Origin of the sequence: Paenibacillus germinis (assembly GCF_013141785.1) — a bacterium.
In the GTDB taxonomy this organism is placed as follows: domain Bacteria; phylum Bacillota; class Bacilli; order Paenibacillales; family NBRC-103111; genus Paenibacillus_E; species Paenibacillus_E phytorum.
In genome coordinates, this window is the sequence record NZ_WHOC01000137.1 from 57,672 (window position 1) to 166,248 (window position 108,577).

Annotated in this window: 92 protein-coding genes, 2 pseudogenes and 1 riboswitch (1 of these 95 running past the window's edge); of the genes and pseudogenes, 83 read left to right on the forward strand and 11 right to left on the reverse strand. The window is 43.0% G+C overall.

Annotated features, from left to right (window positions below):
- The 5 genes from GC102_RS24995 to GC102_RS25015 form a co-directional block, all read left to right on the forward strand.
- On the forward strand, positions 1-671 hold the final stretch of the coding sequence (locus GC102_RS24995) for an extracellular solute-binding protein (RefSeq protein WP_246321112.1). 964 nt of this gene lie to the left of the window's left edge; 671 of the gene's 1,635 nt are visible here — the last part of the coding sequence; the start codon falls outside the window, past its left edge; its stop codon occupies positions 669-671.
- A 107-nt stretch (positions 672-778) separates the two neighbouring features.
- Positions 779-1,735 carry an ABC transporter permease gene (locus GC102_RS25000; RefSeq protein WP_171691909.1) on the forward strand — a complete coding sequence of 319 codons (957 nt, stop codon included), beginning with the start codon at positions 779-781 and terminating at the stop codon, positions 1,733-1,735.
- A gap of 15 nt (positions 1,736-1,750) precedes the next feature.
- The gene (locus tag GC102_RS25005) at positions 1,751-2,629 is read left to right on the forward strand and encodes a carbohydrate ABC transporter permease (RefSeq protein WP_171691910.1); all 879 of its coding nucleotides are present in this window, start codon (positions 1,751-1,753) and stop codon (positions 2,627-2,629) included.
- A gap of 15 nt (positions 2,630-2,644) precedes the next feature.
- Positions 2,645-4,843: a glycosyl hydrolase family 95 catalytic domain-containing protein gene (locus GC102_RS25010; protein ID WP_171691911.1), complete on the forward strand. Its 2,199-nt coding sequence runs from the start codon at positions 2,645-2,647 to the stop codon at positions 4,841-4,843.
- A gap of 32 nt (positions 4,844-4,875) precedes the next feature.
- Positions 4,876-5,511, forward strand: a complete 636-nt coding sequence (locus GC102_RS25015) for an SGNH/GDSL hydrolase family protein (protein ID WP_171691912.1) — start codon at positions 4,876-4,878, stop codon at positions 5,509-5,511.
- 107 nt (positions 5,512-5,618) lie between these two features.
- Here GC102_RS25015 and GC102_RS25020 read toward each other — a convergent pair whose 3' ends face one another.
- Positions 5,619-6,332 (reverse strand): response regulator transcription factor, encoded by a 714-nt coding sequence (locus GC102_RS25020; protein ID WP_047677301.1) that lies wholly within the window; start codon positions 6,330-6,332, stop codon positions 5,619-5,621.
- 143 nt (positions 6,333-6,475) lie between these two features.
- On the opposite strand from GC102_RS25020, the gene trmL reads away from it, so the two are divergent.
- A complete protein-coding gene (gene trmL, locus GC102_RS25025; RefSeq protein WP_171691913.1) occupies positions 6,476-6,940 on the forward strand; it encodes a tRNA (uridine(34)/cytosine(34)/5-carboxymethylaminomethyluridine(34)-2'-O)-methyltransferase TrmL in 465 nt (154 codons plus the stop codon).
- 183 nt (positions 6,941-7,123) lie between these two features.
- Positions 7,124-7,378 (forward strand): AbrB/MazE/SpoVT family DNA-binding domain-containing protein, encoded by a 255-nt coding sequence (locus GC102_RS25030; protein ID WP_047677456.1) that lies wholly within the window; start codon positions 7,124-7,126, stop codon positions 7,376-7,378.
- 304 nt (positions 7,379-7,682) lie between these two features.
- Here the strand turns inward: GC102_RS25030 and GC102_RS25035 are convergent, their stop codons facing one another.
- Genes GC102_RS25035 through GC102_RS25050 form a run of 4 tightly spaced genes read right to left on the reverse strand, consistent with a single transcriptional unit; the run spans position 7,683 to position 12,688 of the window.
- Positions 7,683-8,756: a phosphodiester glycosidase family protein gene (locus tag GC102_RS25035; protein ID WP_171691914.1), complete on the reverse strand. Its 1,074-nt coding sequence runs from the start codon at positions 8,754-8,756 to the stop codon at positions 7,683-7,685.
- Positions 8,756-9,190, reverse strand: a complete 435-nt coding sequence (locus tag GC102_RS25040; protein WP_047677233.1) for a hypothetical protein — start codon at positions 9,188-9,190, stop codon at positions 8,756-8,758. Before GC102_RS25040 ends, GC102_RS25035 begins: the two co-directional genes overlap by 1 nt.
- Positions 9,191-9,242: 52 nt before the next feature.
- Entirely contained in the window at positions 9,243-10,871 is a 1,629-nt protein-coding gene (locus GC102_RS25045) for a response regulator (RefSeq protein WP_171691915.1), read from the reverse strand.
- Positions 10,868-12,688, reverse strand: a complete 1,821-nt coding sequence (locus GC102_RS25050) for a sensor histidine kinase (protein WP_171691916.1) — start codon at positions 12,686-12,688, stop codon at positions 10,868-10,870. Before GC102_RS25050 ends, GC102_RS25045 begins: the two co-directional genes overlap by 4 nt.
- A gap of 157 nt (positions 12,689-12,845) precedes the next feature.
- Here GC102_RS25050 and GC102_RS25055 point away from each other — a divergent pair, with 157 nt between their 5' ends.
- The 5 genes from GC102_RS25055 (at position 12,846) to GC102_RS25075 (ending at position 18,401) form a co-directional block, all read left to right on the forward strand.
- A complete protein-coding gene (locus GC102_RS25055) occupies positions 12,846-13,730 on the forward strand; it encodes a carbohydrate ABC transporter permease (protein WP_171691917.1) in 885 nt (294 codons plus the stop codon).
- A complete protein-coding gene (locus GC102_RS25060; RefSeq protein ID WP_171691918.1) occupies positions 13,730-14,566 on the forward strand; it encodes a carbohydrate ABC transporter permease in 837 nt (278 codons plus the stop codon). Before GC102_RS25055 ends, GC102_RS25060 begins: the two co-directional genes overlap by 1 nt.
- Positions 14,567-14,727: 161 nt before the next feature.
- Positions 14,728-16,047, forward strand: a complete 1,320-nt coding sequence (locus GC102_RS25065) for an ABC transporter substrate-binding protein (protein WP_171691919.1) — start codon at positions 14,728-14,730, stop codon at positions 16,045-16,047.
- 101 nt (positions 16,048-16,148) lie between these two features.
- Positions 16,149-17,381: an MFS transporter gene (locus GC102_RS25070; protein ID WP_171691920.1), complete on the forward strand. Its 1,233-nt coding sequence runs from the start codon at positions 16,149-16,151 to the stop codon at positions 17,379-17,381.
- 69 nt (positions 17,382-17,450) lie between these two features.
- Entirely contained in the window at positions 17,451-18,401 is a 951-nt protein-coding gene (locus tag GC102_RS25075) for an NAD(P)/FAD-dependent oxidoreductase (protein ID WP_171691921.1), read from the forward strand.
- Here the strand turns inward: GC102_RS25075 and GC102_RS25080 are convergent.
- Positions 18,398-19,144, reverse strand: a complete 747-nt coding sequence (locus GC102_RS25080; protein ID WP_171691922.1) for a DUF2161 domain-containing phosphodiesterase — start codon at positions 19,142-19,144, stop codon at positions 18,398-18,400. The two genes, GC102_RS25075 and GC102_RS25080, sit on opposite strands and share 4 nt — an antisense overlap.
- Positions 19,145-19,293: 149 nt before the next feature.
- Here GC102_RS25080 and GC102_RS25085 point away from each other — a divergent pair, with 149 nt between their 5' ends.
- The 12 genes from GC102_RS25085 (at position 19,294) to GC102_RS25140 (ending at position 37,642) form a co-directional block, all read left to right on the forward strand.
- The gene (locus GC102_RS25085) at positions 19,294-20,598 is read left to right on the forward strand and encodes a sn-glycerol-1-phosphate dehydrogenase (protein ID WP_246321113.1); all 1,305 of its coding nucleotides are present in this window, start codon (positions 19,294-19,296) and stop codon (positions 20,596-20,598) included.
- A gap of 1,075 nt (positions 20,599-21,673) precedes the next feature.
- Positions 21,674-23,059, forward strand: coding sequence for a family 4 glycosyl hydrolase (locus tag GC102_RS25090; RefSeq protein WP_171691924.1), 1,386 nt, complete (start codon positions 21,674-21,676; stop codon positions 23,057-23,059).
- A gap of 13 nt (positions 23,060-23,072) precedes the next feature.
- Positions 23,073-24,455: an MATE family efflux transporter gene (locus GC102_RS25095; RefSeq protein ID WP_171691925.1), complete on the forward strand. Its 1,383-nt coding sequence runs from the start codon at positions 23,073-23,075 to the stop codon at positions 24,453-24,455.
- Between the two features lie 24 nt (positions 24,456-24,479).
- Positions 24,480-26,690 carry an alpha-galactosidase gene (locus GC102_RS25100; RefSeq protein ID WP_171691926.1) on the forward strand — a complete coding sequence of 737 codons (2,211 nt, stop codon included), beginning with the start codon at positions 24,480-24,482 and terminating at the stop codon, positions 26,688-26,690.
- A 4-nt stretch (positions 26,691-26,694) separates the two neighbouring features.
- The gene (locus GC102_RS25105) at positions 26,695-27,066 is read left to right on the forward strand and encodes a cupin domain-containing protein (protein ID WP_171691927.1); all 372 of its coding nucleotides are present in this window, start codon (positions 26,695-26,697) and stop codon (positions 27,064-27,066) included.
- Positions 27,063-28,841, forward strand: coding sequence for a glycoside hydrolase family 36 protein (locus GC102_RS25110; RefSeq protein ID WP_171691928.1), 1,779 nt, complete (start codon positions 27,063-27,065; stop codon positions 28,839-28,841). Before GC102_RS25105 ends, GC102_RS25110 begins: the two co-directional genes overlap by 4 nt.
- Before the next feature lie 39 nt (positions 28,842-28,880).
- Positions 28,881-29,873 (forward strand): aldo/keto reductase, encoded by a 993-nt coding sequence (locus GC102_RS25115; protein WP_171691929.1) that lies wholly within the window; start codon positions 28,881-28,883, stop codon positions 29,871-29,873.
- 85 nt (positions 29,874-29,958) lie between these two features.
- The gene (locus tag GC102_RS25120; RefSeq protein WP_171691930.1) at positions 29,959-30,921 is read left to right on the forward strand and encodes a bile acid:sodium symporter family protein; all 963 of its coding nucleotides are present in this window, start codon (positions 29,959-29,961) and stop codon (positions 30,919-30,921) included.
- Between the two features lie 341 nt (positions 30,922-31,262).
- Entirely contained in the window at positions 31,263-31,535 is a 273-nt protein-coding gene (locus GC102_RS40725; RefSeq protein ID WP_171691931.1) for a heterocycloanthracin/sonorensin family bacteriocin, read from the forward strand.
- Positions 31,536-32,027: 492 nt separating this feature from the next.
- Positions 32,028-33,989 carry a putative thiazole-containing bacteriocin maturation protein gene (locus GC102_RS25130; protein ID WP_171691932.1) on the forward strand — a complete coding sequence of 654 codons (1,962 nt, stop codon included), beginning with the start codon at positions 32,028-32,030 and terminating at the stop codon, positions 33,987-33,989.
- Entirely contained in the window at positions 33,986-35,929 is a 1,944-nt protein-coding gene (locus GC102_RS25135) for a TOMM precursor leader peptide-binding protein (protein WP_171691933.1), read from the forward strand. Before GC102_RS25130 ends, GC102_RS25135 begins: the two co-directional genes overlap by 4 nt.
- 132 nt (positions 35,930-36,061) lie before the next feature.
- Complete coding sequence (locus GC102_RS25140; protein WP_171691934.1) at positions 36,062-37,642, forward strand: SagB family peptide dehydrogenase; 1,581 nt, start codon at positions 36,062-36,064, stop codon at positions 37,640-37,642.
- Positions 37,643-37,773: 131 nt separating this feature from the next.
- Here the strand turns inward: GC102_RS25140 and GC102_RS25145 are convergent, their stop codons facing one another.
- Positions 37,774-38,979 carry an ROK family protein gene (locus GC102_RS25145; protein ID WP_171691935.1) on the reverse strand — a complete coding sequence of 402 codons (1,206 nt, stop codon included), beginning with the start codon at positions 38,977-38,979 and terminating at the stop codon, positions 37,774-37,776.
- Between the two features lie 243 nt (positions 38,980-39,222).
- Here GC102_RS25145 and GC102_RS25150 point away from each other — a divergent pair, with 243 nt between their 5' ends.
- The 39 genes from GC102_RS25150 to GC102_RS25340 all read left to right on the forward strand — a co-directional run bounded on the left by GC102_RS25150 (position 39,223) and on the right by GC102_RS25340 (position 88,501).
- Positions 39,223-40,161: a sugar phosphate isomerase/epimerase family protein gene (locus tag GC102_RS25150; RefSeq protein ID WP_171691936.1), complete on the forward strand. Its 939-nt coding sequence runs from the start codon at positions 39,223-39,225 to the stop codon at positions 40,159-40,161.
- Positions 40,162-40,185: 24 nt separating this feature from the next.
- Positions 40,186-40,983: a sugar phosphate isomerase/epimerase family protein gene (locus GC102_RS25155; protein WP_171691937.1), complete on the forward strand. Its 798-nt coding sequence runs from the start codon at positions 40,186-40,188 to the stop codon at positions 40,981-40,983.
- A gap of 17 nt (positions 40,984-41,000) precedes the next feature.
- Positions 41,001-41,966, forward strand: coding sequence for an ABC transporter permease (locus GC102_RS25160; RefSeq protein WP_171691938.1), 966 nt, complete (start codon positions 41,001-41,003; stop codon positions 41,964-41,966).
- A gap of 33 nt (positions 41,967-41,999) precedes the next feature.
- A complete protein-coding gene (locus GC102_RS25165; protein WP_171691939.1) occupies positions 42,000-42,881 on the forward strand; it encodes a carbohydrate ABC transporter permease in 882 nt (293 codons plus the stop codon).
- A gap of 29 nt (positions 42,882-42,910) precedes the next feature.
- Positions 42,911-44,446: a type 2 periplasmic-binding domain-containing protein gene (locus GC102_RS25170; protein ID WP_171691940.1), complete on the forward strand. Its 1,536-nt coding sequence runs from the start codon at positions 42,911-42,913 to the stop codon at positions 44,444-44,446.
- Positions 44,447-44,470: 24 nt separating this feature from the next.
- Positions 44,471-45,499 (forward strand): Gfo/Idh/MocA family protein, encoded by a 1,029-nt coding sequence (locus GC102_RS25175; protein ID WP_171691941.1) that lies wholly within the window; start codon positions 44,471-44,473, stop codon positions 45,497-45,499.
- Positions 45,500-45,532: 33 nt separating this feature from the next.
- The gene (locus tag GC102_RS25180) at positions 45,533-46,525 is read left to right on the forward strand and encodes a hydroxyacid dehydrogenase (protein WP_171691942.1); all 993 of its coding nucleotides are present in this window, start codon (positions 45,533-45,535) and stop codon (positions 46,523-46,525) included.
- Between the two features lie 42 nt (positions 46,526-46,567).
- A complete protein-coding gene (locus tag GC102_RS25185) occupies positions 46,568-47,599 on the forward strand; it encodes a zinc-dependent alcohol dehydrogenase (RefSeq protein ID WP_171691943.1) in 1,032 nt (343 codons plus the stop codon).
- A gap of 331 nt (positions 47,600-47,930) precedes the next feature.
- A complete protein-coding gene (locus GC102_RS25190; protein ID WP_171691944.1) occupies positions 47,931-48,551 on the forward strand; it encodes a hypothetical protein in 621 nt (206 codons plus the stop codon).
- 809 nt (positions 48,552-49,360) lie between these two features.
- Positions 49,361-50,560 (forward strand): glucuronate isomerase, encoded by a 1,200-nt coding sequence (locus tag GC102_RS25195; RefSeq protein WP_246321114.1) that lies wholly within the window; start codon positions 49,361-49,363, stop codon positions 50,558-50,560.
- Positions 50,561-50,681: 121 nt separating this feature from the next.
- Complete coding sequence (locus tag GC102_RS25200) at positions 50,682-51,638, forward strand: ABC transporter permease (RefSeq protein ID WP_171691945.1); 957 nt, start codon at positions 50,682-50,684, stop codon at positions 51,636-51,638.
- Between the two features lie 28 nt (positions 51,639-51,666).
- The gene (locus GC102_RS25205; RefSeq protein ID WP_171691946.1) at positions 51,667-52,536 is read left to right on the forward strand and encodes a carbohydrate ABC transporter permease; all 870 of its coding nucleotides are present in this window, start codon (positions 51,667-51,669) and stop codon (positions 52,534-52,536) included.
- Between the two features lie 964 nt (positions 52,537-53,500).
- Complete coding sequence (locus GC102_RS25210; protein WP_171691947.1) at positions 53,501-55,075, forward strand: type 2 periplasmic-binding domain-containing protein; 1,575 nt, start codon at positions 53,501-53,503, stop codon at positions 55,073-55,075.
- A gap of 169 nt (positions 55,076-55,244) precedes the next feature.
- Entirely contained in the window at positions 55,245-56,267 is a 1,023-nt protein-coding gene (locus tag GC102_RS25215; protein WP_171691948.1) for a glycoside hydrolase family protein, read from the forward strand.
- 15 nt (positions 56,268-56,282) lie between these two features.
- Positions 56,283-57,245, forward strand: coding sequence for a Gfo/Idh/MocA family protein (locus GC102_RS25220; protein WP_171691949.1), 963 nt, complete (start codon positions 56,283-56,285; stop codon positions 57,243-57,245).
- Positions 57,246-57,262: 17 nt separating this feature from the next.
- Positions 57,263-59,383: a TIM-barrel domain-containing protein gene (locus GC102_RS25225; RefSeq protein ID WP_171691950.1), complete on the forward strand. Its 2,121-nt coding sequence runs from the start codon at positions 57,263-57,265 to the stop codon at positions 59,381-59,383.
- A 79-nt stretch (positions 59,384-59,462) separates the two neighbouring features.
- Positions 59,463-60,482, forward strand: a complete 1,020-nt coding sequence (locus tag GC102_RS25230; protein WP_171691951.1) for a response regulator transcription factor — start codon at positions 59,463-59,465, stop codon at positions 60,480-60,482.
- The gene (locus tag GC102_RS25235; RefSeq protein ID WP_171691952.1) at positions 60,479-62,314 is read left to right on the forward strand and encodes a cache domain-containing sensor histidine kinase; all 1,836 of its coding nucleotides are present in this window, start codon (positions 60,479-60,481) and stop codon (positions 62,312-62,314) included. The genes GC102_RS25230 and GC102_RS25235 overlap by 4 nt, the downstream gene beginning before the upstream one ends.
- Before the next feature lie 11 nt (positions 62,315-62,325).
- Complete coding sequence (locus tag GC102_RS25240; RefSeq protein WP_246321115.1) at positions 62,326-64,614, forward strand: glycoside hydrolase family 95 protein; 2,289 nt, start codon at positions 62,326-62,328, stop codon at positions 64,612-64,614.
- Positions 64,615-64,843: 229 nt separating this feature from the next.
- Positions 64,844-66,739, forward strand: a complete 1,896-nt coding sequence (locus GC102_RS25245; RefSeq protein WP_057307127.1) for an ATP-dependent protease PrkA — start codon at positions 64,844-64,846, stop codon at positions 66,737-66,739.
- A 152-nt stretch (positions 66,740-66,891) separates the two neighbouring features.
- The gene (locus GC102_RS25250) at positions 66,892-67,113 is read left to right on the forward strand and encodes a hypothetical protein (protein ID WP_171691953.1); all 222 of its coding nucleotides are present in this window, start codon (positions 66,892-66,894) and stop codon (positions 67,111-67,113) included.
- Positions 67,114-67,190: 77 nt separating this feature from the next.
- Positions 67,191-67,403, forward strand: a complete 213-nt coding sequence (locus GC102_RS25255; RefSeq protein WP_171691954.1) for a hypothetical protein — start codon at positions 67,191-67,193, stop codon at positions 67,401-67,403.
- 125 nt (positions 67,404-67,528) lie between these two features.
- Positions 67,529-67,939, forward strand: coding sequence for a hypothetical protein (locus GC102_RS39145; protein WP_216628157.1), 411 nt, complete (start codon positions 67,529-67,531; stop codon positions 67,937-67,939).
- Between the two features lie 898 nt (positions 67,940-68,837).
- Positions 68,838-69,608: a tyrosine-protein phosphatase gene (locus GC102_RS25265; protein ID WP_171691955.1), complete on the forward strand. Its 771-nt coding sequence runs from the start codon at positions 68,838-68,840 to the stop codon at positions 69,606-69,608.
- Positions 69,609-69,639: 31 nt separating this feature from the next.
- Entirely contained in the window at positions 69,640-72,081 is a 2,442-nt protein-coding gene (locus GC102_RS25270) for an S-layer homology domain-containing protein (protein WP_171691956.1), read from the forward strand.
- Positions 72,082-72,202: 121 nt separating this feature from the next.
- Entirely contained in the window at positions 72,203-72,958 is a 756-nt protein-coding gene (locus GC102_RS25275; RefSeq protein ID WP_171691957.1) for a YveK family protein, read from the forward strand.
- Positions 72,939-73,628, forward strand: a complete 690-nt coding sequence (locus GC102_RS25280; RefSeq protein WP_171691958.1) for a CpsD/CapB family tyrosine-protein kinase — start codon at positions 72,939-72,941, stop codon at positions 73,626-73,628. Before GC102_RS25275 ends, GC102_RS25280 begins: the two co-directional genes overlap by 20 nt.
- Positions 73,629-73,653: 25 nt before the next feature.
- Positions 73,654-75,474, forward strand: a complete 1,821-nt coding sequence (locus tag GC102_RS25285) for a polysaccharide biosynthesis protein (protein ID WP_376769408.1) — start codon at positions 73,654-73,656, stop codon at positions 75,472-75,474.
- Positions 75,475-75,543: 69 nt separating this feature from the next.
- Positions 75,544-76,425 carry a UTP--glucose-1-phosphate uridylyltransferase GalU gene (gene galU / locus GC102_RS25290; protein ID WP_171691959.1) on the forward strand — a complete coding sequence of 294 codons (882 nt, stop codon included), beginning with the start codon at positions 75,544-75,546 and terminating at the stop codon, positions 76,423-76,425.
- 812 nt (positions 76,426-77,237) lie between these two features.
- Entirely contained in the window at positions 77,238-77,867 is a 630-nt protein-coding gene (locus tag GC102_RS25295) for a sugar transferase (protein ID WP_171691996.1), read from the forward strand.
- Positions 77,864-78,751, forward strand: coding sequence for an NAD-dependent epimerase/dehydratase family protein (locus GC102_RS25300; RefSeq protein ID WP_171691960.1), 888 nt, complete (start codon positions 77,864-77,866; stop codon positions 78,749-78,751). The genes GC102_RS25295 and GC102_RS25300 overlap by 4 nt, the downstream gene beginning before the upstream one ends.
- Before the next feature lie 6 nt (positions 78,752-78,757).
- The gene (locus GC102_RS25305) at positions 78,758-79,906 is read left to right on the forward strand and encodes a glycosyltransferase family 4 protein (RefSeq protein ID WP_171691961.1); all 1,149 of its coding nucleotides are present in this window, start codon (positions 78,758-78,760) and stop codon (positions 79,904-79,906) included.
- A gap of 38 nt (positions 79,907-79,944) precedes the next feature.
- Positions 79,945-81,264, forward strand: a complete 1,320-nt coding sequence (locus GC102_RS25310; protein WP_171691962.1) for a nucleotide sugar dehydrogenase — start codon at positions 79,945-79,947, stop codon at positions 81,262-81,264.
- A complete protein-coding gene (locus GC102_RS25315) occupies positions 81,224-82,237 on the forward strand; it encodes a glycosyltransferase family 2 protein (RefSeq protein WP_171691963.1) in 1,014 nt (337 codons plus the stop codon). Before GC102_RS25310 ends, GC102_RS25315 begins: the two co-directional genes overlap by 41 nt.
- Positions 82,234-83,655, forward strand: coding sequence for an MATE family efflux transporter (locus tag GC102_RS25320; RefSeq protein WP_171691964.1), 1,422 nt, complete (start codon positions 82,234-82,236; stop codon positions 83,653-83,655). The genes GC102_RS25315 and GC102_RS25320 overlap by 4 nt, the downstream gene beginning before the upstream one ends.
- Before the next feature lie 188 nt (positions 83,656-83,843).
- Positions 83,844-84,404 carry an acyltransferase gene (locus GC102_RS25325; RefSeq protein ID WP_171691965.1) on the forward strand — a complete coding sequence of 187 codons (561 nt, stop codon included), beginning with the start codon at positions 83,844-83,846 and terminating at the stop codon, positions 84,402-84,404.
- Positions 84,405-84,740: 336 nt separating this feature from the next.
- The gene (locus tag GC102_RS25330) at positions 84,741-86,024 is read left to right on the forward strand and encodes a hypothetical protein (RefSeq protein ID WP_171691966.1); all 1,284 of its coding nucleotides are present in this window, start codon (positions 84,741-84,743) and stop codon (positions 86,022-86,024) included.
- Positions 86,025-86,079: 55 nt separating this feature from the next.
- On the forward strand, positions 86,080-87,291 hold the full coding sequence (locus GC102_RS25335; RefSeq protein ID WP_171691967.1) for a glycosyltransferase family 4 protein: 1,212 nt from the start codon (positions 86,080-86,082) through the stop codon (positions 87,289-87,291).
- Positions 87,266-88,501: an O-antigen ligase family protein gene (locus GC102_RS25340; protein ID WP_171691968.1), complete on the forward strand. Its 1,236-nt coding sequence runs from the start codon at positions 87,266-87,268 to the stop codon at positions 88,499-88,501. Before GC102_RS25335 ends, GC102_RS25340 begins: the two co-directional genes overlap by 26 nt.
- 90 nt (positions 88,502-88,591) lie before the next feature.
- Here GC102_RS25340 and GC102_RS40900 read toward each other — a convergent pair.
- Positions 88,592-88,764 (reverse strand): annotated as a pseudogene (locus tag GC102_RS40900) (IS256 family transposase); the annotation flags it as partial.
- Positions 88,765-88,957: 193 nt separating this feature from the next.
- A riboswitch (cyclic di-GMP riboswitch) is annotated at positions 88,958-89,044 on the forward strand.
- 558 nt (positions 89,045-89,602) lie between these two features.
- Here GC102_RS40900 and GC102_RS25345 point away from each other — a divergent pair.
- Positions 89,603-89,740, forward strand: coding sequence for a hypothetical protein (locus GC102_RS25345; RefSeq protein WP_171691969.1), 138 nt, complete (start codon positions 89,603-89,605; stop codon positions 89,738-89,740).
- A gap of 89 nt (positions 89,741-89,829) precedes the next feature.
- Here GC102_RS25345 and GC102_RS40160 read toward each other — a convergent pair whose 3' ends face one another.
- Entirely contained in the window at positions 89,830-89,958 is a 129-nt protein-coding gene (locus GC102_RS40160) for a hypothetical protein (protein WP_281367702.1), read from the reverse strand.
- Positions 89,959-90,385: 427 nt separating this feature from the next.
- Between GC102_RS40160 and GC102_RS25350 the strand changes: the two genes are divergently transcribed.
- Genes GC102_RS25350 through GC102_RS25360 form a run of 3 tightly spaced genes read left to right on the forward strand, consistent with a single transcriptional unit; the run spans position 90,386 to position 92,679 of the window.
- The gene (locus tag GC102_RS25350; RefSeq protein ID WP_171691970.1) at positions 90,386-91,096 is read left to right on the forward strand and encodes a hypothetical protein; all 711 of its coding nucleotides are present in this window, start codon (positions 90,386-90,388) and stop codon (positions 91,094-91,096) included.
- Between the two features lie 18 nt (positions 91,097-91,114).
- Complete coding sequence (locus GC102_RS25355; protein WP_171691971.1) at positions 91,115-91,669, forward strand: hypothetical protein; 555 nt, start codon at positions 91,115-91,117, stop codon at positions 91,667-91,669.
- Between the two features lie 23 nt (positions 91,670-91,692).
- Positions 91,693-92,679: a copper amine oxidase N-terminal domain-containing protein gene (locus GC102_RS25360; RefSeq protein WP_171691972.1), complete on the forward strand. Its 987-nt coding sequence runs from the start codon at positions 91,693-91,695 to the stop codon at positions 92,677-92,679.
- Between the two features lie 68 nt (positions 92,680-92,747).
- Here the strand turns inward: GC102_RS25360 and GC102_RS25365 are convergent, their stop codons facing one another.
- Positions 92,748-94,076, reverse strand: a complete 1,329-nt coding sequence (locus tag GC102_RS25365; protein WP_171691973.1) for an IS3 family transposase — start codon at positions 94,074-94,076, stop codon at positions 92,748-92,750.
- A gap of 392 nt (positions 94,077-94,468) precedes the next feature.
- Between GC102_RS25365 and GC102_RS25370 the strand changes: the two genes are divergently transcribed.
- The 9 genes from GC102_RS25370 to GC102_RS25405 all read left to right on the forward strand — a co-directional run bounded on the left by GC102_RS25370 (position 94,469) and on the right by GC102_RS25405 (position 102,107).
- Positions 94,469-95,599 carry a glycosyltransferase gene (locus GC102_RS25370; RefSeq protein WP_171691974.1) on the forward strand — a complete coding sequence of 377 codons (1,131 nt, stop codon included), beginning with the start codon at positions 94,469-94,471 and terminating at the stop codon, positions 95,597-95,599.
- Positions 95,600-95,893: 294 nt separating this feature from the next.
- Positions 95,894-96,559 carry a hypothetical protein gene (locus GC102_RS25375; protein WP_171691975.1) on the forward strand — a complete coding sequence of 222 codons (666 nt, stop codon included), beginning with the start codon at positions 95,894-95,896 and terminating at the stop codon, positions 96,557-96,559.
- A complete protein-coding gene (locus GC102_RS25380) occupies positions 96,556-98,502 on the forward strand; it encodes a TnsB C-terminal domain-containing protein (protein ID WP_171691976.1) in 1,947 nt (648 codons plus the stop codon). Before GC102_RS25375 ends, GC102_RS25380 begins: the two co-directional genes overlap by 4 nt.
- Before the next feature lie 15 nt (positions 98,503-98,517).
- Positions 98,518-99,555: an ATP-binding protein gene (locus GC102_RS25385; protein WP_171691977.1), complete on the forward strand. Its 1,038-nt coding sequence runs from the start codon at positions 98,518-98,520 to the stop codon at positions 99,553-99,555.
- Between the two features lie 100 nt (positions 99,556-99,655).
- Positions 99,656-99,781, forward strand: a complete 126-nt coding sequence (locus GC102_RS40165; protein ID WP_281367703.1) for a hypothetical protein — start codon at positions 99,656-99,658, stop codon at positions 99,779-99,781.
- A gap of 268 nt (positions 99,782-100,049) precedes the next feature.
- Complete coding sequence (locus tag GC102_RS25390; RefSeq protein ID WP_171691978.1) at positions 100,050-100,355, forward strand: hypothetical protein; 306 nt, start codon at positions 100,050-100,052, stop codon at positions 100,353-100,355.
- Between the two features lie 11 nt (positions 100,356-100,366).
- A complete protein-coding gene (locus tag GC102_RS25395; protein WP_171691979.1) occupies positions 100,367-100,960 on the forward strand; it encodes a hypothetical protein in 594 nt (197 codons plus the stop codon).
- A gap of 190 nt (positions 100,961-101,150) precedes the next feature.
- Positions 101,151-101,666, forward strand: a complete 516-nt coding sequence (locus tag GC102_RS25400; protein WP_171691980.1) for a hypothetical protein — start codon at positions 101,151-101,153, stop codon at positions 101,664-101,666.
- A 174-nt stretch (positions 101,667-101,840) separates the two neighbouring features.
- Positions 101,841-102,107 (forward strand): hypothetical protein, encoded by a 267-nt coding sequence (locus GC102_RS25405; protein ID WP_171691981.1) that lies wholly within the window; start codon positions 101,841-101,843, stop codon positions 102,105-102,107.
- 224 nt (positions 102,108-102,331) lie between these two features.
- Here the strand turns inward: GC102_RS25405 and GC102_RS25410 are convergent, their stop codons facing one another.
- On the reverse strand, positions 102,332-102,553 hold the full coding sequence (locus GC102_RS25410; RefSeq protein WP_171691982.1) for a hypothetical protein: 222 nt from the start codon (positions 102,551-102,553) through the stop codon (positions 102,332-102,334).
- 311 nt (positions 102,554-102,864) lie between these two features.
- Between GC102_RS25410 and GC102_RS39150 the strand changes: the two genes are divergently transcribed.
- The 7 genes and pseudogenes from GC102_RS39150 to GC102_RS39155 form a co-directional block, all read left to right on the forward strand.
- Complete coding sequence (locus GC102_RS39150; RefSeq protein ID WP_216628158.1) at positions 102,865-103,299, forward strand: hypothetical protein; 435 nt, start codon at positions 102,865-102,867, stop codon at positions 103,297-103,299.
- Positions 103,300-103,475: 176 nt separating this feature from the next.
- Positions 103,476-104,174 carry a CTP synthase C-terminal region-related (seleno)protein gene (locus GC102_RS25420; RefSeq protein WP_171691983.1) on the forward strand — a complete coding sequence of 233 codons (699 nt, stop codon included), beginning with the start codon at positions 103,476-103,478 and terminating at the stop codon, positions 104,172-104,174.
- A 76-nt stretch (positions 104,175-104,250) separates the two neighbouring features.
- Positions 104,251-105,045 carry a hypothetical protein gene (locus GC102_RS25425; RefSeq protein ID WP_171691984.1) on the forward strand — a complete coding sequence of 265 codons (795 nt, stop codon included), beginning with the start codon at positions 104,251-104,253 and terminating at the stop codon, positions 105,043-105,045.
- A gap of 463 nt (positions 105,046-105,508) precedes the next feature.
- On the forward strand, positions 105,509-106,939 hold the full coding sequence (locus tag GC102_RS25435; protein WP_171691985.1) for a stalk domain-containing protein: 1,431 nt from the start codon (positions 105,509-105,511) through the stop codon (positions 106,937-106,939).
- A 241-nt stretch (positions 106,940-107,180) separates the two neighbouring features.
- Positions 107,181-107,867 (forward strand): RNA polymerase sigma factor, encoded by a 687-nt coding sequence (locus GC102_RS25440; protein WP_171691986.1) that lies wholly within the window; start codon positions 107,181-107,183, stop codon positions 107,865-107,867.
- A gap of 93 nt (positions 107,868-107,960) precedes the next feature.
- A complete protein-coding gene (locus GC102_RS25445) occupies positions 107,961-108,179 on the forward strand; it encodes a VOC family protein (RefSeq protein ID WP_171691987.1) in 219 nt (72 codons plus the stop codon).
- 18 nt (positions 108,180-108,197) lie between these two features.
- Positions 108,198-108,577: pseudogene (locus tag GC102_RS39155) on the forward strand (ATP-binding protein); the annotation flags it as partial.

The window sequence follows — 108,577 nt, forward strand, 5'->3', positions numbered from 1 at the left end:
GCGGCGGCATGGGCAGATGGATGGATACAGGGAAGAAGAAAAACCCGAAATTCCAGCTGGTTGCAGCTCCCTATCCAACTTTGAAGCAAGGGGAACGCGCTTTTATCGGTCAGCGTGATTTCAAGTACAATCCGGTTGCCAGTAAAGCCGTGTCGGGCGATTCGAAGAACGCTGAGCTCGCGGTTAAATGGATGGATTATGCGTACGGTGAAAAAGGCAGCTTGCTGTTTAACTTTGGTACCGAAGGCGATAGCTACAAGATGGAAAACAATGTCCCTAAATTTAGTGAAAAAATCACTAAAAATGAGAAGTTTAACCTTCAACAAATGGTATCTCAATATACGAAACCGAATGGTCCTTTCCTAGGTGACGCACGAAAAAGCTTCAATACGTTCAAGGAGCAGGACGAAGCGATTAAAATTTGGGGTGAAACGGATGCAGCCAAGCATGTTATGCCGCTTTTCATTACACCAACAATAGACGAAAGCAAAGAAGTTGCCAAATTGAACACAGCGATTTCGAGCTATAAAGAAGAAATGTTCGTGAAATTCATCATGGGCAAGGAACCCATCGAGAAGTTCGATGAGTATGTAAAACGCATTAATGAAATGGGTATCGATAAGGTGACGAAAATTTATCAGGATGCGCTTGACCGCTATAACAAAAGATAACACCTTTTGGGCATCTTGCAGGTGAATACGGAATACTACGCCTCTATAGTATGTGGCTTGTATTCACCTGCAAGGAATTTGCCTAAGGAGAGAGAGGGAGCAGAGAAATGAACACAATCAGTCCTGAAACGGTCATACCCTTCACAGTGAAAAAGAGATCCCGACTAGGGATATTGATCGATATCCGTAAAAATAAACTGCTTTATGTGATGCTCTTTCCCGTGCTGCTTTATTATGTAATCTTCCATTATGGGCCGATGTATGGTGCGATTATCGCCTTTAAGGATTTTTCTCCACGCCTTGGCATTTGGGGGAGCGATTGGGTAGGCTTTGAGCATTTTCAAGCATTCTTTACCGGACCTTATTTCTGGAGGACAATAAAAAACACAGTACTTATCAGCTTCTATCAGCTATTGTTCGGATTTCCGGCACCGATCGTGCTAGCCCTTCTTCTCAATGAGGTGAAACATGCCTTATTTAAACGCACGGTGCAGACCATTACGTATATGCCTCATTTTATTTCACTAGTTGTTATCTGCGGCATCATCAAAGATTTCACCGTCAGCGACGGCGTATTGAATGACGTGATTGTCTTTTTCGGCGGGGAACGAACGACATTTTTACTTGAGCCAAGCTTTTTCCGTTCCGTGTATGTATCTTCAGGTGTCTGGCAGCATATCGGTTGGGGAACGATCATCTTTCTGGCGGCTTTAACCGGCATTGATCAGGAACAATATGAAGCGGCTAAAATAGATGGCGCAGGCAGGTGGAAGCAGATGACGAATGTGACGCTTCCCGGCTTAATGCCAACGATCATCATTCTGCTTATTTTGGAGATCGGAAGAATGATGAATGTCGGGTTCGAAAAGATCATTTTGCTTTATAACCCAGGTACTTATGAAACGGCGGATGTAATATCTTCTTACGTATACCGGGTTGGTTTGCAAGATTTCAATTATAGCTTCAGCTCAGCGGTTGGCTTGTTTAATTCGATGATCAATTTTATTCTGCTCATTTGTTCCAACTGGTTAAGCCGTAAATTTAATGATACTAGCTTATGGTAGAAAGGAGGCATAATCATGCTGAACCGGGCAACATTTTCAGAAAAAAGCTTTGATTCTATCAATGTGATTTTCTTAACATTCCTGATGATCATTACGATATATCCTATCGTTTATGTGGCATTTGCCTCTATTAGTGACGCTGGAGCTCTGATGGGGCACAAAGGCGTTTTATGGCGGCCGCTCGGATTTTCACTGGATGCCTACACGAATGTGTTTCGAAACCCCATGATCCTGAAAGGATACGGGAATACGTTTTTTGTTGTGCTTGTGGGTCTGTTTTTCAATATCGTGCTTACAGCATTCGGGGCCTATGCGTTATCAAGGAAAAGCTTGGCTTACCGTAAACCACTCCTGCTGTTTATCGTGTTTACCATGTTTTTCAGCGGTGGATTGATTCCTCTCTATTTGACGATTAAAGGAGTTGGATTGGTCGATTCGCTGTGGGCGCTCATTATTCCTCAAGCCATTAACACCTTTAATCTCATTCTGATGAAAACCGCGTTCGAAGCAATTCCTGATGCCTTGGAGGAGTCGGCCAAAATAGATGGTGCGAATGACTTTGTCATTTTATTCAAGATCATTTTGCCGCTTTCTATGCCGGTTATTGCCGTTATGTTATTGTATTATGGCGTCAGTCATTGGAATTCTTGGTTCAATGCGATGATTTTCTTGCAGGACCGGTCGCTCTATCCGCTGCAGCTTGTGCTGCGCGAAGTTTTGCTTCAAGGGGAAGCAAGCTCAAACTTAGGGGCCTCGGACGGCGCCTCGGCCATGCTCTCGGTTACGTTGAAGTACGCGACCATTATTGTGGCAACGGTACCAATTCTGCTTGTTTACCCATTTCTCCAAAAATATTTCGTCAAGGGCGCTCTGATCGGAGCGATCAAAGGATAGGGGAGGCTGCTTGCAATGAATGACATAGAATGGGAACATTTTATGGCCGACAATGATATGGAATGGGTCGTGAAGCCAGTCAGTTGGGATGAAGGGGCCTTCATTGGTAATGGTTCGATCGGCGCTATGGTATATGGGGAGGAAAATGCGAAAAAACGGCATGTGCTCCGCTTTGTCACGGGACGCACAGATGTAACAGCAAACCGGACAGATAAACCCGGCTTCCCTCCACGTGTACCGATTGGTGAGCTTGACTTAGAGATGGAAGGCATGATTTATCATCCGACGAGCATGCGGGTAGACTTATGGAACGCGGAGCTTCGTGCTAATTTGACGACGACCCGAGGCGAGGTAAAGCTTCGTTCCATTGTTCATAGCGAGGAACCGGTTATGGCCATCGAGATCGAGACATCAGAAGGGGAGCGTGGTACGCAGTTTGCGTGGTACGCCTACCCGGAAGTTGATCACGTGCTGAAAAACGCTGATGGCTTTAATTTAAATCAATATATACCTGCAACTGATGTGGAAAAAACGATCAGAGATGGCGTGAACCTTAGCATTCAGCAATACTCAGACGAGGATGGATGCGTGACATCATGGAAGGAAGTCCAAGTGTCGCCGAATCGCCGAATTTGCTTCATGTCCGTTATTAAAGGGCATGACGAAGCAGCAATTGGTAAAGCGGTTGATGCGGTTCTTCAAGCATCTAGCATAGATTTTGATGTATGGGTGGGCGTTCACCGTCAGTGGTGGCACAACTATTATCGGCAAAGCTTCATTTCGGTTCCGGATGGGCGGCTCCAAAGCTTCTATTGGATACAAATGTATAAATTGGCTTCTGCCACGCGTGCGGATCAACCCTTGATCGATAATCAAGGTCCGTGGCTTACTTCAACGCCATGGCCAGGCGTTTGGTTCAATATGAATGTACAAATGAGTTATTCACCGGTGTATACCGCAAATCGATTGGACATCGGCATGTCGCTTGTTCGCGCATTAGACGAAAACAGGGAAAATCTAATAACCAACGTTCCAGAGTCCTGCAGGCATGATTCCTCAGGGCTTGGTCGCAGCTGCAGCTATGATTTACGGGCCAAGGTAGATGATGAGGTAGGGAATTTGAACTGGATTTGCCATAATGTGTGGCGGCAGTATCGGTACAGCATGGATGATGAGATGCTGAAAACCATCTTATTTCCTCTTTTGCGCAGAAGTGTGAATTATTATCTTCACATTCTTGAAGAAGGCGATGACGGCTGTTTACATCTTCCGCCTACCATTTCACCTGAATATGGCTCCTTTATGAAAACTAAGGTACGCGACGCGCATTACGATCTTGCTTTGCTGCGCTGGGGCTGCCTGACCCTTTTGGAAATATGCCAACGGCTGACTATGGAAGATCCGCTTACCGGGAAATGGAAGGAAGTTCTGGAGAGGCTGACTCCGTTACCTGTAGATGAGACTGGGTTTATGATCGGACAAGACACGCCTCTAGCATACGGTCACCGACATTTCAGTCATCTGCTTGCGATTTTTCCACTCCATTTGATCGGCTGCGACAAGGAAGAGGATCGAAAGCTGATCGCAACTTCGCTTCGTCATTGGATCGGAAAGGAAGGCGACTTGCGCGGCTTCAGCCTTACTGGGGCAGCTTCTATAGCTTCTATTCTCGGCTCAGGAGATGAAGCCTTGCGTTATTTGCAATCGTTGATGTTGATCATTAAACCGAATACAATGTATAAAGAAGCAGGGCCTGTCATCGAGACGCCCCTAGCCGGTGCAGAAGCGATGCACGACATGCTGCTTCAAAGCTGGGGCGGCAAGATACGGGTATTCCCAGCTGTGCCGGGCGAGTGGCAAGAAGCGTCTTTCGAAAATTTACGAACCGAAGGAGCATTCTTAATCAGCGCGGTGCGACGTGATGGTGAAACCCAAATGATTCGAGTGAAGAGTTTGGCCGGGGAGCCGTGTATCATCAAGACAGGCTGGAGTGGTGTAATTCGCTGGACGGTATCTGGAACCAGAGTTGCCGAGTATACCGTTTATGTAAAAGCGGGTGAAGACGAAATCGTTTTGGATTTGAGCAAGGGGGATGAAGCGATCCTCTCCCGAGGTGCTGAGATGCCTGATTGGCGAATCTTTCCGGTGGAATCACCGCGGAAGGTTTCTCGCTATTTCGGCGGACATAAGCCTTGGCGTCTTTACGGATTTTAAAAGATTACATTCAGAGTAGGAGGATGTGCAAAATGGGAGTGCCATTCAAGCAAGGCGACATCGTATTATTTCAAGGGGACAGTATTACGGATGCCGGTAGGGTGAGGGAAAATCCAGCTGATATGGGTAAAGGGTATGCGCTGATGACAGCAGCACTGTTCGGTTCATCTTATCCGGAACAACAGGTGACATTCCTGAACCGGGGGATTAGCGGGAATCGAGTGAAAGATCTGCAGTCTCGTTGGGAACAGGACTGCATTGCATTGCAGCCGAGTTGGGTTTCGATCTATATCGGCATTAACGACTGCTGGAGACGATATGACCGGAACGAACCTACATCTGCGGAACAATTCGAAGAAGGTTACCGGGAACTGCTTGTCCGCACGAAAGAGGAGCTCGGGGCCAAGCTTATTCTGATCGAGCCATTCGTGCTGCCAGTACCGGAAGACAGGAAGCTGTGGCGGGAGGATCTCGATCCCAAAATAAATGTCGTGCGGGAGTTAGCACGGGAATTTGGTGCCCTTTTGGTTCCGCTTGACGGGATATTCGCGCAGGCCTCGATGCTCGCACCCTCCAGCTTCTGGGCGCCAGACGGCGTACACCCGTCGCCGGCAGGACATGCACTTATAGCCAAAGCTTGGCTTAAGGCGGTCGGAGCGGCAATATAATTGATGGCCTTTTATATATGCGTACATAAAGAAAAGCCCCTGAGTTATCAGGGGCTTTTTCATATTGGTGCTCCGCCGAATGCGGAAGGGGAAAGGCGAAGAGGCAATTAAGCCAGCGATTCCTTCACAACAGGTTCAGTTAGCTTATAGCCAACGTTCCTGATGGTCATAATATATTCCGGATTGCGCGCATTGTTCTCAATTTTATCTCTCAAATGAGAGATATGCACATCGACGATGCGGGTATCTCCGAGGAAGTGATAGTCCCACACGCCATGGAGAAGCTGCTGCCTGCTAAGGACTTTGCCGCGATGCTTGCACAGGAAGAGCAGCAGCTCGAATTCCTTAGGTGTAAGTTCAATAGGGGAGCCATTCACCATGACTTCGCGCTGATCGGCTTTAATTGCGATTTGGCCAATCGTGATGGGCGCATTTTCTGTCGAGGACGGTAAGGTTTGGATTCGTCGATGTATGGCCTGTATACGAGAAATGAGCTCCTGTGGTGAAAAGGGTTTGGTCATATAATCGTCAGCACCGTTATCTAGTCCCGCAATTTTATCCGTGAGATCCTGCATAGCTGTAAGCATAATAATAGGTACGAGGTTATTCTGGTTTCTAAGCTTGCGGCACACTTGGAACCCGTCCATCTTCGGCAGCATTAAGTCGAGAACGATGAGATCGGGGCGAAACGTTTGGATAGCATCGAAGACAGCTTCGCCATCGAATACGCAATGGACTTCAAAGCCTACAAGCTTCAAGTTGAATTCTATAAGCATGGAAATGGAAGGTTCGTCATCAACAACTAGGATTTTCTTTTTCATCGATTGGTGGACTCCTTTTATCGAGGATAACTCTATTATGACAGCGCTCTATCATCGAGATATTAAGATAAAGTTAACCCTGTGTAAAATTGCATTCCGCATGCGCTTATAATAGGATAGAGATTGAGGTGAATTTGACAGAGATGGCATTTCATATTGTACTAGTAGAACCCGAGATTCCTGCAAACACAGGTAACATTTCCAGAACCTGCGCAGCAACAGGCACGTATCTCCATTTGGTTAGACCGCTTGGCTTTCAGACGGATGACAAGACGTTAAAACGCGCTGGATTGGACTATTGGCACTCGGTTAAGCTCGAGTATCATGACTCATTTGATGAGGTGCTAGAGGCTTACAAAGAGCATCGTTTTTTCTTTGCGTCAACGAAAGCAACGAAACGTTACACAGATTTTACATTTCAGGACGGAGATTTTTTTGTATTTGGCAAAGAAACGAAAGGACTTCCTGAGGAATTGTTAGCTCAGCATCCCGAAACATTGCTGCGGTTGCCAATGTCAGATGCGGTCAGATCACTCAATTTATCGAATTCGGCAGCGATCATGCTGTATGAGGGCTTACGGCAGACCGGTTTCGTTGGTCTTGATTAGAGCTTAAGGCCTATCAATATTAGGGCTGAGCCGACATATTTGACAGGAAAAGAAAGTTTCAGCATGTTATTAGCAGGAGTTTCTTAAATAACGGCGAATAGTATTCCGTATCAGTCCGTATAGATATGCTAGATGAAGTAGAGAGCATGGAAAACGTGAGCGGAAGAGAGGTGAAGTCCTATGATGAAGCCAGCCGGAGTCGTTCGTAAAGTCGATCAATTGGGACGCATTGTACTGCCTAAGTCGTTAAGAAAGCGATATCAAATGAATGAAGGAGATCCTGTCGAAATTTTGGTACAGGGTGACCATATCATACTGGAGAGATATCGTCCAAAATGTGTGTTCTGCGGAAGTATGGAAAGTGTCAGTGAATTCAAAGAGCGCTATATTTGCGGCGTATGTGTAACTGAAATGAACTTGCTGAAGGTTAGAGCATAAGAGTAATAAAAGAAAAAGCATCGTTTCTCCTAGCGGAGAAGCAGATGCTTTTTTTCTTGCAGTTTATAGACCTTTTGTTTTGTCCTCGTTATAGGAAGCCGTCATCATAGCGACGATGAATAATACAAAAACGGTGTTAACGAGCCAAAATGTTGTTGATAAACCAAACATTGCTGCACCTCCATATATAGGGATCTTTTAGCCTGCTAAAAGTCTCTCTGCTTTGGGATCTTTGAATATAGTTAAAGCTTATTATACCCAACCATTCTAAAAAAAGAAACGAATAAAGTGTGAATAATTTCGGTTATTTAAAAAATAGAAAGTTGGTGGCCAGCGGTCTAAGCTTCCCATCGGACGGGCGATTGATGACACTGCCCCCCATGACTAAAGTGGTTGAGCCGCCTCCATCCAAGTTATACGCATCCACAATGCCTAATTGCTGCATTTTGTCCTGCAGCTCAGCAAGTGTTGCTCCTGAATTACCGCTCTCGTCGTAACCGTCGGTCACAATAAACAACAGTTGGTCGTGCTTGTAGTTTGCCATGATGGTCCGCGCTGCTCTTGCCGGTGAACTTTGCCACTGATAGGGAATCGACATCTTGTTACCATTCTTCAGGAGAACCGGAACGAAGGTAGATCCCATGAGTGGGTTCAACTTGTCGAGCTCAGACTGAGAACTGAACTTACCGCCAATAAGCTTGCGGTCTGTATTCAGGCCAATGAAGGTTGTATCGTTGTTGGTAGGAAAGAAGCCATTCACATACTTCCCATTCATCATTGTTGTATCCAGGGGATACCGTTTGCCTTTATTGTCATCGGCGAAGCCGCCTGCATTCACACCGGCGATAGCCCCATAACGTGTGACAGCATCTAGTGTTGTCTCACTGGAGCCAATTTTATCCTTGCCGAGCACAAGTTTAATGGCCTTATCGCTCTTAAGGTTTACTTTAAGCGCATAACCTTTATAGTTGCTTTCATTCAAAGTGAAAAGTTTCAAGTCGATATTCCCGGAAGAAGCTTGTCTGATTGGGCTGCCGAGCTTGGCTGTTATCCGTGTATCATAGATAATGCCTGGTTTGGCAGCTTGTGCTGCAGCGTTCTGGAGCATGGCAGCCACTTCTGTGGCACTTTTCTCATAAAGTTCGAAATATTGCTGAATGATGGATTTGGTTTGCGCGGCGTCAGCATTCGCTTTGGTCAGCAAGTTATCAAGCGTAAGTGTTTCTTGATGAAAAGAGATCGGCGTAGACGCCTTATGTACCAACGGGTTGATAGGGACATTCGCGGTAACGAATAGCAACCAAATCAGCATCCCCAGAAAAGGGGCGCTTGCAAGTAGTAGGACGCGGTTGATTTGTTGAATGCTATTTACGTTCATTACTTTAGCACATCCAGATTCTTTTGCAGTTCTTCCAACTTCTTCTTTACGTCGGCAAGCTGCGTATAAAGCTGGTTGCTGTTATCGGTTTTGCTGTTAGCGCTGTCCTTCGTGAAAGCCAGCAATTCATTCAGTGAATCTACCTTGGTCTGTAAAGCTTTCATATCTGTCGTAACACTATCTTTCAATTGGGTCACTTGCTTCTGATAGTCTTGTTGAACCACTTGCAGTTGTTGCTGGGTTTGCTGTGCGATATCGGTTGCAATTTTTTGCCTCAAATGCTCTGTGTACATCATAGCTGCGGCGACTCCGATTGCGATCAGCATGACCCAACCCACAAACAAGTATACGTACGTTTTCTTTCTTACCTTGGTAGCCTTCGAAGCGGCGCGAGGGAAAGAATTCGCAGTCGTAGTCTCGATGGGCATGTTCATGAAAATCACCTCTATTTATTAGTATAACATATTCCATATTTTTTACAGAATTTTAGATAGAATTCGCTGTTTTTCGATATTCATTTGGGGTGAGTCCCTCTAGTTTTTTGAAAACTTTGCTGAAATATTTCTCGTCCTGGTAACCGACCATCTCCGCTACTTGTGAAATCCGAAGATGTGGATTTCGCAGCAAGACTTTTGCTTTACTCATGCGAATTTGGCCTAAATAGTCCGAAAGGTTTACCTCGAACTCTTGTTTGAATTTCCGTGAGATGTACTCGCGGCTAAGATAGAATCGATTAGCGATATCCTGAAGCGAGACATCTTCGTGATAGTGATTCTGAAGGAACTCGGCGATTTCAAAAATAACGTTTTTGTCCTTCTGCTGACTCTCAAGAAGAAGCTTCGATAAGTGAACAATACTCCGAGTGAGTTCCTGCTGCCAAAGCGAGAGGGATAAGATCCCATGCTCATCAAGCGGAACGATCAAACTGGATGGCTCATCCAGGAGCAGCTGTTTGACCTGATCTTCACTAATGTTAGAGAAGAATTGCTGTACCCAACGGCGCTTCATCACCCTGTACTCTCGCCACCAATGGTCGAGCTGTTCGAGTGTAATGGCTTCGCTCAGTTTGACGGCGTCCATCCATTCTTGAACCGTTTCTTGAATTTGGTCAAGGCTGCCACTACGAATAGCGAGTTGAATCCGTTCCTCATACTTGCTGAAATTAAGCGTAGGCTGAACTGTTTTGGCTGTTTTCGATGTACTATGAATCCATGTTTCCTTGGATTTGAGATTTCGCTGTCTGAGGGCATCACGAGCTTCCTGATAGGATAAAGCCAAATCCGCTGGGAAGGAGCGAGAGCTTCCGATACCGAAGTCCACGCGGGTATGAAGCGCGGTGCGTATACCTTCATTAATTTTAGCTAGAAATGCCTCAGAGCCAGATTGATCCTTCCATAGAAGCAATACAATTTCGTTATCGCTGTTCCAATGGCGGAAAGCATAACCGCGCTGATCGTTAACGAGGAATTCATTACATATGTTAATGAGCGAGAAGAGCAGTAAATCCAGATTATGACTGAATTTGTTCTTCACACTGCGTTCCATTGTATCTAAAGATAAAATAGCGACACGACATTCTCGAATAGTCCGAGATAAATGAAGCTCTTTCTCGAGCTGCTCGGCTGCTTGATCATAAGCTGAGGGTTCGCTAATTAAGTTCGATAGCAGCTTGTCCCAGTACATGGGTTTAATTTGGTTCATTTCGATATTCAGCTCTCGATTGGTATGACGAAGCTCCTCATCCTTATTCCAAGCCTGGATGGCTTTATCTAAAGCTTCATTTAACTGTTCAGGATCAATGGGCTTCAATATATAGTCCGTTCCCCCATACTTTAACGTATGGCGAAGTAGAGAGAAGTCGTCATGGCCGCTAATAACGATCGTCTTCGAGTCAGGAGCATGCGTATGCAGCCACTCGAGCAATTTTACACCATTCATAATGGGCATCATCATATCGGTCATAATAATCTCAGGATGATGGGTGTTCACCATATTAATGGCTGATTCACCATCTTGGGCCTCCAGAATGGTTACTATGCCATACTGTTTCCAGTTGACTAGCAGACGGATGGCGTCGCGCACATGCTTTTCATCATCGACAAGTAATACTTTCATTCCGTTTGCTCCCTTTTCATAGGAATGTGAATGACAATCCTAAGACCTTGTGGTTGTACATGTTCAATATCAAGAGTTGCATCATCGGTAAAATAGAGCTGTACTCGGGTTAGCACATTACTAAGTCCAATACAGGCTGCATCGGTTATGGATGGAGCATTCAGCCGGCTTTTTACCTCGCGCAACCGCTCCTCCGTTATACCAATCCCATTATCCTCAATAATGAGCTTTAAATATTCATCCTCACGATCTGTAGGCATCGTTGCCTGAATACGTAATAAGCCTGTGGTTTCACTTGGTTTAAAACCATGCTTGAAATAATTTTCCACAAGCGGTTGAAGGATCATCTTGGGTACAGAGATTGCTTTTGTGCTTTCTTCTATGTCGTATATAATTTCAAATTGATGCTCGAATCGCTGTTTTTGCAGCTCGAGATAAGCTTTAATATGTTCAATTTCCTTACGCAAAGGAACAACCGATTCGTTGGTGTTCATACTGTAATGCATCATTTTAGCCAGATACGAAATTAAGGCGTAAATCTTTGGAGCCTCGTGCTGTAGAGCTAATGTACCGATAGATTGCAGTGCGTTATTCAGAAAATGCGGATTGATCTGGGCTTGGAGTGCCATGAGCTGATTCGATTTGTTTGCAAGCTCTAAGCGATATTCGCGCATGACCATTTGATTTAAATCTTGCATCAGGCCATGGAATCGATTGGCGAGAATGCCCATTTCATCCGTTCGAGTGAGTTCGATATCGGCATTCAATTGGCCTAACTGAACTTGTCCCGCCTGTATGCGTGTGATATAACGAAGTAATTGTTTGATAGGCTCTGTAAATTTAATGCTGATATAAATGGTTCCGGCAATGACAATCAACATAAACAGAGTAAGGATCATAGAATTAATTAATGTTAACTGTCTGGCACTTTTCGTTAATTGCTCATAGGGAAGCCGCTTCACGATCGTCCAGTTCACATAGTCAGTTTTCATTTTTTCATAAATATTTATCCCCGCATAAGCGCCGTTTTTCCATTCATAGGAACCTTTTTGGAGATCACTATAAATCGCCTCATTCCCCCAGCTTGCTTCAAGAGGTTGTCCCCATTTAGAAACATCAGGACCGAACACGATGAACCCCTTATCATCCAGGATATACAGTTCTTCTTGGTCATGGGTGAATAAGCTTTGAGATATTTCTGAGACTAGATTCAGCTGAAGATCAATAACCAGCTCACCAATCGAGATGTTACTTGGGGAGTACATAATTTTACGATGCATAGATAGGACAGGGGTTGGAGCAGAATACACATTAAGTGCAATATTGTAATTATGGCTTTCATGAGTGGTTTCAAAATAAACGGTTTTGTTCTCGGGGAACTGCCGAAGAGATTCATATTTACCGATCATGCTTCCTTGAATGTCGCTGCTCGCTAAATAAGAACGGTCGCTAACGGAGGCGTAAAGATAAATTTGTTTGATCTCTTTAACCGAGTGAGACATGACCTGCAGTCCGCTTTTGATAACCTTATCACTCATGTAGTCGATTTCTCGCTCGGTTTGCAGAATATCGTAAAGATAACCAACAGATGAATACTGACCTGTATAAATCGTAGTAGATGCTTGGACAACACCATTTAAGTAGTTCAACAAATTCATTTTTGCTTGGGATATCAGGGCCGAATTATTCGTAATTGTGTCTTCTGTGACTTTCTCCTTGGTGAATATATAAGAAACAACAATAGATGTAGTGAATGGAACTAAGGTCGCAATGAGCAGAAAAAGGATTAACTTATTACGTATACTATGACGAAACAAGGTGCATCAACTCGGTTTCTTTTTAGACTTTTCACCCTACATTGTAGCAGGAGAGGTCAACAAATTCCACCTAATGCATCACTAGAATCTGTGTTTTGCCAAGAACAAGGGCTTTATACTTAGGGTATAGTTACATAATCGTAAGGGGGAAATTCCCATGAAGGCCAACAAAGGGTTAGCAGGACTTATCCAACAATGGGTGTTTATCGGACCAGCGTTGATCTTTTTCGCGCTCATTGTTGTTACTCCTTTTCTCATGAGTATTTATTATTCATTTACCGAGTGGAATGGTGTGACAACAACCGTGAAGTTCAACGGTCTAGACAATTTCAAACACCTTCTTTTTCATGACACGGACTATCGCAACGCATTCTGGTTTACAACAAGAATAACCGTGACGGATGTCATTCTCACGAATCTTGTCGGGTTTCTTTTGGCGCTCTTGCTCACACAGGCACTGAAAACCAGAAATGTACTGCGTACTATTTTCTTCATGCCGAACGTTATTGGGGGATTACTGCTTGGTTTCATTTGGCAGTTTATTTTCGTCAAAGGGTTCGCGACTTTAGGCGATTTGACTAATATCAGTTTTTTTCAACTTCCTTGGTTGGGTGATGCACCTACAGCCTTCTGGGCAATCGCCATCGTTAGCATATGGCAAGGTTCAGGCTACTTAATGATCATTTATATTGCGGCACTTTCGAATGTGCCCAAAGATATGGTTGAAGCGGCTTATATTGATGGTGCTACGCGATTTCAAGTGCTTAAGAACATTATCATTCCACTCATTATGCCAGCTGTAACCGTATGTTTGTTCCTGACCATCTCATGGAACTTCAAGATGTTTGATCTAAACTTTGCCTTGACTAAAGGCGGACCGTTCAACTCAACAGAATCTGTTTCCATCAATATTTATCAAGAAGCGTTCCGGAATAACAACTATGGTTTAGGTACAGCAAAAGCGCTAGTATTCTTCATTGTAGTGGCCATTATTTCGACCATCCAAGTCATGTATACGAAACGCAAGGAGGTTGAAGTTTAATGGAATCCGTCAAAAAATACTCTGGTCGACTGTTCTCACTCGAGGTGCTTGGCATCTTGGTTGGGCTATTATTCCTAGTCCCTTTCTACTTTGTCATCGTCAACTCCCTTAAGACATTTCCGGAGCTAGCCGCCAGCACAGCGAAGCTTCCGTCAAGCTTATATCTCGACAACTATACGAAGGTATGGACAATCATGAAGTTCCCAAGTGCATTTCTGAACTCTTTCATTATTACTGTGTTCAGTAATGTGGGGCTTGTGTTGATTAGTTCCATGGCCGCTTATCGAATGGTGCGCAAAGCAAGTAAATTCAACAACCTTGTATTTATAGCTTTCGTTGCTGCAATGGTTATTCCGTTTCAATCTATCATGATCCCGCTTGTGCGAGTGGCTAATGAAGTTGGACTAATGGATAGCAAGTTCGGTTTGATTATTTGTTATTTCGGATTTGGTGTTTCACTGAACGTCTTCTTGTTCCATGGTTTTATTAAATCCATTCCACTTGAAATTGAAGAATCAGCCACTGTGGATGGCTGCTCGCCGTATGGGGTATTTTGGCGAATTGTTTTCCCTCTGTTAAAGCCGATGTCCACAACAGTCATTATCTTAAACAGTTTATGGATATGGAATGATTATTTACTGCCTTCACTCGTGTTAAATAGCCCAGAGCTGAGAACAATACCTTTAGCAACGTTCTCATTCTTTGGTCAATATACGAAGCAATGGGATTTGGCCTTGGCTGGTCTAACACTTGGCGTTTTGCCGATCGTTATTTTCTTCTTAGCGATGCAGAAACATATTGTTGAAGGCATTACGGCAGGATCGGTAAAAGGTTAACAGTTTTGCAAATATGTTCAAAATCTTCCACCTTTATGTTCAATATTCTCTGTGTTAAGGGTTTAAGTAAGTGTTTACAATAAACCATGTAAGCTGATGACGAGCTAACGAAACGTTATCAGGGTAAGCTGATTGAAACTTAAAAGGGAGGCTTTACCTAAATGAAAAAATTAACAATGATCAGTATGGCGGCTGTACTTTCACTATCTCTAGTTGCCGTTGGTTGCGCGAAGAAAGAAACAGCGCCAACTCCATCAGCAACAACAGGTGGAGCGGCAACACCAGCACCTGCTGCAGGCGGTAAACAAGTTACGATTAAAATGTTCCAATTCAAAGTAGAAATCGCCGATCAACTTGGCAAACTCGTTCAAGAATATCAAAAGCTAAATCCAAACGTTAAAATTCAGGTGGATACAGTTGGCGGCGGTGCTGACTACGGCGCAGCATTGCTTGCGAAGTTCAACTCAGGTGACAAACCGGACATTTTCAACAACGGTGGTTTCTCAGATATGGATAAATGGATCGAAAACTTGGAAGATCTTTCGGATCAACCATGGGTTAATGATCTTGTAGATGTGGCAAAAGAGCCAATGACGAAAAACGGTAAATTGTATGGACAACCGCTGAACCTAGAAGGTTATGGCTTCCAATACAATAAAGACTTGTTTACACAAGCCGGCATTACCGAATTGCCTAAAACACTCACACAACTCGAAGATGCGGCTAAAAAGCTTCAAGCCAAAGGCATCACACCTTTCGAAACCGGCTATGGCGAGTGGTGGGTACTGGGTAACCACTTTGTAAACCTTCCTTTTGCTTACCAAAAGGATCCAAATGCCTTCATTGATGGCTTGAACAAAGGAACAGCAAAAATTCCGGGTAACGAAGTATTTAATCAATGGTCGAAACTATTTGATCTACAATTGAAATATGGTAACAAAAATCCGCTTCAAACCGACTACAATACACAAGTAACAGACTTTGCTACTGGTAAAGCAGCAATGACACAACAAGGTAACTGGACACAAGTCCAAATCACAAAAACAAACCCGAACATCAAAATTGGCTTCTTGCCAATGCCGATCAGCGATGACGCTGCTGCGAACGATAAATTGTTCGTTGGTGTACCAAACAACTGGGTTATCAACAAAAACTCTGCTGTGAAAGACGAAGCTAAGAAATTCTTGAACTGGATGGTAAGTTCTGATGTAGGTAAGAAATACATTACGGAAGAATTCAAATTCATTCCAGCATTCAAATCCATTCCTGCTGATGAGAAAGTTCTAGGACCTTTGGCAGCTGACATCATCGCTTACAGTAAAGCTGGTAAGACACTTAGCTGGAACTGGTTCAAATTCCCAGGCGGCGAAGCTTCCAGTAAAAAATTCGGCGATATTATGCAAGGTTATGTAGCGAAGAAGTATACGAAGGATCAAATGCTTGAGGAATTCCAGAAAACATGGGATAGCCTTAAGAAGTAACTCAATAATGGGTGGTAATAAAGCCTCAGCGCCAATGCTGAGGCTTTTTGCTGTTTAACAGAAGAGGAATAGGCTGTTACAATAAAGAAGACTGGAGGTCTATGATGATAATAAGAATCAGGTCTTGGCTGCATAGCAGAGGAAATTCACTTCCGCGTGAGAAGCAATTGTCTCGTGAGGCCGTAATTTCATTAATTATTCATTCTATTTTTCAATTTGGCGCTTCCATGTCGGGCGTGTTCTTAAACTTATACTTATGGCGGTTAACGCACAGTGTCGTAGTGAATGGTACATACAGCATGATTGTTTTCATTTTAACACCGATAGGATTTGCACTTGGCGGCCTCATGATTAAGAAGAAGGACCGAATGGTATCGTATCGTCTAGGTATCATGCTCATAGGTCTTTTTTATTTGAGCGTCATTCTAGCCCAAGAGAAACTGGTCGAATATTATATACTATTTGCCATTTTTAATGGACTTGCAGGTGCTTTTTACTGGGTAGGTTATTTAACCTTGATGTATGATGTGTCTAACGAGCAGAACCGGATTCGATATCTTGCATTCAATATGATTTTTTTCACAGCAGCAACCTTAGCGGGGCCGGCGCTTGCCGGATTCATTATTCGTTTAAAAGAAGGACTGAGCGGCTACACCATAGTCTTTTCAATAGCATTCTGTATGTTCTTACTAGCGGCGCTGATTTCATTGAAAATTAAAGCATCAGGTGGACATCATCGAGTTTATTACTTGAAGCTGACTGGTCTTATTATGAAGAAAGAACGTGACTGGTTGAAAGCGTTGCTTGGATTTTTGGGAATGGGTTTGCTCCAAGGGACAATGCTTTTCTTACCGAATATTCTGCTTTTCAAAGTGATGCCGCGTGAAGACATTGTGGGCTACCTCGGTGTATTATACTCAAGTCTATCGATCGTAATGGGCATTTTTATATCTAAATACGCAAATGCTAGTAAAGCTCGACTTTATTTAGCCATATCAACACTCGGTTACCTCATTGGTGTATCTTTTTTACTAGGTAGTGTTAATGTATGGACCGTTGTAAGTTTCATGATTTTGCATTCGATTTTCGCACCGCTGCAAGGGAATACAATGACAGGCTATTATTATGGTCTCATTGCGAAGCTGCCGCTTAAAGGCCAATTGAAAGTAGAAAGTATGGTTGTTCGCGAATTTTTCTTGAATGTTGGACGTGTGATTTCAATTACCTGTTTAATCTCATTTGGCAGTGATTTGGATGGGGGCTGGATTCCATGGATTTTGATGACTGCAGCTATGTCACAAATTGCCCTGGTATGGTCGATTAAGAATCAATAAGATGAGCATGAAAGCGCGTTAACTCGGATATCCTAGGAAGTAGATGACAGGAGATGAGGACGTGCGGTTATGGAACAATATGACAGCATGATTGTTGGCGGAGGTATTGCTGGACTTCAAGCGGCCATTCAATTAGGGAGATATGAGCATCGTGTGCTTGTTATAGATGCCGGCTATGGCCGGTCTACACTATGTAAAAGCTATCATAACATTTTGGGGTGGCCAGATGGTGTATCGGGTGAAGAGCTTCGCCGATTAGGGAGGCTTCAAGCTGAGAAGCTTGGTGTTACTTTCGCTAATGATGAAGTTGTACAAGCTGTAAACAAAGGAAAACCTGGGGATGGATTTGAGCTATGGGGGAAGTCGGGTAAGGGATATGAAGCCCCAACCTTACTCTTGGCTACAGGACTTCTAGACCGTATTCCTGAGCTGCCCAATCTGAAAAGCTGTCTAGGTCTGACTGTTTACGTCTGTCCAGATTGCGATGGCTATGAGATTAAAAACAAACAGACCATTGTGATGGGTTCTGGTGATTCTGGAGCGGGAATGGCCTTGACGCTTAGTACGCGTACGGACAAGCTCACCTATGTGAATCATGAGCAGAAAGCTGTGAAGAGTGAGTTATTAGCAAAGCTGAAGGAAAAGAGAATCACCTATGTCGCGGAAGATATTGGGGAGGTGATGGCTGAAACCAATGGCTTATTTCGCGGTGTTGTTTTGGCAAATGGGGAACGAATTGGTGCAGAGCGCGGGTTTATAGCCTTCGGCGGGAATGAAGTGAAGTCGGATTTGGCCCGGCAGTTAGGCGCGGAGCGATTGGAGAATCGCCACATTGTAACGGATCCCCGCAGTAAAATGACGAGTGTGCCTTTCGTCTGGGCAGCTGGGGACGTGGGAGTTCATGCGGAGCAAGTGACTATTGCTATGGGCGAAGGGGCGCAGGCGGCGATTTGGATGAATAAAGCACTGCTGATGTTGAAGGAAGAAGCGAACATACATCGAGTTGTTGTTCGCTCTTAAGGGTTTAAAGTAGATAGGGTAGTAGATGAGTCGGACGTCTCCGCCCCTGGAAAAGCAGCTAAAACATGGGCATACTCCGCTAACGCTTGCACCCCAAGTGGGGTGATATGATAAATGCCGCGGCTTTGGCGTACGAACCAGCGGTAGTAGTTTTTTTGAAGCAGGGAGCTTACGGCTTTATTGCTCGTAAAGTCACGCAGAAGACGCGGGCTAAGTGGTCCATGCTGTTGCAGTAAGTAGGCGCAATGCAGCGATTTTTCACGGTAGGCAGTCATAAGCTTCTGTTTTGAGCTGCCTCCGACGTTGTAGTCCCCACTGCGTTCATGAAATTCATTTACAACTTTCAAGGCAGCACGCTTATTTGGGCGTAATTGATAAGGAGTAGGCTCGCAGACGAGATCCACTGCGGGCTGTTTGCGTTTGAAAAATTGAACGGTCAGTACACCTAGGCCGAGCATGCGGCATAAACGTCGAATCTCTTCCCATTGCAGTCGATGCGGAGCTCGTCCTTTATTGGGAAGCTCGAAAGCGACATAGACCTGATCCGTCAGCCGCAGACGATCGATGCCTTGCACGAGGAGCGGGATGTTGAAGCTTTTTTTCAATTCGACAATGATGGGCGGCTCATCACCGCGAATGGCAACTAAGTCGCAATGCTTAATTTCTGCGCGAACGGTGTAGCCTCGCTGCTCGAAATATTGTTTAATCGGAGCGTAAAGCTCCGTTTCTGTTTGGATAGGCATGAGGTTAATGATCTCCTCTCTAGTTACAAGAATTGCAGCCAGAATGTGTTCCATTATAGCATAGCTTTTGCTAGAATAGGGGAAGAATAACTTGTACGTACATGTTGGGACGGAACGGTAGAGCCAGGAGACAGAGGAGGATGCGTGGGATGAGTGAGATATTGGATGTTTGGCTAGGAAAGAGTATGGATTGCGCTTGCGGGTTGCGGCACGAAGTGCCGATTCGGCGCATCATTATTGAGCGGGATGCGCTGGAGCAGGTGGCCGGGTATGTGAAAGAAGCCGGTTATGGGGAAGTGACGCTTGTCGCGGACGGGAGGACGTATGAAGCGGCTGGAGAGAAGCTGCGCGGGCTGCTGGAAGCCGCGCAGGTGAAGGTGAGCATCAGCGTGATTCGTGAGAACGCGATGGGGGAAGTGGCGGCCGATGAAGAAGCGATTGTCCAGGTGATGCTGGACACGCCGCTTTCATCGAAGGTTTTGGTTGCCGTGGGTGCGGGCACCGTCCACGACATCGTGCGCTTCGTGGCGCATCGCACGAAGCGGCCGTTCTGGTCTGTGCCGACGGCGCCGTCGGTGGACGGCTTCGCCTCAGTGGGCGCGCCTCTCATCGTCCGCGGCTTCAAGCAGACGATCCCGGCCTGCGCGCCGGAGGCGATCTTCGCCGACCTCGCGGTGCTGGCGAAGGCGCCGCAGGCGATGATCGCGGCCGGCCTCGGCGATATGCTCGGCAAGCACACGTCGCTGGCCGATTGGTCGCTTGGCCGTGTGCTCCTCGGCGAGCACTACTGCGAGCTGAGCGCTCGGTTGACGCTGGAGGCCGTGGAGCTCTGCACGGCTCATTTGGACGAGATCGCGCAGCGCACCGATCTCGGCTTGCTCCGGTTGATGGAAGGCCTGATCCTATCAGGCCTTTCCATGCTCATGGTCGGCCACTCGCGGCCGGCCTCCGGGGCTGAGCACCATCTCTCCCACTACTGGGAGATGGTGCTACTGCAGCAGCGCCGCCGGGCGCTGCTGCACGGCGCGAAGGTCGGCGTCGCGACCGTGCTCATGGCGCAGCGCTATCAGGCGCTGCAGGGGCTCACGGCCGACGCGGCCGCTGCGCGCCTAGCGCAAGGCCATGTCCCCAGCGAGCTTACGGATGCGGATCGCATCCGGCAGGTCTATGGGGACATGGCCGAGATGGTCATCGCCGAGAATTTCCCGGCGAATGGCACGGCTGTTGATGCGCAAGCGCTGAAGGCGCGCATCGCGGAGAAGTGGGGCGATGTGCAAGCCATCGCCCGAGCGGTCCCGCTACCATCGCAGCTCATCGCTTGGCTCGCGGCCGTGCAAGGACCGGTGACGCCGGAGCAGCTCGGTGTGGAGCCGGAGCTGGTGGAGGCGTCCCTGCAGGATGCGCTTTTCGTGCGCAACCGATTCACGATCCTACGTTTACAGCGTCTGCTATAGACGCTTTATCTAAATAAAAGGACTGCTCCTCAAGTAGATAGATCTACCTACTTGAAGAGCAGTCCTTTTTGCTCATTCGAATTGGCTTTCAGGCCAAAAACCGCAACTCCGTTGGAGTAAATCCAATCAAATGCTCTCTCAAGCTCTGAAAATCGCCATTCCATTGGATGTTATCCAACGAAATGGCTGATTCCTCGTCTGGAGACGGACTTCTATTGGATTTACTCCAATGAAATCGACTCTCGGGCTGCAAATTGCAGGTTAACTATCGTAATTTACTACTACAATGTCTATCAGGCGGTGAAAATCGCAATTCTATTGGATTTTATCCAACCAAATTGCCGATTCAACGTCCGGAGACGGACTTCTATTGAATTTACTCCAATGAAATCGACTCTCGGGCTGCAAATTGCAAGTTAACTATCGTAATTTACTACTACAATAGTCCATTAATTTAGCATATTCAAATTCACAATTCCTGCGTTTACAGAGTCTGCTGTAGACGCTTTATCTTTATAATAGGCTGTTCCTCAAGGAATTAGATTTACTTGAGGGTCAGCTTTTTGCTCATCCGAATTGGTTTTCAAGACGAAAACCGCAATACCATTGGAGTAAATCCAATGAAATGGTCTATCAGGCGGTGAAAATCGCCATTCCATTGGATGTTATCCAACGAAATTGCCGATTCAACGTCCGGAGACGGACTTCTATTGGATTTAATCCAATGAAATCGACTCTCGGGCTGTAAATTGTATTTTAGCTAACGTAATTTACTACAATAGTCCATTAATTTAGCACATCCAAATACAAGAGCGCAGGTGGTAAGATCTTAGTCGTAAGATTTAAGCCGTAAGATCTTAGTCGTAAGATTTAAGCCGTAAGATCTTAGTCGTAAGATTTGAGTGGCAATATTAGGATGATTTCCTGCCAACAAAAGCCTTTGCAGTTATATATAATGTCCGAAAAAGTGTAAAAAACCACAACCTGACTTAATTTTTGCCATCCCGCAATGTGGAATTGTTCACTATACTGGTAGCGTATGCAAGACGGTTCCAGGACAAGAAGGAGGGGCAATATGAAATTTGCTAATGAGAAAGTCAGCGAGATCCAAATCGCTTATATTGGTGGAGGCTCGATGTATTGGGCGAAAAATCTGATTGCCGATCTGGCGCTTGATGGTCAATTGTCAGGCACCATTCGTTTGTACGATCTTGATTACGGTAAGGCTAAAAATAATGAAAAGCTGGGTAATTCTGTTTCCGATTATGCGGAGACGAAATCCAGATGGACTTACAAGGCGTATCCGACGCTCCAAGAGGCGCTTAGCGGATGCGATTTTGTGTTTATCTCGATCCTGCCCGGAACATTCCGGGAGATGGAATCCGATGTACATGAACCAGAAAAATACGGCATCTATCAGGCCGTTGGCGATACGACTGGACCTGGGGGCCTTGTCAGAGCTCTGCGAACCATTCCCATGTATGTGGAAATAGCACAAGCGATTGAGCGCTTTTCACCGGATGCCTGGGTATTCAATTACACGAATCCAATGACGCTCTGTACGCGGACGCTTTTTGAAGTGTTTCCGAAAATTAAAGCACTAGGCTGCTGTCATGAGATTTTCGGCGTGCAAGGCCTTTTGATTCGTATGCTGCGCGATATGGAAGGAATTGAAGGTGTGCATCGGGATCAAGTCAAAGTGAATGTGCTGGGCATTAATCATTTTACTTGGATCGATCAAGCGACGTATCAAAATATGGATTTACTTCCGATGTATCGAAAGTTTGTTGATAAATACTATGAATCCGGATTTGAGCACAACAAAGATGCCTGGGTCACGAACACGTATACGGCCGCCAACCGCGTGAAGTTTGATTTGTTTCGGCGCTATGGCGTTATTGCAGCGGCAGGTGATCGCCACTTGGCGGAATTTATGCCTCCTTGGTATTTGAAAGATCCGGAGACGGTTCGTTCATGGAAGTTCGGTTTAACTACGGTACAAAGCCGAGTCGAAAAGCATGCAGCAACGGAGCTTTTTTACGGTAAGCTGCTACGTTCCGAGGAGAAACTGCCGCTCAAGGCATCAGGAGAAGAAGAGGTCAGACAGTTAAAAGGTCTAATCGGGCTTGAACAATTTGTAACCAATATTAACGTTCCAAACGTTGGACAAATGAAGGGGATTCCTTTGGGAGCAGTTGTAGAAACGAATGCAGTGTTCTCAGCGAACAGTTTGCGTCCGGTCTACGCTGGCGAGCTTCCGATGGAAGTGGGAAATCTGGTCTTGCAACATACGATGAATCAAGAGCTTATTTTGAAGGCTGCTCTTCAAAAGGACAAAGACTTAGCATTCAAGGCGTTTATCAACGATCCGCTTGTGAATATCGATATCCACGATGCCGAGGTATTGTTCGATCAAATGCTTCAAAATACGAAAGCTTATTTGCCAGGATGGAACATCTGATGGCGGGCTGGCCATGAGTGCAGGATTAGAGTTATTCAGCGAATCTGCCTCCATTGATCCGCAGGATGATAAGGCCGTTCGCCGGATGATTTTCAAACTGGCAGGTCCATCTTTGACGGAAATGCTGCTCATGAATATGACCCAAATGGTGATGATGATCCTGGTCGGACACCTCGGGGCCATTGCCGTGGCGGCTGTGGGCTTAACAAGCCAACCTTATTTATTATTGACCGTCCTTTTTGCAGCGCTTAATACGGGTACAACGGTTATTGTCGCCCGTTCCACGGGAGCAGGGAAGATGGGGGACGCGAATAGGGCCGCAGGGCAATCGCTTCTGCTCGGTACCGTCCTGTCTGTCATTATTGTTGCGCTTGGAGTCACCTTTGCGGAGAGCATGCTTCATTTGATGGGAGCCAGCACTGAGGTCGTTCAATATGGATTGCCATATGCGAAGTTAATGTTTTTCTCTATTGGCTTCTCTTCCATCTCGTCAGCTTTATCCGCAATTCTGCGAGGGGCGGGAGACACACGGACTCCGATGAAAATCAACGTGATGTCAGGATGCGTCAATGTTATCCTCGGGTTCGTGTTGATTTACGGTCACCTCGATTTTCCGCAAATGGGCATTACTGGGGCGGCAATCGCTACCTTAGTGGTCCAGACCGGGGCTATGATTTGCTTTATAGTCGTCATGTTCAGCGGAAGATTTGCAGTCCGTATTGGCTGGTCGGATATAAGCCGATTGGATAAGGCTATGATCAGCCGCATGTTGAAGATAGGGATACCGAGCAGTCTTGAGCAGCTTATTATGCGATTAGGGATTATGACGTTTGTGAAAATCTGTGCTGGACTCGGGACGGTTGCCGTCGCGGCATCACAAATTGTAACGAGCATAATCGGGATATCGTTTATGCCGGGGGCTGCTTTTGCCATCGCAGCCTCTACGCTAGTTGGGCAAACCCTAGGCGTTAGCAAACCTGATCTGGCCGAACGTTATGTGTGGCAAGTCAGAAAGTACGGCATGTTCGTGGCCGGGTTTATGGGGGCGCTTTTCATCTTGCTTGCTCCCCATATCCTCATGCTATATACGAATGACGAGACGATCATTCGCGAAGGGGCATGGGCACTTCGGATCGTAGGTTTTATCCAGGTTTCTCAAATTTCGCAATTTGTTCTTGGAGGAGCGTTAAGAGGAGCAGGAGATACCCGGTACCCCTTATATTCGACATTCATTGGCGTGTGGGGAATCAGGGTTGTGCTTAGTTATTTATTTGTTTACGTCTTTCATTGGGGTATGGTCGGATTATGGAGTGCCGTTGCTTGTGATCAATTTCTCAGATCCAATTTGATTTATTTAAGGTTCAAACGCGGGGCATGGAAGCATCTAAAGGTTTAATACGCAAAAAGGAGATGCGGAATAATGGGGATTGTGTACGATTCGAATTCGCAAACTTTCCATCTTCAAGGGAAGTCATCGAGCTATATCATGCAGCTGATCAAATCCAAATATTTGGCTCACGTTCATTGGGGACGCCAAATACGGGGAACCAATCCGGGAAATTTGCTCGCTATAAGACGTCGCTGCTCTTTCTCGCCGTCCACGGACCCGAATGATCTAACGCTGTCTTTGGACACATTGCCGCAGGAATTTCCGGCATACGGAGGTAGTGATTTTCGTGTTCCGGCCTATCAAGTACAGTTGGAAAACGGCACGACAGTCAGCGAACTCGTCTATGAGTCCCACCGAATTTATGCGGGAAAAACACCGTTAGAGGGATTGCCTTCCACCTATACGGAGGATGACCGCGAAGCGGAGAGTATCGATATTGTATTGGCCGATCCGACGATCGGATTGAAGGCCATACTTACATATACCGTATTTCGTGATTTGGATGCGATAACCCGGTCTGTTCGATTTGTGAATGTGGGTAATCAATCGATCAAGCTGCTTCGAGCATTAAGCTTTGGTATCGATATATCCCACAGCGATTTCGATATGCTTCATTTATCAGGCACATGGGCGCGTGAGCGACATATCGAAAGACGCCCCATTCTAACAGGCGGGTCTGTTATTGAGAGCCGCCGGGGGTCTAGCAGCCATTCGCACAACCCATTCATGGCCCTGCTTTCCAAGCAAGCGGATGAAGACCAAGGAGAAGCATACGGATTCAGTCTTGTCTACAGCGGCAGCTTTGTTGCTCAAGCTGAAGTTGATCCTTACGGAACGACTCGCGTAGTGATGGGAATTAATTCGTTTGATTTTTCTTGGCTCTTGGAACCTGGGAAAACCTTCCAAACGCCGGAGGCAGTTCTCGTCTATTCCGCAGAAGGCATCGGCGGGATGTCGCGCACGTATCATAAGCTGTATCGCTCACGGTTATGCCGTGGACACTTCCGCGATCGTCACAGGCCGATTCTGATCAACAACTGGGAAGCCACCTATTTTAATTTCAACGCGGATAAAATTGAAGAGCTTGCGCGAGTTGGCAAAGAGCTCGGTTTAGAGCTTTTAGTGCTGGACGACGGTTGGTTTGGTAAGCGAGACAACGATAAAAGCTCGCTCGGAGATTGGTTCGTTGATCGTAACAAGCTACCACAAGGCATGCCGGATTTGGTAAGCCGAGTGAAGCAGCAAGAGCTGGAGTTCGGTCTATGGTTTGAACCTGAAATGGTATCCCCGGACAGTGACCTGTATCGGGCCCATCCCGACTGGTGTCTGCACGTGCCGGGCCGGCGGAGAACTGAAGCGAGGCAGCAGCTGATTCTTGATTATTCACGTCAAGATGTAAGAGACTACATCGTAACAGTCATCACCGATATTCTTGCGAGCAGTCCAATCACCTATGTGAAATGGGATATGAACCGCAATATGACAGAAATCGGTTCCGCCCAGCTCCCGCCAGAGAGGCAGCGTGAAACGGCTCATCGTTATATGCTCGGGCTTTATGAAGTGATGGAACGGATAATCTCCGCATTCCCGAGTGTGTTGTTCGAAAGCTGCTCCGGTGGGGGCGGACGGTTCGATCCTGGGATGCTCTACTATATGCCGCAAACGTGGACGAGCGATAATACGGATGCGGTAGAACGGCTAAAAATTCAATACGGAACAAGTATTGTGTACCCAATCAGCACCATAGGCGCTCATGTTTCAGCAGTCCCTAACCATCAGGTGCACCGTACGACACCGCTCGATATGCGGGGGAATGTGGCGATGTCGGGTAATTTCGGCTATGAGCTGGATTTGACCGCATTTACGGAATCGGAAAAGGAAGCCGTGAAGAAGCAAGTTGCGCTTTATAAACAATTGCGGCCGCTGATCCAATTCGGCGAATTCTACCGTTTGATCAGCCCTTTTGAACACGTTAGCGCTGCTTGGATGTTTGTTTCCGAAGATAAGAAGGAAGCGTTGGTTGCTTTTTTCCAAGTGCTGTCAGAGCCGAACGCACCGCTCAGGAAGCTGCGATTAAAGGGGTTAGCGGCAGAGAGCAATTACTTCCTGTACGATGCGGAAGACCAAGGTGATAGTGTGGAAATCTTTGGCGGGGATGAGCTTATGCATGTGGGTCTCAATTTGCCGATCTGGAAAGGCGATTTCCGAAGCCGCCTTTACCGCTTGAAAATGGAGGAATAACAAGATGAAAAAGCTGCGTTTGAGCGATTTGCAGGATAAGAGAAACGGCCACATTATGCAGGATGTATTACCAGGTGCTTATTTATCTTCAGGCGGTCTTTCTTTCGCGAAACGGGGAGAGCGCAGTCATACAAATGATGGACCTGATGGAAGGGACTATCATGTCCACGGAGATTGTGAAGCGTTCATTATTTTGCAGGGAACTGGAACGATGGAAATTAACGGTGAGCATATTCCGGTGGCAACCGGGGATATCGTGATTGTTGAGCCAGGTGAGGATCATCACCTTAATTCGAGTGAGGACGACCCGATTGTCACCGTGTGGTGTCATGCAGGCCCGAATCGTCATAAGAATCAGCAGGAGGACGCAGTATGAACAAAATCATAAACACGGATACTCATACCTTTACTTTATCGGGTGAGGATCATGGGTTTACCGTCACGCTGTTTACGAAAAAGCTGCAAGAGGGAATCGATCTCATCACGCTACAATTGGAAGCGGAGGAGGCGCTGACGCCTCCCGTTTTTACGATTGGTTGGTCGCATCCTGCCTGTGATATTCAAGGCAGCTGGCATCCGGCCCAGGACCGAAATAAGAGCTTTAAGGCCGATTGGATGCGCACGTTACGCTCCAACGCGGCTGCGTCTGCTCCGGTTTATTCCTTGTTTAATAGCGTGGGTCGCAATAGGCTGACATTTGCTTATTCGGATGCACTTAACACGGTGCACTATTCGGGAGGTATTAGCGAGGAAACGGCTGATTTCCATTGCCGCGTTCAATTGTTTACAGAAACGACCGCACCTTTCACCTCATATGAGGCAAAGCTTCTCGTAGATACGAGAGATATTCCTTATTATGAAAGCCTTCAGGGCGTTCAAGAGTGGTGGAGCGCCATGTCGGAATATCGCCCGGCGTTCGTACCTGCGGTCGCCAAGGAACCGATGTATTCGACCTGGTACAGTATGCATCAGAATGTAACAGACACACATATCGAAGATCAGTGCCGTATCGCTAAGAAGTTGGGAATGGAAGCCGTCATTGTGGACGATGGCTGGCAGACGGAAGATAACCGCAGGGGGTATGCTTACTGCGGAGATTGGGAGACTTATGAGGGCAAATTCCCCGATATGAAGCGGCATGTTGATGCGGTTCATGAGTTAGGCATGAAATTTATCCTCTGGTACTCGGTACCTTTTATCGGTAAATACAGTGAGGTGTGGGATCGATTCAAAGATAAGATTCTGCGATTTAACGAAAATCATGGGGCAGCCGTGCTCGATCCGAGATACCCTGATGTTCGAGAGTATATCATAAATAAATATGAAGAAGCGGTGAAAGAATGGGGCTTGGACGGCTTCAAGCTTGATTTCATTGATACGTTCTATTCGCCTGAGCTTCAGCTTCCCTCAACAGTCCCCGGCAAGGATTATGAGTCCATACCTGAAGCCGTTGACCGTCTATTGACGGACTCTATCGGCAGATTGAGAGAATTGAACCCCGATATCATGATCGAATTCCGCCAGATGTATATCGGTCCTGCCATGCGCAAATACGGCAATATGTTCCGTGCAGCCGATTGTCCGAACGACAGCATCCAGAACCGAGTGCGTACGTTGGACATCAGGCTGATTTGCGGAGATACCGCAGCTCATGCGGATATGATCATGTGGCATCCGGAGGAACCCGTGGAAAGCGCAGCCTTACAGTTAATTAATTGTCTATTTTCGGTGCCTCAAGTATCGGTCCTCTTGGATAAGCTGCCTGCTAATCATTTTAGGATGCTCGAATACTGGCTTTCCTTCTGGAAGGAGAACCGTGATCTGTTGTTAGACGGTCGTATCGAGCCTATGAATCCGGAGCTGTTGTATCCGCTAGTTCGTGCTTTTAAAGAGGATAGGGGGATTATTGTTGCTTATCATGAGCGAATTGTGCCAATAGATGCAGGGGCGCCAGTGTCTCAGTGGATCGTTGTGAACGGCAGAAGACAGGATGGACTCTATCTAGAGGTTACTGGTGAAGTTGGAGCAGCGAAAGTAATTATTAAAAATTGCTGCGGAGACATTGTAGAGGAGCTGTCTGCCATGCTGACTACAGGCATTCATAAGCTTGCGGTTCCGGCTTCAGGTCTTGCAACTATCTCCATTTTATAGAACTGGAAATGATAGGCACGCACATTAGGAGGATCATCGATGAACTATTTGGCTAATGAAGGAAGATATGCAGAAATGCCTTACAATCGAAGCGGAAAGAGCGGTCTTAAGCTGCCTCCGATTTCATTTGGATTATGGCATAATTTTGGAAGCATCGATCTATTCGAGAATAGCAGGGCCCTAGCGCGCCATGCGTTTGATTTGGGGATTACCCATTTCGATCTTGCGAATAACTATGGGCCATCGGCAGGCTCTGCGGAGGAAACATTCGGACAAATTCTGAAGAAGGATCTTCACCCTTACCGTGATGAGCTGATCATTGCAACCAAAGCGGGCTATCGCATGTGGGACGGTCCTTATGGGGAGCGAGGCTCCCGCAAAAGCATGCTCGCTAGCCTCGACCAGAGCTTAAAACGACTTGGCATGGACTATGTCGATATTTATTATTCGCACCGGTTTGACGCTGAGACGCCTCTGGAAGAAACAATGAGTGCCTTGGATCAGGCTGTACGGCAAGGAAAAGCGCTGTATGTGGGTGTGTCCAACTATAATGCGGAGCAAACGGAGCAAGCAGCAGCTATATTGAAAGGTCTCGGCACTCCATTCATCATTCATCAAGTACATTATTCGATGTTTGAAAGACGGTTGGAGCAAGGCCTGCAAGACATTTTGGCAAGAGAAGGCGTGGGGTCAATCGCTTACAGCCCTCTAGCCAGAGGACTGCTGACGGATCGTTATTTGGAAAACATTCCGGCGGATTCCCGTGCGGCAGGTGACAGTGTTTTTCTAAGGCCTGAGGATATTACCGAGGAAAAGATCGCAAAGTCGCGACTTCTGAATAAACTAGCTCAGGAACGCGGGCAAAGCCTTGCCCAAATGGCTTTAGTTTGGGTTCTTCGCAAGGGATATGTTACCTCCGCATTAATTGGTGCAAGTAAAGTGAGTCAACTTGACGATAATGTAGCAGCTTTGAAGCAGCCTACTTTCACTCAGGAAGAATTGGATCTTATCGATCAAATTCTTGGGGGCTGAAGTTTTGCAGGATTTGCCCTAGTGGGAGCCGAAGTATACGGAGCTATGGAAAAGCCTCATTATCAAAGACAGAAGAGGGCTGTGTATGCTAATCCGATTGAATAAAGTACTCGAAAAAGCGATGCCTTTTGTAACGCCATCTGCTGTTATTGTTGGGTTAATTTGCTCAGCTTGGCTGCATCATCTTAGCTTTCTAGTACCTTGGATATTTGCTGCAATGACGTTTGCTGGAAGCATTGGATCTAATTTTAAGGATTTACGTAAGGTGATGATGCACCCGCTGCCGATTATAGCCAACTTTATCATTTTGCATCTTGTGATGCCGATACTGGGATGGGCGGCCGGTTCGATATTTTTCCCGAGTGATGATTTGACACAGACTGGATTTGTGCTTCTGTTCGTTATTCCTACCGGGGTTGTCAGCTTGGTGTGGGTTACTATATACGGGGGTAATATAGCGCTTACTCTGGCGCTCATCTTGCTGGACACGCTTCTATCTCCATTGATTGTGCCGCTTAGTCTCTCTCTTATCGTTGGGGCTAAGGTGCATATGGACCCATGGGATATTATGAGCGGGTTATTCTTAATGGTTGTGATCCCGTCATTAATTGGCATGCTGCTTAATCAATGGACAAAAGGCAGAGTTAAAACAACCTGGGGGCCGAGGTTGGCGCCCTTTTCAAAAATAGGACTTTTTGTAGTTGTCGCGATTAATTCTTCAGTCATAGCTCCCTATCTGAAAGACATGAATGGTCAGTTGGTAAAAGTCATTGTTCTTGCTTTCGCATGTGCAACCATCGGTTATTTGGCAGGATGGCTTGTGTCGCGGATGATGAGGTGGGACCGCGAAGTCACAATTGCCCTCACCTTCAATTCGGGGATGCGAAACCTGAGTGCGGGTGCAGTGCTCGCTATCAGCTTTTTTCCGCCGCCTGTTGCTCTTCCGGTTGTCGCAGGTATGCTGTTTCAACAAATCCTGGCAGCTTTATATGGGCAGCGTCTGGCTAAGAGGTATGGCTTGAACGCTCATACAGCCAAGGCAGCATAAAGAAAACGGGGTTTTGCTAGGAATGAATGAGGTTGAATTGGGAGATATCTGCCAGTTATATGGGGTTCAGTTTGTCCCGCCACCATTGTAAATCAGCAAAACGAAAAGCAAAAAGGAGCTCAGCCAGTTGAACTTGGCTAAGCTTCTTTTTGCATTGCAGACAACTATGGAGGCTGCCTGATAATGCGTATCATATGATGAATGGTTTTAGGATGTGCTTTAAAATATAGGCATTTAGATCAGTAACAAGAGCGGAACTACGTTCATATGTTGTCATTGTGTACTCGAATAAATTGGCGGATATCACAGGCACAACAATTTATTAAACGGAGGTTTGAGTCATGAATGATTTCAAAAATGATCTTCAGAAGTTGAATGTTTCCGAGTTTAAGGCGAGCGAGTTGACACCTTGGAACGCACAGAGCCAGCAAGAGGCTCGATTATGCGTCAATTGCTTCAATTGCGTCAATTGCTTCAATTGCATCAACTTAAATTGCTTCAATTGTTTCAATTGTCACCAATGCCACAACTGTCACAACTGTCACAACTGTCATAATTGCCACAACTGTCACAATTGCCATAACTGCCATAACTGCCACCATGGAGGACGTTGAGTTGTTTTTTGCCGATACGGCAATGTTTACGCCCGTTATTTCTAGCTTTCAGACGGAAACATGGACTACTTAATGAGAAGAGAAATGCACCTGTAGCGACCCAGGCCAACGTAAGAACTTAAGGCTCTGCCGCAGTTTCCTCTATCTAATTTGATTAAAAGGAAATAATCCCGCTAATTTCTTCATTCGATCGCCTTTCAACCAATTATCTGGAAATTCTCCTGTTAATTCCTTCAGACTTGTATCATTTGCGGGTCTAGTGCCGAATTAGATGGAGGTTTTCCAGTTAAGTATGTCCCTAACCCAAGCATATAAATTTTTGTATCTCAAGAAAGACCTGAAAGCCCCTGCAGCAGCACAGGGGTTTTTCCCATGTCTATTTAAGGCGTGTATTTCCCTTAAAGAATAAGACATGAGGGACAAATAGCTTTACATAAGATTACTTGTGAAGAGTTAGGGCAGATTGAGAACAGTTTACGGAGGAGGAAAAAAATGACGAATTTGAACCCTTCGATGCGACTGAAGGTGAAGAGGGATACGTTTTTTCTCCCTGATCCAAACGGTAGTGTATATTTTCGAAACAATGTAAGCTCGTTCCGCATGGAAGGCGAATTGATCGATCAGTGGATTGAAAAACTGCTACCGATATTTAACGGGGAGCATAGGTTGGAGGATTTGACAGACGGATTGCCTGACCAACACCGGAACCAGGTATATGGAATTGCAGAAATGTTGTATCGGAATGGCTTTGTTCGGGATGTGAGCCAAGACACGCCACATCAATTACCGGAAGAAGTGCTCAAAAAGTATGCTTCTCAAATTGAATTTTTGAACAATTTCGTTGATTCGGGTGAATACCGATTTCAGTCCTATCGTCAGGCTAAAGTATTGACGGTCGGCTCTGGCCCATTCTTGATCTCGGCAATTTCTGCGCTGCTCGAATCCGGATTGCCCACGGTTCACGTGTTAGTCTCGGGCACAGAGCCGACCGATCGGCAACGGATGCTAGAACTGGCGGCACATGCTCGTAAAACGGACCCCGAGGTGGCCATAGAGGAGGTTACACTGCAGAAGGAGGGGGTTCATAGTTGGCGGGAGGCTGTGAGGCCGTTTGATTCGATTTTATTTGTGTCACGAGAGGGTGATATCGAGGAACTGCGGCTTCTTCATGCGGTTTGCAGGGAGGAGAAAAAGGTGTTTCTTCCCGCTGTATGTCTGCAGCAGGTGGGTCTGGCGGGTCCGCTTGTGCATCCGGACTTTGAGGGATGCTGGGAGTCAGCGTGGCGCAGCATACACGAATCCGCGATATGTAAAGACCCCCAGCTGCACACCTTTTCTTCCACAGCAGGAGCGATGTTAGCGAATGTGATTGTGTTTGAATTATTAAAAAAGATTACGGGAGTGAACGATTCGGAACAAAGCAATCCATTTTATCTGCTTAATCTGGAGACTTTGGAAGGAAAATGGCATTCGTTCATGCCTCATCCGCTCGTGAACGGACGCACCGCAGTTAAATGGACTCACGATTTCGATCAGCAGCTCGAACGGAGAAAAAGCAAAAGTGAGAACGGATTACTTCCTTACTTCAGCGAGTTGACATCGGCGGAATCAGGGATTTTCCATATTTGGGAGGAGGGGGACTTAAAGCAGCTACCACTCTCTCAGTGTCGCGTTCAGGCAGTCGATCCGCTATCGGAAGGGCCGGCTGGGCTGCTGCAAGACATAGTTTGTACCGATTTGACGCATGAAGGAGCACGGCGGGAAGCAGGGCTGACCGGGATTGAAGCGTATGTGTCGCGGATGGCAAGCTTGCTCATTTCAACATCTCCCTCCAATCAGAAAGCAAAGGGAAGCAGGATAGAACCGCAGGAATTTATCGGCGTTGGAGCGGGAGAAACGGTTGCGGAAGGCATTGGCCGAGGGTTGCAAAGGTGTTTGGCCGAGGTACTGGGCAAGCAGCAGGCGTCTCAGTTGCCCTCTGTCTTTCGAGTACAGTTGTCTGCGATAGAAGATAAACACTGCCAGTTTTATTTGCAGGCTCTGACGACGATGAAGGGAGCACCGATGATTGGCTTGGGGGAGGAAGTGTCCGGATTCCCTGTGGTGTGGGTCGGCACGAGTGATCGCTGGTATGGCGGTGTAGGCTTGAATGTGACCCTGGCGTTAAGAGATGCTTTGCAACGGGCTTTGTTGGAGGTACAAAACCAATCGGCTTGCCTCACTTCGCAAGTGTTGAAGGTCTCGTCCGTGCGTCTGGCAGAACAGTTGCCGAATAGCCTTGAGATCCCCTCATGTGAAGTGAAGTCAAAATCGGAGGTTCTGCAATCCGCCTTGAAGGTCTTGGAACGGAATCGTAAACGGCTCTTGGTCTTCGATCTGGCAGTAGAACCGTTTTTGAAAGAGGAAATAGCAGGAGTGTTTGGCGTGTTATTGCGAGAGGAGGGATATCGGTGAGCGCTGTCGTTATGATTGTGGGAGATGGGGTCTTGGCGGACAGCGTGTACGAAGAACTATCAGCCCAATTCGAGGTCGTACGTCAGATCAATTTCGAGGCGGGAGTACCGGAAGCAGTGGACTTGGTTCTGGTGCTGCAAGATGCTTGGCATCCTTACGTTCATCAAAAGGCGGAAGAGCTGCTGCAGCCAGCCGGCATCCCTTGGTTGCGCGGCTTCGTTTCATTTGGCGAGGGCGTGATCGGGCCTCTGGTAAGTCCGGGTACAAGCGGGTGTTCCCAGTGTGCAGACACGCGGCGTCTCATGGCGGGACGCGAGCGCAAGGAGATGCGGAAGCTGCAGATGAGGCTGGTGGCACATGGGGGAATGCCGAGTGATGCCTGGGCGTCGCGTACAGGACTTTTGCAGGTGGCTCACCTGCTGGTGGCGGAGGCACAGAGGATGATACAAGGCAATCCGGTTCACTCGGTAGGGAAGTTGTTTTTGATCAACCTGAAAACGCTGGAGAGCACACTTCACTTCTTTCTCCCAGACCCGCTGTGTCCGGTTTGTAGTCGATTGCCTGACGATTCATCGACAGCAGCCCGCATTTCGCTGCAACCAAGTCCGAAGATCAGCTCAGACAGTTACCGCTCCAGGCCGATGGATGACCTGAATAAAGTCTTGGCCAGAGACTATCTGGATTATCGGACCGGATTTTTGAATGGGAAAATGGTTGACATTACGTCGCCATTTGCCGATGTAAGTGCGAATCTGCCATTATTTACGGAGGATGTGGGAACGGCAGGTCGGACTCATTCCTATGCGGCGAGCGAATTGACCGCTATTTTGGAGGGACTGGAGCGATACTGCGGTCTAGCACCCCGAGGCAAACGGACGGTAGTCCATGGCAGCTTCCGCAATCTGAAAGATCAAGCGCTCGACCCCGTCAAGGTAGGGGTGCACACGAAGGAACAGTATGCTCGGCCGGGGTTTCCATTCACAACATTCAATCCTGATCAACCAATCGATTGGGTATGGGGATATTCGCTTTTGCAAGAGCGTCCGATTCTGGTTCCGGAGCAGCTAGCCTATTACAGCATGGGCTGCGGGCAAGGTTTCGTGTTCGAGTCTTCCAACGGATGCGCGTTAGGAGGAAGTTTGGAGGAGGCCATTTTTTACGGCATATTGGAAGTAGTGGAGCGAGATTCGTTTCTAATGGCTTGGTATGCACAGATGTCTCTCCCACGCCTTGACCTTTCTTCAGCTAATGACAGAGAATTGCAGTTGATGATCGAACGTTTGCGGGCCGTGGCGGGGTTTGATGTGTATTTCTTTAACTCGACGATGGAGCACGGGATTCCAAGCGTTTGGGGGGTAGCGAAAAATAGGAAACAAACAGGAGTGAATCTCATCTGTGCAGCCGGAGCTCATCCTGATCCGGTACGGGCAGTGAAAGGCGCGGTTCACGAATTGGCCGGCATGGTACTGAATCTGGATAAGAAATTTGATGCGAACCGGGAAGAGTATGTTCGGATGTTTCACGATTCCTCCCTAGTGCAGCAGATGGAGGATCATTCACTGCTGTACGGTTTGCCGCAAGCGCAGGAGCGCCTTCAATTTCTGCTGGATGAAAATCGCCCGTTGCGAACGTTTGAAGAGGAATTCAAGCGGGAGGCAAGGCATGCTGATTTAACGGATGATCTGAAGGACATTCTTAAGGCGTTCCGCCGATTGAATCTCGATGTCATCGTGGTGGATCTGACAGCGCCGGAAATCATTCGTAATGGACTACATTGCGTGAAAGTACTGATCCCGGGGATGCTGCCGATGACATTCGGCCATCACTTTACTCGCGTGGCAGGGTTGGAGCGGGTGTTGAGGGTACCGGTGGAACTCGGATATGCGAAGCAGCCGCTGAGGCTAGAACATCTCAATCCGTATCCGCATCCGTTTCCATAGGGTGTTAAGCCATGCATATCAGACTGCCAACCATCGACGAATGATGCCTTCGTGCCAACTATTCTAAGCTATGGTATCAAATATAGAAACGTGGCGTGGTTGACAACCTTGTTCATATCAGGAGGGAGAAGGATGAGTCTGAAGGCGTTTCTGCACAATCTGCATTATGACATTGACAAGACCAAACCACCGGACTTGGTGGTGGATTGGGAGGATCGACCGCTTGCGTATAAGCTCTACCGCGGTTTGCCTGTCGTTCCGTTATCTCCGGAAGTACCGCTGACGCTTGAAGGCGGTGAAGCGCCGGTGAAACCCGACATTCGCCAGATGGGCCATTTTCTCTGGTACATATTCGGGCTCACTCAATTGTCCCAGTCAGTCCCTGCCTCAAATTCCATGGTACAAAACATGGGTCTGCTGCAGTTGTACCGGCGGTTTGCTCCCTCTGGGGGAGCCTTATATCCGAATGAATTATACGTGTATCTGAAGCTAGAGGATTTGCAGGCAGGGGTATATCATTATGATGTGGCGCATCATCGTTTGGTGTTGCTGCGCGAAGGAGACTTCGATTCATATTTAGCCCGGGCTCTTGGCAATCGCTGTGACGTTTCGGCTTGCTTTGGTGCTGTTTTTGTGTCGACCCTGTTTTGGAAAAACTTCTTTAAATACAATAACTTTTCCTATCGCCTACAAGGACTGGATGCAGGTGCGATGGTCGGGCAGCTCTTGGAAGTGGCAAAACGGTTTGGCTTTGAGTCAGGGGTGTATTTCCAGTTTCTTGATCGGGCCGTGAATGATCTTCTCGGGGTATCCGAACAAGAGGAAAGCGTGTATGCGGTGATTCCGCTGTCGGTGGAGCCTGCGATTCCTTGGTTTGCCAATAGGGATGAGGGAGAGGGGGTTGTCTCCGCCACCGAATTATGTAGAGAGTTGAGGGCGGTTGAGCATGATCACTACGTCCGGTCCCAGAGGGTCAAGGAGTTTCCGATGCTTATCAAGATGAACGAAGCATCCCTATTGGAATCGCTTAGGCCGTTACGGCGAATTGGGGAAAATAAGAGCGTTCACTACGAGGATCAAGCGGTGGCTCTGCCCCGCGTGAAGCGGCTGTTGTATGATCTGGCGTCAGTAAGTCGACAGCGGTTTTCACCGGATGGTGATTTTGTAATGGGCAAGGTAAGCCAAGAACAGTTGGCCTTGCTGCTGCAGGAGGCAACGGCTTCCTTCAGGTATCGGAATGATTTGGATGGAGCACATGAGAATCCCGTTTCACGCGTCTCACTGTACGTCTGTTTGTATAGCATTGAGGGCATTCCGGACGGCGCTTACCATTATGACAGCGCTGCTCATACGTTACGCCTGGTACGTCATGGAGATCATCGGCTCAGGCTGCAGCAGGGAATGCCTTCCGACAACGTGAACTTGTTTCAAGTTCCGTTATGTTTTCATGTGGCAGGGGACAAGGAGCATCTCTTAAATGCCCTGGGGTATAGGGGCTACCGCATCCAACAGATGGAAGCGGGGATGCTCGTTCAGCGTTTACTGCTGGCGGCATCCGCGCTCGGGATAGGGGGACATCCGCTTCTCGGATTTGATGCCAGATTGAGCGATGAGATCTACAAGATGGCTTCGCGAGGAATAACCAGTCTGATCCAAATCCCGGTTGGGCCATATCGTCATTGCCCACGATTGGTAGGAGGTTTGCACGGCTAGAAGAGGCGTAAGTGAAAGCTCTTGCGAATAGTAGGGTCGTATAAATATGAAAGAGCACTGACTAATAAGTCGGTGCTCTTTCATATTTATGGAGCAAAACGGAATATGCAATCTAATGTGGGGGTTTGTTTTTACTGAATCATTGTAAAAGAAAAATGTTGATCAAGCGCAAAATTGATTGCACCGAGTGCTCCGCCGATTTCGGGCAATACGGCGGTATCTACCGCTATTCCGACAGATAGAGCCATCATGGACCGCTGCTTCATAACTTTGGTGGCGGTTTGTACATAGGTGCTGCACATACTGGGGATGGATCCTCCAAGAATGATAGCCTCGGGATTCAGCAAATTGACTAGATTAGCCAGAGCAATGCCGAGATAAGTGGCGGCATGATTAACAACACGTATCGCCAATTCATCGCCCTGATCTGCGGCCAAGCAAACGTCCCTTGCCTGGAGAAGTTGGAGGTCGTTTCCTTGTACTACACTGTTAAGCAAACTTTCCTCTTGTCCGGAGCGAAGCTGTCTGCGGGCTTCCTGTTCAATTGCTGAAGCCGTAGAATAGAGGTGCAAACAACCATTATTCCCACAAGGACATACAGGGCCGTCAGGTTCAACCGTAGTATGCCCGAGTTCACCAGCTCCGCCAAACGAACCGGATACCAACTGCCGATCATTAAAGATTCCGGCAGCTATGCCAGAGCCGACCCCGACATAAATCATATGCTTGTAGCCGCTTCCCGAACCGAATCGGCATTCGGCAAGCCCACGGGCGCGGTGCCTGTTTATGGCCACGGTGGGCCAACCAAGTTTTTTGCTTACCATTTCCTCGATGTCCACGTTAGACCAGCCCAAATCTGATGCGCTCCTAATAATACCTCGTCTCGTATCGACAAGACCCGGAACACCCAGACCGAACAATTTGATGACCTCTATGTCCAATTCCTTAACAAACTTTGAGGTTTGATCAGTCAACTCCTGGATCGCTGTCTCGGGTTGGGATGAGCTGACGGGTATTTTCGTCATATGCAAGACATTGCCAAGTAAGTCAAACACGCCAAGCGTCCATACTTGATTATCTAAATCGGCACCCATTATGCCATGGGATCCTGGGACAAGCTCTAGAGAAATAGCTGGACGCCCACCCGTGGATGGGGCTTTTTCTGTTTCTTTTACAAGATTCCAGTCCATTAGCTCGGAAATCGTGGAAGAGATGGTAGCCCTGCTCAGTTCCGTAATTTTGGTCAATTTAATCCGAGGCATGGATCCGTGCATGCGCAAGGCTTGAATGATACTGGTTTTGCTGCCCTTTTGATCGCTTTTGTTAGGAATTATCATGAACTTCACCGTCGCTATATCAGTATGTCATTAAATCGATTATACCTGAACCTAAAGTTATAGTGGTAGTGTACTCACTTTAATAAAAAACAGAACAAAGTTCAATATTTTTTTACTTAATAGAGACATCTTTTGCTGTTTATTTCATTTTAAATTAATACTTAATTTAAATCTTGACGTAAGTATAGCGTTTGAATTATGATATCCTCATATTAATGAAAGCGCTGTTATGGAGGGGATAGGATGAAAGCGATGATCGTCTTAGGCGGTAATATGTATGATGATTCTACGATCGAGCATTTTTTGAAAGATGCGGCTGCAATTGGTTATGAGGGTGTCGAGATTCGTGGTGTTGGTGAGTTGAAAGACGGTCATATACCGCAAGAACGGGCAGAGCAAATTAAAGATTTGCTTGAAGGCTATCGTCTAACACCTATCAATCTGTCACTGTTTGTGGGGAATTTCGCCTGTAATACAAAGGAGGAAAATCATGCTGAGGTTCTGAAATGGGAGCGCTATCTAAATTTTGCATCAACGATCGGATGCGGCATGATGAGATTGAATCCAGGATTCCAGCATTCTGATGAGGTTTCTAAGGATAATTTCGCGAAAGCTGTGAAGTGGTTTCAACTATGCGCTGATGCCGCAAGCGAACGCAATATCCAGGCGGTTATTGAAATGCACCATGGAACACTATGTGATCATGCGGATTCGTCGCTCGCCTTTGTTGAAGCGGTAGGGCGCAGTAATGTAGGGCTGATTATGGATCCGGTCAACTTGTATCAGGTACCGACCGATTATGGTATAGAAACCATTAAACGCTTAAAGCCATACCTCTTCAATGTTCATATCAAAGACATCGTGGAATTGAAAGGAAACCAGTATCCTTGGGCATTCGAATATAGCGATTATGTGCCTCATATCGGCCGATATCACCGGGTCGTACCTAAAAAGGGCAAACAGGAGGAACAATATTTTTGTCACCGTCTTATTAATCAAGGCGGCATCGATTGGTACGAAGTGTTCCGAGGGCTGGAGCAAATTGGGTACAGTGGCTACCTCACCGTTGAAAGTGTTAGCAAGCCTGGCTCTGATCTTCCCGTACATACCGAGTTGGCGCAGCAATGTTACAAAGATGTGCAGCAATTGCTAAGTATCACTAAATCTAATGTCAGCGTATAAAAAGTTCGGTAAGGGAGTGTAACTATGGAAAATCCGGAAAAGCCATTTTCTTTTTCACTCTTTGTCAAGCATTGGAAAGATAAACCGGCTCCCGAGTTGGCCCGTTTTGTAAGCGATATAGGTTTTGACGGCATCGAGCTTCCCGTGCGTGCCGGGTTTCAGGTTGAGCCTGCAACCGCCCAGAAATCGCTGCCGGAATTCGCTAAGCTGCTCGGTGAACAAGGGGTCAAAATTTACAGCGTTGCCGCTTCAACCGATGAAGCGGTTTTCGCCGCATGTGCGGAGGCTGGAGTGCCGCTCATCCGGATCATGGTCAACATAGATCAGGACGGCTATAAGGCAACAGAAGAACGAACCAAGCGGAAGCTGGAAGAGCTTGTCCCGCTTTGCGAGAAATATGGCGTAAAGGTCGGCGTCCAGCAGCATTATGGAAAATTTATCATCGATTCCAATGGCATTATGAGGTTAATGGATAACCTCAGCCCGGGCCATGTCGGCGTAGTCTGGGATGCGGCGCACGACGCATTCGCGGGACAGCAGCCCGAATATGGATTGGACATCGTTTGGTCCCACCTTGCTGTGGTGAACTTGAAAAACGGTTTTTTTATTCGAAGCAACGGACCCGAAGCCGAAACAGCGGAGTGGAAGCGTCATTTTACGACCGGACGGCACGGAATGGCCCACTGGCCACGGATTGCTAACTATGTGAAAGAACGAAACTATGCCGGTGTTGTTTGTTTGACTGCGGAGTACACGGACTTGGACAATAAAGACCGCTACATCGCCGAAGATCTTGCTTACGCGAAGTCGCTTTTTAAGTAAAAAGGAGGTGCAGTACCATGGCAGCTCAGAGTGAATTGTATGTGGGCAGTCTCGCAAAAACCGCACCGCAAAGCAGATGGAAGCATGTGATGCACGGACTTAGACGAGACAAATTTCTTTATTTGTTGATTGCTCCTGGCGTGTTGTTTTTTCTGATATTCAAATATGTTCCTATGTGGGGAGTCGTCATCGCTTTCCAAGATTACTCGCCATACCTGGGTGTAACTGGAAGTCAGTGGGTTGGCTTTGATCATTTTATCCGCTTTTTTTCAAACCAAGACTTCTACCTTCTGTTTCGAAATACGATGGCTATCAGCTTGCTGAGCTTGGTGTTCTTTTTCCCGCTGCCGATCTTACTTTCACTTTTATTGAACGAACTGCGCAATGCAATCTATAAAAAGTGGATCCAATCGATCGTGTATATGCCGCACTTTCTTTCGTGGGTTATCATCGCAGGGATTACATTCTTGTTGTTGTCGCAGTCGTCGGGAATTGTCAATAAGATGCTAGTCAGTTTAGGGGTTGCCAAATATGATTTTTTAACTAACGAAAACAATTTCTGGATCATGCTTACCGTACAGAACGTCTGGAAAGAAGCCGGATGGGGAACGATCATTTTCCTTGCCGCTATTGCCGGCGTGGATCCTCAGCAGTATGAAGCGGCTAAAATGGATGGAGCCAACCGTATTCGGCAAGCTTGGCACGTAACGCTGCCCGCGATCCGCAGTGTCATTGTCGTTTTGTTCATATTGAAGCTCGGCCACATTATGGATGTTGGATTTGAGCAAGTATTTTTGATGATGAACGGTGCGGTGTCCAATGTCGCGGATGTATTTGAGACCTACGTTTATCGTCTGGGTATTCAGCAGGGACAATTCAGTTTCAGTACCGCCGTCGGTTTGTTCAAATCCGTGGTCGGATTCATTCTGGTTATTGCAGCCAATAAGCTGGCTAAACGTTTTGGCGAAGAAGGCGTGTATTAATCACCGCTAAATTTCGGAAACGGGGTGAGAATAATGAAACAAAGCATAGGCGACCGCATATTTGATACAGCGAATATCATTGTGCTCAGCATTATAGCGATCATTACGCTATTTCCGCTTTATTATGTATTTGTTGTTTCTTTTACGGATCCAGCAGAGTACATCCTGAAGCAAGGATATATCTTATTTCCAGAAAAATGGACATTGGCTTCTTACAAATATTTGTTGTCTACATCAGCATTTCAGAACGCAACTATGATCAGTGGTTTTCTAGCTACGATCGGAACCGCACTCAGCTTGGTGGTAACAGCTGCGCTCGCATATGGTTTGTCCCGTAAGCGGTTGCAGGGTAGAAGGCTAATCATGCTATTGATTCTTATCACACTTTTGTTCAGTCCGGGATTGATTCCGCCTTACTTGCTGGTTCGCGATTTGGGTTTGATTAACAGCGTCTGGTCCTTGATTTTGCCAGTGCTGACCAGCGGGTGGTACGTCATTCTGATGAAAAGCTTCTTCGACAGCATTCCCGTTGAGTTGGAAGAATCCGCTATCATCGACGGATCGACCGATATCGGCGTTTTCTTTCGGATCGTTCTTCCGCTTTCACTTCCTGCACTTGCCGCATTCGGATTATTTTACGCTGTGGCTTACTGGAACACATTCTTTAGTGCCGTATTATACATCAATGATCATGCCAAGTGGCCGCTTCAGCTCGTGCTGCGCAATATGTTGATCGACTCATCGACTCAAGCGGGGGGATCGGCTGCGGCAGAGATGATGGCACAACAAAATATCCCTACCGAAACTTTAAAGATGGCTGCTGTCGTTATAGCGACGCTTCCAATCCTGTGTGTTTATCCGTTCCTGCAAAAGCATTTTGCCAAAGGTGTCATGCTGGGTTCGGTGAAAGGATAATCTTTTTAAAATGAATGAGGAGGGTTAATATGAAAGAAAAAGGAAGGGTCATTACATCTAAAGCGGTGCCTGTATCTTTAACATTCATCATGGCAGCATCGGTCCTGTCGGCTTGTTCCGGCGGCGCAGCCCCAGTTTCAACAACAGGAACAGCTGGTACTGCTGATGTCGGTAAACCAACGGAAATCAGCATTTTCACAGAGTTTAGCACACCAGAACCTCCGACAGCTGATAATCCGGTTACGAAGGAATTCGAGAAGCGCACGAATACCAAGCTGAATATCACCTGGGCATCTCCAAACGCATGGGAAGAAAAGCAAAACGTCATACTGGCCTCAGGCGACATACCTGATCTGATGAAGATCAAGGACTTTAAACAAACTCAGGCGATCACCATGATTAAACAAGGCGCTTTTTGGGATTTGACGCCTTATTTGAAGGATTATAAAAACTTGTCGGCTTATCCGAAAGAAATTATGGACATTACGAAAATCAATGGCAAACAATATATCTTGCCGTCGGTACGTCCGCTACAAGGAGGCAACTTCTTCAATATCCGACAAGATTGGCTGGATAATGTTGGGCTGAAAATGCCTAACACCATGGATGAGTTCTATGCAGCTCTAAAGGCATTTGTGGACAAAGATCCTGACAAGAATGGCAAGGCAGACACATATGGATATAATGGCAAGAACTGGGAAAGGGTTATTGATATTTTCAACAAAAGCAACGGTAAATGGAAAGAAGTGGGGGGCAAGCTGGTTGACACGGATCTGGAACAGGGAACAAGAGACGGACTTATTTATCTGAACAAGATGTACAAAGATAAAATATTGCCTGAAGATTTCATTGCTATGAAAACCACTGACTTTGAAAACATGGCAAAAGCAGGTAAAGTCGGCGTCCAAGCGGATACGACGGAAGGTGTGTACCGTTCAACAGAAGGCGCACAAAAGCTTGATCCGAAAGCCGATTTTGTTGCTATGACTTATCTTGAAGGCCCGAACGGTAAAATGGTTCACACAAATACTGGCGTTTCTGGACTATACGTGATCCCGAAAACAGTTCCTGAAGCCAAAATGAAAAAAATATTGGCATTGATGGATTACGGTGCATCGGAGGAAGGCTTTGAATTGGCCTGCTATGGTCTTAAGGATATCCACTTTAAGGTAGTAGACGGCTTCAAAACGGCAACAGAGCAAGCAGTTAAAGATAGTGTTTCGCAAAGCTCGTTCGGTAAAATCTTCGAAAGATATGATCCGTACCTATGGGCCTACCGCGTTGGTATGCCAAAAGCAATCGTCGAACGCAACAAAAAAATCATTGACGAACGATCAAAGTACGGTGTTGCGGATGTATCGTTCGGTTTGTTGTCCGATATCGATTTGAAAATGGGACCGGACTTCAAGAAGAAGATGGACGATATGAAAGTTAAAGTGATCATGGGTAAAGAACCGATCGAATCATGGGATGCTATGGTTAAAACGTTCAAAGCGGACGCCAATTACATGAAGATGATTGATGAGTTCAATAAGGCCTATCAGGACAGAAAAAACGGTAAATAAATAGAGAAAAGGAGTCGAGAGTCCATGCTGCGAAAATTGCGATTGGCCGTTGTCGGATTGGGACGCGTATCGAAGTCCCATCTTCCGGCAGTACGGGAGCTGGCTGAAAAAATTGAGTTGGTTGCGCTGGTAACCCGTGATGAAAGTAAACTGCGGCAGGAAGCCGAAAAGTGGGAAAGCGTGAAAACCTATACTTCTTATGATGACGCGGTCAATGATCCAGATATCGACGCTTTCCTGCTGCTTCTACCGCATAATATTCATGCGGAATATTCGATTAAGGCGCTTCGTGCCGGCAAGCATGTGCTGGTTGAAAAGCCTATGGCGATGAATGTGCAGGAAGCAGAGGAGATGGCAGAAACTGCGGAAGCAAATAACGTCACCTTAATGATCGGGCAAAGCCGCCGTTTTTATAAACCGGTAATGGAATCGATTCGTCAGGTGAGAGAGAAGGCAATCGGCGATTTGATCAATATCAACGCAATGCTTCTGGCGCATATGGATAAGCCGGCAGCAGATTGGTGGAAGGACGAATCGAAAATCGGCGGATTTATTATTCCGCTTTGGGGAAGCCACATTCTTGACTATATACTATGGGCTTACGGCAGAGCCCCCCTGTCGGTCTATGCTCAGGGACATTCCAACAACCCGAATTGGACCGGGGAGGATGAAGTCGCCATTTCCATGAATTTTGGCGAAGGCCGGATGGCGAATGTGTTAATGTCGTTCAATGCAGGCTGTCGCCCGACGGATGAAGTGGGTCTTACAGCAAAGCGTATATGGTCTACGCAGAACAGCATTTACGACCGATATTTAATCGGTTCGAACGGCTTGCTGCATCTGAAAGATGAATATGAGCTTAGTTTGAATGGAGAGAAGCTGGAAACCTGTGAAACCACTTTCTCTAATTTCACATGGCAGCTTGAGGAATTTGTGGGCGCCATACGAGAGGGACGTCAACCTCTGGCTTCAGGCCGGGAAATCATCCAGGTGATGAAGGTCATCGACGGTTGCTTTGAATCGATGCGGACTGGTCAGGTTGTGCAGCTCTAATCCTTGAGGGAAAAACGAAGGAGGACTTTTGCAATGAAGTTAAAAACCTTGGTGCTTTCACCGCAATCTCGTTTGGACGAAGTATGCTCGGAGGCGTGCCGTGTGAGAATAAATGAACAGTTCGAGCCGGTGTGGAATGAGACAGGACGCGACTATACACAGGATGAGCTTTCAGCGCTGGTTGCGGATGCGGAAGTGATTATTTCCAGTTGGGGATCCCCCAGCCTGACCGACGAAATGCTAGAGAAGGCCGTCAAGCTTAGAGCCATTGGCCATGCGGCCGGAACAGTGAAGAACCTTGTTCCGAAGCAGATTTTCTCTCGAGGAATTAAAGTATTCTCTGCAGCTCCAAGGATCGCGCAAAGTGTAGGGGAATATTGCTTGGCAGCGCTGCTTGCCTCTCTGCGGTATTTGCCTGCTTTCGATTCCACGATGCGGGACGGGAGATGGAAGATTGCCGGTTTGAAGGGCAGGGAGCTTACCGGCAGCACGGTCGGCATCATTTCAGCTAGCTCTACGGCTCGCGCTTTTATCAAGCTGCTTGCGCCGTTTCAAGTCAATGTTCTCATTTATGATCCCTATTTGACGGAAGAAGCGGCAGTCCGGTTGAATGCTAAGAGGGCTACATTAGAGGAAGTCATGAGCTGCCCTATCATTTCGGTGCACGCGCCAAAGCTTCCCGCTACGGAAAGAATGCTAACCCGTGAATTGCTGGCACTTATTCCGGATGGTGCGGTTTTCATCAACTCTTCCAGAGGTCCTGTGGTGGATGAGCAAGCCTTTATGGAAGGGCTTCAAAGCGGACGATTCTTTGCCGCACTTGATGTGTTTGAGAAGGAGCCGCTTGTTGTGGATCATCCTATCCGGTCGCTGCCGAATGTCCTTCTATCTCCCCATATTGCCGGAGCCTCTGTACAAGGGCATCTTGCGTTGATGGAGGAAGTTGTCGAAGACATCATCAGAAGCTTGCGTGAAGAAAAGACGACGTATGAAGTAAACGAGAAAATGTGGGAAGTTATGGCCTAACAGGTTACAGAGTCCTTTTATATCGGAAGGAGAAATACGCAGATGGTTAGAAAAATGTCCGTTCCTCCTATGGAATTGGTAGAATATGATGGTCCCGGTACGCAGATGTGTGCGGTTATGGACGCCATTGGAGAGATTAGTGTCAGAAGGGCTTTAATTCCGGAACCCAAGGAAGGCGAAGTACGCGTCAAGGTCAAGTGGGTCGGTATTTGCGGTAGTGACGTTGAGGTATTCCGTGGTGCGCGCGAGCCTGAATTTATTTCGTACCCTACCAGACTGGGACATGAAGTCGCAGGGGTTATTGATAAGGTCGGCCCTAATGTGATTGGCGTCAAGGAAGGCGATCATGTAGCTTTGCGGTATGTTTGGGGCGCGTTTGCCGAATATGTATGCTGCACCCCTTTTTCCCTTAAGGTTTTGCCCAAAGACCTGCCGTTAATCGAGGGTTCGCTGATTGAAGTGCTTCCGGGAATCATCCATGCAGCAGAACTCGGGGACATTTCCCCTAATAAGAACGTGCTGATCACTGGGCAGGGTGTCAGTGGTTTAGTGATGACCCAAGTCATCAATATGTTTAGCCCGCGAAATTTGGTCGTAACGGATTTGTTTGACGAAAAGCTGGCGCTAGCACGCAAATATGGCGCCACGCATACTTATAAAATCCCTCATGAACATGCGGATACCATGGATATCGTGGGAGCAGACTTCCCGGACGGCTTTGACGTGGTCATTCCTTGTCTTCTGGAAGGAGCAGGGATGGTAGACGCTATCAATGCAGCAGCGCAGAACGGACGTATTGTGATGTACGGTTGCATCGGCACCTGTCACAAGCCGGTTAATTTCTTCAAGGTTCATAAAAAACGGTTGGATATCCTTTCAACGGAACCTAAGCGCGACATCGACAACCGACGCTATTTCGATGAAGGGCTGCGGCTGGTCCTTGACGGGTTAGTTAACACCGAGGAAATGATAACGCACGTCGTTCCACTCGCGGAAGTCGCCCGGGCATTCCAATTGCGGAATGAACATAAAGGAGATACTATTCATGTTATGATTGATTGTGAGGTCAAATAGCATCAAGAAAAACCGCCCCCAAGGGCGGTTTTTTTGTCTCTTGACCGGAAGCCATCATAAAAAATCACAACCCAGCGGAAGTTATCCCATGGAACGGATAGAGCAACCATAGTTGTTATAGAAGGAGGATTTGGATCTTATCGATCAAATTCTTAAGGGATAAACTCTAGCTCTCGGATGATTACTCTCTTATTACTCTAAGTTTTTTTCAAATATTCATAGGTTAATTGACTTAAGGTGTACGATCCTCAATTATCGTGTGTACAGGCTCCACCCCAATCCACGCCTCCTTTTTTCACATAAGATATCTTGAAAAAGGAGGCGTTGTGTAGTGACAGTTCAATTAAAACGAGTCAATGGAACTAGCGTTTTTTTTGCTAACACAAGTGTTAGTACGAAAGGTGTAGGAACTCTGAACGAAGCTTTCTTATCCATCACGAATCTGGATCGCGGGGTGTTGAGTAACCTGATCGATTTCCGGCTGAACGGTCACAAACTAGCAACTATTAGGACGAGAGCTGTAGGTAGTAAGACAACAATAGTTACCCTTTTTTTCGGCAAAGAAATTCGAGGACTTACGACAGCTAGATTCCGTATTACGACGAATGGAAACACTTCGAATGTTAGCGGATTTGTCGATGGAAAGCAGATCGTTCCCTTCACTATTCGATGTAATAACGGGAAATGTAAAGGCCCCGATTCTATCAAATTTAAAAACGGTGGCACGTTAACAATAACGGTCAGTCCGCAACTGGAGAGGGCCCTGCGTTTAGTTTCAAACAAATTAACCAAAGAAGTCCAAGCCTTCCTCGATAAATTACCACCGCAAGGAGCATGTCAGATTGCCTGTATTGCCGCTGGAGCTGCCTGTTCGGCCGCTTGCTCGGTAATTTTCCCACCTTGCGTAATTGCCTGTGCAGTTGCACAAGCCGCATGTATAGCCCTTTGCTAGTTTAATAATGGCTAGAACCACCATGATGTTGGTGGTTTTTTTGTTGTATAGGAACTTTTATGATTTTCGCAGTCTGTGGATAAGGTGTGCATAAAGTTGGGGATAAGTGATTGCGCTTCATCACCCGAATGATGATTTTTTCTATTAAATGATATTGGGTTAGGGGAGGTTTAAGCTTCCGGCAAATTTGGCATGGTTAGCAATTGATTTTACTGAGTCGAGTGAGAATATGGATATATGCATAAGCATTAGACTCGGTAGGTGGCATACTTTTTCTGATGCTTGTTTTCTGGTGTTTTGTTTTCTAATTTTTTTGATCTAAGTGTTTCGTTTCCTAGCTTGTGTTTGTTGGTTTTTTGAAGAAATGGAGAATTAGCCATTCAATTACGCCCAGGATTCGCGAAGTTGTACTTTGTGCAACAATTTGCTTGATTTTTTCTGTTAAAGCTCCAGATGTTGTACGCTGTACAACAATTTAGCTTATTTCCGTGTCGATAGAGCTACTTTTGGCTGGAATTGTTGTATTTTTTACAACAATCGCGTGGAAAACGTGGATTTGCCTGTCTAAAGTTGTAGAAAATACAACATTACACGGATTAGCAAGTAAATGTTTAAACATATACATAATCTGAGCTGCATCAACCTATAAAAATCGACGAAGGATGGCGTAAGCTCTCTTTTTTTGTTTTGAATAAAGAGTTTTTGAGTTACATCATAAAAAATCACAACCCAGCGGAAGTTATCCCATGGAACAGATAGACCAACCATTGTACCATCAGGTCATAGTTGTTACAGGAGGAGGAAAAGGAATGAATATGGAGATGAAACACGGTAAGGAAGCGTTTGAGGAACGTATCATGCAGCTGCCTGTTTTGGATACTCACACCCACCTTGTGGGGGATCGTCTCTGTGCTAGCGACTTCTGGGAGATTGCGCATTATTTCTGGTTGTTTCGCGAACTGCAGGCTGCGGGCTATCCGGCGAATGCCATGGAGCTCCCGGAGGATATACGTATTGCTGCCTTTTTGGAAGCTTACCATGGTTCAAAAAACACGATGATGAATGTGGTGTTGACCCAAATTTTTAAAAATCTATATGGCATTGTGATCAGCGACGCAGCCTCAGTATTGAAAGCCGACGCTGCGGTCAAACAGACCGCGCAAAGCGTCACGTGGGCGCAAGAAGTTGCAGACCGTATGAACGTTCGTAGGTTCGTTGTGAATATACCCGAGCATGCAGAGTTCCAAGGCATGCGAGAGAACGCCATACTGATCCCGCGAATTGACGGGAAATTGGGCGGGTGGGTCAAAGAAGTTGAGCTGTCGCATGACCCAGCTGCAGCATTCGCTCAAGCGCGTGAGAAGCTTACGCAACTACTCGACGATTACAAGGAAGCCGGTTACGTGGGTATCATGACCACATTGCCGAGCTATGAATCCAAGGCGAACCGCAAGGTTGTGATCGGGCAAGGCAGCACGAAGGATGAGATATTAATGATGCTTCTGCACGAATTAGGTGCCGCTGCTGAGCAGAGGGGACTTCTCATTCAGTTGTTTCTCGGCGTGGAACGTTCCTGGTGTGGAACAGTCACTCCGGTCAATGACACGGCCCGTATCTTGAAGCTATCTGCTTTGTTTGAGGCTTATGCCTGTACCTTCGAGCTTGTGGTAGCCTCAGAGCTCAACAATCTGGATATTGTGCAAGCGGCATGGAATTTTCCGAATGTTCATGTGGGCGGACATTGGTGGTTTAACTTTCGGACGAGCACGTACCGAGATAGTATGCAGTACCGGTTAGAAGCACTTCCGGCAATCAAAAGCTCGCTCATCGTATCTGATGCCCGCTGTATGGAGTGGAGCTACGGCAAGATTTTGCTTGTCAAACGGATTGTGAGCGATTTCCTGTGGGGGCAAGTCGAAGCAGGTTGGATTGATCATGACACGGCTTTGTTTGTAGCGGAGAATTGGCTGTATGGAAGTGCAGCAAAGCGCTATGGCATCGCTCATTGATTCTGTTTTACCAATCGTAAAAAAACACAAAGCGCTATAAGTTTCACCATCGCTACCTCCGGACAACCCTAGTAAGATGAAGAAGTCAAATTGATGCAGCATGCAAGAAGGGGAGGACAACATGGCCAGTAAAATTCAGCCATCCGATCGAATCGTTTACGATTTCTCATCGCAGAGTCAGAAATGGGCTTTTATACGAAAACATTGGCCGATCTATGTGATCTCATTACCGGGAATTATTTATTTCTTACTTTTTAAATATATCCCGTTATTCGGTTCCGTCATCGCGTTTCAAAACTACAACATTTTCAAAGGAATTAAAGGAAGTAAATGGGTAGGCTTAGAAAATTTCCAACGAATGTTCGAGTATACAGATTTCCTTCAGATTCTCAAAAATACGATACTAATCGGTATTTACGATATGTGCTTCGCTTTCCCGGTTCCGATCATTCTGGCTCTTCTCATCAACGAAGTGCGGGTGATGATGTATAAGCGGATTGTTCAAACGGTGGTCTATATGCCGCATTTCCTGTCATGGGTTATCGTAGGCGGAGTTGTTGTAGGGGTATTATCGCCATCAACGGGAATCGTCAATCACTTGCTGTCCTTATTTGGTGTCGAGCCTATTTATTTCTTAGGGGAGAATACGTATATTCGGACCATTCTAATCAGTTCTGGGGTGTGGAAGGATAGCGGTTGGGGCACCATCATCTATTTGGCCGCAATTGCTGGCATCAATCCCGATCTGTATGAAGCTGCACAAATTGATGGAGCCAGTCGAATTCGTCAAGTGTTTTCCATAACGATTCCGAGTATTCTACCTACGATTGTTATTCTATTCCTGCTGCAAATTGGTAATTTTCTCGATTTCGGTTTTGAACGCGTCTTTGTATTTCTTAACCCCCTTAACAATGAGAATGGAGAGATTATCGATACGTTTGTGTACCGGGCAGGTCTTGTTGATCGGCAATATAGCTACACGACCGCCATCGGGTTGTTCAAGTCGGTTGTGGGTCTTATGTTGATCATGATCAGTAATACGTTTAGTAAAAAGATGACCGGGGAAGGTTTGTACTGATACGGAAGGAGACCGGAGGTGAATCGCTATGATTATGACAAGAGGCCATAAAATTTTTAATTTATTCAATATCATTTTGTTAGGTATCCTCGGATTGAGCATGGTGCTTCCCCTTATTCACATTATTGCACAGTCCTTAAGTAATAACGCTGCCATTAATGCGGGGAAAGTATCGTTGTGGCCAGTTGGCTTCACACTGGGAAGCTATAAACTTATTTTACAGGACCCGACGATATGGCTTGGGTTTCGAAATAGTGTTATTATTACGGTTTTTGGAACCTTGATCAATTTATTTATGACAACTACGCTAGCTTATCCTTTATCTAGACCTGAATATTTGTTCCGTAAATCCATTCTGGTGATGGTGCTGTTTACCCTTATTTTCAGCGCACCGTTAATTCCGAACTATTTGTTGGTGAAACAGTTAGGGCTTCTTAATACGCTTTGGGCTTTAATGCTTCCTATGGCGATTAGCGCATTTAATTTATTCGTTATGCGCTCGTTCTTCCTAAACCTACCTACGGAGCTGCTGGATTCGGCCAGAATTGACGGGTGCGGCGAGTTTCGAATATTGTGGAATATTGTACTGCCTCTTTCTAAACCTGCCATGGCTACGATGGGCATCATGTATGCGGTGGGTCATTGGAATCGTTATGCCGAGGCTGTGTTTTATATCGATCATCGCAATTGGATTCCACTGCAAGTGCGGCTAAGAGAAATTGTATTTACAGATCAAATGGGGCAATCGGACGTTTCTTCGGAATTAATGCTATTACTTTCACCGGAAGGGATTAAGATGGCGGTTATTGTCGTGGCTACGATCCCCATCCTTTGTGTATATCCGTTCCTGCAAAAGCACTTTATCCAAGGGATGATGGTAGGTTCAGTGAAATCCTGATATATTCATTTGGAATGAAGGGGTTCTTTTGAAAAAAGTTACATGTGTCGCGCTCGTCGCCAGCCGCAAGAACAAGAGGAGCAGGATCACCGTGGTACGCTGCACTCCTCCCATGAAAGTACGGTTAACCGTTTGAAAATGCAAACGGATCCTAATGGACCTTAAAAAGGTCATTGAAGAGTATAAAACCAAAGGCGGCAACGAGATCATTAAAGAAGCGACGGACCGTTACAACAATACAAAAGGCTTACTTTTTCTGGGTAAGAAACAGTAATAGCAAGTCGATATGAAACTGCCCTGTGAGCGGGCAGTTTATTGTTTTTTAGGAGCACTCAACCGTCTATTTCGTGTCGATTCTCCACCATAGCCGCTCCTTCGCCAAGTAGCCAAACAATTAATGTTCACCACCTCTGAACATGTTTTTAACTATCTACCTGCCCTCGCATTCAGCTGTATACTATTCGCTCCGATAATGGAGCACAACTCAAGTCCTACCACCGATAAGCCGCATCAATAGTCTTCTATCTGTATCCCAAACGCAACCCGCACCGGGCATCACCAGTTTAGCGGAACGTAGAAGCTTTATTTTGCTCAAAACCGCGTATTTTACGTTTTTGCGGAACGAGGAGCCTCTATTTTCCACTTTCGAGGTGTAAAACCGGCAAAATGCCAAAATAGCGCACTCACGTTCCGCGTACCTGCCCCGCATCGGCATAATCACCGAAATAACGGCTCCTCGTTCCCCGTGATCCTCAGACTAGCAGCTTATACGTCCGAACTCGCTCCACTATGGATTTGACCAGCTGTTTAATCTGTATTTGGTATTCAGAAACGGCTGTCTTTAATCGTATAAAATGACATGGCGTCTTAAATTTATACATACAGGAAACGACAACTTTTCGTTATGATACATACAGAGTTGTGAAACCGCTTGCACTTTGAAATGGAAAGAAGGGGTGTTTATATGAAAAAAACGATCAGTCTTACCCTGGCTGTCATAATGACAGCTTCTGCTTTAACCGCATGTTCTTCGGATGGAAAGGTAGCGGGAAATGCTTCACCACAGCCATCGGGTAACGTGAAGAAAGCACCAGTTAAGTTCTCGATGCTTTATCCAACGACTGTCAGTACGGGATACCATACCCGAGTACCTGATTTGAACAAGGATAAATGGATATTGAAGCTTGAGGAGTTAACGAATACGGATTTGGACGTTAAGGTCGTGGAGGATGCCAAATTCGGCGTAATGTTCGCAAGTAACGATATTCCCGACGTTGTTGGCAGTATCGGTGGTCCTGGGAGTAAGTCGATGTCAGGTTCTGTAGAGAACGGTGTTTTCATGCCGCTGGACGAGCTTTTGAAGCAGAATGGGCCGAATTTGTTAAAAGTGGTACCCAAAGCAGCTTGGGATAGTGTTTCGTATGAAGGGAAGATTTATGGCGTTCCTGAATTTTTGAGCAATCCATCCCGTCGTTCCACATACATTCGTACGGATTTACTGGAGAAAGCTGGGCTTCAAGCTCCTAAAACCGTAGACGAATTTCTGAATGTACTGCGGGCATTTAAGAAGATGGGTGTAGAGAATCCATATCAAATGAGGGAAAACTTCAAGTATGCGGACGTTATCCTAGGAGCTTTCGATGTTTTGCCTTATAAGGATCAATTTGAGCTGGTAAATGGTCAAGTAGTCCCGAAATTTTTCGATGTAGAAAATGTTCAAAAGGCACTCACCACATACAAAATGATGTATGACGAAGGTTTGATTCCAAAGGAATTCGCAACCATCACTTCTACCGATTTTACGAAAAGCATTGAGTCGGGCAAAGCGGGAATCTGGTCGCAAAATGCTTCAGGATTACCAGGTTACCGTACGAAGGCCCAACAAGCTGTTCCAGGAGCAAAAATTGATATTATTCCTTCACCTAAAGGACCGGAAGGAAAAGGCGGATATTTCTATTATGCACCTGTCATTCGTTCCTTCTTCGTTAATAAAAATGTGAAGCAAGAAACAGCTGCGGGAATTATTAAAATGTTTGATTGGATGGTTTCTCAGGAAGCTGAAACCTTCTTCACCTTCGGAATTGAAGGCGATACCTACACCAAGGACAGCAGCGGCAAAATTACTTATAAATTCCCGACGACGAAGGAAGAAACAGATGAAGAAGGGTTCCGCAGCGGAACGATGTGGGCGGTGCATGACTCCACATACAATAAACCGAGACTTCTTCTGAACGAAGATGGAAAAGCGACCTTGAAAGCATTCGATGAGGTTCTATCGAAGGAAGGGTTGGCAGGTATCGGATTTTATCCGGATTTGAGCAGCTTCGCTAAGTTCCCGGATCTTGCAGCTCCTCAGCCTGACGTAGGTCCGAAAATCATTATCGATCACATGATCAAAATGATTTACGGCAAAGAGCCAATCACCGATTGGCCGAAGGTGATCGAAGAGTATAAAGCCAAAGGCGGAAATGAAATTATCAAAGAAGCGACTGATCGTTGGAATAAGAAGCAAGGCGCAATTATGATCGATATTAAATAAGCTGCAATTTGAAAAAGGCATCCTTCACGCAGAGTATTCTGCGGTGGGATGTCTTTCCCTATGAAAAAATCGTAAAAAAATACATATTCATCTTAATTTTATCCTTATTGTTAGAGCGAAATAATACCTATAATGAAGGCAACAAATCGATGGAGAGGTGAGTGTCTGAATGGAAAGTATCGCAGAACGTATGCTGCCCGCGCCTCGCGAAGGCGGGTTTCGAATGGAAGGTTATTGGGTATGGTGCGGTTCGGTTATTCGGGGAGAGGATGAACGCTATCATATGTTTGCTTCTCGTTGGCCCAAATCGCTGCCTATGCATCCTGGTTGGCTTGTTGCTTCAGAAATAGTGCGAGCGGTTTCGGATACCCCGGAGGGACCGTATACCTTTCAAGAGGTCGTTCTGCCTGCCAGAGGAGCCCAGTATTGGGACGGACGCAGCACGCATAATCCACATATCACCAAATTCGGAGATAAGTATCTTCTCTACTATATGGGTTCTACGCACCCGCTGCCTGATGTGGTCGCCGGTGATGGATTCGGGTTGGAGGACCCGCGATGCATCGTAGCACGTTCCAATAAACGAGTGGGTCTCGCTATGGCGAACAGTGTTTTTGGGCCTTGGGAAAGAAGCGAGAGCCCGATACTCCCTGTGCGCCCAAACCGGTTCGATAGCTACTTGACCTCCAATCCGGCACCTTGCTTACAGGAAGACGGTTCTGTGCTGCTTGTCTACAAAGCCCGTCAATATGAAGGTAATCTTCATGGGAAGATGACGATTGGGGCGGCCGCAGCAGATAGCTATCAAGGACCTTATCGCGTATTAACAGAGGAGCCTATTTTTCCGCCGGATCAATTTCATATCGAGGATCCTTTCATCTGGAAGACGGCGAAAGGGTATGAGCTGTTAGCCAAGGATATGGAAGGAACACTTTGCGGGGAAAGGCATGGAGGCATTCATGCTGTTTCTCAGGATGGGCTGAAATGGCAATTATCTGAGACGCCAAAGGCTTATTCACGTACGGTTCTTTGGGACGATGGAACGGAGCAAACGATGGGCAATCTTGAACGGCCATTTCTGTTATTTCATGATGGGAAACCGACGCATCTGTTCGCTGCAGTTGCCGATGGATCCGGGGGATTTCGCAACGCAGCGAACACTTGGAATATGGTTATTCCATTGAAGCCTTAGGGAGGTAGTTTACATATGAAAGCTATACTGGTTGGTTTGGGATCTGCTGGGTTCAGTTGGTATAAACGTCTAAGAGATCAAGGTTTATTAGCAGCCGTCGTTGAGGTTGATATGGCCATGAAAGAGAAGATGAAGGATGATCCGTTCCCTTTCTACACGTCATTAGAAGAAGCTTTGCAAAACGAACAGGCGGATTTTCTTGTCAATGTGACATCACCGATGATGCACACTGCTGTGAATCATGCGGCATTTGACCGTAAGCTGGCTGTTTTGTGTGAAAAACCGATTTCCTTTGATTATGAGGAGTCCATTGAGGTCGTGGCTCGAGCTGCTCGGGAACACATTCCTTTTATGATCGCAGAAAATTACCGCAGGATGCCTTATATTCGTAAAATGAAACAGCTAATAGACGAGGGTGCAATCGGCACTCTTTCCACGCTGGATATACAGTTCTACAGGTACCACCATGTGCAGCGGAGATATACCGTTAGTATCCTGGATGACATTGGTGTACATCACTTGGATATGCTCCGTTATTTAACTGGAAGAGAGGGGAAATCGGTGCAGGCCAAACTGTACAATCCAATTGGCGCCTGGGAAGAAGATGGGGCTATTATCAATGCTTATGCCTTCCTTGAAATGGATAATGGAATCACAGCTGCCTACAATGCCTCTATCGCTGCAAGAGGAACAGAAACACCGTGGAGCGGCAATTGGAGAATTGAAGGAACCAGAGGGGCTATGGAAGTCATCGATAAGGAAATCCGCCTAATTCGGGACGGAGAGGTCTTACTCGTCGATGATATAAGCGGTGTAGATGAAACGGACACACTGGCTGAATTTTTGGCATCCCTTCGGGAGCGGCGCGAAGCGGAAACAAGCGGAAGGGACTATCTGAAAACCCAAGCACTAGTTCATTACACGAAGCTGGCGAGCGAATCTGGTCAGATGAAGGCCATTGAGGTTCCAACTCTATGATGAATGGGGAAACTAGCATGCAAATAACGAATTGGCAACAATCGGCGCCAGGCGTATGGCGCCTTACGATTGGAGAACCGCAAGGAATTACACCGCTCTCATTGATGGGCGTTTCGCCGAAAACCGTGGCCCTGCAGCAAATGCCGCAGGTACAGCCGCCTTTTGCCTGGGAAAGTATTCAGCTCGAGGAAGCAAATGGCTGTCTCATTCTGTCTATTCCGCTTGATCGAACTGAAAAGCTTTACGGGACAGGTCTTCAGTTATTAAGAATGAATCAACGGGGAAGAAACCGTTATTTACGTGTGAACAGCGATCCCAAGCAGGATACGGGCGAGACTCATGCTCCTGTCCCCTTTTACGTAAGTGATCTCGGGTATGGCGTTTTGGTGGATACTTCACGGATCGTTACTCTGTACTGCGGGTCAACCATGAGGCAGGAGGAGACGCAAAGCGAGGATATTCGTGATCGCAACACCGATAAGGGATGGAAGGCAACACTAGTCGCATCACGAGTGGAAATCCGGATTCCTTTCGAAGGTGCAGACGTGTATTTGTTTGGCGGCCCCTCCCTTTCGGATGTGGTGGCTAGGTATAATTTATTTTGCGGGGGTGGCACACTGCCTCCGAAGTGGGGTCTTGGCTTCTGGCACCGTGTTCCGACGCTGTATACGGATCAGCAAGTGCTTGAAGAAGCGGAGCAATTCCGTCAGCACGATATTCCCTGTGATGTGATCGGGCTCGAACCCGGTTGGCACAGCCAAAGCTACCCAGTCAGTTACGAATGGGAGAAAAGCCGATTCCCTGAGCCCGAAAAATTCGTGAAAGCTTTGGACCAAAGCGGCTTTCGGGTGAACCTGTGGGAGCATCCCTTCGTATCGCCTAAGAGTGAGCTGTACGAGGAATTGAAGCCGCTTTCGGGGAGTCATTCGGTATGGGGCGGGCTTGCGCCGGATTATTCGATGCCAGCAGCTGTGGAGCTTTATAAGAAGCAGCATGAAGAGCAGCATGTGAATATCGGAGTATCCGGTTACAAGCTGGATGAATGTGATGGAAGTGACTTGACCAACAATTCCTGGATGTTTCCAGGACATGCTCAGTTTCCATCCGGTCTGGATGGCGAGCAGATGAGACAGATGTACGGGTTGATGTTCCAAAAAATGACGGCTGAACTGTTCCGCAGCAAAAATCGGAGAACGTACGGACTTGTTAGAGCTTCGAATGCCGCAGCCTCAACGATGCCTTATGTCCTATATTCGGATCTCTATGATCATAAACAATTTATTCGCGGTATATGCAACTCCTCCTTCAGCGGGCTGCTGTGGACACCGGAGGTTCGCAGAGCCCGAAATGCCGAAGACTGGGTACGGCGGATGCAAACGGTATGTTTCTCGCCACTCGCGATGCTGAATGCATGGGGGGATGGTACGAAGCCTTGGTCTTTCCCAGAAGTGGAAGGAACTGTCCGCCATTATATCAAGCTGCGGATGAGATTGCTGCCATATTTGTATACAGCTTTTGCAACCTACCGAGAGCATGGTATTCCTCCTTTCCGCGCAATGCCTTTCGTGATGTCCGCATCAGAAATCGCAGAAGCCGAGGCGATGTATGCCGAAGCAGCTGAGCAAACCTTGAATACGACAGATGCTGCTTACGGCAAGAAAAAAGTAAGAGAATGGGATGACCAATACATGTTCGGCGAAGCATTGTTAGTAGCTCCGCTGGTTGAAGGAGAGTCTGAGCGGGAAGTCCTACTACCATCCGGAATTTGGTATGGATTAGAGACAGGGGAACGTTATACCGGTGGATGTATCATTCGCGTTCAAGCAGGCTTGGAACGAATTCCGGTATTTGTAAGAAGCGGGTCTATCATTCCGATGATGCCTGCGCTATCGCATGTTCCACCCTTAGACACGCGTGTTCCACTTGAACTGGTTCATTTCGGTGATGGAATGGGTGAAGGAAATCTGTACGATGATGACGGGGAATCGTTCGATTATGAACAAGGTAAGTTCGGACGTTGGAAGGCGGCAGTTACGCAAAATGCAGCTGGCGTGTACTCCGGGGAACTCATAGGGACAGACGGGGAACCGACATCCTTCAGTTCTGTCACGTGGCGTTTCGCACAAACTCGTTTGTGATTCCTTCCGTTGTAGAACCAATTTCCGTGAGTTATCATAATTGGATAGCGATTCTGAGAAACATAGGGGAGGTCTGGACATGCATGTACTGATTGTAGACGATGAACCTGTCATTCGCAGAGGAATGGTTAAGATGGCGGAAATGTACGCACCTTCTTTCACGAAAATACAGACGGCAGAGAATGGCGTGGCTGCTTTAGAGCGGATTCGCGCCTGCGAACCTGATCTTGTGTTGACGGATGTTCGCATGCCCAAAATGGACGGATTGGAGCTCTGCAGAATCATTCATGAGGAATTCCCTCAAATTAAAACCGTTGTGATATCCGGTTATAGTGACTTTGAATATGCCCAAAAAAGCATGAATTATGGTGTGCGGCACTATATGCTGAAACCGGTTACCAAATCGGATGTGCATGGTATGCTGGATCAATTGATCAAAAAGCCATCACGCAGCTATATGCCGCCTTCCCGTTATATCGAGTGGATCGATCAAATGGAACAACAAATATGGGCCTTGCAAATGGAGGAACTAAGCAGCTTAATCAGCCGGTGGCGTGAATACTGCCTATCTGCCAATTTATCGTTGGGCGAGCTTAAGGAGCTATTGGACGATTGTAATGCGCTTCTTGTCAAACGCTTTCAAGGCCGCAATTATTCCCCTTCTTCCGTGCAAGCTCACTTGCAGGCGGATAGTGTGAAGGAAGCCCTCGAAACGTTTGAGAAAGGTTTGTTTCAAATGGCGAAAGGACTTCAAGACGTTCGAAGCGGCAGCTTCAAAGATCCAATGGAAGAGGCCAAAGGCTTTATCGACAGCCGATTGTCAGAGGACATTTCGCTGGATCAAGTTGCTGCGATGGTTGGATTGACACCAACCTATTTCAGTTCGCTTTTTAAAAAAGTAACGCATGAGACCTTTGTTCAGTATCGGATCAAAAAAAGGATGACGAAGGCGAAGGAAATGCTGGCTATCCCTTATGTCCGAATCGTGGATGTAGCCGCCGATGTCGGGTATGACGATTACCCCCATTTTACGAAAACCTTCAAAAAAATTGTTGGCGTTTCGCCTTCTGAATATCGCGCAGGGCTCGGTATCAAATGAAAATTAGAGGTTTAACGAAAAAGCTATTCATCTATTTTCTGATTGTCATTATTCTTTCTCTCAGCAGTGTAGGTATTTTCTCCTATATGACTTCTTCCGAAGAGTTAGCGGAAATGGTTGAGAATCAAATGAATCAAATCGTCGGAAACGCGGTTCATCATACAGATCTGTATTTGAAAGACTATGAGCGCTCCATTGTCTCTATTTTGACGAACAGACAGGTTATGGAGTTTATTGATCTGAAGGCCAATCGGGAGGAATATGACTTTTATACCTATCGGAAAATGATTCTCGAAACGAGTGTCGATCCGCTATTTATTCGCAACCCTAAATTAGCTTCAGTTTATTTGCTCAGCGATAAGCTGAATGCGGTCTATTACTATAATGGTGTGAACGAGCAATCCTTCAATGTGGAGGATAAACGGAAGCAGCGGGAATATTTTCTCGCCAATACAACGCCTGACGGAAAATTAAGTATTTTGAACCACACCATTATTGAAGGTCAAGAGAATCAAATGCTCACGCTAGTCCGTCGTATTCGAGGCTTCACCTCGCCTGAATTGAGTGGCTTGCTCGCCATTGAGATGAGATCCGCTGATTTGTCTGCCCTATGGAAAGGGATTGATTTAGGTAAATACGGGTACCTGTTTATCATGGATGAAAAAGGTCGTTATATCTATCATCCGGATGGAAAAAAAGTCGGTTCAGATGTTCCGGAAGAGTTCGTGGAGAAGCTGCAAACGGCTGGGATTTCTTCCTTCGTCGATAGCAGTGAGGGAGATCAGCGCATGTATCTAAGCCGCAAATCCGATTATTCGGGTTGGCAGCTTGTTGTTTCCATGCCGCTTCATGAACTTCGTAAACCGGTGGCTAACATCCGTTCGACAACGCTTGTAGTCGGACTATTTACACTAGTATTAGCAATCTTACTTGCTTATAGATTCGGTAGGTCGATTACGAAGCCGATTCAAGTACTTAAATCCGGGATGAGAGAGACGGAAAAGGGGAATTGGGCCACGATTCCACTCCCCTCTCACAGGGACGAAATTGTCGAACTCATGGTACGCTATAACGTGATGGTCAATCGGCTGTCTGAAGCGGTTGATCGTGTGGTTCAGGTCGAATTAAGCAATTCAGAAATTCGGATGGAGCGGCAGAAGGCTGAGTTTCAATCTCTTCAGCTGCAAATCAATCCTCATTTTATGTACAACACACTGGAGACAATTATCTGCTATGCCACAATCCAGGATTCAGAGGAGATATCCGAAATCGTTAAGGCACTGGCTTATATGCTGCGCTACTCGGTTCAAACCAATCTGGAAGAAATTACGGTTGCGAACGAGTTGAAGCACGTTCTGTATTATCTGGTCGTACTGAGGCATAGAATTGGCCGGGAGTTCGAGATTGATGTTGCGATTAAGCCCGAATATTTGCTTCATGTCATGGTACGGCTGACTCTTCAGCCTCTGGTCGAAAATGTGTTCCAGCATGCATTTCCGGAAGGATTGGAAGATTATCATTTCATCCGAATCGACGGAGGGGTAGAGGACGGAATCTTCTGGATCAGTGTAGAGGATAATGGTTCAGGAATATCGGAGACAAAACTTACGCAGCTCCAAGAGAAGTTGAGCACAAACAGACTGGCAGATGCTGAAATAGATGAAGCGGGTAAAAAAGGCGGTATTGGTGTGCTGAATGTCCATCGCCGAATTCAAATGGTGTATGGGGAGAATTATGGACTGAGGATTGAAAGTATGGCTGAGCAGGGAACTAAAATGATTATGGTGATGCCTGCATCGCCTAAACATGATGATAAACCAAATCTTATATAGGGGGCATAAACTTGAACAATCGCGAGAAATTGTGGTACTTTCAGCCTGCTAAGATGTGGGTAGAAGCGCTTCCGATCGGTAACGGTCGACTAGGCGGGATGATTTTCGGGCAAGTGCAAGAGGAAAGAATTCAATTAAATGAAGATTCCATCTGGTACGGAGGTCCCAAAGATGGAATCAATCCCGATGGTTCTCGATATTTAGAAGAAATCCGAGAGCTGCTTTTCACCGGAAACGTCGAGGAGGCCACGCGATTAACGCGAATGGCGCTCTTTTCCTCACCTAAATATTACAACCCTTATCAGCCTTTGGGAGACCTAAGGCTTTATTTTCATGATCAGAAAGGCGAAGTTGAAGATTATCGCCGAGAATTGGATTTGAAGCAAGCCATCGTTCGTACAACCTATAGGGTGGGCGGAGTCACTTATCGTCGTACGATGTTTGCCAGCAACCCTGATCAAGTGATGATGATTCGATTGGAGTGTGATCAGCCAGGCAAGCTTAATTTCTCTGCGAATCTGAACCGTAGACCGTTTGAGGGGGAAACCGGCGCATTGTCGGAGGGTAGTATCTGGATGAGCGGAGAATGTGGGAAGCATGGTGTCGAATATGCCTGCGTGTTGAGAGCAAAGTCCCAGGATGGTCATGTGTCCGTGATTGGCGACTTCCTGTCTGTGGAAGGGGCTAGCTCTGTGACATTAGTACTAGCCGCAGCCAGCACATTTCGAGAGCTAGATCCATTAGCAGCATGCAAGCTTCAAATTGAGGGCGCCGATCGGTTCAATGCTGACGAGATCGAACACCGGCATATCGAAGATTATCAGGAATTGTATAATCGGGTGAGTTTGTCTTTGACGGAAAACGATCCTTTTGATGATTTGCCAACGGATGAGCGGTTGAAGCTTTTACAAGGGGATCAATCGACTGAGGATAGCGGTTTGGCGGAGCTCTACTTTCATTACGGACGTTATTTATTGATCGCCAGCTCCCGCCCAGGATGTCTGCCCGCGAATCTTCAAGGCATTTGGAATGAAAGCTTCACACCCCCATGGGAGTCCAAGTATACGATTAATATCAATACACAAATGAATTATTGGCCAGCTGAGGTTTGCGGATTATCGGAATGCCATGAACCGCTGTTCGACCATATCGAAAGGATGCAGGTCAGCGGCCGACAAACAGCGCGGGAGCTGTATGGCTGCTCGGGCTTTGTCGCTCATCACAACACGAACTTATGGGGAGAGACACGGCCTGAAGGGTTGTTTCCGACATGTGTGATATGGCCGATGGGAGCTGCATGGCTAAGCCTGCACGTATGGGAACATTTTGTTTTTACCGAGGATATGGAATTTTTGCGGCATAGGGCGTACCCGATCTTGAAGGATGCCGCGGCTTTTTTCGTTGATTATTTGGTGGAATCACCAGATGGACAGCTTGTGACGGGACCCTCTGTCTCTCCAGAAAACGTATATGTATTGGCGGATGGAACCAGAGGGGCACTGACCATGGGACCTTCTATGGATACGCAGATCATCCGTGAGCTGTTCGAGGCATGTAAACGGAGCAGCCTCCTGCTGCAGGTCGATAGTGAGCTTCATGAGCGGCTCTCCGCGCTGCTGGAGCGGCTGCCTAAGCCGCAGATTGGCAAACACGGACAAATCATGGAGTGGTTGAAGGACTATGAGGAAGATGATCCAGGTCATCGGCATATTTCACAGTTGTTTGCGCTGCATCCGGGAACCCAAATTAATCTGCATCGCACGCCGGAATTAGCCAAGGCAGCTGCGGCAACACTGCAGCGCAGATTGGAAAACGGAGGAGGGCATACGGGTTGGAGCAGTGCGTGGATCGTCAATATGTACGCAAGACTGGAAGATGGCGAACAATCGTATGCGCATTTGAGCCACATGCTGCGGAAATCAACGTATCCCAATCTTTTTGATGCGCATCCTCCTTTTCAAATTGACGGAAATTTCGGTGCCACGGCGGGCATTGTTGAGATGCTGCTGCAATCCCATGCTGATGAGCTGAACTTACTTCCTGCGCTGCCGTCTTTGTGGTCTGAGGGAGAAGTGAGAGGACTTAGGGGTCGCGGCGGATACGTTGTTAACCTCAAATGGTCCGGTGGAATACTATCGGAAGCGATTATCAGCGCAGCGAAGGCTGGTTTATGTAGAGTACGTACACGTCAAGCAGTTCTGGTCCGCTGCGGGGGAGAAGATATCGCCTTGGGCGGGAATCAGTCAGTTGTAGAGTTTCGTGTTGAAGCTGGCAGAACGTATGAACTTTATAGAAAATAATCGTTGAGACTTGTATGGACGGGCATTCAATTCCAGTTATTTACATTCCTTTGATAGTTGAATTCGCAACTGCTAATCCATTACGTTAACCAAAATAGTAAAGTGAGAAATCCATTAGAGTTAAAAAATTTCGGGCAAGTTATCCTCCATGAGTGCATAGGATTGTAGTACACAATTCACCATCACGAGCTGACCTAGATAAGAAAGGCAGCAGTGAAAGGAGGTACCCATGGACATATTCAAAAGAATTTCGGAGCATCGTACGGAGAAGGATTCATTGAGCTGGACCGGTACGTTCGCGGAGTACATAGAATTGCTTCGCAAAAATCCTGGACTCGCGAGAACAGCGCATTCAAGGGTCTATGATATGATTGCTTCGCAAGGAATCAATGACCAAGTCGGGCACAAATCCTACAAATTCTTCAACAAAGAGATTTTCGGCCTGGATCGAGCCATTGAGAAGCTAGTGGAAGAATATTTCCATTCCGCTGCCCGTCGATTGGATGTTCGTAAGCGGATATTACTGCTGATGGGTCCTGTAAGCGGTGGTAAATCAACCATTGTGACTATGCTTAAAAGAGGGCTGGAGCAATTTGCTAGAACTGACTTAGGGGCTGTCTATGCGATTAAAGGGTGTCCGATGCACGAGGAACCACTTCATTTGATTCCTATGGAGCTGCGTCCCGAGATCGAACGAGAGCTGGGCGTAAAGATTGAAGGCAGTTTATGTCCTTCCTGCCAAATGCGTTTAAAGACCGAGTACAACGGCTGTATTGAAGATGTTCATGTTGAGCGTGTGTTCGTTTCAGAAGAAGCGCGTGTAGGTATCGGTACGTTCAGTCCATCCGATCCGAAATCACAGGATATTGCCGATTTGACGGGAAGTATAGACTTCTCTACCATCACGGAGTTTGGTTCCGAATCTGATCCGCGTGCATACCGGTTCGACGGGGAGCTGAATAAGGCAAATCGGGGTATTATGGAGTTTCAGGAAATGCTGAAATGCGACGAGAAATTCCTCTGGAACTTACTATCTCTCACACAAGAGGGTAACTTTAAGGCAGGACGGTTCGCTCTCATTAGCGCCGATGAGCTGATCATTGCGCATACGAATGAAACCGAGTATAAATCTTTTATTGCGAACAAGAAAAATGAGGCTTTGCAATCGCGGATGATTGTTATGCCAATTCCGTATAACCTTCGGGTATCGGATGAAGAAAAAATTTACTACAAGCTCATCGGACAGAGTGATATGTCTCACATTCATATTGCTCCGCACGCGCTCAGAGTTGCTGCGATTTTCTCCATTCTTACCCGCTTGAAGGAAACGAAGAAGCAAGGGATGGATTTAGTCAAGAAAATGCGTATGTATGATGGTGAAGTTGTGGAAGGTTACAAAGAAGCGGACCTCAAAGAAATGCAAAATGAATACCAAGAAGAAGGTATGAGCGGCATCGATCCGCGTTATGTCATCAACCGAATTTCAAGTGCATTGATTCGCCAAGATCTTCAGTGCATTAACGCACTAGATGTCCTGCGTGCCCTGAAAGATGGGTTGGATCAGCATCCGTCGATTACGAAGGATGAGCGTGAGCGGTTCCTCAATTTCATTTCCGTGGCGCGCAAGGAATACGACGATATTGCCAAGAAAGAAGTGCAGAAAGCGTTCGTTTACTCCTTCGAAGAATCAGCCAGAACCATTTTCGATAACTATCTCGATAATATTGAGGCTTATTGTAATTGGGGGAAAATCAAGGATCCGCTTACCGGTGAGGAAATGGATCCGGATGAGCGCCTGATGCGCTCCATTGAAGAGCAAATCGGCATTTCTGAAAATGCCAAGAAAGCATTCCGAGAAGAAATACTGATCCGCATTTCCTCCTATTCCCGTAAAGGTCGGAAATTCGATTACAGCAGCCACGAGCGGCTGCGTGAAGCGATTGAGAAGAAGCTCTTCGCTGATTTGAAAGATATCGTGAAAATAACGACTTCCACGAAGACACCGGATGAGAAGCAGTTGAAGAAAATTAATGATGTGACAAAACAATTGATTGATGAGCACGGATATTGCCCTGTATGTGCCAATGAGCTGCTGCGTTATGTAGGGAGTTTGCTGAACAGATAAAACTTAATAGTGGAAGTAAAACGGACTTGAGGCGGTGACGACCCCTTAGGTCCTTTTTTTCATTTGTAAAGGTCATCGTCTACTGTCTATCACCGAATCTATCAATCTCTCATATACTATAAGATCTTACAACGAGGGAGGTGCAAGAGATTATGATAGGCAACTCAATGAAAAAGACAGGTGCATTTCTTTTACTATTAGTGAGTTTTCTAGCTTTCGTGATGACTTGGGAGGTGGGGTTATTATCTCCTTTGGGGGGAATATGTATAGCGGGATTTAGCTTCGGCGGAGCCATTCTGATGTGGCTGGATGTCCATGAGTCGAGGCAAGGTGCTGGCAAGAAAGATGCAAAACGAGCAAAAGCCGACCTCTGATCGACAAGAAGACAATTCCCCCCCAGAAAAAATCCAACGAGCCCGGAAGATGGTCAGACGTCTTTGGATTCGGCAAAATGGTGGACAAACTACCACTTCATAAGCTTTCGGCTCGCATGGCCTACTGTATGTTTTTTGATTTAGTCCTGCTCTTATTTGTTCTTGTTCTCCGTGCTTCAGGTACTAAGGTGAATGATTTTCCGAACGCTTGGGATATTCGGTTTATTGTGATCACGACAATTGTTGTTTTTTTCGTCGGACTCTGCGATATCTGGAAAGATCGGAAGTAATATGATTGTTACAAAGCATAAGAAAGTAACCGCCCAATTTTTGGAGAAGTGGTCACCAACTAGGCAATCGCACACATACAGTATTGTAGGCGGTTAACTATATAAGAATGTGAGTGATCCAGAAAATGACGAAACCTGAAGAGCAAGAATTACGGCCACCACAAGGTGGGCACGGAGGCGGTCCAGGCCATGGTGGCCCCGGACATGGTGGTCCTGGACATGGCGGTCCCGGACATGGCGGTCCTGGTCATGGCGGTCCTGGTCATGGCGGTCCTGGTCATGGCGGTCCTGGTCCTGGTGGTCCTGGTCATCATGGCTTCCCAGGGCATGGTGGAGTGAACAATCTCCTGCCTTTGGTAGTAGCCCCTTATTTATTGAATGCGACACAGCCTTACTATCCATATCCATATCCATATCCATATCCAACATGTCCATGTCCATATCCATACCAGGATTATCTATGTCAATGTCCATATCCATATCCATACCAGGCTTATCCATACCCACCATATTCCCCGGGTTATCCAGGTATTTAGAGGGCATAATCTCAACATGATAAGGTTTAAGAACCGAGATGGAACCGAGATGCTTTCTTATCAGAAAGTTTCTCGGTATTTTGTTACCACATTAGTAAGTATAAGTTTCGGTTACCCCGAAACACGCTTACTAATTGGTGATAAAACCTAATATAGGGATCTTTGGTCGTAGACCAAAGTCTCTCCTCGTTGGATTTGGCGGACTGAACAATTTGCTACCTTGGGTAGTGGCCCCATACTTATGGAATGCGAATCAGCCTTACTAGGCAGCAAACTGGCGTCGGTACTGCACCGGCGTCTTTTTTTAATTTACTCTGTGGATGACTGTTCATAGACGTTTTGAATGAGCTCTATCATCGGTTTGTGTTTGTCAGTATGGTTTCGTTTTATGTATGAATAGAAATCGCCTCTACCTGTCTTGGTAAAAATACATCCCATTGGGAATATCAGGGTCTTTTTCTAATGTTTATTATAAGGGGTGCACTCACTAAGATTGGGGGCTTATTTTTTGAGTGAAAAGATGAACTTAGTAGTTAAGTTCTATTTCATTTATATTTGAATTTTCTGATAATATTAAAGACTAATTATTTTGTAGATACATGTCGATAACAAATGATCTGTGTCGAATTAATTTAGAAAATCGAATTGAAACATTCATACTTCATAAAGATCTGATTTTACACGAAATTTACAGGAAAAGTCTGATAATACTATGTTCACATTACCGTCAAGGAAATCGCGGACAATTGAACAACAGTCAATATTTTCGGTATGTAAGGTATAGGAATTATGTAGCATATATGCTACAATTCCACTAAGCAATGATGCAAATAATGCCATATTGTGTTGTTTGGTGTCACTCTTTTATAGGTAATTAGTATTAGAATTGGGGTTTCTAATGATTGATATTCATAGTCATATACTACCAGGGATTGATGACGGAGCTTCGGATTTAGAACAATCCATCGATATGGCAAGACAAGCTGTAAGACAGGGCATACATACCGTAATAGCGACTCCTCATCATGAGAATGGTAGATTCTCTAATGAAAGGGAGTTCGTAGAACAGCAAGTTAAAACGTTTCAAGAAGAACTAGATCACAGGGATATTCCTCTTCGCATTCATGTAGGACAAGAAATTCGCGTGTATAGAAGTTTAATAGAGGATATTGAAGCTAAGAAATCTTCCACTTTGGATGATTCTCGCTATATATTACTAGAATTCCCGTCAGATCGAGTTCCATTAGGCGCTGAAGACCTAGTACATGAATTACATTTATTAAATAGGGTACCAATAATTGCTCATCCAGAGCGCAATAGGGAGCTCGTTGATAACCCCAATAGGCTTGTAGAATTAGTCCAGTTGGGTGCTTTATCTCAGATAACCGCCCATTCTCTCATAGGTGATTTTGGAAGATCAATTCAACAACTTTCATTAGATTTATGCAGGAATCACTTAGCTCACTTCGTTGCTTCAGATGCTCATAATTCAACAAGTCGAGCATTTGCTCTTGGAGAAGCCTATGAAATGTTGCAAGAAAAGCTAGGAACAGACATCGTGAACACCTTCCAAAATAATGCCAACAGGGTCATCCATGACCAACCAATCGAGATTTATCAACCTGTTTGGGCGAAATCCAAGTGGTTTCAGTTTTGGAAATCAAAATAAATAAACTAATTTTAATGAGGTGAAAGTTAGCATGACCATGAAGAAAAAATTAACCGTAACAACGCTAGCAGCAAGCATGCTGTTTGCATCCATTGCAGGACTTCCGTTAAGCGAGAAGGGACTCGCTAGCAAACTGGGTATTACTGCTGGTGTAGCATCTGCTTCTACTGCTTTCGATCAATTGAATGCATTGAAGGCTGAACTTGCTAGAGATACAGCAGGAGCTGCGAATGTTGCTGCTGTAAGAGACTTTGTGAAAAATGATTTAACAGCAACTCATGATGAAAAGTATGAAATGATTAAACAAATATGGGATAAGATTGAAATTAAAAGAAATGCTTCTGCTCCAGGTCTTTCATCCCCATCAGTTCTTAATGTGGACAACGCATTTAAACTGGTTATGGCATTAGACGTTTTCTATAGCGGAACAAGTGCTGAGATTGACCAACTAATTAATGATGAAGAATACCGTGCAGTTATTAATGATTTATTCCTTTCAGCAAATCTTAAAGGAATTAATCAAGCTGGCGGTTTGGATAAAGGCGACGTAGTCGCATTCCAGAATGCTGCACTTCAAGCTTTAGTTGATAATAAAGCTTCGCTTATTGGAACATTAGCATTAGCCCTTAAAGGTAGTGCAGTGAATTCACAAGTTATCAAAGATGCGGTAAGCAGCATTGTTAATGATGCTATTGTGGCACCAAATACTTTACTAATTAGTAAACTTTTGAACTACTATGGTATTACTTTAAGCGATCTAGACACAGTACAGAACAAAGTTGCTGAATTCATTGAAGGCAAAGCCCCTACAATAAAAGCAAAAGATGCTAGAACTGCACTTGAATCTGCTTCTGTAAGATACTTGCTTAAAGACGAAATCGTCTATGCTGGTAAAAAGACTTCTACAACGGCTACACCTGATCTGGAGATATTAACAATTTCTGTTAACGATTTTATAAAATGGAGCTTACATACAGCATCAAATGTTAAATTCGATAACGGTGTTTTGGTGCTTGATGGCGCAGACTCCGGAAGTGGTGTCATCCAAGCTCGTGATACCAAATTCGGTATTCTACTCTACATCTCACCAGATGCAATTTCACTAGCTAAAGAAGCAAGTTCTACTCCTCCTCCTGCAGGCGGCGGCGGTGGTGGAGGTCCTGTTCAAAGTGAATCTGATAAAGCAATCTCTGAGTTAACAGACCTCTTCAAAGATATCACAGGTGCTTCACCTGAGAAGAAACAAGAAATCTTCAAAGCAGCTCAAGAGAAAGTCAATGCAGCTATTGCAAAATTATCCACATTGGATCTTGCATCCTTAGTTGTCGTTGAGAACGGTGTAGCTAAGCCAAAGCTTGATGTAGCTGGACTTGTAAGCAAAGTGAAAGACATTGTAGCACAAGCCAAAGCGCTTAACGATAAACTAAAAGCGTTGAATCCTGATGCGAAAGCAGAGAAAGTTGTACTTACACTCAATTTTGGAACAATTAGCGCCAAAACAACGGAAATTCCTTTTGCTAAAGACTTACTTGCTGCAGCAGTAGCAGGTGGTGTCGATAAAATTGCGGTTGGACTGAATGGTCTTACATTAGGTGTTAGTCCATCTGAGTTCAGTGCAGATACTACGCTAAAAGTGACTAATCAAGATAAAACCGTTGCAACGAGTGTGACGCAGCTGCCTGTAGCATCCGGTGTGTACGAATTTGAATTTACATCAGGCGGATCTAAAGTAGGAAGCTTCAATACACCTGTTGAAGTAACTATTCCAGTTCCTAATGGCAATCAATTCGATACCGAATTACTTTCACTTGCGAAAATCGTTGATGGCAAATTGGAGTTCTACGGTGGTAAATTCAGCAATGGCGTTCTGAATGGCGTTCGTAATTCCTTCTCCACCTACACAGTTGTACAAAACAATGTTTACTTTGATGATACTACCCCTGTGAAAGCATGGGCTGGCAGACAAATTCAAGTAGCAGCAGCTAAAGGGATTTTAGAAGGTCGAGCTGATAAAGTATTCGAACCTAATGGTTTTGTAACACGTGCTGAGTTTGCTAAATTGATTGTCAAGACGTTTAATTTGGAAAACGCTAGTGCTTCTGAAAGCTTCGATGATGTGAATGATTCCGATTGGTACAAAGTGTATGTCGCTTCTGCTGTTAAGAACGGAATTGTAAATGGTAAAGAAGCTGGTAAATTTGATCCGAATGGACAGATTACTCGTTCAGAAATGGCTGTTATGTCGGCCAGAGCCTTGTCGCTTAAAGGCGTAACTTTAAGCCCAGCGAAGGTTGATGAAGTTCTTAAAGGATTCAAAGATGCGGATACTATTAACGCTTCATTGAAAGATGGCGTTGCTCTTGCTGCAAGCCAAGGTATCGTTGTTGGAGAAGAAGGTAGTGTATTTAATCCCAATGCCAACTCCACTCGCGCTCAAGCTGCTGTAGTCATTTATCGTTTGTTGAATAAATAAGAATATTTATTATCTAGGAGGAATCCTCCTCTCTTAATAAGGGGGGGATTCCTTATAATTTCTAAATCGAATATGTACAGCATACAACGATACTCTACAGCATGGATACGGAGGGAATGTAATGGAATTGGAATTAAAAGATTACTTAAAAATTTTACGTAAAAGGGTGTGGATGATAGTAACAATTGTTTTACTTGCAACGGTATCAACAGCTGTTGTTAGTTACTTGTTTTTACAACCGATCTATGAAGCTTCCACGAAGCTGATTGTTATTAAATCGAACGATCAAGTAGGAGCTTCACAAGTTGATTTGAATACAGTTAATTTGAATATCAGATTAATTGACACCTATAAGGAAATTATTAAAACTCCAAGAATTATGGATAAAGTAGTTGTGGATTTCCCGGATTTGAATATAAATGCCGAGCAGTTAGTACAGAAGGTAAAAGTCAGCTCGGTTAACAATACACAAGTGATGACCCTTATTGTTCAAGATCCTTCGTATGAGAGAGCAGCGGACATCGTGAATGCTGTATCCAAAGTTTTTCAAAATGAAATCCCAAAGATTATGAAAGTAGATAATATCTCTTTATTGAATGAAGCGAAAGAAATAGATAAACCAACTCCTGTAAAGCCGAATAAAAGTTTAAATGTTGCGATTAGCTTTGTTGTATCTCTCATGGTCTCTTTTGGAATAGCCTTCTTGGTGGCATATTTGGACGATAAATTAAAGACAGAGGAAGAAGTACAGCAGTATTTAGGACTGCCAACCTTAACTATGATTACGAAGATGAAACCGGAAGATTTTCAACATCATAGTAAGCAAACGAAAGAACAAAGGGTAGGGGAGCCATCACATGTCAAACTCAACCAATAAAAGACCAATTATTACCCACCAAAATCCCAAATCTCCAATTTCCGAGGCTTATAGGACACTGAGAACCAACATCCAGTTTTCATCAATTGACGAGGAATTGAAAGTGATTATGGTTACTTCGGCTGGACCTGGAGAGGGGAAATCGACCACTCTTGTCAACCTTGCTGTAGCTTATGCACAAGCGGATAAGAAAGTATTAGTTATTGATGCAGATCTCAGAAAACCAACTATGCATCATACGTTGCAAGTTTCGAACCGTTGGGGACTTACCAACCTATTGACGAACCAATTAACGATTCAAGAAGTTCTGCAAGAAACTTCCATTCCGAATCTTAGTATTATAAGTTCTGGTCCCATTCCACCAAATCCATCTGAAATTCTAGCTTCCAAAAGAATGGTTAGTATCTTAGATGAGCTAAAACTACAATTTGATATCATTCTTATCGATGCTCCACCAGCTATTGCCGTAACAGACTCTCAGATCATAGCTACTCGTTCAGACGGCGTCATTTTGGTGGTCGATTCGGACAAAGTGAAAAGAGACATTGCACTTAAAGCGAAACAAAATCTTGATAACGTACGAGCTAGAATACTCGGAGTTGTTCTTAACAATGTAGATAGAAAAAACAAAGATGCATACTATTACTATTACTATGGTGAAAGTAAATAGCATGATCGGCTAGTGGGGGATTCCGGTGAGATTCGGCAGCAGAAAGACCATACTCGTTCTACTTGATATGTTTCTGATTTGGTTGAGCATTTTCATTGCCTATCTATTAAGGTTTGATTGGCATATCCCGCCTACATATTTGACTCAATGCTTAGAGTATGCAGCTGTATCTATGATTGTAGGTGCAGCAAGTTTGATCTACTTCAAGATGTACAGGCGGGTCTGGGAATATGCAAGTATTGGCGAAGTTATTTCGATAATCAAAGCAGTATTAGCAACATGTACACTGTCCTATCTCATCATTTGCTTGCTACATGAGCCTAGGGTTCCCTTCTCCATATATATTCGAGTTGTGGAGAACATGATCCTTATCATTGGAGCGAGCCGCTTTCTATGGAGAGTAGTAAGAGATAAGTACTATAAGAAGAAAACAAACCAACGGCAAGCCTTAATTATTGGTGCCGGTGATTGTGGAATATTAATAGCCAAAGAGTTGAAATTTAATCCGAATTCTCCAGTTTACCCCGTCGCATTTATCGATGATGACCCATCCAAGTATAAGCATCTGGTCATGGGGATTCCTGTGTTGGGAGCACGAAATGAGATTATAAGAATCGCTGAAGATTACGAAATTGAAGAGATTATTATTGCCATGCCATCTGTATCCAAAATAGATATATCTGAGATTATCGATATTTGCAAGCATACCAAAGCAAAAATGAAGATAATCCCGAGGATCAATGATTTAATTGAAGGTAAAGTGACTATTAATGCAATTAGAGATGTACAAGTCGAGGATTTGCTAGGGCGCGACCCCATTAACATCGATCTAGAGGGCGTTGCCAATTATGTTCAGGATAAAGTCGTGCTAGTTACAGGTGCCGGCGGATCTATTGGTTCCGAACTATGCAGACAAATTGCTCCTTTTAATCCAAGGAGGTTAATCTTGCTGGGTCATGGTGAGAACAGTATCTATGGTATAGAAAAAGAAATACATAGATTGTTTCCTAGTTTGAAAATAGAACCGGTGATAGCAGATGTCCAAGACAAAGAACGGATGGAAGATGTTTTTCGAAATTTTCAGCCAAAGGTCATTTTTCATGCAGCTGCACATAAACATGTTCCTCTAATGGAGCGTAATCCTGCGGAAGCTATAAAGAATAACGTATTCGGAACCAGAAATGTTGCAGAATGCGCGCATCAATTCAAAGCCGAGAGATTCGTTCTTATCTCAACAGATAAAGCAGTCAATCCAACAAGTGTGATGGGCGCTACCAAACGAATTGCTGAACTGATCATCCAAAGCTTGGATCGAGTCAGTCAAACCAAATTCGTAGCCGTACGCTTTGGTAATGTACTGGGTAGTCGGGGTAGTGTAATACCGCATTTCAAAGAACAAATTGCATTAGGCGGACCTGTGACCGTAACCCACCCAGAGATGGTGCGGTATTTTATGACAATCCCGGAAGCCGTTCAACTTGTTATTCAGGCTGGAGCATTCGCTAAGGGAGGGGAAGTTTTCATTCTAGACATGGGAGATCCTGTAAAAATTGTTGATTTGGCAACCGACCTAATACGATTATCAGGATTCGAACCCGGTGTAGATATTGAAATTAATTTCACTGGAATGCGACCTGGAGAGAAGTTATACGAGGAACTGTTGCTGAATGAAGAGGGTATTGGAAATACCACACATGATCGGATCTTTGTGGGTAGTCCATCGAAGATAAGTCACAGTGAGCTTGCAAAAGAGATTGCACGATTGGAAAAGATTGTTTGCGAAGAACAGGGGATTGTTCGTGAGGCTGTGAAGCATTTGGTGCCGAATTTTAGTAATGTGGGTTGAAGATTATTGTATTGTTGTATACCACAATACGAGAATAATAATAACATCTAATAAAAGGAGAGACAATACATGAAGGTGCGAAAGGCGATCATTCCGGCCGCAGGTCTTGGAACTAGATTCCTGCCGGCTACCAAGGCCATGCCAAAAGAAATGCTTCCTATCGTTGATAAACCTACGATTCAGTACATAGTGGAAGAGGCCGTAGAATCCGGGATCGAGGATATTATCATCGTTACCGGGAAAGGGAAGAGGGCCATTGAAGACCATTTTGATAATTCTTTTGAACTTGAACAAAATTTATTAGAAAAAGGGAAGATAGAACTTCTAAATGAAGTTCTAAAATCTTCCAAAATGGTTGATATTCATTATATTCGACAAAAGGAAGCTAAAGGTTTAGGACATGCTGTTTGGTGTGCTCGGAAGTTTATTGGTAATGAGCCTTTTGCTGTATTACTCGGTGATGACATCGTACAAGCGGGGAAACCTTGCTTGAGACAGATGATTGAGCAGTATGATCGCTACAAGTCATCGATTATTGGTGTACAGAGAGTTTCTGAGGATGAAGTTTCTAAATATGGCATTATCGATGGAAAGGAAATCCATGACCGTCTTTATTGTTTGAATAACTTAGTAGAGAAACCAAAGAAGAATGAGGCCCCATCAAATATTGCTATAATGGGACGATATATTCTTAGTCCAAAGATTTTTAAGATTCTAGATGATCAAAAACCTGGGACAGGTGATGAAATTCAGTTGACTGATGCTATCGCTGAATTGAATCGTAACGAAGCTGTTTATGCATATAATTTTGAAGGTACTAGATATGATGTTGGGGAAAAAATGGGTTTTATCAAAACCACAATCGATTTTGCATTACAACGTGAAGAGTTAAGACACAGTTTAATAGAGTATCTTTCTAAAGTTATGGAACAAGAATTAAAAATAAAATAGATTTAATTGTTAATATCCTACTAAAAATCGGGGAATTATTGCATTAAAATTTAGATGTTTTTGATTACAGTGGGATACTTACACAATTATAATGCTTTGTGATGATTCTGTTCCAATTCACGAACGGTTGTTGTGATTGTTCCAGCAATAGGCTCGCAACATGGTTTTTACCGGATACTAAGGTGATGCCTGAAGAAATGCTGCGCCAATTGTCGATAAACCTGCGATTTTATAATTCCTTTGAACTTGAACAAATTCTTTAGGAAAAAGGAAAAATAGAGCCTCTGAATGAAGTTCTATAGCCCCTAAATACGCTATATTCGACAAATAGAGGCAAAAGGACTAGGGAATCTATTTGGTATGCCAGAATATTTATTGGGGATGAACCGTTCGTAGTCTAATTAGGTGATGATATTATAAAAGCGGAAAAACCTTGTTTTAAAGCAAATGATTGAACAGTTTGAGCGATATAAAGCATCGATTATTGGTATACAGCTTGTACCCGAAGATGACGTTCGAGAGACGCTTTGTAATTCCGGTTCAACAGTGTCTGTTTATCAAGGTACGGCTGTTGAGGAGAAAGCAATTTTAAACACAAATTTTTTTTATTTAAAGAGGATCCATCGTCAGCTTAGGTACAATTATTGATCATGATACCTTCGTCTGAATGATATCATATTGGTTGTGGAGCAATTATTAAAGCAAACTGTATTGTTAAGCTTTACAAAAATTGAAAGTGGTAAGGTTGTAACACGCCACAATTTGCCGGCACCAATAGAGTTTCTAAAATTTATTTGAAGTAGGTGTTTGCAATTTATTCAATAACTAAAAGAGTGATAGATTTCATACTTGCTTTGGTTGGTCTAATAGTAATTTCACCGGTGATTTTAATTTTAATTGTTGCTATCAAGGTTGACTCCAAGGGTCCAGTAATATTTAAACAAAAACGCATTGGTATTCATAAGAAACATTTTTGCATACTAAAATTCCGCACAATGCAAATAGATACACCGAAAGATAAACCGACGCATCTTCTGGAAAATCCGGAGGAGTACATAACGAGAGTTGGTAAATTTCTGAGAAAAACCAGTCTTGATGAGCTACCACAAATTATTAATATTCTATGCGGTACCATGGCCTTTATTGGTCCTCGTCCTGCATTGTGGAACCAGTATGATTTGATTGCTGAACGGGATAAATACGGTGCAAATGACATAAGACCAGGGCTAACCGGCTGGGCGCAGATTAACGGTAGAGATGAGCTTCATATTGAAGTTAAGGCAAAGTTGGATGGGGAGTATATTCAGAGGATGAGCTTTAGAATGGATGTTAAATGCTTCTTTGGGACTATTGTAAGTGTTCTAAAGAGTGATGGTGTTGTTGAAGGTGGAACTGGGGCAGTGAAGAGAAAAGCCTTAGGGAAAGAGACTATTTCGGGATGAAAAAAATACTTATTACAGGAGTAAACAGTTATATTGGCAAATCCTTTGAAAAATGGACATTACAATATCCTGATAAATACTCAGTAGATACTATTAGTATGAGAGATGATCTGTGGAAAGAAAAAGTTTTTTCTAATTACGATATTATTTTTCATGTAGCTGGGTTAGCCCATGCCGACGTTGGCAAGGTGTCGGAGGAAAGGCGAGCTTCGTACTACAAGGTTAACAGAGATTTGACAATTGAGACTGCAAAGAAAGCTAAGTTAGAAGGTTTGAAACAGTTCATCTTTATGAGCTCCATTATCGTTTATGGTGATAGTAGTTCGGTTAGTAAAAGGAGAGTTATCAATAAAGATACAATACCAACTCCTACTAACTTCTACGGTAACAGTAAGCTTCAGGCAGAAGATGGAATCAGAGCATTAAGCAATGACAACTTTAAGGTAGTCATACTACGTCCACCGATGATTTATGGAAAAGGAAGTAAAGGTAATTATCCGGTTCTTGCAAAGATCGCTCGGAAGTTACCATTATTCCCTAATGTTAAGAATGAAAGATCAATGCTTCATATTGATAATCTATGTGAGTTCATTAGACTCATGATTGACTATGAGGAATGTGGCACATTCTTTCCTCAAAATACTGAATATGTAAAGACTGCAGATATGGTTGGAATGATTGCTAAAGCGCATGGAAAGAATATATGGATTTCTGGAGTGTATATTTGGGCTGTAAAGCTCGTAGGGTATATGCCAGGTAAGATTGGTGGCCTAGTAAATAAAGCATTTGGTAACTTGGTATATGATAAATCGCTCAGCAATTACGATAAGGGAAATTACAGAATTAGAAGTTTGGAAGAATCCATTAATCAGACGGAAGGTTAATTCGAAATGAAAAAAATGTTAATGTTGGCTTCTGTCTCTTCAATGATAGACCAATTCAATATGCCAAATATAAAGTTATTACAAGAAATGGGGTATCAGGTCGATGTTGCTTGCAATTTTGGAGAAGGAAATACCAGCTCACCTGAAAGAGTAAAGGCATTCAAACAAGAGTTAGAAGGGCAACAAATCAACTATTACCAGATAGAATTTGCCCGTAACATATTAAAGATTGGTGAGAACATTAAGGCATATAAGCAAGTTAAAGATTTGCTAGAAAAGAATAGATACAATTTCATACATTGCCATTCACCAATTGGTGGAGTTGTTGGCAGACTTGCCGCTCACAATACAAAGACGAAGGTAATATATACAGCTCACGGGTTCCATTTCTTTAAAGGCGCGCCATTAGTCAATTGGCTATTTTACTACCCTGTGGAGAAATTCTTCTCAAGATATACGGATGTGTTAATCACCATCAACAATGAAGATTATGAAAGAGCAGTTAAGTATTTTAATGCAAAAAAAACGATGTACATTCCGGGCATTGGTGTGGACACCACTAAGTTTGGTGGAAGTACAGTAGATAGAGATGCTAAGAGAAATGAACTTGGAGTTACAGCAGACGAAACTATGATATTGTCTGTCGGAGAGCTTATTAAGAGAAAAAATCAAGATGTTGTAATTAAGGCATTGGCAAAGATGGCAGATAAAAAAGTAAAGTATTACATTTGTGGTCGAGGTGAACTGAATCTGTATCTTCGTCATGTGGCAAATGAGCAAGGTGTTGAAAATCAAGTTGTTTTTCTTGGGTTTAGAACGGATGTGTCTGATATTTGTAAAGCTGCAGACATTTTTGTGTTCCCTTCATTACAAGAAGGACTTCCGGTTGCGCTTATGGAGGCTATGGCGGCGGGACTTCCAGTCGTGTCTTCTGAGATTAGGGGCAACACAGATTTGATTGAAAATGGTAGAGGTGGATATTTGGTGAAGCCTGATGATGTTGAGGGTTTTTCAAATAGCATCACTAAAATTGTTTCAGATTATGAATTGCGAGACACCTTTAGAGAAAAAAATCTGCATTGTATCAAGAAATTTGACCTGTCAAATGTTCAAGATAATATGAAAAGTATTTATATAAATATATCAATAGTCTAGTGCTTAGTAAGTACAACAGAAAAGTAAGGAGTTAGACAATGAGACTGTATGAAAAAATATTGAACCAAGAAGAAAAAATCTCAATAATAGGAATGGGTTATGTAGGAATGCCTATTGCTGTTGCATTTGCTAAAAAGGTAAATGTAATTGGTTTTGACATAAATGAATCAAAGATTAATTTTTACAAACAGGGAATCGACCCAACCCATGAAGTTGGTAATGATGCAATCAAAAAGACTTCAGTTGAGTTTACTATAGAGGAGACTAAACTACGTGAAGCGAAGTTTCATATTGTGGCTGTTCCGACGCCAATCAACCAGGATAAGACACCTGACTTATCTCCTGTAATCGGAGCGAGTGCAATCCTTGGTCGTAATTTGACTAAGGGTTCAATTGTTGTATATGAATCTACTGTTTATCCGGGTGTAACAGAGGAGATTTGTATCCCAATCTTAGAAAAGGAATCGGGGCTTAAATGTGGTATTGACTTCAAAATTGGATACTCACCTGAGCGTATTAATCCAGGTGACAAAGTAAATACATTAGGAAATATTAAAAAAATTGTATCCGGTTTGGATGTAGAGTCTTTAAATGAAATTGCAAAGGTATATGAACTTGTAATTGAGGTTGGTGTCCATAGAGCATCTAGTATTAAAGTAGCTGAGGCTGCAAAGGTAGTTGAAAATAGCCAGCGTGACATTAACATTGCTTTCATGAATGAGCTTGCTATGGTTTTTGACAGGATGGGTATTGACACAAATGAAGTAATTGAAGCCATGAATACTAAGTGGAATGCATTGGGCTTTAGACCGGGCTTGGTTGGTGGACACTGTATCGGTGTTGATCCATACTATTTTGTGTACCAAGCAGAAAACCTGGGTTATCACAGCCAAATTATTCTTTCTGGTAGAAAAGTAAACGATGGAATGGGTACATTCATAGCAGACGCTATCATTAAGAAGCTCATTCTTGCAAATAAAGTGGTTAGAAAAGCCCGAGTAGTAATACTTGGTATTACCTTTAAGGAGAATTGTCCAGACACCAGAAATTCTAAGGTCGAGGACATTATTATCAGATTAAAAGAGTATGGTATTAATCCAATCGTTGTAGATCCGTTGGCTAGTGCAGCCGATGCAAAGCATGAATACGGTGTTAATTTAACTGATATGAGCGAGATTAAAAATGCGGACTGCTTAGTATTTGCCGTTGCTCATAATGAGTTTAAAGAAATGAAATGGGAGAAAATAGACAGTCTATATTCAACTGGTGATAACTTTGAAAAAGTATTAATTGATGTCAAAGGATTATTTAATAAGAGTGAGCTTGAAGCAATGGGCTATAGTTACTGGAGATTGTAAAGAGGGAATGAAAAATATGATAGAGTTATCTGTTATTATCCCTATGTATAATTCTCAAAATACAATAAGGGAATGCTTGAATTCAATTTGCATAAATAAATCAATTGAAGTGATTTTGGTTGATGATGGTTCTACCGACCAAACGAGTATTATCTGTAATGAGTTTTGTGAAAATAATTCGAAATTCAAGTATATATTTCAGGAAAATAGTGGGCCAGGTGCTGCAAGAAACCTTGGGATTAATAATGCACAAGGTAATTATATTATGTTTTTAGATTCAGACGATTATTTAGATGGAAGTGCCTTGGAAGATATCATTGATACTAAATTATCTTCAGGATATGACATTATTTATTATAATTTTGAACAAATAGATGAGAATGGGAATTTTCTTAGGCAGCATAGGTTAAGTGAGTATAATGAAATGGATAAGCAGAAACTTATAAATAGTACTTTGTCATGGAAATTACCTTGGGGTCAATTTAAGTTAATTAGTAGTGATATACTCGGAAATGGGAATATTAGGTTTGCTGAAGATGTTAAGGATTCTGAAGAGTTAATTTTTACTATAGCTTGTTTAGAAAATGCAGACAGTATTTTCTTTTGTGAATCGGTAGTTTACAAATATGTGAAAAGAAGTAATTCGCTCTCTACAAGTCATGACGGATTTGATTTATATCAGTGCCGAGCGAGTGTTATATCCTCATTAAAAGATAGATACGGAAATAAGTATCAAGTTGGTATATATAATTACACTTTTGTTACGTACATTCAGTTATTGAAACTATTTGCGGAACAAAGCAAAGGACTGCGAGGCTATAACTTGTATTGTAACAGATGCAAGAAAGAAGCAAAGATGCTCTTGAATAAAGTAGATATACAGTACTTTGAAAGAAGATATAAGGTTTTGTATACGGCGTTGAAGTTAAATTTAGACTTGCTTTTATATTTTGCATTTAAATTTACGAGGTGATTGCTATTCAAAATCAAATAGAAGCTAAATATAGAAAGGGTGCAAAAGTTGTATTATATATTTCTATTTTAGCAATTCCTATGCAATTATTGACTTCGATGATAATAAGTCGAATATCTGCAGAAGCCTCTGGAACATTAGGTTTAGTGGAACTCTTTTATAACGCTATAATTACGTTTTTTTTATTCGGTGGAGAGACCGCAATTGTGAAATTGTTGTCTGAAATTAAGGAAGCTAATAATAAAAAGTCATTTATTTTGTATTACATAGGAGTATGTTTAGGCTACTTTCTTATCTTTGCTGTTGTATTAAGATTGCTGCATATAGATATAATTAAACTAATTATAGGTTCTGACAGTAATACATCGCTATTGATGTATATGGTAGGGGTACTGATTGTAATTCATAATGTACTTTTATCGTATCAAAAAGAACAAGAGCACTTCTTGAGTTATTCTATAGGTGTTAAACTTTTTAATGTTGTCACCTTATTTGCAATTGTGTACATTTATGCAAATAGAAGTTCTAATATTGATAGCATATTCTATTATGCTATGATGATAGGATATGTAATATTTATCCCGTATATCATTTTTAAAAAAATAAAATTCAATATTTCAAACATAGGTGAAATTAGAATTTCTGAATATAAGTTTTTGAAATATGCGTTCTTTTTGCATGCTTCAACAGTAGTTGCTTTTTTGTTTGATCGAATGGATCAAATGCTGTTGTTAAACAAACTAGGAGTTGCTGCATTTGGTGGATATTACTTAGTGGTAAAGATTGTAAATATGGTTAAACTGATACCTAATATATATACATCAACCTTTTATCCGCTTTTCTGTAAGCATTTGAAGAAAGACAATGCTAGTGAAATGTTTAATAGTTTGTTGAGTAAAAATTTGTTAGTAATTGTTCCAATAATTTCAGTTGTGATTTTGAACTCTAAGCTAATAATGCAAATTTTATTTGGTGATGCCTATCTTGCTTATGAAAATGTATTGAAACTTTTCATGATAGTAATTGTAATAGGCGCACCAGGGATGATATTAAATAATTGCTTGTTTGCATTAGGGAAATCAAAACAGTACTTCATTATTAGTAGTATTTCTGTGATGGCTCAACTAGGAGCAATGTTTCCATTAATGGCGTGGTTAGGGGTTGATGGATTAGTGGTCGCACGAGGAGGCACTACTATTCTGGTAATACTTTCTTGTTTATTGTATCTAAAAAAGGAAAATTATTTCATAAAATTATCAAAGAAATATTTCATTTATTCATGTGCATCAGTTGTGTTAATGTTATTTACTAATATGGTGAAAATTACCAGTTCAATGGGTATACTGGCAACGATTATTCTCTTGAGTGCATTCATTATTGCAAATCGCGCGAGTATAAAAGATATGTTGTATAGATAGAAACTAGTCGTGCTATATTAAAAAGCATATTTGATCTATTCTTCTGATTTTAATTTGCGTATTTTTTTAGGAGATAGTTGTTCTTATTTATAAAAACTGTTATCTAGATGAAGTTCTTTTCAAGGGTGAAGCGTAGTGTTTAATGAAATAACTAAATCTGGCTTAAATGAAATGTGAGGTTGTTGAATATGGTTTGGCTTAAAAAAGTAATGTGGCTAATAAAAATATCTATGATTGGAATTGCTGAGGGAGTATTAAACATTTTGCCAGAAGGAACATATGGTGATCTGGCAAGAGGGCAGTTACTAAAAATACAAGTTGGAATATGCGGAAGAAAACTGCGAGTATCCCGAAATGTTAAGGTGTTAAATGCTAAGGGAATGGTTATTGGGGATAATGTGTATATAGGCTATGGAACTTGGATGAATGCTCAATTTGGTATAGAAATTGGAAATAATACAATGTTTGGGCCATATGTAATAATTGCTTCGGGAAATCATACCTTCACACATGAAAGTATGTCTTTTTATGGAGAATCTAAAGGAGCCCTTGTCGCAATTGGAAGTGGTTGCTGGTTAGGTGGAGGCGCAGTAGTTACTTCCGCTGCTAAAGTGGGAAATTGCTGTTTAGTTGCAGCCAATTCTGTTATTAGTAAAAATATACCGGACAATAGTAAAGTTGTGGGATGCAATAAGATAATATCAAGTGTATTTGATTCTGATACCACCCCAACAGGAGGCGGAAACTAGAAAAGAAATTGCTAAAAAACTAAAAATACATTGTACAAAGAGTACTCTTGCCTTTAAGTATACTGTCTTTATTACTTTCTACGACGATGGCTCATTGTATCAAAAGTGGTTTTATATTAAACATCTGGAAGAAACATGTGATATGAATTTTTTTGCTCACACTCGCGTTGTTTTGACGAGTTACTCCTGCAAAGGAACACAAGGATTTTTGCTGTAGGTTAGGATGACAAGAATAAAACTTGTTGGACATCAATTTCGCAGCAAATAACGTAAACATTTTTAATATTTACATCTATAAAACATCTCTTTTTCAATAAATGTTTGAGAGAAGCAAAGTTGCTCACTGATCTCCGTATAATTTGTAGCAAGCTTAAAATAAATTATAAAAAATCCAAAGGCAACGGTTTTATGCCGTTTTGCGTCTTGAGCGAAGCGAAAGGAATGTTTATAAGTATGTTAAGTATGTTGAAAGATAAAATTCTTAAAGTTGTAAATAAACCTGTAGCGAATATTAGAAGTTCGCAGACTCTTTATGAAGCGCTATTTACAACCATTAATTTGGACTTGAAATATCACGATCCTATCTATAAAGAACAATCGGATCAGTTAGCAAAGCTAATAATAGAATCGCAACTTGATGATGGTGGATTTGATATTGGTTATAATTTTTCTTTCGGCAAAAACATGGGAAAAAAGAATCATATAGAATCGACCACCCCTGAGATTTTGTCAATATATGCACTTATAAAATACTATGATATCTATAAAGACGATAGTGTTAAACCCGCAATTGTAAAAGGTATTGAATGGGTAAAAAAATATTCGTATAAGTATAGAGCTAACTATTGGGTTATTCCCTATGCACCATGTTCATATAAGGAAGTACATATAACGAATGCCGTTACATTTACAGTTGCTACATTAGCATACTATATGTGGGTATTTGAAGATGATAGTGTTAAAGATATTTGCGATGGAATGTTTTTGTATATGAGAGATGAGCTGATTCTGAATGGAGATAGAGGTCATTGGAATTACTTTGATAAAGAACTCATGGATGATTCCTACTATATCAAGGTTGATAATTATCATATAGCCCAACAATTGTTCTATCATATAAGCATCGACAAGTACTATGTTAATGAAGACAATAAATTGATTATTAAGTATGTTTCCAATTACTTAAAAGAGAAACTTATTACGTCTCTTGCTGTTCCGTACATCGAAGTTAATGGGAAATGTACTAACGATATTCATACATGGGGGTATTGCTCATTACTGTCTTGCTCACTATTCTGGGAAGATATGGAACTGACCAATAATATTAAAAGGTTTATGTTTGAAAAAATGTGGAATAATTCTTATTTTTACCCTGTTATAAAGGGGAATGGAGATATTGTTGAAAAGAGTTACTATCCTCGGTCGGATGCATGGCTAATGCATTCATTTAGCGAATATTTATTATTCCATGATGATGCAGATATTAAGAGAGCATTGAGTGCAGGAATTCAAATGCTAAGAGAATGCAACTACCGAGGTTATGAAAATCATGTTTTAACAATTAGAAAGAAAGCCTTTAATAAATTTGTTATTTTCGTTAAGAAAGTATTGAATAAATAAAAGCTGGTGAAACTTCCTTTAATCACTTTAGTATGTTGAGAGGATTTGAGATTTTGTGAAGGTGTGGATTGTTACAAATGCATATTTGCCTGAAAAAGGTGGCTTGGTATCATATACAAGAAACATAGCGTTGCAGCTTCTCCGAGAGGGAAAAGAAGTTGAAATCATTACTTCAAATCTTAAAAACACTAGTTTGCCAAGTTATGAAGAGATGGAGGGGGTAAAGGTTTCTAGAATCGATTATTCTGGGGTTCCTAAAGTTTTAAAACCGTTTTCACCTCTAGCGTACTATTATCGAACTTTGAAGTTTATTAGAAAGTGCGATATAAAAAAAGACGATGTTGTTATTTCAAGGTTCTATACTTTTGCATTGGCTGTAGTTAAGGGAAAGAATGTTAATAAGCATATATTTGTTACGCCACTAATAGCGACAAAACTGCAACATATCGAGGCAAAAGAAACTAAATATTTTTTTAAGAAGTTGTATTTCTATTTTATACTTCCTCAACTTGCACTATTAGATAAATTGGCGATTAAACATTCTCCATTTGTTGGGGTTCTGAGCAGATCAAAGCAAGAAGAAGTAGCAAGCTATTACAGGCTTAAAAGGAACGATGTTTTTGTAATACCTCCCGGAGTAGATATGGAACGATTTAGAGTGGCGAGTACTGAGGAAAAAAATGAACTACGGAGCAAACTCGGATATTCTGCTGAGGATAAAATTGTTATCTGTGTTAGTAGATTATCAAGTGAAAAAAACCTTGAAATAATAATCCACTGTATAAATGCAATCACCGATAAAACCATCAAACTGGCTTTTGTTGGCGATGGAGACTGTGAAAAAGGAATGGAAGAACTTATTATTCAATATAAACTACAGGATCAAATCAAACTTTGGGGCGCTAGACAAAACGTTGAAGATTATTATAGAATGGCCGATGTGTTTATTTTGCCAAGTAAATATGAAGGATTTGGGCATGTATATTTGGAGGCGATGGCCTGTGGTCTTCCTTGTATTGCTGCAAGGTCAAATCCACCGATTACGACAACTGCGAGTGGCGAAATCATTGTTAATGATAGATTAGGTGTACTAGTTAATTATGATAGTAAAGAAGAAATAGTAAGTGCGATTGATTATTGTCTAAATACTGCTGTTGAGAATCAATCATATAGACGGCAGTTTGTACAAGATAACTATAGTTGGAGGAAGCACTATAACGATGTTGAGAGGATCTTTTTGAATGGGACAAATAAAACAAAGCAGTAAAATAGAAATGAACAATCTGCTTGTTCCATTGTTGATTTTAGTCTTTTTTCCGTTCCCTTCAAAATATGTAGGATACTCTATCAGCTTATATATATGTGATATTGTTTTTATAGGTTACTTGTTATTCATTTTTGTTAAGAAAAAGTATGTGGTCACAATAAACAATACAACAAGATTTTTCCTTGTATTTCTAGGCTTAAATTGCTTTGGAATTTTAATTGCTTTATTGAAAGGGAATATATCAAGTTTAAGACCATTTTCAGAGGTGTTAAGAACATTTGAGTGGATGATTATTTATTTGTTCTGTATAAACTATTTTAAAAAAGACATTAAATCAATAACCAAAATTAATAGTATTGTCAACAAGTGTGTAGCTATATTATTGTTGCTACTGATCCCATTTATCACAATTGAGTTATTCGACTTGTCTGGCAAAGCTATTTTCCGTTCGCTTTATGAAATGAATAAGTCAGGAAATATATACCAGAATTACAACCGCATTGTGGGACCTTTTAGGAATCCAAATTTTTTAGGCATATGGATGACAATAATATTATTGTATGTGTTTACACAGCCATATAAATGGAAAACAAAAATACTTTTTTCACTTGAGTGTATAGGTGTTATTTATTTTACGGGTTCTAGAACTGCTATTCTTATTAGTCTCATTATGTTGGGACTGGTTTTATTATCTCAAGGAATTTTGGATTTCGGGAAAGGTGTACTAAAAAAAGTGTTAGGTGTTGTTGTTATAGCTGCTGTGGCATATTTTGTTGTTCAAAAACAAATTGATCTATTCTACTCGGTTAGATTACGTTTGGATTTAAACGAACTTCAGAATTTAGGTGGAAGAACTAGCATATGGGAAGAGTACAGCAATATTATGAAGGAAAATTTATTACTTGGAAATGGAATTGTTAAAAGTGATGATCTAGTACTAGACAATATGTACTTACTGTATCTATATTACTATGGGATATTTGGTCTATTACTTTATTTTTTGTTTTTTATAAGAAACATATTTAAGAGTGTTGGTGCATATTTAAGAAATAGAAAAAATGCAATGTTATTATATGCTGTAGTACTACAAGGGATAATACTTGTCAGCGGATTTACAATGCAAATTCTGGATGCATTACAACTATCATTTTGGTATTGGCTAATTCTTGCATATATTGATTCCAGTGAAGAAAATAAGATGACATCCTGACATAAACCATCGTGTAAGAAAAGAATGCTAGGGTCTGTCAATACTTTTGTGTAAACTCTTTGAAAAAGATATCTCCCCGAAGGGATAAAAGTTTTTCGATGGTCCACATCCGAGTACATCTTTGTTTCCATTCAGATCAATGCCAATGACCATGTAGGCTACATTGAGATATACCCGCCCTGCTTTAATTTATTAAGAAAGGCGAGCGCATATATGCCTTGTAAGGGACGGTACTACCACTCCTTTATGAGGAGAATGAGCTTATAAGAAGTCTGTACAAAATCTAACTTTTAAACAAACATAGTTCGCACCAGTATCATAAGCGTCTTTTTTTGTTTCAATAACCGAAGTCGTAAAATAGCAATTTTGACCCGCTCTTAAATGAAATGATACTACGAAAGACCATTACATGTTTAATTTGCTAAAATATTACTGTATACGACAATCACATAAATTGTACGATAATTGCAAAACTGATGAAAATCAGTGACGCAAAGCTAAAGGGACTAAATTGGCAATCCAGTATGTCGGCAAGCTCCGAATAATCAATCGTGCCTCCCTTGCTTGTTTATTTGAAATAGAGGAGGAAAAATGATGGGAAAAGTATTAGCATTCATTTGGTTCAGATTTAACAAAGTTATACTAGAAAGTTGTATATGTGAGAATGAGAGATCGAAGATATTTAATAAGATCAGATATCATCAAAGGAAACTTAATACTTAAGCAAAAAAAAGCATCTATAGTAGGTGCTTTTTTCTTTTTTGCTAATGAAGTTCGTATGCTCAAGAACGACACGATTGGGTGTCTTTCTACTTAGGAATGGGGGTGTGCCGTTAAAAGATTCACGATTTTCTGCTCCTCGTCATTCAATTTGTAAGAGGCACAACGGCTAACAAAGTATTAATCATCTTGATCGATATCTTCGTTTGAACCACATAGTCCCCTATTCCCAAGGGAAATAGTTCCAACAACTCCGCCTTTAGACACTCCAAATTTGTCTAATCTTAATATATATTTTATAATATTAAGGATACATCAATTTTTGTTTTAGCTAGATGGTTATTTTTCATTAAACCATTCGTAGAGGGGGGAACTTATAGGATGATACTCATGATGATGTGGCATCGTTTCTGGTTCAAGTATAATGTGGAGCTGTATGAGAGTTGTATAGATAAGGAAACAAAGCTGCAACTGCTGCGTAAGGTCGAGTATCATGAAGGAAGGATGAGGACTTCCTAATAGAACTATGTCGATGTCTACTAATGGAGTCATGACCAACAAAAGTGATGAAAAAGTGATTAAAATGAAAAGGTAGAAAGAAAAATCGACTAATTTTTTAGTCTCCGTCGTTTAAATCCCCAGTATTTTATCCAAACATCTCCTTCGTCGTCTTTAAAAAGCTTAATACCCGTTAATTTTAAAGGAGTCCAAAATTCTTTAAAATAATAATTAGGCATTTGAATCAACCTCCTAGTTCTGATTACCTAGATTTAACATAACACTATTCTATTAAAAAGTAAGTCGAAATTCGTCATTTGAAATCCGGAAAATGTGGCAAACGTTTTCATTTGTGCTGTGGTTTGTGATTCACTAACACCATTGCCATCTATTTTTACATAAGGGGGGAATTTATGCGTGAAGTCCTCACGGGGATTTGGCATCGGTTTTGGTTTAAGTATAACGAGGAATTATACAAGAGTTGCATTGATGAGGAGACGTAGTCGCAATTGCTGTGCAAGCTAGAATAACATGTTCGAAAGCTAAGGGTTTAGTTCAAAGTACCCGTAAGGGTACTTTTTTTCGTTTTATTTCTAGTGAAAATGTGACATATTTCGTCAATGCATTTATAATAGAACATATCCATTCTATGACTTGGTTGGTGAAATGATGAAAAAGCAGAAATGGAAGAGGTGGCTGCTCTGGATAGGTGGTAGTGTAGCTTTGCTTCTGTGTATTGGGTATTTTGGCATGGATTTGGCTGTATCTTATGTCCTAAAATCGATGACTCCGCAACTGCCTTCTGCCAGTAGTCAGACCCAATCTCAGGAATCGCCTAGTCCAATTGACACTCTTGGGCCTAGTAGAGCTGATAGTGACAAACACTCTGATGAAGAAACTGTGCAAGTTCAGCCATCTACAGATAAACAAGCTGTGACACCTTCTTCAAATTCTATGGCTCAATCTGTGACAACGCCGACAGGCTCTTCTCCAGATACAGGAGCTGCTGCTGTCACATCTCCTTTAAACTCAAATCCGCCATCTCCAACCCCTAAGCCTAAACAACAAGCATTGAACTACGAGGCTCAAGTGACAACGGAAAAGGCTAAGGTGGTTGAGGAGTCTATTTCTCTTAAGGAGAAAGCAGCGGTGAGTGCCGTTCTATTGAAGAAGTTAAGTGCTTCGGAACTGCAGTTGTTCGCGAAGATGGCTGGTAATGGAATGTCGGTTGAGGAGAAGAAGCAGGCTAAAGAGATGGTTCTTAAGAAGCTAACTGAAGACGAGTACAACCAATTAATTCAGATAGCTACGAAGTATGGCTTGAGCCAAGGTATGAATTACAAAGATTCACAGAAACAAGTTCAAACGAATAAGTAGAGCATCTGGGGGATTAGTTTGTCTAAAACAATACGTAGATTAATAGTAGCAGGTGTTCTATGTATTGGCGGGTATGGAATATATCAGTATTCACTCAATGTGATTGGTGATAAGATTGCGAATCAGTTGGCTGCTGAGGCAGCGAGTAACCCGCAGTGGCTAGATCAATTCAATCTAGCTCCCTTGCCTCAGACTACGAATGATGCTGCAGCTTCATCGGATTCAGATAAGCCTGAGACGACCGAGGAAGATCTAAAGGTTGTAGACCCTAAATTAGCCTCAGGAGAGGCCATGGCGACTGTACCAACGAAGGAAGAAGCAGGGAATACGCAACCCACTGTGGAACCCTCTAATGAAAAGAAGACCGCCGAGAATAAGGGACTCGCTTTTGAAAGTAAGCAAGAAGCAGTCAAGTTCGTAATGGGGAGATTCTCGGTGTCCGAGATTAACCATATCAGGCAAATGGCTAGTGGTGAGTTAACTTCGGAGAAGAAGGCGGAGCTCAAGCGAATTGCGTACTCGAGGTTCTCCGCATCAGAGATTGAAGCAGTGCGTAAGGTCGTATCTAAATAAAGACGAAGAGGTGTGTAATTGAAATGAAGGCAACTAAACGGTTCAAAGTATCAGCGGCATTATCTATTGCTTTAGTCATGGGAATGAGCACACAAGCATTCGCGGCGCAGGCACCCTTAGATGTGAATGTATACCAGATCCCCATGCATTTCACGTTTGATGGCAAAGAGTATGCGCCTCCTGAGGGTCAACAGGGCTTCATCTTTGAAGGCAGCACGTATGTGCCGATTCGTTTTATTTCGTACTCGTTAGATAAAGCTGTAGAGTGGAATGCGGATACATACACGGTCACAATTGCTGAACCAAAGGAAACAGACAAAATTAATATCAGCGAATATAAGCTGAATGCGCAAGTACATTCCAAAAGCAACGAGAAGATTGATAAATCGAAGTTAACTCCAAGTAAGTTGAATGCGTACAAAGAGAAAATCTCATATGTATTTGATGGTGTGGCTAAGAGCACTTCTGTGGACCTACCTGGCTATATTGTGGATGGAAGTCTATATGTGCCAATTCGCTTCTTCTCTGAGTCGGTAGGTAAAACTATTAATTGGGACCCAGAGACCTATACGGTATCAGCTGTCACAGTTCCTGACAAGAAAGATCCAGAAGTGAAGCTACCTGAAGTTCCTAAGGTTGATCCGAAAGCTCCTGTAGTCGGGGGCGGAGGTGGACCCGTTGGTGGTGGAGGAGCGCCTGGCGGTGGTACTTCGAAACCTTCGTTAGATTCGATCACAACAGATACTGAAGCTAAGCTAAAACAACTTGAAGCTAAAAGTAGTGAAGAACTTCGTGCACTTTATGATCAATATCTTATTTCAAAAGATCCGGCTTTAATCGTTCAAGCCTTAACGAAAATCTCGCAAGCGGATAGTGAGTTCAATCAAATTATGAACGATACCAACTCTAAGCTTACTAATAATGGTTATGATAATAGTATTATTGATACATATAAGGAAAAATATGAACAGGCGAAGGAAGACGCAAAGAATAATATAATTAAAAAATAGTTTTAGACCGGGGACCTATTTGATCTGGACCCTTTGTCAAGGACACTTGAAAAAAACTTAGTTTAAGTCTAGGCAGCTAACAATAGATGATTCCTGTATTGCACAGGGGTCATCTTTTTTAATCCCCATTGGTATCGATTATTGTTGTAGTAGCGGATGTAACTGTCAATCTTACGTTGTAGTTCTGCTAAGGTTGGGCAGCTACGATGGTCAACATGATCCTTCATATGACCGTAAAACGACTCCTGTGGCGCATTGTCCCAGCAATTGCCTCGTCTAGACATCGATTGCCCTAATCCCTTTTGCTTTAAAAGTTTTTGGTATGCGGGACTCGTATAATGACTTCCTTGATCCGAATGGATGAATGCTTTTTTGTGCAACTTCAATTTTCTTTGCTTCATGAGTGCCTCGATCGTGTCTGTAGCTATGTCCAACGTAAGGCTGTTGGAAAGGTTGTAAGCAAGGATCTCTCCCGTTGAAGCGTCTAGTATGGTCGACAAATAAGCCGTCTCTGAGCGGCCGTATGGGAGATAAGTGATGTCGGTGAGCAACGCAAGCCCAGGAACACCTTTTCTAAAATTACGATCTAAACTGTTGGGAAGCGTTCGATGTTCTTGAGTCGCCTTTGCCATACGTTTGTAAGGATTAGGTTTTCGATGTGGACATACGAGGTCAAATTTCTTCATAAGTCTGCGGATTCTTTTCAGGTTATAGATCACGCCAAATTCGTTCTCAAGCGTCATTTTAATAGAACGAGAACCCTTTTTAAAGCCCTTTCTATGGAAGGCTTTCTTGATCAGTTCTCCAGCTTTGGCATCCGAAAGAGACCGCTCTTTACGGGCTTCTACGGCCTGGATGTAGTTGTAATAGCCTGAGCGAGATACGTGTAATAAATCGCAAAGGTAGCGAGTTGTACGTCCCAAACCCTGACCTACAGTCTCTTTAATTAGCTCAAATAACTTACTCTTACTTAGGTTCTTTCCCTTTGCTACCAGCAACCTTTCTTTCGTGTCTAGCTTTTTTAACAAATCCACCTGGGACTCAAGGAGTCTAATTCTTGCTTCCTGTCTTTCAATTACTTCATCCTTCGTTAGTTCACGCTTCAGCGGACGTCCAGAAGCTTCCTTACGAGAGTCAGCTAATCCAATAATTCCGTCTTTTCCATATGCTTTTCTCCAACGCTTTGCAGACTCATTTACACGTTGAATTCCAATTACGTTTACGTCAAACCCGTTAGCTTCAAAGATTTCTCTAGGGAGCTTACCTGCCATATATTGATCGATGAACAACTGCTTAAATTCATCCGCATAGGTTATTGCTTTATCGCTAATCCTGATCACGTATTTATTCTTTGATAAGCTCATTTGGTCTTTTTCGCTAAAGATTTTCTTAGACATGATGTAATCCCCTCCGGTGCTTACTCTAGTATAAAAAAAAGTACCCATAGTCTGAACACTTTTTCAAAGTGTCCAGACTATGGGTACCAGTGTAATTCTTAACTGAAGAGGTCCTCGGTCTTTATTTTCGACAAAATAGTCATGAAGAACTAAATATATTTTTAGCGATTCTTTATCAAATCTTAATAATCATATAGGCATTGTGTAATTTTCATGCTACAATTCTATTTATATAGCGTTTACATTTGTTATCCTCTAATTTACTAATCCTCTCGCTCCCCTTTTCAAAACCATTTATATTCCAAGTCATTCTATTCATCATACGATGGAAAAACCATCTTGGCTTTTGCTTATGAAGACTTCACCTGTACAACTTTAAGGGGGAATGTGTGTTGAGCCATCAACCCGTTCGGATATTACATCATATTAGTGATATGAATCGTGGAGAAGCGCAAAGTTTTATTATGAATGTATATCGGCACATGGATCGATCGAAGATTCAATTCGATTTCGTTGTCCACACACATAATCCTTCTGATTATGATGAAGAAATACGAGCATTGGGTGGGAGGATATTCATCCTGCAGAAGCCTAGAGCGGGTTGGATGGGTTACATATATGAGCTAAAGTCGACGATTCAACATCACGGTCCCTTCCATGCTTTGCATAGTCATACTTATGAGGCTAGTGTCTTAACTTTGTTAACATCAAGGCTGTTTGGCATTGATATTCGTATTGTGCATTGTCACAGCATAAGTGATTATACATACGCTTCCTCAACTACTAAGGTATCTCGATGGTTGAAGAGGAACATGATACGGCGTTTTGCCACGAATTGGGTAAGTAGCTCGATCACGGCAAGTCAGGCGCTATTCGGGTATCAATGGTCTCAAGATAAACGCGGCAGAATGGTGCGTAATGGAATAGATGTCGGTCGATTTACAAATAGATTACAGAATCCCATGACGCTCCGCGAGCAATTGGATATTTCATTGGAGGAACCAATCATAGGTCATATTGGTCGGTTTAGTTCAGCTAAGAACCATACATTCTTGATTGAGATTTTTGAAGAGCTGCTGTATCGTGTGCCGAATGCGAGGCTTATTTTGGTGGGGGATGGTGCATTGCGGCCTCAGATTCAAGCACTGATCGAGCAAAAAGAGATCCAAAACCGCGTTCATCTATTAGGACGACGAGACGATATTTCTGAGCTCATTCAGGAATTAGATGTCATGGTTCTTCCTTCATTCAAAGATGGTTTACCCATGGTTTTGATTGAAGCACAAGCGGCAGGAGTTCCCTGTGTGGTATCCGATGTTTTACCAGAAGAAGCGAATTTGAGAGCAGGTTTTTTCGCATTTGTATGTTTGAAGCAAGACATTGCCGTATGGGTGCAATGGTTAATGAAGGCGATGCGCAGCGATCCTGTCCCGGTTGATGAGCGAATCCGAGCGATTCGACTAGCCGGCTATGATATTAAAGAGGTAGCTCTAGAATTAGAACATGTCTACGCTACCCAATAGGAAATAGTGAGAGCCCTTATCTGGATGACATGAGGGTTCTTTCCTTATAGTCTGACGACACAAAAGTGCCTACATAACTTTTTTGAAAAGCCCATCACGGTGGGCTTTTATTTTTTTTATGTGGATACTTTTGTGTCGCACCCCTACGACACAAAAGTGCAGACATTGTACTCAAACGACACAAAAGTAAGGATATATCAGCGGCTGTAGGTATGATCTTATAGACTGTTGTCAATAACTGAAACAAGGGGATTCTAGAGAATCAATTTTGTTAGCATTCGGGAGGTATTCTTAATGTTCGATAAACCAGTCGTAAAATGGAAAGGAGGACGATATGGAAACAATTGGTGGTTCAAGTACAGTCCGAAAGTAAAGCGTAATGTTGATATGTATAGCGACTTGGAATATGACAACTGGATCCTTATAGAGAACGATCTGATCATCAGAACATTTACAGAGCAACCACACCGTGTTCAAGAATGGCTTAAAGGTGAGTATATCGATACCATTTTTGATATGTGGTGTGTTCCACAACACGAAAAAGGGTATTTCATGGAAGTGAAGTATGAGCATGAACTTGATCCGCGAAATCCCCAGTATAATGAACGTTCAGCAGAGCAAGTTGCAAAACAACAAAAATGGTGTGAATACCACGGTTATAAATATATCATTCGTACAGATAGGATTATACGTGAGAATAAAATATTGTTGAACAATTATAAGGAAATAATTCCTTACATTGATGATCGAAGAATCCCGGTGGATACAGACAGACATAGAATCCTAGATTGCATAGGTGAGCAATCTATAACAACCCTAGGTCAAATATATGAAATTAATAATGAGATTCCAAAACAACGAATTCGTAGTGAATTGTTTAATTTAATATACGAGGGCAAGGTCGCCGCAAGTATTGATAAAATAAGAATTTGCAGTGAATTGGAGGTATGGAAGACATGAGCAAAGTTAAGTTTATTCAGAATTTTGAAGTTGATGCTGAAGACCTTGATTATACTAAATGGCCAACGGTTCATTTGGAACATCGAGACGAGACGTTTGAAAAGCGTAAGCGTGCGGTTGAATTGTATATTGATAGTAACTGCTCGTTGAAGGAAATTGATGCACAGACTGGTATTAGTCGTAAGGAAGTTAATAAATTTGTTCACAAGTGTTTATCGAAAGACAAGAATGGTCGGATATGGGGCTTCCGTGCTTTGCTTTCTTATAGAAGAACTGGTAACACATATGATCGTATTTCTTCGGCTGATGGTATGCATCAAGTGGATTTTACCGGCGCTTTTGCCCAACTTCTAGAAAAGTATCCTAAAGTAAAAATACTTATCGATGATCATATAATAACAAAGCGGAAGCGTGCGGCAGCCGACAAGGTAGTTATGGTAACTGATTTACGAGGAAAATTACTAACTCTTTGTCGATCATTAGGGGTGAAATTGAATGAATATCCGTTTAACACTAAAGATAAGGCATTGCGTTCGTTGCAAAGGTACGTTTCTAGACTTATTAACGAGAATATAATGGATTCTAGACATAGATATGGAGAGCATGCAGCAAGAAAAATTAAGCGACTAACAGGTGAGATGAGCACTAAAGATTTGGAAACTGTTCCTTTCAAGGCTGTTCAATTTGACGGACATAAAATTGATGCCTTATTAACGGTTACTTTTAAAAATGCATATGGCGATGATGTGACAGAAGTTATGAAACGAATTTGGCTTTTGCTCATTATTGACGAAGCTACACGAGTAGTTCTTGGATATCATCTATGTCTTAATGCAGAATATTCTCAACTTGACGTACTACATTGTATAAAAAAGGCGATAATGCCATGGCAACCGATGAAATTCACTATCCCTGGGTTTAAATATCCCGATGTAGCTTGCTTCCACTCCATGATACCAGAGGCTGAATGGGCAGTGTGGAGTGAATTAAAATATGACCATGGAAGGCCGAACCTTGCCACATCAGTAAAGAATAAGCTTACTGAAGTTACAAACTGTTCCGTTAATCCTGGTCCTGTGGCATTCCCAGAGGCACGTGCGATTATTGAAAGGTTCTTTGGAGTTTTAACTCAGCGGAAAATTCAACGTTTAGCGATAACAACTGGAAGTAATAACAAAGATCCGAAGCGTCAGAATCCGGAGAAATCTGCAAAAGAGTTTAAGGTTAACGCAGATGAACTTGAACAACTGATTGAAGTGCTAATTGCAGAGTATAACACAGAAGTACACTCAACCTTTGGAATCAGCCCAATGGATGCAATGACGCAACGTATACAATATCAAGAAATGTTTCCAAGATTATTAGAGAATGAGAAACGAAGTGATGTGAATTTCTTTAATTTCTCTATTAGCAGGAAGGTTAATGGGAGCAAGAAGCATGGTAAAAGACCCTATATCAACTACGAAGGTGCTGAATATACAAGTAGGCTTATGGCACAGAACTTCACCCTTGCAGGTGCAACTATTAAAATCGTTGTCAATGTGGATGATATTTCTGTGGTTAGAGCTTTCTTGCCCGATGGGTCTGAACTAGACTTTCTAAGAGCTAGAGGGGCTTGGGGAAAAAAACCACATTCCCTACGTACTCGGAAGATTGTTAATAAACTAGCTCGTGAAGGAAAACTGCGTTTTTCGGATGATGAATCTGCAGTTGATTCATTTGCAAGATACTTAGAGGGGAAAGCGGAAAATCAAAAGAGTGCAAGGAACGAGTTGGCTGCACTTCAAAGGTACGAACAGAATCACTTGGAAATGGCAGAGAAACGATTGCAGGATGAAGTAGAGGGAGAAACTTCGGATGAAATTGTGCCCTTACCTACTCCACCGAAGCAAAAAAGTAGTAAATTTGATCAATTGAAAAGTATGCTTAAAACGAGTATATAATTGGTGGTGAGTTTTGTGACGAAAACAAAATCAGTAGAACCAAAAGAATCAAATATTATTTATGATCTAATTCGACCAGATGTTCCTAAAGGATCGCACCCTGTAGAAACAAATGACTATAAAATGCCAACTAACGAAATCATTACTGTACTTGGATCTGTTTGCGATTGGATTGAAGAGAGAGTTACAGGAGCGATTATTTACGGTCGACCTCGATTAGGAAAAACCTATATGATTGAGTATTTGATTGATAATATATCAAAGGTTATTGCTGAGAACATTCCTGTATATCACATAATAAGTTTACATCCTAAAGTTGTAAGGGAAGAAGAATTTATTGAAAGCTTACTTTACGACATGAACCATAATTTTGCATTAATCGGGAAATTGCCAGCCAAGCGAGATAGACTTTTTAAATTTATGTTAGAGCGAGGAACATCTAATCGATATAGGATAATAGTTCTTCTAGTTGATGAAGCGCAGTGCCTAACGGAGCAACATTTTGAATGGTTGATGGATTACTACAATAAGTTACAAAAAGAAAAAGTTCTATTATTGACTTATCTTGTAGGCCAACAACAATTAAGCGCTCAGAAGACAATTTTCAAAACATCGAATGCAGAGCAAATCGTTGAACGTTTTATGGCCGAGGAACATAAGTTCTCTGGTGTAGTATCGGAAGAAGATATTCAAACACTGTTAACCTGCTATGATGATCCAGATAAGAGCGAATATCCCGCTGGAAGTGGATGGTCTTTTACAAGGTATTACTTTCCAGAAGCATATGCAACAGGTAAAAGGTTAGCTGACTTCTCTTCAACAGTTTATAAGTTGCTAAAAAGTGTACGTCAGAAGGAGAATATAAAGACAGCTTTTGAAATTCCGATGCATCATATGATAAGGGTAATAAAGATTATCCTATTGCGTTACGGAAAAGGAAGTAGTGACTATGAAGGGGGCTGGATATCGGAAGCTCACTGGATTGACGCGATTAATAATTCAAATTACGTTAAATCAGAACAACAAAGAACAACGTTGAAGGTTATAAAGTAGGAGAGGAATTATTAATTAAGGCTGACAGAAAATTGATATGCTCCCCAAATAGTAGATAGGTTAAATGATAAAAACCTGATGCTATGAGGGGAGCATTCTCATGTCTAAAATTCAATATCATGCTAAAGAAAAACTTGCTATTATCGAAGAGATCTACTGTGGCGAACTTAGCTTCATGGCTGCTGAGACAAATTTAGAGATGCGCGCTAACCCCGCGAGGATGTAAAGAACGTCGAGAAGATTCTAGAATCTACTATAATCTATGAAAATCCAGCGGCATGATAGTTATTGACAACAATAAAGAGAAGAGGCGTGAACTCAAGCGCTTTCTATTGTCAGACTAAGCAATAGAATTAGTGGACTGAGAGAATAAACTATTTGACTCACGCGACAGCGCTCAACTAACCGGGCAGATTAACGCAACTTTCATTGTATTTACAGAGTCTAAATATATGGAATTATTTGTTAGGTTTGAGAACGGGGTGGTGATTTTCATGCTTATGGAAGAAGAAGTCACTGTATTACTGAGAGTAGGGTTACTAATTGTAATGATTCCTGTTGTAGTGCTAGTGATTGGCTTGATGATAAAATTTAAGAAGCATGGCTTTGGGTGGTTTTTGAGTCATCTGATATTATTCACTTTTGGTGCACTGACTTGGATAAGAATACTTGAAACTAGGGCTTTTGCAAGTTCAATAAATAACTCTGTAACTATTGCAGTGATCGGCGTAATTTGGGCTATCAGTATGGCATGTTTTGTCAAAGGCTTATTGTCTTTAAGTTATTTGAAGAAAGGATAGATGAACTAACGGTGAACGAGAGCTCAATAATCCAGACGAGAAGGCAACTGACTAAAACAGGTTGCCTTTTCCCCGCTAAAGGGCAGAATAGTTCCAATATGTGGTATATTCAGATAAGGAATTTGAACAAGGGTGGGGATATTTTGAGGGAAATAAAGCATCAGGTTAAGAGTCCTTCAAGGATTAGAACCATAATAGGCATGATTGCTATAATATGTAGTCAATCTATTCTTGTAGTGAGAATATGGGATCAGATGGGTCTACTCTACACTTCGTTAACGGTGGTTCTACTTCTTCTGTGTTTAGTTGTACTTTTACTCGCATTGTATAGAATATTCTTCAAGAAACCAACCGAGTTATGCCTATCCAATGACCAAATCATATTAAATGGAATTATAACTAATTCGGGCGATATTGAAGTAATATTGACCATGGGATACTTTAAACCTATTATCGGGATAGTGCCCCGCGGGAGGAAAATCGTCCCATTTGATATGGCATTTAGGTATTCTAGGGATGAAGATAGGGGCATCTCGGATTTAAAGAGTTGGGCAAAAATGAACAATGTTAAGATGGTCGATAAATCGTTTCAAACGTGGATTTAAGTCAATCATTTTCGTTTTCTACTAGTTATGGGGTGTCATGCTTGTCCGTTACGCTAATGAAAACGATAGTGAAGGAGCTTGCTTAGCGGCAGCTCTTTCTATTTTTCATTCAAGTAACGGGTAGTATCAAACAACATGTGGAGCAACATTTTTTTGAAATTCATCTAAAATGTATATAAGAGGTGATAAGATGAGAAAATTCATTCTGGCATTATTTGTTATATGTTTGATGTTTAGTTTTAAATTGAATGAGCCTGTTAGTGCACTTTCATGCGCACATCCAAAATCAATAAAAGAAGAGATTGCGAACAGTGCGGTTGTGTTTATGGGTACAGCTCTTAATTCTAATACAGTAAAATACGATTTTACTGTTGTTTTTAGTGTGAAGACACTTTGGAAAGGAAGCACAGATATCATCGAAAATGGGATTTCTGTAGGTAACATGTGGAAGGAAATTAAGGCAGGTCAAGATTACTTAATATTCGCAAGTCAACGTGAAGGGCATTTAGAAGCTAATATATGTGGCAATTCAAAGGATTGGTCTGAGGTAAGCCAAAAACAAATTAATGAGCTTGACACAGGGAAACCGATAATTGAACAGTCTTTGAAGAATAGAAATCAATTATACTGGTTTATGTTCGGTTTCTTGATAATAGCAATTGGTGGTTATTTATTAATACGATATTATCGTTTTCGGAGAATGTAAAGATAGTCGATATCGGCAGCTTGTTCAATTAACGGGAAACGATAGCTCCATAAAACTGTATTACTGGGGATTCGCTCGGTATCCTATTCCTCTTACGCGCAGTAATGCATGCGTAATTGTTATATCGCTGATATAATATGGTAAAATAAGGATATTGGAAATGAGGAGGTAACTATGAAAAAGCCAGTTTTTCAAGCTCTCGTTGTAGGACTAATATTTGTTTTTGTTTTTCATGCTTTTCAGATTATTCAAGGTATGTATCTTACAATGAACTATGTTCCAAATATTGTCGAGACATATGAGTCAGTTGATTATCTACAACATAAAGTCACATTTGGATATATATCAAGCCCAATGTGGAGAATGATAGAAAGCCTGGGATTGATGCTACTTGGAATAATTGTTTTTTATACTGGGAAGGTATTGAGAAGGAAGAAATAGTTTAATACCCTGAGGAGTCGGAATTATGCTTACGGAGAACGAGGGTGAGGAGCTGCCCCAAGGACAGCTCCTCTTTGATGGTCATTAAAGTAACGGGCAGTTTAGTTGTTACACAATAGGAGTACCACCCCTTCATCCACACGACAAGTGCCATCGGTATTTACGTAATATCCAGGGTAACGTTCTATGTTCTGATTCAACAGAAAAACCGTTAGCAGGTGATTTTATTTACCAGTCAAAACCTTGTATAGCATCCACCCCAGAAATAAAGCAATAAATATCCCAATAACTAACAATATTTTAATATTTCTGGATAAACCGAAACTCCCAAGTTCTACCCATAGTTCTTTAATGTCTCTAGGTAAAATCCCGAAATTCAACATGAATATGAGAAACAGAATGAAAAAAGCTATTAGTCCAAAAATAATGCCCATAATAACTCCCATACATACACCCCTCCATAGTTCCCTTTTAATTGGTATTCCCCAAATAGACCGTAAAAATATTTCGATACAATAGAGTTGCGGTTGGGGAGTTCCGTTTATGAAGTTTATAAATGACCGTAAGAGATTGGATGATATGTCAAAAAAGCACTTGACCTGATTCAGCTAACGGAAACGATAGCGCGACGATGGAACCGATCCATCGCTTGTTTTGGTTTCGGCAAAAGTCGCTCAGCTAACGGGCAGAATTGTGCAACCATTATTAAATAAAATCGTCTAATATTTATAAGATATTGGAAATATGGGAGGGTGAAATGCGACTTAAAATAAGCTTACTTTTTGCTTTTTTAATTTCTTCTTCTTTATTTGTCGGTATTGCTTCAGCAGATTGGGCAAATATGTTTGTAGTCAATGACGGAAAAATATTCGTTATATCAGAAGAACATTTAGATCCAAAACAAATTGGTTTAAAAATAGGCAAGGTTACAAAATATTCCGATCGGGAAGGTACTTACTCAGGAAACTTTTCCAATCGATATCCAAAGGGAACTGGATATTACGATATTATTGGGGTTGAAATAAATGAAGCAATCGCCATTAAAGATGATAAGGGGTTGTATATTAAAGCAACGTATGGCGGTGAATATGCAGGAAACAGGTATAATTGGATAGACTTTTTACCATATGTTTTCGCGGTTCTCTTAGTGTTTATTAGTGGTTATTTAATAAAAAAGAAAACTAATCGGTAAGAGGAACGATAACTTCATAACAATATCTAGCAGGCTGCCGGTGATAAATTCGGTAGCCTATTCCACTAACGGGCAGTTATGTTTGAAAGATTAAGCAGTGAACTTTAATTATCGTATTGCGATATTCGCTCACGTATAGTATAAATTTCTAGTTGGATTAAAAAGGGGGCTTATAAATGAAAGTTGGGATTGTTGGTGACTTTAGTCCAGAATATCCATCACAAATCGCTACTAACAATGCTCTTATGCATTCATCTGGGAAATTAGGGGTTTCCATCGAGTATGAATGGATTCCCACAGCTACAATAAGTAAACAAATGGATATCATCAAGGGAGCTTATCAGGGTTTTTGGATAGGTCCTGGGTATCCAGATTCTATTGAGGGGGTACTTAGCATTATTCGATTTGCACGTGAAAACAATGTACCTTTGCTAGGAACGTGCGGTGGGTTTCAATACATCATTGTGGAATATGCAAAAAACAAACTGATGTTGGAGAATGCAGGGCACGAAGAACAGGATCCACACGCAACTCAACTAATTATTAGTAAACTAGCTTGCTCATTAGTTGGCCAAAAAGGCGAAGTCAAAGTAAATAAATCCTCAAGAATCTTTGAGATTTATCAAGTGGAAAATGTAATCGAACAGTTCAGATGTAACTATGGACTTAGTCCAGAATATGAAAAACAAATTCATGAAGACGGATTAAGAATAGTCGGAACTGATTCCATTGGTAATCCAAGAATTGTTGAATTACCTGAGCATAAGTTCTTCATCGGCACGTTATTTGTTCCCCAATTAAGTTCCACCCTAGACTCCACACACTGCATCGTTGACTCCTTTATTACTACTGTCTTAAATCAGTCGGAGGATTAAGCTACGGTGAACGATTGCTCAATCACCATGACGGCAGCCGGCACTCACGTTCAGCCAGCAAGGAGTGGAAAAAGAAATGAAAAACTTTTTTGTCGCTGTTCTATTAATATCCGGTCTATTTGCTGCTGGTATAGCTGCACTCCTTTGGGACTATTTTTACTATCCGTTGATCGACTATAAGGCTAAGAATACAGCAATCGCCCATTTGAAGGCATCTTTCAAAGAGGACTTTGTCATTGACGCTGTTACGTATTCTAAGCCGTTTGGGGACGATAAGGGGAGTTACGACATAACAGCTCACCCGACGAAAAAACAGGAAATCAAATTAAGGATGACTGTGTCTCAGGACTTTAAAATGAACCAAGAAAGTTTCAAAGAAACCATGTGGCGATATGACACTAATTTGGAGTACGTTCCCTTGATTGGTGCATTGAGCCCAGGTTTCAGCTCTTATGCGGTTAATGCGCACATTCCCGAAGAATTGATCAATAAGTACCTCGTTGAGACTCCGTATAGCGATATTAGAAAGCTACATGAGAATGTTACTGAAGAGTATCTATTTATGGGTGCTATGGCAGATCCTGATTTTACGGAACAACGCGCTTTGGAGTATGGTTACCGTGCAGTTGAGTTTATGAAGACGAGACACTTGAAGAATGCCTTAATCGAAATCGACTTCTATCCGCGGAGCTTAGTTGAGCGTCTTGGGGAGAACGATCGGAAGATTGGTGTTTTCGATTTCCGACATAAATTCGGTGGTGATGCTCTGCAGTTTAGAATCGAATTTGATACGCGCAGGGCTAAGAAGGCGTTGAACGAGTTCAATTCTCCGGAGGATTTGAAGCCGTTTTTGACTTATTATCGGCATTGAATCTCACTCTGTGGCAGCCTCAGCATTTTCAATTAAGGACTTTACTTTTACGAATAACAAAATCTATACATACTTGGGGGGAAAGCATTATGACACGGAATCAAGATCCTATCGAAAAGACCGGTTCTCTTGGATACGTAGTTAAGGTGCGGCAGGTCATTGACTTTATTGTGCTCTCGGAACTGAGTTGGAGCAGAAAATAATTAATTAGCTCGGCGGGATTAGCACAAGTGATGATCACTAACAATCTTTTTTTTCCTGCATCAACTAGGCAGACTCAAAAGCGCTCGATTTCAGCATCAAGTATTTTTTAATTGAGTGGAACGATGATAAAATGAGGGACTATTACTCGTAAAGTTATAAATTTCTGAAGTCTCTACAAGAATTCTATTCCTTGATGATAAATTATACCAAATATATGGTATATTACTCCTATTAGTTAATAGGGAGTTATATCGATCTTATGCGTGTTAAGTATTTAAGTATTTGTGTCATCCTCAGTATCATTTTGCTTTCAGGTAACGGCAGTTATGTAAGCGCTAATAGCAGCCAAACGAATGCCAAAATTATTGTAGATGGCAAGGAATTAAGCTTTGAAGTCCCTCCGGTGAATGCGGATGGAACCGTGATGGTCCCAATGAGACCAATATTCGAAGCATTACAAGCAAAAGTCTCATGGAACGAAATTAGAAGAACAGCGACAGCTGTGAAAGAGACGACAACAATTAAAGTTACCACAAACTCTACATCAGCTTACATCAATGAAAGGGAGGTCATTTTAGGAGTACGGCCTTATGTAAATGAAGGCAATACAATGGTTCCAGTTCGTTTTATTAGCGAGGCATTTGGTGCGACAGTTGCGTGGAATGAGTTTACACAGACTGTTACGATTAAAACTTCGGCGTTACCATCAACTGTAGATCCAATTGATACCTCGGTTGGATTTTCAGAAGAATCAATGACCAATAGCAACTTTGTAAACGGCGGAAAGTTCACTGCACAAGATGATTCCATCTATTTTGTAGGCTATATCACTAGAACGACAAGAGGTATTTTCAAAAAGAATATGAATAGCAGTGAATCACCTGTTATGATTACATCTTCTTCCTCAATATCAAGTCTTAATGTAGCAAATGACTGGGTTTATTATACAGATTTTTCAGTCTACCGACCTCTTGAAACAATGGGCAGACTCTATAAAATTAAAACGGATGGCATAGATCGTGTATTGCTTTCTGAAAAGAGTGCTAATAATGCGTTAGTGCATGGCGAGTGGGTATACTTCACTACATTCAAGAAATTTAATGCAGATGCCCAGCTTTATAGAGTGAAAGTAGACGGCAGTTCTGAAGAGCTAATATCAGATCACTTCCAAAACACCTTTTCTATTGTTGGCGATCAGATTTATTATTCCTTATTTGATAACAGCAAGAAATCAAATACGATTTATAGCATGGGACTTGATAGTACAGGAATTACTCAATTGGTTTCCTATGCGACTTATAATCCTGAATCGATTTTTATCATAGAAAATGGGTTGCTGTATTTCCAAGAACTCTCAAAATCTAAATATACATTTAATAAAATACAATTAGATGGTTCCCAAAAAACAGCTGTATTTGTTGGGGGATCGGGTGATCATTTTAATGTGACGAGAGGTTGGGTTTATTATCCGAACCCCTATGATAATGGGTCTGTTTACCGTGTAAGGACGGACGGTTCAGACAATACTAAAATCACCGAGCAAAAAGGATATAACGTATATTTCTCAAAATATAATATTATTTATTACCTAGATATCCTTTTTGGTGAGTTGAAAGTGAGAAATGCATGGTTTAATAGTGGGTTCAACAGTAGTGAGCTAAAGAACATTTATGAATTTCTGGAAAAATAATATCTACATAAGAAGGGCTGCCGAAAGAAATAAATCGGTAGCCCTTTACTACTCTGTGTCAGCTGAAAATAAAGTTGTAGACTAGAAAATAAAGTTGTAGACTGGAAAATAAAGTATTAGACTGAGAAATAAAGTACTAGACTGGCGAGGGTATTAGCTTAATAAATCTTTTCAAATAAAGGAATTTTCATTATGAAGTCAAACATCTAAAAGAATCATATAGCTAAATGAGGTAGATTAGATGGTTGTCCAATTATTATTGCAATATGAGACAGATTTAAAAAATTACTGTTCTATGCTCACTGGAACACCTTGGGATGCTGATGATCTTTATCAAGAAACACATCTAAAAGTGATGAAAGCAGAGCAAAAGTTTCTCCATCACCCATCGCCAAAGGCACTTCTGTTTCGTATAGCTTCGAATGCTTGGATTGATGAGTGCCGCAAAAGAAAAGCGGATATTGGTTTACCAAACAACTATGAGAGCATATCTTTAGGTGTCGATATGTATTCGCTAGACATTAAAGATTGTCTAGAATATTTGGTTGCTACTGTTCCACCTTTCCAAGCTGTTGCAATTCTTTTAATAGATGTTTTCAACTATACATCACGGGAAGTTGCGGAAATGCTTGGGAACACAGAGGGATCTGTAAAAGCTGCATTGTACAGGGCACGAAAGCGTTTAATTGCCCTTGGCGTGTCGGAGAAAGGAATGTATGTCCAAAGAAATAACACAGAAGAACGATCTCTATTAATTAATCAATTTTTAGAAGCATTTCACCTTCAGGAGCCGATGAAAATAGCCGAGGCATACCTTCGCCTAACTCAGGTGGGCATTCAAACGGAGCGACATCTGATATTAGGCAAGTTATTTTTCACATTCCGTGATCCTGAAGGGAACGCATTCACAATCATTGCTGAAAAATAATTTACAAAAAACTTTAACCAACCGTATCTTATACGCTTCCTGATCCGTGTATTAATTGAAGATGAAAAATAATTGATTAAAGGAGCTATGAAGATGCTAATCAAAAATCGAATAAACACTTGCTTTATTCATCTGAAAGATTTAAAGAAAGCAAAGGAATGGTACAAAACAGTATTTCCCTTTGAAGTCTCTTCAGAGAGTGATGATTTCCTCATGTTTAAAATGGAAGGGACAGAACTAATTTTACTTCAATCGCATCATAAAGATATTACACCGCTAAAGAGGTTAAAGATACTTACACCAAATTTATGATTATGAAGGTCGATTGATATGATTCAAAATAATTTTCTTATTGTCTTCAGTATTATATTTGTGATGGGCGTGCAAATTAATTTTTTCTTCAACTCGGTTTTTGATAAATCAGCGAAAAAACAAAACCGATTCATTTACTTCCTTATCTTTGGGTTGCTTGATTACCTCTATCTGGTTATTCCCATCTCTCCTATTTTATCTTTGATTCTACAATTGCTCATGATATTTAGTTTTGCACAATCTTATCAAGTAGAAATTAAAGAAAAGATCATTTTTTCTATGTTTTACGGTGTTTTAATATCTCTCGTTAATTTTATATCCCTTTATTTTTTTTATACCCTATATTCAGTTGAGTTTAGCTTTGACCCTGTAAATGAACATGATCAAATAGCCTACAC

Bases quoted from the DNA above. Each gene is read 5' to 3' on its own strand.
- GC102_RS25180 (WP_171691942.1), top strand. From the start codon at position 45,533: ATGAAGTTAAAAACCTTGGTGCTTTCACCGCAATCTCGTTTGGACGAA.
- GC102_RS25075 (WP_171691921.1), top strand. From the start codon at position 17,451: ATGGAACAATATGACAGCATGATTGTTGGCGGAGGTATTGCTGGACTT.
- GC102_RS25095 (WP_171691925.1), top strand. From the start codon at position 23,073: ATGAGTGCAGGATTAGAGTTATTCAGCGAATCTGCCTCCATTGATCCG.
- GC102_RS39150 (WP_216628158.1), top strand. From the start codon at position 102,865: ATGCGACTTAAAATAAGCTTACTTTTTGCTTTTTTAATTTCTTCTTCT.
- GC102_RS25425 (WP_171691984.1), top strand. From the start codon at position 104,251: ATGAAAAACTTTTTTGTCGCTGTTCTATTAATATCCGGTCTATTTGCT.
- GC102_RS25015 (WP_171691912.1), top strand. From the start codon at position 4,876: ATGGGAGTGCCATTCAAGCAAGGCGACATCGTATTATTTCAAGGGGAC.
- GC102_RS25155 (WP_171691937.1), top strand. From the start codon at position 40,186: ATGGAAAATCCGGAAAAGCCATTTTCTTTTTCACTCTTTGTCAAGCAT.
- GC102_RS25035 (WP_171691914.1), bottom strand. From the start codon at position 8,756: ATGAACGTAAATAGCATTCAACAAATCAACCGCGTCCTACTACTTGCA.
- GC102_RS25265 (WP_171691955.1), top strand. From the start codon at position 68,838: ATGATTGATATTCATAGTCATATACTACCAGGGATTGATGACGGAGCT.
- GC102_RS25305 (WP_171691961.1), top strand. From the start codon at position 78,758: ATGAAAAAAATGTTAATGTTGGCTTCTGTCTCTTCAATGATAGACCAA.
- GC102_RS25375 (WP_171691975.1), top strand. From the start codon at position 95,894: ATGTTCGATAAACCAGTCGTAAAATGGAAAGGAGGACGATATGGAAAC.
- GC102_RS25120 (WP_171691930.1), top strand. From the start codon at position 29,959: ATGCTAATCCGATTGAATAAAGTACTCGAAAAAGCGATGCCTTTTGTA.
- GC102_RS25245 (WP_057307127.1), top strand. From the start codon at position 64,844: ATGGACATATTCAAAAGAATTTCGGAGCATCGTACGGAGAAGGATTCA.
- GC102_RS25080 (WP_171691922.1), bottom strand. From the start codon at position 19,144: ATGCCTATCCAAACAGAAACGGAGCTTTACGCTCCGATTAAACAATAT.
- GC102_RS25165 (WP_171691939.1), top strand. From the start codon at position 42,000: ATGAAACAAAGCATAGGCGACCGCATATTTGATACAGCGAATATCATT.
- GC102_RS25435 (WP_171691985.1), top strand. From the start codon at position 105,509: ATGCGTGTTAAGTATTTAAGTATTTGTGTCATCCTCAGTATCATTTTG.
- GC102_RS25030 (WP_047677456.1), top strand. From the start codon at position 7,124: ATGAAGCCAGCCGGAGTCGTTCGTAAAGTCGATCAATTGGGACGCATT.
- GC102_RS25000 (WP_171691909.1), top strand. From the start codon at position 779: ATGAACACAATCAGTCCTGAAACGGTCATACCCTTCACAGTGAAAAAG.
- GC102_RS25160 (WP_171691938.1), top strand. From the start codon at position 41,001: ATGGCAGCTCAGAGTGAATTGTATGTGGGCAGTCTCGCAAAAACCGCA.
- GC102_RS25390 (WP_171691978.1), top strand. From the start codon at position 100,050: ATGCTTATGGAAGAAGAAGTCACTGTATTACTGAGAGTAGGGTTACTA.
- GC102_RS25350 (WP_171691970.1), top strand. From the start codon at position 90,386: ATGATGAAAAAGCAGAAATGGAAGAGGTGGCTGCTCTGGATAGGTGGT.
- GC102_RS25070 (WP_171691920.1), top strand. From the start codon at position 16,149: ATGATGATAATAAGAATCAGGTCTTGGCTGCATAGCAGAGGAAATTCA.
- galU (WP_171691959.1), top strand. From the start codon at position 75,544: ATGAAGGTGCGAAAGGCGATCATTCCGGCCGCAGGTCTTGGAACTAGA.
- GC102_RS25230 (WP_171691951.1), top strand. From the start codon at position 59,463: ATGCATGTACTGATTGTAGACGATGAACCTGTCATTCGCAGAGGAATG.
- GC102_RS25420 (WP_171691983.1), top strand. From the start codon at position 103,476: ATGAAAGTTGGGATTGTTGGTGACTTTAGTCCAGAATATCCATCACAA.
- GC102_RS25310 (WP_171691962.1), top strand. From the start codon at position 79,945: ATGAGACTGTATGAAAAAATATTGAACCAAGAAGAAAAAATCTCAATA.
- GC102_RS25060 (WP_171691918.1), top strand. From the start codon at position 13,730: ATGGAATCCGTCAAAAAATACTCTGGTCGACTGTTCTCACTCGAGGTG.
- GC102_RS25020 (WP_047677301.1), bottom strand. From the start codon at position 6,332: ATGAAAAAGAAAATCCTAGTTGTTGATGACGAACCTTCCATTTCCATG.
- GC102_RS25195 (WP_246321114.1), top strand. From the start codon at position 49,361: ATGAATATGGAGATGAAACACGGTAAGGAAGCGTTTGAGGAACGTATC.
- GC102_RS25325 (WP_171691965.1), top strand. From the start codon at position 83,844: ATGGTTTGGCTTAAAAAAGTAATGTGGCTAATAAAAATATCTATGATT.
- GC102_RS25340 (WP_171691968.1), top strand. From the start codon at position 87,266: ATGGGACAAATAAAACAAAGCAGTAAAATAGAAATGAACAATCTGCTT.
- GC102_RS25365 (WP_171691973.1), bottom strand. From the start codon at position 94,076: ATGTCTAAGAAAATCTTTAGCGAAAAAGACCAAATGAGCTTATCAAAG.
- GC102_RS25360 (WP_171691972.1), top strand. From the start codon at position 91,693: ATGAAGGCAACTAAACGGTTCAAAGTATCAGCGGCATTATCTATTGCT.
- GC102_RS25255 (WP_171691954.1), top strand. From the start codon at position 67,191: ATGGTGGACAAACTACCACTTCATAAGCTTTCGGCTCGCATGGCCTAC.
- GC102_RS25150 (WP_171691936.1), top strand. From the start codon at position 39,223: ATGAAAGCGATGATCGTCTTAGGCGGTAATATGTATGATGATTCTACG.
- GC102_RS25300 (WP_171691960.1), top strand. From the start codon at position 77,864: ATGAAAAAAATACTTATTACAGGAGTAAACAGTTATATTGGCAAATCC.
- GC102_RS40160 (WP_281367702.1), bottom strand. From the start codon at position 89,958: ATGCCTAATTATTATTTTAAAGAATTTTGGACTCCTTTAAAATTAACG.
- GC102_RS25445 (WP_171691987.1), top strand. From the start codon at position 107,961: ATGCTAATCAAAAATCGAATAAACACTTGCTTTATTCATCTGAAAGAT.
- GC102_RS25270 (WP_171691956.1), top strand. From the start codon at position 69,640: ATGACCATGAAGAAAAAATTAACCGTAACAACGCTAGCAGCAAGCATG.
- GC102_RS25100 (WP_171691926.1), top strand. From the start codon at position 24,480: ATGGGGATTGTGTACGATTCGAATTCGCAAACTTTCCATCTTCAAGGG.
- GC102_RS25185 (WP_171691943.1), top strand. From the start codon at position 46,568: ATGGTTAGAAAAATGTCCGTTCCTCCTATGGAATTGGTAGAATATGAT.
- GC102_RS25235 (WP_171691952.1), top strand. From the start codon at position 60,479: ATGAAAATTAGAGGTTTAACGAAAAAGCTATTCATCTATTTTCTGATT.
- GC102_RS25215 (WP_171691948.1), top strand. From the start codon at position 55,245: ATGGAAAGTATCGCAGAACGTATGCTGCCCGCGCCTCGCGAAGGCGGG.
- GC102_RS25170 (WP_171691940.1), top strand. From the start codon at position 42,911: ATGAAAGAAAAAGGAAGGGTCATTACATCTAAAGCGGTGCCTGTATCT.
- GC102_RS40165 (WP_281367703.1), top strand. From the start codon at position 99,656: ATGTCTAAAATTCAATATCATGCTAAAGAAAAACTTGCTATTATCGAA.
- GC102_RS25005 (WP_171691910.1), top strand. From the start codon at position 1,751: ATGCTGAACCGGGCAACATTTTCAGAAAAAAGCTTTGATTCTATCAAT.
- GC102_RS39145 (WP_216628157.1), top strand. From the start codon at position 67,529: ATGACGAAACCTGAAGAGCAAGAATTACGGCCACCACAAGGTGGGCAC.
- GC102_RS25130 (WP_171691932.1), top strand. From the start codon at position 32,028: ATGACGAATTTGAACCCTTCGATGCGACTGAAGGTGAAGAGGGATACG.
- GC102_RS25105 (WP_171691927.1), top strand. From the start codon at position 26,695: ATGAAAAAGCTGCGTTTGAGCGATTTGCAGGATAAGAGAAACGGCCAC.
- GC102_RS25345 (WP_171691969.1), top strand. From the start codon at position 89,603: ATGATACTCATGATGATGTGGCATCGTTTCTGGTTCAAGTATAATGTG.
- GC102_RS25110 (WP_171691928.1), top strand. From the start codon at position 27,063: ATGAACAAAATCATAAACACGGATACTCATACCTTTACTTTATCGGGT.
- GC102_RS25140 (WP_171691934.1), top strand. From the start codon at position 36,062: ATGAGTCTGAAGGCGTTTCTGCACAATCTGCATTATGACATTGACAAG.
- GC102_RS25220 (WP_171691949.1), top strand. From the start codon at position 56,283: ATGAAAGCTATACTGGTTGGTTTGGGATCTGCTGGGTTCAGTTGGTAT.
- GC102_RS25055 (WP_171691917.1), top strand. From the start codon at position 12,846: ATGAAGGCCAACAAAGGGTTAGCAGGACTTATCCAACAATGGGTGTTT.
- GC102_RS40725 (WP_171691931.1), top strand. From the start codon at position 31,263: ATGAATGATTTCAAAAATGATCTTCAGAAGTTGAATGTTTCCGAGTTT.
- GC102_RS25205 (WP_171691946.1), top strand. From the start codon at position 51,667: ATGATTATGACAAGAGGCCATAAAATTTTTAATTTATTCAATATCATT.
- GC102_RS25145 (WP_171691935.1), bottom strand. From the start codon at position 38,979: ATGATAATTCCTAACAAAAGCGATCAAAAGGGCAGCAAAACCAGTATC.
- GC102_RS25010 (WP_171691911.1), top strand. From the start codon at position 2,645: ATGAATGACATAGAATGGGAACATTTTATGGCCGACAATGATATGGAA.
- GC102_RS25090 (WP_171691924.1), top strand. From the start codon at position 21,674: ATGAAATTTGCTAATGAGAAAGTCAGCGAGATCCAAATCGCTTATATT.
- GC102_RS25040 (WP_047677233.1), bottom strand. From the start codon at position 9,190: ATGAACATGCCCATCGAGACTACGACTGCGAATTCTTTCCCTCGCGCC.
- GC102_RS25410 (WP_171691982.1), bottom strand. From the start codon at position 102,553: ATGGGAGTTATTATGGGCATTATTTTTGGACTAATAGCTTTTTTCATT.
- GC102_RS25115 (WP_171691929.1), top strand. From the start codon at position 28,881: ATGAACTATTTGGCTAATGAAGGAAGATATGCAGAAATGCCTTACAAT.
- GC102_RS25405 (WP_171691981.1), top strand. From the start codon at position 101,841: ATGAAAAAGCCAGTTTTTCAAGCTCTCGTTGTAGGACTAATATTTGTT.
- GC102_RS25380 (WP_171691976.1), top strand. From the start codon at position 96,556: ATGAGCAAAGTTAAGTTTATTCAGAATTTTGAAGTTGATGCTGAAGAC.
- GC102_RS25440 (WP_171691986.1), top strand. From the start codon at position 107,181: ATGGTTGTCCAATTATTATTGCAATATGAGACAGATTTAAAAAATTAC.
- GC102_RS25210 (WP_171691947.1), top strand. From the start codon at position 53,501: ATGAAAAAAACGATCAGTCTTACCCTGGCTGTCATAATGACAGCTTCT.
- GC102_RS25200 (WP_171691945.1), top strand. From the start codon at position 50,682: ATGGCCAGTAAAATTCAGCCATCCGATCGAATCGTTTACGATTTCTCA.
- GC102_RS25085 (WP_246321113.1), top strand. From the start codon at position 19,294: ATGAGTGAGATATTGGATGTTTGGCTAGGAAAGAGTATGGATTGCGCT.
- GC102_RS25400 (WP_171691980.1), top strand. From the start codon at position 101,151: ATGAGAAAATTCATTCTGGCATTATTTGTTATATGTTTGATGTTTAGT.
- GC102_RS25250 (WP_171691953.1), top strand. From the start codon at position 66,892: ATGATAGGCAACTCAATGAAAAAGACAGGTGCATTTCTTTTACTATTA.
- GC102_RS25175 (WP_171691941.1), top strand. From the start codon at position 44,471: ATGCTGCGAAAATTGCGATTGGCCGTTGTCGGATTGGGACGCGTATCG.
- GC102_RS25045 (WP_171691915.1), bottom strand. From the start codon at position 10,871: ATGAAAGTATTACTTGTCGATGATGAAAAGCATGTGCGCGACGCCATC.
- GC102_RS25275 (WP_171691957.1), top strand. From the start codon at position 72,203: ATGGAATTGGAATTAAAAGATTACTTAAAAATTTTACGTAAAAGGGTG.
- GC102_RS25225 (WP_171691950.1), top strand. From the start codon at position 57,263: ATGCAAATAACGAATTGGCAACAATCGGCGCCAGGCGTATGGCGCCTT.
- GC102_RS25280 (WP_171691958.1), top strand. From the start codon at position 72,939: ATGTCAAACTCAACCAATAAAAGACCAATTATTACCCACCAAAATCCC.
- trmL (WP_171691913.1), top strand. From the start codon at position 6,476: ATGGCATTTCATATTGTACTAGTAGAACCCGAGATTCCTGCAAACACA.
- GC102_RS25065 (WP_171691919.1), top strand. From the start codon at position 14,728: ATGAAAAAATTAACAATGATCAGTATGGCGGCTGTACTTTCACTATCT.